We start from the raw sequence: 112,069 nt of genomic DNA, 5'->3' as shown, positions 1-112,069 counted from the left end.
GCTACCTTCATGGGCGTGAGACGGACACCGGGGGAAGCCCGGCGACGGTTGCTCGATGCCGCCCTCGGGCTCTACGCCCGGCATGGTGTCGGGGGGACGTCGCTGCAGATGATCGCGGATGAGCTGGGGGTGACCAAGGCCGCGGTCTACCACCAGTTCGCGACCAAGGAGGAGATCGCGGTCGCGGTGCTGCAGCCCGCGGTCGACGCGCTCGCCGCGGTGGCGGACGTGGCCGAGGCACAGCCGACCCGGGCCGGGCGGCGGGAGACCGCGGTCACCGGCGTGGTCGGGCTGATCGTCGCGAACCGGGAGCGGGCCTCGGTGCTCTCCGGCGACCCGGCGATGGCCGCGCTGATCCGCGCGCACCCGGACCTCGCGGTCCAGGCCCGCCGGCTCAAGGCCGCGATCTTCGGCGCGGCCGTCGACGCACCGGAGGCGCGCGTCGCCGCGACGGTGCTGGCCGGCGGCATGGCCACAGCCGGGCGGGACCCGAGCCTCGCCGACCTCACCGACGACAACCTCCGGGTCCATCTGCTCACGCTCGCCCGCCGCCTGCTGCGCATGCGGGTGCCGCACCACTGAGGGAGAAGCACCATGTGTTACGGCGACGACGCCCAGGCCCCGGCCCCGCCGGAGCGCGCCCCGCTCGGCTCGCACGGCGAGGTGGTCCTCACCTCGGCCGACGGCACCCGGTTCGGTGCCTACCACGCCGATCCGGAGACCGCGTCCGACCAGGCGATCGTGATCCTGCCGGACGCGCGCGGGCTGCACACGTTCTACCACGACCTGGCGAAACGCTGGGCGGAGGCGGGCCGGCACGCGATCGCGATCGACTACTTCGGGCGTACCGCGGGGATCGGGCCGCGCGGTGAGGACTTCCCGTACCGGGAGCACATGCGGGGCATGGATCTCGGGAAGATCGCCGAGGACGCGTCCGCGGCCGTCGCCTGGCTGCGTGAGCGGACGGGCGCGCGCAGCGTGTTCGTGGTCGGCTTCTGCATCGGCGGCGCGATGTCGTGGCGGCAGGCCGCGGCCGGCGACGACCTGGCCGGCGTGATCGGTTTCTACGGCATCCCGTCCCCCGCGCTCGACGCCGCACCGGCCATCGCCTCACCGGTGCTGGTGATGGCCGCGGGCAAGGATTTCACGCCGGTCGAGGACACCCGGAACTTCGCCGACACGGTACGCCGGGAGGCCGGCGTCGACGTCACGTTCGAACTCTTCCCGGACGCGCCGCACAGCTTCTTCGACCAGGCGTTCGGCCAGTACCGGGCGGACGTGGACCGGGCCTGGCGGGTGCAGCTCGACTTCCTCGACCGGCACTCCGTACCCGCCTGATCTATGGTCGGTGCATGGTCGCGCGATTCGGATCGGGCGGTGCGTGGGCGGAACGTGCCGCCCGTCCGCTCCGGCTCGTGGCAGGTCCCGGCGCCCGGCCCACCGCCGACGACCTGGCGGCGCTGCGGGCCGCGTTGCTGCAGCGTGACGAGCCGGGCGCGACGCTGGCCCGGGCGCTGCTCACCGATCGGACGATCACCCAGGCCCAGGTCCGGGACGCGCTCGCGGATCCCGGCGCCGCCGCGCCGGCACCCGTCGAACAGTTCCTCGACACGGTACGGGTCCGTCCGTCCTGGGTGGACGACGAGCAGCTGGACCGGGGCGCGGAGGCGTGCCGCACGTTCGGTTTCGACGCGTCCCGGGTCCTGGCCTACGGCTCGCTGCTCGGTGGCTACCGCACCGCTGCCGCGCTGGAGCCGCTGGTGCGCACCGGGCGGCTGACCGGTGCGGAGACCGCGCGCCGGATCGCGGAGACGACGGAGTGGTGGCGGGCCGTGACCGCGCCCGGCGGTCTGCGCCCGGGTGCCGAGGGCCACCGGCTGACGCTGCACGTCCGCGTCATGCACGCGATGGTCAACCACCGTCTGGAGGCGGACCCGTCCTGGGACCGCGCCGGCCGCGGCGTGCCGATCAACCAGTACGACCAGGCGAGCACGCTCGGCGTGTTCAGCACCAGCTTCCTGCTGCACCTGCGCCTGCTCGGGGTGCGGGTGAGCCGCGCGGACGGCGCCGCCGTGATGCACCTGTGGAGCTACGTGGGCGCGCTGATGGGCGTCGCCGACCGCTGGCTGCCGCACACCGAACGCCGCGGCCGCCGCCTGCTCTATCACCTGCTCGCCCACGACCCGCCGCCGGACGCGAACAGCGTGGCGCTGGCCCGCGCCCTGATCGACTCCGGCGCACCGGAACCGCGCGAGCGGGCGCTCTCCGTCGCCACCTGGCTGCTCGGCCCGGCCGCGCTGCGCGACCTCGGCCTGCCCCCGCGGCCGCCGTGGTTCGCACTCTCCCGGGTGGCCTCGAACGTCGCGGCCACGCACGTCGCCGGCCGGTTCCCGGGCGGTCACCGCCGGCTTCTCGCCCGCGCCGAACGCCAGCTCCGCCACTCCCAGGCCGCCGGCCGCCACCCGCACACCTGAGCACCGCGATCCGCTGTCCGGCCGCGCGGCCGGACAGCGAACCCCGGCACAGCCCCCGGGGGCGGCAAGCGGGACCGGCCCCGGGCGGGCAAGCGGGACCGGCCGACGCGACCGGCCGGCGGAACCAGCCAGCGCGACCGGTTGGCGGGACCCGCCGGACAGCGGACCCCGGCGCAGTCCCCGGGGCTGGCTGGCGGGACCGGCCCCGGGGCGGGCAAGCGGAACCAGCCAGCGCGACCAGCCAGCGCGACCAGTCGGTGGCGGCTCAGCCGATGTCGGCCGTGGCCGTCACCGAGGCGGTGAGGAGGCGGGGGTCGCCGGTGCGGCCGTAGGCGTCGACGGCCGCGTCGGCGAATTTGATCGCGTGTGGATCGCCGGTGGCCAGCGCCCGGTCCAGCGTCTCCGCCGCCGAGTAGGTGCCGTCGGGGGCCGGTCGCGGCGTCGGCGCGGAGTACGCGGCCGTGACCGCCGCGGTCGCCGCCCACGCCGCGGCCAGGCTCGCCCGGTGCAGTCCGGCGGGCAGCACCGGCAGGACCCGCAGCACCGCCGTCGGCGCGGTGGCCGCGTGCACCAGCATGACCGGGTTGCGGTGCCCGTGCGTGACGTGCCGCGCCACCGCCGCGTCCACGATCGCCGCGACCGCCTCGGCCACCGCGGAAGGCTCGGCCACGCCGGGTCCCGGCCGAACATCCGACGCGACGCCGGAACCCGCGGCCACGTCAGCACCGGAACCCGCTCCAGAACCCGCGGCCGTGCCGGACCCGGAGCCTGCGACCGTGCCGGAACCACGACTCGCGCCGGAATCACGACCCGCGCCGGAAGCCGCAGCCACGCCGGGCCCCGCACCCGTGCCGGAACCAGAGGCCGGGCCGGCGTCCGGCCCGGCTCCCGGCACCGTGGGGATCGCGCCCGCGGTGGCCGGCCAGGACGGCATCGCCGCGAGCTGGGCGAGCCGGGAGCGGATCCCGAAGCGCTGGTCGAGGACGAGCGGCACCGCGTCCAGCGCGGATCGCGGGTCGCTCGCCCGGTACGGTCCGGAGCCCGCCGGCGCCAGCGGCTGCCAGCGCGCCGCCCAGTAGGCCAGTCCCTGCCCCAGCTCGGCCACCCGTCCCGGCGTCTCCCGCGCGCGCAGGGCGCGGACCGCGTGGCCGACGCGGATCACGCCGTGGGTGGCGCCGGCCGCGATGCCGGGCAGCAGCCGTGGCCACCAGGTGACCAGCACGTCGCGCCACGGCGCGGTGGCCGTGGCGTGGGCGAAGAAGTCCAGCCAGTCGCCGGTACGCACCGGGTCGCCGAGCGGGTCGCGCCACTCCTCCGGCCGGATCGGGGCGATGCCGCGCGGCCGTTCGTCGAGCCGGTCCGCGTACCCGTCGATCCACCGGTGCACCGCGCCGCCGAAGCCGCGTGCGGCGAGCACCTCCACCGCCATCGGCGCGTGGTTGGAGAGCCAGCCGTCCCGCTCCGGGCCGGTGCCGATCAGTCGTGCGTACGCCTCGTCGAGGTCCGAATCCGCCATGCGCACAGACTCGGACCTCAACCGCGGTTCAGGTCAAGACGTCAGGACCGCGGTACGAAGCTGTCGAAGATCAGCTGGAGGTCCCGGTTGGCCGCGGCCCAGTCCGACTCCATGGTCTGCCAGTAGATGCCGTACGCCTGGTTCGGCGACGTGACCACGCCCCGGTTGTTGACGTGCACCCGCCCGAAGTCCGAGTCGTAGGACCACTCCCAGTCCGCCGCCTTCTGGAAGTAGTCGACCTCCGCGATCTTCACCTCGCTGTAGCCGGGGAACTCACCGCCGGCCCGCCGGGTGTCCCGCTGCGCGCTCCAGTCCGCGACCGGGTCCGGCCGGGGCTGGTCGGTCTGGTCGATGCCGAGCACCCGGCCGTTGTTGCTGCGGAAGTAGACCATCGTCCCCTCCTGCGACTGCGCCCACCCGTTCGGCACGTAGACCTTGAAGCCGGTCGGGTCGGTGTAGTCCCGCCAGCCCGCCGGCAGCTGCGGGCGCCGGCCCGCGCCGGAACCGCCGCCGTTGTCGCCACCACCGGCGGCCGCACCGGTCGGCGACGGCGTCGCGGCACCGGTCGGCGACGGCTCCGCCGTCGGGGAGGCGGGGGCATCCGACGGTACGGACGAGGGCGCGTCCGCGCTCGCGGCCGGCCCGGGAGCCGCGGCGGTGTCGTCGGGCGTCTCCGTGGTGCCGTCCGGCCGCATCGCGATGAACGTGACCAGCGCCACGACCAGCAGAACCGCGACCGCGGCCGCGCCGATGATCACCGGTCGGGCCGGCCCCGGCCGTACCGTCGACGGGTCCTGATCTTTTCTGGACGGCGCGACCGGCGCCGCGGAGGCGCGCGCGACCTTGGCCTTGCCCTCCGCCGCGGCCTGCAGCAACCGGCTCGCGTCCGCGCTGGAGAGCCGCTCGCCCGGGTTCTTCCTCAGCAGGCCGTCGATCACCGGGGCGAGCGCGCCGGCCCGCTCCATCGCGTCCGGCGGGTCGGCCGCGATGGCGGTCAGCGTGCCGACCGCGGACGAGCGGTGGAACGGCGCGCGGCCCTCGACCGCGTCGTAGAGCGTGGCGCCGAGCGACCACAGGTCGGCCGCCTCGGTGGCCTCACCCTCCTGCGCGCGCTCCGGCGCCATGTAGTCGAGCGAGGCGTGCAGCTGCTGGCCGGAGCTGGTGACCAGCCCGTCGCCCTCGATCGTGGCGATGCCGAAGTCGGTGAGCACGACGCGGCCGTCGTCGGCGATCAGCACGTTCGCCGGCTTGACGTCGCGGTGCTGGACGCCGGCCTTGTGCGCGGCCTTCAGCGCCTCCAGGATCTCCAGCCCGATCATCGCGGCCTGGCGGTCGTCGAGCGGCCCGTCCTGCTGGACGATCTCCTTGAGCGAGCGGGACGGCACGTGCTCCATCACGATCCACGGTTTGCCGTCCGCCTCGAACACGTCGTAGACGCCGACCACGCCGGGATGGTTGAGCCGGGCGGCCGCGCGGGCCTCCCGCAGTGTCCGGCGGCGGGCGACCGCCGCGTCCTCCTCGCTCCCGGGCGGGAGGACGATCTCCTTGATGGCGACGTCTCGGTCGAGCCGCTCGTCGTGCGCGAGCCACACCCGGCCCATGCCGCCGGAGCCGATCGCTTCGCCGAGACGGTATCGTCCGGCGATCATGGTGGGGGCCTCTGGCATACATGAAAACTACCCAGTAGGTGCGACAGTGACGCATCAGGGATGCGCCCCGGCCATCACGAATTCTCCCGGACCGTGATCTGGCACACTCACCCGGCCGCCGGAGTGACGGAACCATGATCGGCGGCGCTGACTCGTCTGATGTGCGGGCCCGGCACTCGGTCGGGACGGACGGTTCCGGGCCCGCGCAGCCGACCCGTGATCGTGGGGTCGGCACATGTCCGCGCATGTCATCGAAGATCTGGTGGAAGACCCGGTGCGGGCGCCGGACCGGCACCACCCCCGCGGACGACGGCCGGGCGCGTGACCGGCGCCGGCGGCACGCTACGCGTTCCGGCGGACCCACGACTGCGCACCGGCCCGGGCCGGATCCGGCTCCGCCGTGGCTGCGCGTCCCGCTGCCGGACGGCCACCGCCCGTCCGATGAGGATCTGGCGCTCCGGGGCGGGACCGCCGCGGTCCGGTGGTACGACGTGACGTGAACCATGCGGAACGGAAAATTGCACGGCGCGGGGGTGTCACGTAACGCAGTGAGCCGGTAACGTCGCGTGGGTTGCCGCAGCCCAGGCCGATGTGGGCGCGGCGCCGTCTCGCACGTCCGCACGGGGAATCCGCTGGTTCACGCGTCCCGGAGGCAAGGGTTTGTCATCGTCCACCATCACTCAGCGACACGCACCTGTAACTGATCGTCATCAGGCGGAGGAACACATCGCCTCGGCCTGCTTCCGCACCGGCCCGTCCCGGCTGATCGGTGCGGAGCTCGAGTTCACGGTCCACCACGCGGACGATCCGGCCCGCCCGATCGATCTCGGCACGCTACGGCGCGCGCTCGGCCCGCACGCACCGGCCACCATCGCGCCGGACAGTCCACAGGAGACACTGGACAACGGCACGCCGGTCACGGTCGAGCCCGGCGGCCAGGTGGAGATCTCGTCCGCGCCGTTCCGCTCGCTCACCGCGCTCTACGCGGCCACCGAGGGCGACCGCCGCCAGCTGGCCCGGATGCTCGCCGCCGAGGGCCTGGTCCTCGGCGAGAGCGGCCTGGACCCGTGGCGCTCCCCGCGCCGCCTGCTGCGCACGCCGCGGTTCGACGCTCTCGAGAAGGCGTTCGACCGCACCGGTACGGCCGGGCGCGTGATGATGTGCAACACCGCCGGCCTGCAGGCGTGCGTCGACGCGGGCGAGCCGCGCCAGCTGGCCGCGCGCTGGGCCGCGCTCTACGCGACCGGTCCCGCGCTGATGGCCGCGTTCGCCACGTCGCACCGGCAGGGCGGCATCGACACCGGCTGGCACTCGGCCCGCATGCGCGCCTGGTTCGGCGTCGACCGGCAGCTCACCCGCGAGATCGACCTCGGTGCCGACCCGGCGCACGCGTGGGCCCGGCACGCGCTCGCCGCGCCGCTGCTCTGCGTGCGCCGCGACGACGGCGACTGGGCGGCACCGCGCGGCCTCACCTTCAACGACTGGATCGACGGCGCGCTGGACACCCCGCCGACCACCGAGGACCTCGACTACCACCTCACGCTGCTGTTCCCGCCGATCCGGCCGCGCGGCTACCTCGAGGTCCGCTGCCTGGACGCGCAACCGGGCAACGAGTGGATCGCCCCGATCGCCGCGATCGCCGCGCTGCTGGCCGACGACGAGACCACCGACCTCGCGCGCGATCTGGCCGCGCCGGCCGCCGGCCGCTGGGAGCCGGCCGCGCGGGACGGTCTCGACGACCCGGTCGTCGGCCGCGTCGCGCACGCCGTGCTGGACCTGGCGGTCCGCCGCCTGGACCGCACCACCCTCGACGCGCCCACCCGCCACCGCGTTACGGAGATCATTGCGAGACGTCTGAGCAAGGAGTCAGCGACCGGGCACTGAAACCTCGGTGAACACCGGGCTAACTGCCTGGTCAGAGTCCCCTTCCCCGGTCGTACCGTGGTGGGATGTCTTCGGTCCTGCTGCGTCCCACCGCCGACGCCGCCCGCGAGCTGGCCCACCGGGTGATAGGCGGCCTGGGTAACCGGTGGCTGCACACCGCGGCCGTGGCCGCCCGCGCCGCCCGGCTCGCCACCGTGGTCCCGGCCGAGGACCGGGAGATCCTGGTCGCGTCCGCCTGGCTGCACGACATCGGTTACGGCGAGCTGGCGCGCGCCACCGGCTTCCACCCGCTGGACGGTGCCCGCCTGCTCGACCGCCACGGCTGGCCGGCCCGAGTCTCCGGCCTCGTGGCCAACCACTCCGGCGCCTGCTTCGTCGCCGCGGTGCACGGCCTCGAGGCGGAGATGGCCGACTACCCGGACGAGGCCTCGGCGACCTCGGACGCGCTGACCTACGCCGACCAGACCGTCGGCGCCCGCGGCGAGCCGCTGGGCATCGACGCCCGCATCGCGGACATGCTGCACCGCCACGGCCCCGGCTCCCCCAACGCGGCCGTCGCCCACCTGCGCACCCCGCACATCCGCGCGATAGCGGACCGCGTCCAGACCCGCCTCAGTGCCGCGCTCTGAAGCGAGTGCTCGCATCGGGCGTGTTGGCGCATCCTCACCGGTCAGCGGCGACGCCTACGCGCCGCCTGGCCACAGGCCGAGCAGTTCGACCGTAACGTCGCACCTACGGGGTGGCTGTGCGCTCGACGCGCCGAGCCGTTCTGTCAGCGAACACATCATCCGCGGGGGTCCGGGAATATCGACGGCCCGGGCCCGGCAGGAGACGCTGTAGGGCACCCGGACCATCCGCCGGCACGTCAGGCCCGCTCATCACCGGTCTGTTGGCCGCGGTAAGCGCCACCACGGAAAGCAAACCGCTAAATCTAGAAATATCGGGTACGACACACCCCTCCGCTCACCGGCGAGGCCCTCAGACCGAAGCCTCGATAGGTCGCTCCGCATGGTGAGACCAAGCCCGCCGGTAGCCGATGTCGAGTGCCGCTGCCGGAACGCATGGTCCCGGACGGTCAAGACCGCTGACCGGACGGTGGACTCCGAAAGTCACATAGGACTGTGAGACTTGCGGCATGGTGCGGCGCTTTCATCAGATCGTGGACGACATCAAGCAGAAACGCTCCCTCGACCTTTACGCAACCACCGTCGTCGCTTTCATCTTCGGCGCGCTGCTACTGATCGGCGCGGACCTGCCGGACAACCTCCGCTGGTCACTGCTGTTCGCGGGGATCGGTTTCCTGCTGTTGCGCGTCGCTCTGGCCGCCCATCAAGAGGAACGGTTCCTCGACCGTAGTGACTACGACCGTCATCCGATATCCGACGCCTTACGCACCGCCCGAGAAGTATGGATCTTTGCGCCGGTCGGGACGAACTTCCTGACGAACGAACGCTGCGAGATGCTCCGTCGTGGCGCCCTGGCGAGAAACGATGGCACGGTACGCATCGTCACGCTACGGCTGTTCGATGAGAACGATCCGATCGCCGCACAGTTGGATGCCCTTCTCGATCATCCGGTGCAGGCGGCAGCGGCGTCCATGCGAGAGATCCGCAACCGCCTGGAGGCGATGTCCCGCTGGCAGGTCAGCGGGGATTTTGCGTACGGCGAGATCCCGTTCAATCCAGGGTTCAGCATCGTTGCAATCGACCCGCAGTCACCGCGCGGATTCGCGAACGTCGAGTTTCACGGCTTCCGGAACGACACCATCGGCTCCCGCATGCACATCCATCTGACCCGAGCGGACGGCCAGTGGTTCAAGTACTGGTTAGAACAATTCGAAGAGATCTGGCGCACCACGCAGTCTGCCGGCACCCATACACCCATCGAATGACTGTCCCCGGCACTATCGCTGGACAAGCCTTCACCGGAGGTCACCATCCTTACACACGAGCAGATACGCCACTTTCGCCAGTGCGGCTATCTCATACTCAGAGGATGCATCAGTGGTGATCTCGTCGGAAGCCTCAAACAGCTGATCACGAACGAGAGTGTTGATCCGCGAAGCGGCCCACCGGCCGTCAGCACCGGCGGCCAGCTCAAGCTCTACCAGTTCGTTGACCGCGATCCAGGACTTGGCAGGCGCCTGATCACGCACCCCGGAATTCTGGAGCCGCTCACATCGCTCCTGGGACCGAACATCATATTCCAGACCAACAGGCACAATCAGGCATCTGTCAACGGACCGGGCGAGGCAGAGGCGAGATTGCATCGGGACGTTCTGCAATGGAGCCGCAATGTCATCACCGCGATCGTCTATCTCGAGGACTCGACCACGCACAACGGCTGCACGCAAGTGATACCGGGTTCTCAGTTCGCCCCGTTCTTCGGTGTTCCACAACCGGACGGCGGCGGCACGTGGCTAGATGCTCACGACGAGATCAAAGAGCTGTCTGAACAAGTCCTCCCGGTGCCGGCCTCGACAGGCGACGTCCTTCTTCTGGACAGCCTCACCTTTCACTCCGTGGGCCGGAACGCAGGTAACACCACACGGATGAGCATCGCTCTGAGCTATCGCAGCGTCGACGAGCTCGACCCACGCCCGCTGGATACAACGCAGATCCTCGTCGCTGGTGACGCCATCTATCGTGGCAACGAACGCGCAAGGTCGGAAAAATCGAGCCTTCGGTGACGACGACCGGGATGGCAGTCGTCACCGGAGCCTCACGAGGCCTCGGCTTCGCTCTGATCAGTCGCCTGGCTCGCGAGGGCGTCCGAACCGTCGGGGTGGTCCGGCAGTCCACCGATCAAGACCGGATCCGGGCACTCGGCCACCATGTGCGGGCGGTGGTGGCCGACGTAACCACCGATCAGGCCGCCGACCGCATCGTCGCAGCAGTGCGGAAAACGCCCGTATCCCTCCTGATTCACAATGCGGGCCGTACCTACGGTCCAGCCGGACTGAACGATCTGAACCTCGATGACGTACGCCACTCCTTGGCTCTTCACTGCCTAGCGCCGATCCACATATCCCGGGCACTGCTCCCCAATCTGCTCAGCGCCGGCAGGCCGGCGGTCGCGCTGGTCTCGTCGAGGTGGGGAGCCTTCAGCACCGTCGCCTCCGAGGAGAAGGTGACCGGGCCCCTGCACTACGCATACCGCATCGGCAAGGCCGCAGAGAACATGGCCGGCCTTTGTCTGCGTCAGGACCTCGCCGCTGTCGGCATCCGAGTCTTTGCTGTTCATCCCGGCGCTCTCCGAACTCGGCTCGCGGCCGTGGACGCGAACGTGGAGCCGGACGACGCAGCACGGTCCCTGATCTCGCTGTGCCGGCAGCAGGCCAGCCCGAACCCGTTCGTCTACCGCGACGGCCGAGCGCACCCATGGTAGGGCAGTCGCCGGCACAACACCGCATTCCTCGGGAAGATCTACACGGTCGAAATATCGCGTGGGAGCTGGGCAGGCGGCTCAGGCAACCCGGTGCCGTACACCGCAGCGCACTGATGAATACCGGTTTCGCATGCGCCTTCCCACTCGGTCGAGATCATCTTCTAGCAGTGCACACTACGGAGGGCCTCGGCCACGTAAGCCCAATAGAAGGATGGCGCTCCACCGGTGATAGACGAGTAACGTTTGCCTCGGTGTCAGGATCACGGCTGCTTATGATCCGTGACGGTATTCTCGAGCTCCACGGTCGAGACAGAGCGGGCGACAACGTCGAGAGCACCGCCTTCTCCTGCCCAGCAACAGCAGCAACGCTGATCGGGGACGATCTGGTGGTCGCGGTCTTCCCCACCTCAGGACTGATACGGGGCTACGACTTATCGGGCGCCTTGCGTTTCGAGGGCGGCGCACCTGACGGACTGGAGGAACCGTCCGGAGTCAGCGCAGCGCCGGACGGTACCGGCTTTCTCGTCGCTGACGCGCGTCGGCACATCGTGCTCCACTTCCCTGTCCCGTTCCGCAGCCGACCACCGCGGCGGGTGACGGGCCGACCTGGCTGGGCCGGCAAGCAGGACGGTTTGCTCAACGCACCACGATTCGCCGCGTTCACCTCTCAAGGCACGGTGCTCGTAACGGACACCAAGAACAATCGTCTGCTGGAGTTCGATGGTGATCGACTGCACCGCTCCTGGGGCATGCTCGACTCTTTCTCCGAACCGTCATTCCGTCTGTGGTACCCGAACACCGCGGTGATGTGCGACGACGGAAGCCTCTTGGTGGCCGAGGGTCGAGGTGGCCGGCTCCTCCAGATCGCTCCGGACGGTGGCCTCGTGGAACTGCATGGATCAGCAGAGGTGACCTCCACTGAAATCATTCAGCCTCGAGGTGGCCACTTCGCCGCTCCAGACCGAATAGTGGTGACGGACTCCCACAACTGCCGAGTACTCGCTCTCTCTCCGGACGGCCAAATCCATCAGGAACTGCCACCGCCGACGCTGCGCGAGCAAACAAACCTGGACTGGCCCCGGTTCGCCGTACAAACGCCGGAGGGCACCGTCGTCGCGGATGGGCGCAACGGCCGGTTGACTTGGCTCGACCACGACGGCCGGGTCAAGCAGTCGCTGCATGATTGGCGGTTGACCGATGCGAGCGAACCAGTACCGTTCGTAGACCCGCATCACATATCCGTCATCAAAGGTTCCACGGACCTCCTCATCACCGACAGCGGTGCGGGAAGTGTCGTCAGACTCCGGATCGACGGCACTTCCTCCATGTCGTGGCACGGTTTCAACGATCCGCACATGGCTCTTGCCCTCGGCGACGAAGTGTTGGTTTGCGACACTGGCGCACATCGCGTCGTTCGCGTCGCCGTCGACGGCACCATCACATGGTCTATCAACGCTGAGCAGGTCTCGGACCTTACCGGGATCCCACTCCGCCATCCACGCGCGATAGCGGTGCTCGAGGACGAAAGGATGCTCATCGTCGACACCGGCAACCACCGGCTTCTCCTAGCGGCCAGAAACGGGGACATTCGGTCTCTCGCCGACACGACGACCCGCCTCGCCGGAAGCCTCTACTTCCCACGCTTCATCAGCGTGGATTCGGCCGAACGCACCGCCTTGATCAGCGACTTCGACAACTCACGACTTGTCTTCATGGACCTGAACGCTCTCTTGGGAGGAACGGATGACTGAGGCATGGACGGTGGCATCACCGACCTGGCAGAACTCCACTCCCACCTGGCGGACGTACGATCTCCGGGACAGCGGGATTCGTTACGCCGATAAGATGCGGTTACGCAACGGCTGGATCTACAAAGCCATAGGCGACCTGCATCCGGAGGCCGGGATACTGTCCGTGCCGGATTGGGCGCCGCTCAGTGCGGCCCCCAGCGACGACCTTCCCCATCGAGACCGCATGGTGAAGGTCCGAGACCACAGATGGCCGGACGGCCGGCCCACCCCCCGCCAACTTGCTTTCGCTTATGTTCCGGTCTACCACCGAGCGTTCGAGCTAGTGAGGTGATCTCAACGAGGACTTGCGGCGCGGTTCTGCTGTAGACACGGGCATATCGGGTCGAAGCGGATGGTGCTGGATATGGGCGTGGAGCCATCGATAGACAGGTTCTTGCGACGGAACAGGTCTACGAGAGGGCTCCACGTGATCGCTTATCCTGCCATGCTCGACGTGCCCAGGGAACTGGTGCGCTACCTTGCCCAGCTGCTGTCCGCCGAACGGCGGGCGAGGGGCACCCGTCGCGGGACACGGTCGTTGACCTGCTTCTACCAGGCGCTGCTGGTCATAGTGTGGTTCCGCAAAGCCGAAGACGCCACGGTGCTGGGCGCCGGGTTCGGGATCTCCCGGGCCACCGTTTACCGGTATCTCGCCGAAGGCATCACCGTGCTGTCCGCCCAGGCACCTGATCTGCATGAGGCGTTACAACGGGCCGCCGACGAGGGCTGGGCGTTCGTCATTCTGGACGGCAAGCTGTTCGACTGTGACCGCCTCGCGGAGACCGCCACCAGCGTGAAGGGCGAGACGATCGACGCCTGGTACTCGGGAAAGCACCGGGACTTCGGCGCGAACGTCCAGGCCGTCATGCGCCCTGACGGGCTGATCATCTGGACCTCACCGTCACTGCCCGGGCATATGCATGATCTCAGCTGCGCTCAGCAGCTGGGCGTCACCGCCGCGTTGAACTGGGCCGCCGCCGAACTGCAGCTGCCGGCCCTCGCCGACGCCGGCTACGAAGGAGCAGGTCACGGCATCAAAACCCCCACCAAACAACCGGCCGGCGGCCGGCAACTCGCGGTGGCGAACCGGACGGTGAACCGGCTGCTACGCGGCCTGCGCTGGCAAGGCGAACGCGGCTTCGCCATCCTCGTCGGCCGCTGGAAAACGCTACGCCATACCACCGCCAGCCCACGACGAATCGGTGACATCGTCGCCGCCGCACTTCACCTCACCCACTTCGAATACCGAATCCTGCCCGAAACTCACTGAGATCACCTCAGTGCAACCCCACGACATAGTGGAACACATCAATCCTGAGGAGGCCGCCGCACGGGTACTGCGCGGAGAAGCGGAGGTCTCACCGCATCTACGGACGATGCTGTTGTCACTGACCCGGATCATCCCCGAGGACGACCTCGGATTGAATGGTTCCTACGCGTGCGGGCTCGCCGTCAACGAGTCGGACTTCGACCTGGACGTATACGGCGCCATATCGGCTCGAAGGGTTGCCAGCGCGCTGCTGACGATGGTCAGGGATCCCACCTCCGACTGGGAGATTCGGTGGCCGCCCGACGAACAGACTAATCTGTTCTATGTCTGGCGCGCCGCATACCCGGAGATCACGACAGAAGAGTTATACAAAGTCTTCCAGAACAACGGAAGAGACCGATTCAACTTCCTTTACCGAGGGGCTCGGGTCTCCATCGCCTATCACTCCCGTCGTCGCAACGACCGGGCACGCGCGGCACCGGTTCCGCGCACCGAACCGCAGGCGGCCGAGATGGTCCACGCCACCTTCATCGCACCTATGGCCGATGAGCATCTGGACCTGCCATCGATTTTCACGCTCACGGATGCAATGGTGGGAAATCGGCGGTTCGCGGAGGTCACCGTGGTCAGCCTGTCCAAGGCATTCTGTTTCTGCCGGCCAGGCGACAGGGTAAGCTTCCGCGCTCACCTGAGCTTCACCCATGACGGGCCGCTGCTCATCATTCCGTCATACGGCCCGGAGTGGCCGGTGCGGCCGATTCTGCAGGTCCCATGACGCTCCAGCCAGCGTCACGCCCTCGGGTAGTCCTCACCGCACACAGTTCGGGAGACCTGCCCAAGCGGGCCAATTGCGCGATCACCTGCGACGAACACTCGATACATCACGCGTTCCTCACCGAGGTGTTCATGATCCTCGGGTGCGGCATGGATCGTGGTGCGATTGTCCCAAAGAGCAAGATCACCAGGGCGCCATCGGTACCGCACCGTAAACTCCGTCCGGGTGGCGTGCTCAAAGAGCAGCGCAAGCAGATGCGCGCTTTCCGCCGGGCTGACTTCTTCGATGTGGCTGGTGAAGGACGGGTTCACAAAGAGCGCCCGCTTATCCGTTTCCGGGACAACTCGAACTACCGGATGACACGAGGCCAAAGCTACAGAGCGGACCCTTTCGCTGTACTCATCCTGCACGCCTCCGTACGGCACGTAGCCGACACCGTATCGGTGCAGAGCCGTCAGACCGTCGACCAGACGTCGGAGTGGATCAGACAGGTTCTCATATGCGGCCACCATGTCCGCCCAGATCGTGTCACCTCCTCGACTCGTCACCGAATCCGCTCTGAGGATATTGAACTTCGGCGGGTTGACGACCGCGGTGAGATCCGCGTGCCATCCCGACAGAGCTGCAGGCCGGCGCCACCGCGCGCGGTGCGCAGCCTGCAGTCCGACAATCGTGGAACGCCCGGTCACCAAGGGATGAACAGCGGGATGGCCGGCAACCACAGAGATCCACGGATGCGATTTGGCAAGCGTACCGAATTGCTGCGCGAGAGCAGTCTGTTGCTCATGGGACAACCACTGCTCCGGAAAGAAGAGCACCTTGAACCGGCTCAGCCCTTGCTGGACGGCGGCCACCGCATCCGCACCCAAAGGACGATCAAGTCTGATATTTCGAACTTCCGCCCCTAGATGACCGGCGATTGGCACAAATTCCAATTTGGCGATATCCACGATATTCACCCTTTACTTCAGAAAAAAGGGACAGGAGTTACGAAAATGACTCGTCGTCCAATAATCCTGTTCGGCTTCGGTCCGTACGCCAGGACGTTCTACTATCCGCTACTTGAACGCCACCATATCAGCGGATCGGTTTATATATCAGCGATCGTGGATATTGAATCCAAGCGGAAGGAGGTGTACGATTACTTGTCCACGCGCACAGTCCAGCCGAGCACAGTTCTTCTACTCGACGACAAGGAAGCGCACCAAAAGCATGTGACGACGGAACAGCTGGACAGGACACTACTGTCCGACGGCCAGCGCCCTTGGGGATGCATCGTGGCAACTGAACCGATGCACCATCTCCAGTACGCGGAATGGGCACTGATGCGGGGGATCAACGTTCTGCTGGAGAAGCCACCGACCGCTCGCGACCTGAGAGCAGGGAGTTCGTCAACAGCCCTGCGCCTAATAGATGACTACAACCACCTGGCGGAACGGTCCACCTCCACGGGTAGCCACGTGGTCATACAGACGCAGCGACGGGCGCACCCGGGATACACCGCCATCAGGTCGGCGCTAGAGGACGTCATAAGAAAGTTCGGCGTGCCGATCACCTACATCGACATATATCACGCAGATGGAACCTGGAACATGCCATGGGAGTTCGCCCTCCGGGAAGGCCACCCTTACCGGTACGGATATGGAAAACTACTGCACTCCGGATATCACTTCGTGGATCTGCTGTGCTGGCTAAGCGAGACGAATTTCCACGCCGATCGCCCACCGACCCATCTTTCCTTCGAGTCGGCAAGTTCCGGCCCTTTGGACCTTACTGATCAACTGACAGATTCCTCTTATCGTCGCGCATTCGGCAAAGAAGAATGGAATCGATTCGCGGATTTCGATCGCCCTTCCACCCTCCCCAGGCAGCAGTGGGGAGAAACTGACGCCATTATCACAGGACAATTCCTTCGGCGATCCTCGGTGATCACTTCAACAGTACTGTCCCTACTCCAGACATCGTTCTCGCGACGCGCCTGGCTCAACCTTCCCACGGACACATACAAGAGCAACGGCCGAGCGCGCCACGAACGGCTCACAGTCCAGGTCGGCCCGCTGATGAGTATTCAAGCGCACTCTTATCAAAGTGGTTCCGACGACAGGACGGAAAACTCGTTTGACGTCTCCATCTATCGCAACAGCGATCTGATCGGCGGCCAGACAGTCGCACAGTTTTCGTTCCCCGGAACGCCGGTAGCGCGTCGGACAGCCTTGGCAACCAAGCCAGGAAGGACCTATTCGAAGACTTTTTGAAATCAGATGCATCGCGAAGCGGAATCGAACTACATCGAAACTCGGTGCGCGCCCTGGCCGCCATCCTACTGAGCTTGGCACAATCAAGAGGTGACCGCCCCAGCAAATCGGTCATGACGCTCAGCGACAACAAGAAGCCGTGGATTCACGGCTTCCAAGAAATGCCGTGATAATATTTACCATTCCATTCCGGAAGCGTTCTATGTGCTAGATTCTGCCCATGCCATATTCGCCTGAGGAAAATCTTCGAGCCACATTGAGCGCCACACTGAAGCGCCTCTCACAAACAAGCCAGATCAGCCTTCTCCTTGGCTCAGCCATCTTGTCAATATGCCTTCTCTGGTGGGGATCAACTCTTCCCCACAGCCTTCTTAGCAGCAGCATAAACGCTGTCGCGACGGGTCTTCTGGTATCTGCCTCATTCGGCATCATGCAGTCATTTTTTGTCGAGAAGCTCACTCGCGAAAGCCTCGGGCAGTCGGTTGTCAATGAGATGCGTAGTGCCATACGGCTACACCATAGGCGCTACTTCCCCACCGACGAGTTCGAGCCGTCCGATCGCCCGAATCAGGCATTCAACGAGCAGATGACGGACGATCTGCACAGCTCGAAGGAGTACTGGTACAACGGCCTGCATGCGAAGTTCTGCGCAATGCGACTGCTGGCCAGCCGAAACCGACAGGTTCAGGCTCACTTCGTCTTGCCAGACCCTAGGGTTCCGTACGCGCTGGACGCCCGTCTCAGATATCGCCTGGCTCAGCAAAGCGTCGGCGCGAGAAGTCCTGACGAACTGCGGCAACACATGCGCCGATCACTGCTGTCCGGGCTTGTTGGGCTCTTCGAGGCGCGCCACAGCTGCGACTCCATTGAGATACTGTTCATTCAGGAGCCCGCACTCGACAGGTTCGAGTTATTCGACGCCTCTGTTTGGGTATCGCTTTTCAGCGACATGGATCGAGGCACCGTGTTCCCTCGCACGGTGCGTTTCCCGCGCGATTCTATAATCTATAGAATGCAACAGTCGGAGCTGTCCAGGATTCGCCGATCTCCCTCTACCCGGCGATTTGAGATCACCGTTTCGACGTCTCGTGACGACGTCGTCGGACTTTTCGAGGCGATGACCGGTGACACTCTGGATGATGTCCTGTTCCACGAACTCTCGGAAGAGTTCGAGAGGTCACGTGCCCGCTTCCTCGGTTCCGTCGGCGCCTCCGCCCTGGACGGGACTCGTGGATCTCCGCGGTAGGTATCGATTCACGGGCCCAGCAGCAGGTGCCTCACCTGGGCGGCAGCATGTTCGTCGGCCTCACCCTGCAGCCTGCCGACAACGCCGGCGGGATCGGCAAGAGGTGGCTCGATCAGGCCATGCCGACGCACCATCAGCAGGATCTTCAGCTGGAGAGAGGGTACGTCCGCGCGTGTCGCCAGCAGATAGCCTCGATGGAGGTCACGTTCGGCGGCGGCGCGGACGGCCTCTCGGTCCGCGTCGGACGCCTCGGTCATCTGCTTTAGGTGGCGAGCCGCGTTGTCTCGGGCAAGAAGGGCACCCGCCACCGCGTCACCGATGAACGACGCGGCGATGGCGGCCTCTTCCGCCTCCGTCACCGGTTGCCCCCGGGACCGGTACTTCTTGGTGTTGAGGACACCGCGTATGTAACCGACGGATGAGGCGGCGGCGCCGATCAACCGCCACATCGTGTCCGACGCACGCCCGGTGCCTCGAGGCAGGCGCCCGAGGATGACGGCTACCATCCCGCCCAACCGGATCAGCTGTTCAGCGTAGTCGGCGCAGAAGTCGAGCGCGTCGTAATGCCGCCTGTTCTCCGCGCGCCGGGCGACGAGAGCGGACGCGACCGCGAAGACCGGTGACAGCAGCAGGACGTCGGCGACCAGCCGGGCTGAGGCCAGCACCGCCCGCACAGGTTCCGGTGACGGCGCGGAGATCTCGGGATCCCGAATCGTACCGACGAATCGGCGGACCCGGGCGTAACACACCGCGATCTCGGCACGGCCGACACCGAAGACGTCCCCCGCACGCCAGGCTGCGCGTCCCGCGGCGCGTGCCGCCTGTTCCGCGTCGCGGTGGCGATCCGTCGAACTCGCGGCGAATGATTCGAGCAACAGGCCGCGCACCGTCGTGCTCTCACCGGCGGCGAGGATCTCGTTGACGACGGGGAAGTCGGCGACCGTAGCCACCGCGGTGGCGAGCGCCAGTGAGGCACGACGCGGATTACTGTTCAGAACGGGTGCCAGGCTCGCCACGGTGGCATCGCGCACCCGGCCGACGTACCGGAGTCTGATCTCCTCCGAATGCGTGTCCGACCGCGAGAGAACCGCGTCAAGCGCGGTACGCGCCGCATCCGAGCCAGCCGGGTGTGCCCGCCAGAACCGGCGCGCGAGGTCCTCGAAGCTCGCCGTGACCCGGCGGCAGTTTCGCATTGTGAAGGCGCGGTGTTCCGGAGGGAAGTTCAGGTCCACCCATACGCATTCGGCGGTGGTGGCAAGTTCGGCAAGCACCGGGAAGATGTCGAAATCGCGCCCGCTGTAGCCGACGATCAGCACCCGCTTCGCTCCGAGCCGCAGCTGGTCCCGCAGCGCCCGGGGTGAACTGCGCGCCAGGTCCGCTGCCTGGCTTCGGATCGTGCCGATGTCCGACGCACTGCCGTGCAGTTTCCAGACCGCCACCTCGCCGTCTCTGGTGCGTATCTTCGGGAAACGGTCCCGCCGGTCCGGCAGCGCCACGATCGGTCGTAGTCCTTGGCGCTCCGCCGCGTCCTCGATGAAGCAGTCGAAGTTCGTCGTCAGCACCGGGAGGGCATGCCGTTGCGCGATGTGGACCAACAGGTGGTGTCCGGCGTTCGGCAGTGGCCCCGGTTCTCCGGGCACGTCACTCCACGCATACGAGGACCAGAGCCGGAGGTGGTCGGCCGTGCCCGCGACGGAGGCGATCGCGCCGTAACACGACTCGGGCAGGAGATCACCACGCACCCGCTCCATCCCGGGAGAGTGATCGAAATCCGGCCATCCCGCCACTTCGGCCAGCAACCTGGTGGTGGCGCCGAGCGGCACGGCGATGCCCGGGGCGCAGGCCGGAGCCGGGATGGAGGCACCCGCACCGCAGAACGGCAGGCAAGATCGGTCCGCTGCCAGCCAGTCCACCGCTTCGTCGAGGGACATCTCCTCGTTCACGCGCACGTCCGACGGCCCTTGTCCAGGTCGAAGGTGTCACCGGAACGACGCGCCGCTACGGCGTTGACCAGGCGAGACGCGAAGTCTCCGGGAACGAACCGATCGAGTGTCTCCGGCGCGGCGAAGTGAAACCCGGAGATTTCGACGCCGTCCGGAGCGAGGGAGTCCCGCTCGTCGGGCGACAATTCACCACCGTCGAAGATGAACAGCAGGATGTCATCGCCGGTCGGATAAACCTGGCTGTCGACTACCAGAAGCCGTCCGACTGTACGGTGCAGCGACAGTTCCTCGCGGATCTCCCGCTCGCAAGCGGCCCGGGGCGTCTCGCCGGGCTCCACCATGCCACCGGGAATGTCGTGCTGCTGCTTGTAGGTGGGAATCACGAGCAGAACGCGGCCCGCATCGTCTTGGAAGAGCGCCCCAGCCGCTGCGTACGGCCGCGCACCGGTCACCTGCGTCATCCGCATCCCCGTCCATGATTCGCGTCGATACGCAAGCAGCGTAGCGATCGGCGGACGCCGACGCTGCTATCGCACCACGCGCGGCAGGGACGAGCTGCGGATCACCAGTTCCGGGGTGACCAGGACCTGCTGGGACGGGCGGCGCTCGCCCTCCAGGAGCCGGGACACCATCAGTTCGACCGCGACCCGGCCCACGTGGTTCTTCGGTGGGCGGACCGCGGTCAGCGCGGGCTCGGCCAGGTGGGCCACCTCGTCGTCGTACGAGACGATGGCCAGGTCGCCGGGGATGGACATGCCCTGTTCCGCGCAGAACTGGGCGACCGACATCGCGTCCGGGTCGCTGTGCACGATCAGCGCGCGCGTGCCGGTGCGGCGGCAGGCCGCGAGGATGGCGGCGATCTTCTCGCGGTGGCCGGGCGCGTCCAGCGCCACCGACTCGCGGATCAGCAGCTCGTCCGGGAGCCCGAGGTCGGCGCAGACCGCGCGCCAGCCGCGTTCCAGGTGTGCGGAGGTGGGGCTGCCCTTGGAGAGCACCAGGCCGATCCGCCGGTGCCCGTGCTCCCACAGGTGGCGCACGGCCAGCTCGACGCCGAGCGCGTGGTCGCTGCGGACCCATTCCAGTTGCCGGGGCGTCGGGGTCCAGCGGGACGGCTGACGTTCGACCAGGATCGTCGGGACCGGTAGCCGGCCGATCCATTCGATCATCTCGTCCAGGCGGTCGCCGTCGCCGTCCGGGCTCGGGGCCAGCAGCAGGCCCTGGACCTGTTGCGCCTCGATCAGGCGGGTGATCTGGCGGCGGTCCTCGTCCTGGTCGTAGCTGGAGCCGCGGAGCTGGATGCTGACGCCGAGCACGGCGGCGGCGGTCCGCGCGCCGGCGACGATCGCGGGCCAGTAGAAGTCCAGCGACGGCACCACCATCCCGATGGTGAACCGGGTCGCCGGCGCCCGCCGCGGCCGCTGCGACGGTGGCACGAAGTCGATCGGCAGCGTGGCGCCGCCGTGCACCTTGGTGAGCAGGTTGCGGTCGGCGAGCGCGGCGATGTCGCGGCGGATGGTCAGTTCGGAGACGCCGAAGTCACGGGCCAGGTCACGCACCCGGACCGCGCCGTGCCGGCGCAGCTCGCCGAGCAGGCGTTCCTGGCGCTGCAGGTTGAACATGCGATCCGGCTGCACGGCGCCCCCAGGTGCGGTGTTCGAGTCTGAACGTTTGTGTCCGGCAGGTTACGAGGTCTGGCCTCCATGTTCGCCTGCCGTTATTCATGTAACCCAGCTCACCTTTTACCGAATCTGAGCGGGAGGCACCAGTGTCAAAGCCGCGGGCGCTGCTCGTCATGGACGAGAGCTCGTTCCGGGCGCACTTCGACCGGGAGCGCCTCGACCGGCTGGCCGGCATGGTGGCACTGGGCGACCCGGTCTGGGTGGACGAGCTCGACTCGCCCGGCGCCCAGGAACGACTGAGGAACGCGGACGTGCTGCTCACGTCGTGGGGGGCGCCGCAGCTGACCGGCGAGCGGCTGGCCGGGGCGGCACGGCTCAAGGCGATCATCCACTGCGCCGGTACGGTCCGCCCGCTGGTCAGCGACGAGGTCTGGCGCCGGGGTCTGCGGGTCAGCAACGCGGCCGACATCAACGCGATCCCGGTCGCCGAGTTCACCCTCGCGGCGATCATCCTGGCCGGCAAGAAGGCGCCGTTCCTGGCCGCGGACCCGGCGAACCAGACCGCGTGGGGGCACCGGGACGGCTACGGCGACCTGTCCAACTTCCGCCGGACGATCGGCGTGGTCGGCTTCTCCCGGATCGGGCGCCGCGTGGTTCGGCTGCTCGGCCTGCTCGACCACGCGCAGTGCCTGGTGGCGGACCCGTTCGCCGACCCGGCCGAGGTGCGGCGCGCCGGTGGCGTACCCGCGGATCTGGAATCGCTGTTGCGCACCAGCGACGTGCTGACCCTGCACGCACCGGAGAACGAGCACACCAGAGGCATGATCGGCGCGGCCGAGCTGGCGCTGCTGCCCGACCACGCCACCGTCATCAACACCGCGCGCGGGAGCCTGATCGACCCGCGGGCCCTGGAGCGCGAGTGCCGGTCCGGGCGGCTCTTCGCGATCCTCGACGTCACCGACCCGGAGCCGCTCCCCCGGGACCATCCGCTCCGGTCCGTGCCCAACGTCATGATCACGCCGCACATCGCGGGGTCGCTCGGCACGGAGATCCTGCGGCTCAGCGACTTCGCGCTGGACGAGCTGGGCCGCTGGGTCGCGGCCGAACCGCTGCACGCGGAAGTCACCGCAGACCTGCTCACGACGCACGCGTAAGAAATAACCGACAAAGGAGTCATTTTTCATGAAGAGGCACCTCATGAAAAACCTGGCGGTCGCGACCGCGCTGGTCCTGGTCACCTCCGCCTGTGGCGGCGGCGGTGACGAGCCGGCCAAGACCGCGGACGGCAAGGACGTCCTGACCGTCGCGGTCTGGGCGTACGACCAGACGCCGGAGTTCAAGGCGCTGTTCGACGCGTTCGAGGCGGAGAACCCGACGATCGACATCCAGCCGGTCGACCTGCTGGCCGGCGACGACTACGCCGAGAAGGTCACCACCATGCTGGCCGGTGGCGACAAGACCGACGTGCTGACCATGAAGAACGTGACCGACTACGCCCGGTACGGCACCCGCGGCCAGCTCGCGGACCTGACCGACCTGGTGGACGGCCTGCCCAAGGAGAGCTATCGCGGGCTGGACTCGTACGACCTGGACGGCAAGTACTACGCGTTGCCGTACCGGCAGGACTTCTGGGTCCTCTACTACAACAGGGAGCTGGTCGGCGACGCGGACCTGGCGAACCTGACCTGGGACGAGTACGCGGCGCTGGTCAAGGAGAAGACCACCGGCGACGGCGCGAACAAGGTCTACGGCGCGTACCACCACGTCTGGCGCTCGGTCGTGCAGGCGATCGCGGCGTCACAGAACGGCGGCGACCAGCTGAGCGGTGACTACTCCTGGATGGCCGACCAGTACACGATGACGCAGGACCTGGAGAAGTCCGGCTCGATCATGCCGTGGGCCACCGCGAACAGCCAGAAGGTCAGCTACGACAGCCAGTTCTCCACCGGCAAGGCCGCGTTCGTGCCGATGGGCGCGTGGTACTCGGCCCGCCTGCTCGCGGACAAGGCCGCCGGCAAGCACGACATCGACTGGGGCGTCGCGCCGATGCCGCAGCCGGCCGAGGGTGCGGGCGTCAAGACGTTCGGTTCGCCGACCGCGTTCGCGGTGAACAAGAACGCGGCCAACTCGGCGGGTGCGCGGAAGTTCGTGGAGTTCGCGTCCGGCGAGAAGGGCGCGACCGCGGTCGCCAAGATCGGCATCTACCCGTCGTTCACCGACGACGCGGTGCTGGCCGCGTACGCCGGGGTGGCCGGCATGCCGAACGACGAGACCGCGAAGAAGGCGTTCGCGCCGGACGAGATCATGCTGGAGATGCCGGTCAGCGAGACGTCCTCCGACGTGGACGCGATCCTCAAGGAGCAGCACGAGCTGATCATGGCGGGTGAGAAGACGGTCCCGGACGGCCTGAGGGAGATGGGCGAGCGGGTCAAGAACGAGGTCGGCTGACCGCAGGACACCGTGCGGGGCCGGCCGCGCCACGGCCGGCCCCGCACCGCGGAGGGGAGACCACGTGGCGATCATGACCCGGACGGCCGCGCCGAAGACACGCCGCCGCACCACCCTGATCGGCTGGAGCTTCATCCTGCCGAACTTCCTCGGCTTCGCGGCGCTGACGCTCGTCCCGGTCGTCGCCGCGCTCGCCCTGTCCTTCATGGAGTGGGACTCCTACAGCACGCCGGAGTGGGTCGGGCTGGCCAACTTCACACGGATGTGGAACAACTCCACGTTCTGGGTGGCGCTGTGGAACACCTGCTACTACGCGATCGGGCACATCCCGCTGACGCTGGTCGCGGCGCTCGGCTTCGCGATGCTGCTGAACCGGCCGCTGCGCGGCGTCGGGCTGTTCCGGACCGCGCTGTTCTTCCCGTACGTGACGTCGCTGGTCGCGGTCGCGGTGGTGTGGAACATGCTGTTCAGCCCGGACCTCGGCCCGGTCAACCAGTTCCTGCGCGGCATCGGGGTGGACAACCCGCCCGGCTGGACCACGTCGTCCGACTGGGCCATGCCCGCGGTGATCCTGACCAGCGTGTGGCGGGACATGGGCTACTACATGGTGCTCTACCTGGCCGGCCTGCAGACCATTCCGCAGGAGCTGTACGAGGCCGCGAAGGTGGACGGCGCCGGCCGCTGGGCCCGGTTCCGGCACATCACGCTGCCGTCGCTGCGGCCGACCACGTTCTTCGTGGTGATCATGCTGACCATCTCCAGTTTCAAGGTCTTCGACCTGGTGCAGGTGATGACGGAGGGCGGGCCCGGCCGGTCCACGCTGGTGCTGTCCCAGCTGATCTTCCGGGAGGGCATCACGCAGGGGCGCTTCGGCTACTCGTCCGCGATCTCGATGGTGCTGTTCGTGATCGTCCTGCTGGTCACGCTGATCCAGTTCCGCCTCCAGCAGAGGAGTGAGCGATGACCACGCTGCTCGAGACGCCACCGGCGGTGGTCACCACCCCACCGGCGAAACCCCGCGGCGGTACGGCCGGGAAGATCCTCGGCTATGCGCTGCTGATCGCGTTGTCGCTGCTGGTGATGATCCCGTTCGCCTGGATGGTCTCGTCGTCGCTGAAGCAGAACAACGAGGTGTTCACGGTCCCGATCCAGTGGATCCCGGCCGAGTTCCGCGTCGAGAACTTCGCCGAGATCTGGGACCGGATCCCGCTGTGGACCTACCTCGGCAACTCGATGCTGCTCAGCGTCTCGGTCACGGTGATGCAGGTGCTGACCGGCAGCTTCGCCGCGTACGGCTTCGCGAAGGTCCGGTTCCCCGGCCGGGACGCGCTGTTCCTGGCCTACATCGCCACGATCGCGGTGCCGTGGCAGGCGTACATGGTGCCGCAGTACATCATCATGCAGAAGCTCGGCCTGGTGGACACGCACCTGTCGCTGATCCTGCTGCAGGCGTTCGGCGCGTTCGGCGTGTTCCTGATGCGGCAGTACTACCTGACCATCCCGGACGAGCTGAGCGAGGCCGCGCGGCTGGACGGGCTCTCCGAGTACGGCATCTGGGCACGGGTGATCCTGCCGCTGTCCAAACCCGCGCTCGCGTCGCTGGCGCTGCTCACGTTCGTGAACACCTGGAACGACTACATGGGCCCGTTCATCTACCTGACCAGCAACGACCTGTGGACGGTGCAGATCGGCCTGCGCGCGTTCGTCGGCCTCTACGACGCGGAGTACGCCATGATCATGACGGGCTCGGTGATCTCGGTGGTGCCGATCCTGACGGTGTTCCTGCTGGGCCAGCGCTACTTCGTGCAGGGCATCGCGACCTCGGGGCTGAAATGATGATCAACGTTTCGTACGGCACCTGGGAGACGGTCTGGTCGTTCCTGCACCGGGCGCTGGTGCTGAACCTGGCGCTCGCGGTGGCGAACCTGCCGCTGCTGGCCGCGCTCGCGATCGTCGCGGAGCCCACGGCGTACCCGCTGTTCTTCGCGACCCTGACCCTGAGCGTCGGGCCGTCGGTCGCGGCCGCGTTCGGCTACCTGCACGGAGAGACGTCCTACGTGGCCGCGTACCGCCGGTTCCTCCGGCCGGCACTGCTGCGCGGCGCGCTCACCACCGCGCTGCTCGGCGTGCTCGTCGCGGACGTGGTGGCGCTGCACGACCACCCGGCCGGCGCGTACCTGGTGCCGCTGTTCGTGGTGCTGGCCGTGCTGGTCACGGCCGCGGGCGTGGTCTCGCTGGCGCTGCTGCCGCTGCGGCCGGGCACCCGGCTGTGGCCCGGCCTGCTGACCGCGGCCTACGCGGCGGTGCGGCGGTGGTGGCTGAGCGGCCTGACGCTGCTGGTGCTGGCCGCGGCCGCGGTGGCGGTCAACCAGGCGCCGGTCCTGGGCCTGGCCACGCTGCCGGGCTGCGCGCTGATCCTGGCCTGGGTCAACTCCGCCGCGTCGCTGCGCGAACCGGCCCGGGAGTCCTGACCCACGACGGTACGACGGCGGTGGCGGCCACGCGCGGGATCGTGGCCGCCACCGCCGGTTCGTGACTACCGGGCCTCGTGGAGGCCGGCGAGGCCGGCGGCCGTCCAGTCCTTGCCGCCGAGGGCGCCCCAGCTGATGTCGGCGAGGCCGGGCGCGAGCGTCTGCCCGCCGCCGCGCGACAGCGGGATCAGCGCGTCCCAGTTGGTGCCGGTCAGCACGGCCGGGACCAGGCCGTCCCAGTGCGTGCCGGCCAGCACGGCCGGGACCAGGCCGTCCCAGTGCGTGCCGGCCAGCACGGCCGGGATCACGCCGTCCCAGTGCGTGCCGGCCAGGACCACACCGAGGTCGTGGTACGAACCGGTCAGGAACGTGCCGACGGCGAGCAGGGCGGCCGCCGGTACCAGCACGGCCGCCAGCCCGGCGGTCATCCGAATGTTCCGGGTCATCTCTCCTCCTTCGGTGCACCGGTCGTGGCCGCCCCCGTGGCCGACCGGCCCGGTGCCGAGCGAGTATGCAACCTGAGGGCTGACGAAAGCGTTGTGGCTCGCAGGGGGCACGACCGCATCGGGGGGCGATCATGGTCGCGGGATTCCGGCTGCTCGGGCCGGTGGAGATCGACAACGGAACGCAACCGGTCGCGGTCGGTGAGCCGCGGCGGCGGGCGGTCCTGGCCGCGCTGCTGGTCGACGCGGGCACGGTGGTCGGCCGGAACACGCTGGTCGACCGCGTCTGGGGCGACGACCCACCCGCGAAGGCGGCGGAGACGCTGCGCACCCACCTGACCCGGCTGCGCCGGGTGATCTCGCACGTGGACTGGCCGGAGCCGCCGCGGATCGTGCGGCAGCCCGGCGGCTACCGGCTCGACGTCGACCCGGACCGCGTCGACCTGCACCTGATGCGCCGCCTGGTCCGGCAGGCGCGCGACCGGGACCGGGGCACCGGGGAACGGCTGGCCGGGCTGCGCCGCGCGGTCGCGCTGCCCGGCGGCGAACCGCTCACCGGCGTGCCCGGCGACTGGGCCGTCCGCACCCGCGAGCTGCTGCACCGGGAGTGCCTGGACACGCTGGTGGCGTGGGCCGAGGTGGAGACGCGGACCGGGTCCGCCGCGGACGTGCTCGCCGGGTTGCGCGGCCCGGCCGCCGACCACCCGGACGTGGAGGCGCTGACCTCGGCGCTGGTCCGGGCACTGATCGTGACCGGCCGGCCGGCGGACGCGCTGCGCGAGTGCGACCGGCACCGGCGCCGGCTGGCCGACGAGTTCGGCGTCCGGCCCGGACCGGAGTTGCGCGGCCTGCACGACTCGCTGCTGCGCCCACCGCCGGACGTGCCGGGACCGCGGCGGTCCACGCGCATGCGGGTGCCGGAGGCCCACCGCTGCGGGGCCGCCTGACCGCGGCGGGCGCCGGGGACCGGCGGCGACGCCGCCCGGCCGGGTGCCGCCCGGGGTGGAGCCGCGGAACGTGGGAGTGCGGGCGGATCCGGGCGGCTCCGGCGCCGTACCGCTGGATGGTTTCGGTGTGGCGGGGTAAACGGCTGGTCATGCGGATTCTTGTCACCGGCGCGACCGGGAACGTGGGTACGGCGGTGCTGCGGCGGCTGAGCGCGGAGCCGGACATCGAGATCATCGGGGTGGCGCGGCGGGTGCCGCCGCTCGGCGCGGGCGCGCCCTACGACGGGGTGCGCTGGCACGCGGCCGACCTCGGCGATCCGGCCGTGGTGGAACCGCTGGCCGGATGGCTGGCCGGGGTGGACGCGGTGATCCACCTGGCGTGGCAGATCCAGCCGAGCCACGACCGCGAGCAGCTGCGGCGGACCAACGTCGGCGGGACCCGGCACGTGCTGGACGCGGTGCGCCGCGCGGGCGTGCCGGTGCTCGCGCACGCGTCGTCGGTCGGCGTCTACGGCGAGGGGCCGAAGGACCACGCGGTGGACGAGTCGCATCCGGCGACCGGCATCCCGACGTCGAGCTACAGCCAGGACAAGGTGGCGGCGGAGGCGCTGCTGCGGGCGGCGGACGGGCCGCGGGTGGTGCTGCTGCGACCCGGACTGATCTTCCAGCACGACGCGGGTTCCGGGATCGCACGGCTGTTCCTCGGGCCGCTGCTGCCGGTGTCGCTGCTGCGGTTCCGGCGCGTGCCGCTGATCCCGGACCACCCACGGCTGCGCGTGCAGGCGGTGCACGCGGACGACGTCGCGGACGCGTACCTGCGGGCGATCCGGGCGGACGTGTCCGGCGCGTTCAACATCGTGGCCGATCCGGTGCTGGAACCGGCCGGGCTGGCCCATCACTTCCACGGGCGTACCGTGCCGGTGCCGTTGGCGGTGTTGCGCGGGCTGGCCGCGGCCACCTGGCGGGCGCGGCTGCAGCCGACCGACGCGGGCTGGCTGGACCTGGCCGTGGGCGTGCCGCTGCTGGACGCCGGGCGGGCCGCGACGGAGCTGGGCTGGGCGCCGCGCCACGACGCCTGGGCCGCGCTCGACGAGCTGGTCCAGGGCATGTCACACCACGCGGGTACGAACAGTGCCGCGCTGCGGTCGAGCTCGATCATCGACCTGCTGCCCGGTCACCGGAACCCGGCCTGATCCCGTTCGACAAACCCGTCAACGGCTGTCGGGAATCGGTTCTAGCGTGATGGCATGGCTATCGCACGCAACCCCAGCATCGCGCTCGACTGTCCGGACCCGGCCGCGCTCGCCCGGTTCTACGGCACGATGCTGGACTGGAAGATCGACGACTCCGATCCGGACTGGGCCGAGATCCGCGCGGACTACGGCGCCTGCATCAACTTCCAGCGGGTGGACAACTTCGCGCCGCCGGTCTGGCCCGGTCAGGAGAAGCCGCAGCAGATGCACTTCGACGTGATCGTGGACGACCTCGACACGGCCGAGGCCGCCGTGATCGAGCTGGGCGCGGTGAAGCACGAGCACCAGCCCGGCACCACGTTCCGGGTGTTCCTCGACCCGGCCGGGCACCCGTTCTGCCTCTGCGTGAATTAGGTCTATTTCTCCACCAATCGGGCTACGATGCGCCGGTGGGCGTTGACACGGGGACGGAGTGGCCGGAGGCGGCGGTTCCGCTGGACAGGGCGCGGGTGCTGGACGTCTGGCGGTCACTCCGGGAGACGCTCGCACGGGAGACACCGTTCGCCCGCGCCGGCACCGACGCACTGGACAGGTCGTTCGAGGAGATCCCGGACGACCTGTCCGAGGTGCCGGCGTTCAAGGAGTGGAGCAGCGCCCACCTGCCGCTGCGCTGGGCCATGCTGCGCGTGCTCACCGCGGCCGTCCCGCCCGGCCCGCCGCTGTCACTGACCGGGCCGGTGGTGCTGGACAAGGGCGCGATGCGGGTCTGGCCCGGCGACGTGACCGTGGCCGGCAACCTGGTGCTGCGGCGCAAGGCCCGGGTCGTGGTGCTCGGCACGCTCACCGTGACCGGCGCGCTCGTCGCGGCGACCTACGGTTACACGCTCGCCGGCGCGCGCCGGATCGAGTGCCGGGACGGCGTGAGCGCGGGCGAGGTGCTGGCCACCGAGGCGGTGCACTGCCCCGGCACGTTCCTGCTCACCCAGGAGACGCACACCGCGATGTCGCCGCAGTTCACCGGCGGCACGCTGGTGGACCACCTGTGGCCGGCCCAGTTCACCCGGGTCGACGTGGCGCGGCGGGTGAACGGCGGCGCGGACGCGGTCCGGGAGGCGCTCGGCACGGACGCCGAGGTGTTCGCCACCCGCCTGCTGCGGAGCTGACCCGCCGGCAGCACGTCCGGCCGGGACGCACGCGGGCGGGTGACACCGCGGCAGGCCCACGTGCTCGACACCTGCGGCGCGTCAGCCGCACCGCACGCCAGCCGCACCGCACGCCAGCCGCACCGCACGCCGCACCGCGCGTCAGCCGTGCCGCGCGTCAGCCGTGCCGCGTCCCGGACGCACGGCGGCGGATCGCGACGACCGCGGCCGCGATGACCAGCACCAGGTCCGCGATCGCCCCCGGGGCCTTGGTCTGGGACGGGATGCCGAGGCCGTCCGGGAGGACCAGCAGCGCGGCGAGGGCGGCACCGAGCGCGAGCCGGCGCAGGTGCCGGTCGGTGACCAGCGCGGCGGCGAGCACCGGGACCGGGGTCAGGAAATACCAGGGGTAGGCGACCGGGCCGAGCAGGACCAGCGCGAGCAGCACGTATCCGGCGCGCAGGACGACCGCACGCGGATCGGCGCGGCGCCGCCAGGCGGTCCACAGACAGCTCGTCGCGATCACCGCGAGCGCGACGAGACCCGCGAGGCGGGCGACCGCGAGCGCGGTGTCCTCGTGGGCCTCGAGGCCGAGGGGGCGCAGCAGGTAGCCGGCGGCCATCCCGACGCCGGTCGGGATCGAGGTCCACTGCTTCGGCCCGGTCGACTCGGTGAGCGCGGCGAGCCAGCCCAGCCCGAGCCCGGAGACGAGACTGACCAGGGCGAAGGAGCCGACCAGGCCGGCGACGACCGCGACGGTACGGCGGAGCGCCGTGCGGGCGGCGAGGATCAGCACGAACGGCAGCGCGGCCAACGCGGTGATCTTGATGGCGGCGGCGAGACCGAGCGCCACACCGGCGACGACCGCGACGGCGACGGGCCCGGCCGGCCGGAGCCCAACGGCACCGGCATGAGCGGTGGCACCTGCGGCGCCCACGGAGGTGGCAGCACCGGCGGAACCCGCGGCGCCAGACGGACCAGCAGCACTCGTAAAAACGGCGGCAGCCGCGGAACCGGCGGCCTCAGGGGAACCGGCGGCACCGGAGGAACCGGCGGTCTCAGAGGGACCGATGGCGCCAGCGGAACCGGCGGCCTCAGAGGAACCGAGGGCGCCGGAGGAACCGGCGGTGCCCGGGGCGGTGATGCCCGGGGCGTAGGACGCGGTGCCGGCGGGGAGCGGCGCGCGGCCCGCGCGCAGTCCGAGGGCCAGCGCGGCCACCACCAGACCGGCCAGCAGCGCGTCGTGGTGGGCGCCGCTGGTCGCGTGCACCGCGATCAGCGGTGCGGGCAGCGCCAGCCAGACGGCGCGGCGCGGGTCGAGGCCGAACGACCGGGCGAGCCGGTGCACGCCGAGGGCGGTCAGCGCCAGCCCGGCCACCGCGAGCAGCCGCAGCACGGTCAGCGCGACGAGCCAGGATCCGGAGGCCGCCGCAGCGCCGGAGAGCAGCAGCGCGAACGGGCCGTACGGTGTCGTCGCGTCCTGCCAGAGTGTGGCCACGCCGGGCAGCCACGGGCATTCGGCGGCGCGTGGCGAGACCGCGTAGGGGTCCAGGGACTCGGCGAACACCCAGCCCTGGCAGGCGTAGGAGTAGACGTCCCGGGAGCCGAGCGGCGGCGCGAACAGCACCGGCAGCTGCCACAGCACGCCGGTGAGCAGCAGACCGCGGGACGGTGGGCGGCGGGCGATCAGCAGCCAGGCGGCGATCAGCCCGGCCAGGCCGAGCAGGCAGACGACGAGACCCGCGGTGTACGGGCCGGCCGGTCCGGTGCGGTGACCGGCCGGCAGCGCACCGGCGAACCAGGCCCCGCCGGCCAGCGCCAGCGCGGAGACGAAGCCGAGCACCCGCACCGCTCGCGCGCCGCCGTCCGCGCTCCCGGCGCCCGCCGGTCCCGGGACACCCGGCGGCGGGGGCAGCGGGACACCCGGGCTCGGCGCCCCCGGGACACCCGGAGCCGACGGCCCCGAGACATCCGGCGTGGACGGTGCCGGGACGCCCGGTGTCGGTGGCCGGTCCGGCGGCCTCATGCGCCGAGCCAGCCGGGTGCGTCGACGCGGAGCGCGTCGGACGGGACGACCGTGCGCAGCGCGGACTCGAGGTCAGCGACGCGGTCCGGGCCGAGCCGCGCGGCCCAGGAGGCGCGCAGCGTGTCGAAGATGCGGGCGGACCGGGCCAGGCAGTCCAGGCCGTGCGGGGTCAGCCGGACGATCTTGCGGCGGGCGTCGTGCGGGTCGTCGGCGCGTTCCGCGTACCCGAGGGCGATCAGGCGGTCGACGGTCTTGCCGGCGGCCTGCTTGGAGACGCCCAGGCGGCGGCCGAGCTCGGTGCCGGTGGCGCCGCGCCGGCCGATCGCCTGCATGGCGAAGCCGTGCACCGGGCGCGCGTGCGGGTGCCCCTGCGCGGCCAGCTCCGCGTGCAGCGCGTCGACGAGCGTGCGGAAGCCGCCGAAGAGCAGCAGCGCCAGCTCCCAGCCGTTGACAGGTTCGTCAACCCGGTTTACTTTTTCGTCAACCACGTTGACGAGTCTAGGAGATGCCGTGCACTTCCCCGCACACACCACCGCCGCCGCACCCGAGAGCGCCCGGCGCGGCCTGCACGCGATCGAGAAACACTTCGGGTACGTGCCGGACGCGGCCGCCCGGATGGCCACGTCGCCGCAGCTCCTGGAGGGTTTCCAGCGGCTCGACGCACTCTTCGGGTCGACGTCGCTGCCGCCGCTCGCCCGGGAGACCGTGATCATGACGGTCGCGGTCCGCAACGGCTGCCACGTCTGCGTCGCGTTGCACGCACGGCGGCTGCACGCGCTCGGCGCCGACGCGGACCTGGTCGACGCGCTGCGGGCCGGAACCCCGATCCACGATCCACACCTCGCGGCGGTACGGGCGTTCGCGCTGGCCGTGATCGCGCACTCCGGCGACGTACCGGCGGATGATCGTGATGCTTTCGAAGCGGCCGGGTGGGATGCGCGGGTCGCGCTGGAGGTGGTGCTCGGGATCGCCACCTACACGCTGTCGACGTTCGCGAACAGGTTGACCGGCGCCACCGTCGATCCGGAACTGGCCGCCCGTGCGTAAGACGGGGAGACGGTAGGCTTCGCGGCGGTCGCGGGCGAGGACGGGAGCGGACGAGCGGTGAAGAAGCAGCTACGAGCAGTTTCGGTGGTGCTGGTCACGCTCGCCCTCGGCGCCTGCGGCGGCACGGAACCGGTGCCCGAGGACCCGTTCGAGGCGCTCGACAACTCCGTGGTCGCGCTGCTGGACGGCAACTACACGTTCCGGCACGCCACGACGTACCAGGTGGTCGACGGCTCGATGCTGGCCGACGCGCGGTCGATGCGGGTCACCCTGGACTCCCGGGTCGAGGGCCAGCAGTTCACCTCCGACTTCGTGACCGTGTCCGGCGAGCGGTTCGTGCTGCTCGACTTCAGCCGGGTGGAGAACCTGACGTCCGCCCTGCCGGACGTGATGACCGGCGCGAAGTGGGTGCCGCTCACCGACCCGGCCGTGACCGAGCTGGGCGGCATCCCGTTCCCCACGCCGGGCGACGACGTGATCGGCGCGACCGCGGCCGTCCGCGCCGTCACCGACGTGCGCGAGACCGGCGACAACGCGTACGCGGGCACGCTCGACCTCACCCAGGTCGGCCCCGGTGTGCTCCGCGTCGGCCCGACCGCGGAGCTGCTCGCCCAGCTCGGCGACGCGGCCGCCGCCGTACCGTTCACGGCCACGGTGGACGGCGAGGGCCGTCTGCTGACGTTCGTCTACGACGTCCCGGCCGCCGGCTCGGTCCCGGCCAACCACGTCGAGCTCACGCTCAGCGGCTACGGCGCGGCCCAGGCCCCGCCGAAGCCGGACCCGGCGAAGATCGCACCGTACGACGAGGCGATGAAGGCGATCCAGCAGAAATGATCGACCCGCGCGCGCTCGCCGACGCCGGGCTGGCGGTCTTCGAGAACCGGCTGATCCTGGACGCGCGGCCACCGGTCACCGACGACGAGCTGGCCGAGGTGGCGGCACGCTGCGGCGGTCCGGTCCCGGCCGGGCTGGCCGCACTGTGGCGGACGTCGTTCGGCGGCGGCCTCGACTACGACCTGACCGTGCCGCTCGGCGGCGCCGACCGGGCGCTGTCCCTGCGGGAGCTGTTCCATCCGGGCAGCGACGACTATCACGACCTGTGGGGCTGGATCGAGGAGGACGGCCCGCCCGGTTACCTGCCGTTCGGCGGATTCGAATACCTGGACCGGGTGTACGCGCACCTGCCCACCGGCGAGGTCTTCGCCTGGCAGCAGGGCCTGCCACCGGGGTGGGAGCTGGCCGGCGGCGACCGCGCGGGTGCGGTCGCGGCGGACGTACCGGCGCTGTTCGCGCAGCTGGCGCTGGAGCAGGATCCATGGGAGACGGACGATCCGGACCACGGCATCGACCTCCGCGACGTGGTCGACGGGCTGCCGGCGGCGCTGCGCGACCCGCTCCGCGCGCTCGCCCGGTCCGCGGTGCTGGACTGGCGGGCCGCGCTCGACGCGGGGACGATCGCGGGCTCGCCCCGGTTGCGGCGGCTCGCGCTGGACCGGGGCGCGGCGGACGTCACCGTGCTGTCCCGCCTCGCGGCACAGGGCTGCGACCTCGGTGAGCCGGCCCGCGGCGGGATGACCGCGCTGGACGTCGCGCTGGCCCGCTCCGCGTACGACGCCGCGCGCTGGCTGCTGGAGCGGGACGTGCCGGTGACGCACGCGCTGCGGTTCGGTGCCGCCGGCATCGACGCGGACCTCGCCGCGGAGCTGCTGCGGCGCGGCGCCCGGGTGGACGAGCACGCGCTGTCCGCCGTCGTCGACAACCCCGACCCGGACGTCATCGCGCTGCTCACCCGGTCGTCCGGGCCGCCGTCCGAGCATCTCGCGGACCACGTCCGGATGCTCGCGGCACAGGCCGAGATCGCGGCGGACCGCGGCGAGCCGGGCGCGCGGCGCCGGGCCGAGGTGCTGCGCGCGCTGGCCGGCCGGGCATAGCCGGCGCCTCCGTCATACCCGGCCGGTACGCTCCGGGGCGCTTCTACGGGAACCACGCACTGGAGACGACCCTTGTCACGGGGACACATAGCCGCGGGCGCGGCGATTCTGATCATGCTGGCCGGCTGTGGCGGGCCCACCCCGAGCACGGCCGCGCCGGCCACATCCGGCCCGGCGGCGCTGCCGGACCCGAAGGCGGCGCTGCTCGCCTCGGTGGCGGCGCTCGACGAGCTGAACTACGAGTTCTCGCACCACTCGGGCGCGGACGGCGACATCTCCGGCGTCGTGCACGGGCCGAGCGGCACACTGGAGTTGCAGCACCGGGTGAAGAACAGCGAGACCGACATCTACGACGTACGGTACCGGCGGATCGGTGCCGACGAATGGATCCGGATGGACCTCTCGCGCACCGCGGACATGCCGGCCGACCTACCCGACTCGCTGAGCGGCAAGAAATGGCTGCCGCCGCGCGGGCTCAGCACGAACGGGTTCGCCGGCCCGCTGCCGTTCACCGCGCCCGGCAAGGGGCTGACCGGCGTGGAGAGCCTGGTCACCGGCGTGGTCACGGTCGAGCGTAAGGGCACGGCGACGTTCTCCGGCACGCTCGACCTGACCGGGGTCGAGCCGGGCACGCTGACGCTGATCCCGGACGCCGACTTCCGGGCCGCGCTCGGCGACCGGGCACGCTCGCTGCCGTTCCGGGCCACGACCGACCACCGTGGACGGATCCGGCAGTTCTCGTTCGAGGTGCCGCAGGCGGGCGAGTTCGGGCCGGACCAGATGTCGTTCACCTTCGCGCAGTACGGGGCGGCGCGCCCGCCGTCGGCTCCGGCGCCCGGCGAGCTGGGCTCGGCCGCGGAGCTGACCGCGGCACAGGACGCGCTCCGCGCGATCCAGCGGCAGGATTGATCGGTCGCGGCCGGCGGCAGGATTGATCGGTCGCCGCCGGCGGCAGGATTGATCAGTCGCCGCCGGAGGCAGGATTGGTCAGTCGCGGCCGGGCGGGTCGACCACGGACAGCTCCAGCGTCGCCGGCAGCTCCGCGACGCCGGGTCCGCCGGCCCGCACCCAGTCCGCGATGTCGTCCGCGACCGTGTCGTCGAGCACGAGACCGAACCAGACCGGCCGCGCGCCCTTCCGGCGTGCGGCCGGTGCGGGGTGGACGACCATGACGTTGGACTGGTCGCAGAGGTCCAGGCAGAGACTGGTCCGGACGCGGTGCCCGGCGGCGCCCAGCTCGGTCCGCAGGCGGGTCAGCTGCCGGTCATGATCGGTGCGCGGATGCTTTCGGGCACTGCCGCAGCAGCAGTCCCGGCACACGGTCACCAGGCAGCCGGTGAGGAGGCTGTGGCTCACTGTTCTCGTTCCTCTCCCGGCCCGCAGGCTCGGACGGCGACCGCGACGGAGGCGGTGGGCACGGTGCGTTTGGCCACGACCAGATCCGGTACGCCGACGGCACACACCGCCCCGGCCCCGGCGACCCCCGGCGCGCCGGGACCGGCGGCATGCGGCGCGACGGTGCCGGCGGCACCGGGCGTTCCGGCGCCGGGCGCGTGGGGCGCGGCGGTCCCGGCGATACCCGGCGTCCCGTCCTGGGGGGCACGCGGCGCGGACGCACCGGCGACGCTCGGCGTCCCGTCGTAAGCGGCACTCGGCACGGACACACCGGCGACGCTCGACGTCCCGTCCTGGGCGACACCCGGCACGGATGCACCCGCGACATCGGGCAGGTCGGCGCCGGCGGCGCGCAGCGCGGCGGCCTCGGCGACGCTGGGCGTGCCGACCGCGGCCTGGACCCGTGCCGAAACCGCCGGAACCGTCGCGCCGGCCGCGGTGACGGCGGCCAGGTCATCGGCCGGATAGCCGAGCACCGGCCAGCCGTGGGCCGCCGCGACCGTCCGCACGGCGGGATGGCCGGCACGGCGGTCCAGCGTCGCGAGCGCGAGGACCGTGTCCGGTGCGATCGCGTGGTCCGCGAGAACCGCGTCGATCAGCGCGCCGAGATCCTCCGCGGTGGCCCGCGGCCGTGCGCCGACTCCCACGACGAAACGGCGCGGGTGGCCGGGGCACGACGCCGGAACCTCGGTGGACCGATGCTTCGGACGCACAGCGACCACGGCCGCAGCGGGATCGACCGAACCGGTCGCCGGACCGGTCGCCGGACCGCTTCCAGAGCCGGAAGCCGGACCGATCCCTCGGCCCGAGGTCGGACCGAGGGATCGGCCCGAGGCCGGACCGGGACCGGAAGCCGGACCGTCGGTGGTGGTCACGTCGTGGTGGCGGCGGCGACCAGGCGGGAGGCGATCTCCGGCTGGCCGGCCCAGTGCAGGTGCAGGTAGGAGGCGTGCACGTTCTCCGTGACGAAACCCTCGGGCTCGGCGCCGCGCCAGGCCCAGGCCGCGTCCGCCCGGGGGGCGAGCAGCAGCCCGGAGCGCGGGCTGACCATGGTGCGGTGGAACTCGTGGCCGGAGACGCGGGTGCCGGCCGGCGTGATGACGCTGTCCGCGAGCGCGACCGCGTCGCGGTAGCCGAGCGTCAGCGTCGGTGTCATCGCGGCCTCGACGTCGAGCACGTTGCACATCGGCGCGCCGTCGAGCGTGCGGGCCAGCCAGAGCAGGCCGGCGCACTCGGCGACGATCGGCGCGCCGGTGAACGCGAGCCGGGACACCTCGTTGCGCAGCGACGCGTTCGCGGAGAGCTGCGACGCGTACACCTCGGGGAATCCGCCGCCGACGACCAGGCCGCGGGTGCCCTCGGGAAGTTTCTCGTCGTGCAGCGGGTCGACGGTGACCACGTCGGCGCCGGCGGCGGCGAGCAGTTCCGTGGTCTCGGCGTAGCCGAAGCTGAACGCGGCGCCCCCGGCGACCGCGATCACCGGCCGCGCGCCTGCGGGACCGGCCGCGGAGCCGCCCACCGCCGCGGACGGCGACCAGGCGTCCACCGTCAGCGGCCCGGCCGACGACGCCAGCGCGTACACCTCGTCGAGGTCCACCGACGACGCGATCAGCGACGCCAGCGCGTCGACCGCGGCGGACGCCTCCGACCGCCGCTCGACCGCCGGGATCAGCCCGAGGTGCCGGGACGGAGCCGCCACCGCGTCGTGCCGGCGCAGCACGCCCAGCACGGGCGCGCCGACCTCCTCGCACGCGTCGCGCAGCAGCGACTCGTGGCGGTCGGAGCCGACCCGGTTCAGGATCACGCCGCCGATGTGCACGCCGGTGGAGAACGACCGGAAGCCGTGCACCACCGCCGCCACCGACCGGCCCTGCGCGGTCGCGTCGACGACCAGGATCACCGGCGCGCCGAGCAGCCCGGCCACGTGCGCGGTGGAACCGAAGTCGCCTTCGCCGACGCGGCCGTCGTACAGCCCCATGACGCCTTCGACGACGGCCAGGTCCGCGCCGGCCGCGCCGTGTGCGAACAGCGGCGCGACGCGGTCCTCGCCGACCAGCACCGCGTCCAGGTTGCGGCCGGGCCGCCCGGCCGCGAGCGCGTGGTAGCCCGGGTCGATGTAGTCCGGCCCGATCTTGAACGGCGTCACCCGGGTGCCGCGGGCCGCGAACGCGGCCAGCAGCCCGGTCGCGACCGTGGTCTTGCCGTGACCGGACGCGGGCGCGGCCACGACCACCCGCGGGATGCTCACCATTCGATCCCCTGCTGTCCCTTGCGGCCCGCGTCCATCGGATGCTTGACCTTCGTCATCTCGGTGACCAGGTCGGCGGCCTCGAGCAGCGCCGGGTGCGCGTCCCGTCCGGTGATCACCACGTGCTGGCTGCCCGGCCGGTCCCGCAGCGTGGCCACGACGTCGTCGACGTCGACCCAGCCCCACTTGATCGGGTACGTGAACTCGTCCAGCACGTAGAAGCGGTACGCCTCCGCGGCCAGGTCCTTCTTGATCTGCGCCCAGCCCTGCGCGGCCTCCACGGCGTGGTCGCGCTCGGTGCCGGGGCGCTGGATCCAGGACCAGCCCTCCCCCATCTTGTGCCAGGTGACCGGCGCGCCGCCGGGCACCTCGCCGAGCGCGCGCAGCGCGGTCTCCTCGCCGACCTTCCACTTCGGACTCTTCACGAACTGGAACACCACGATCGGCCACCCGGCGGACCAGGCCCGCAGCGCCATGCCGAACGCGGCCGTGGACTTGCCCTTGCCCGGCCCGGTGTGCACGGCCAGGACCGGCTGCCGGCGGCGCTGCCGCGTGGTCAGCCCGTCGTCCGGTACGACCTCCACCTTCCCCTGTGGCATGTCAGACCGTCCGCACCGAGATCGCGGAGGCGGAGAGCTGGTCGAGCGGCATCCAGTCGGCCGCGAGCGCACCGGCGAGCCGGCGGGCCAGGCCGAGCCGGACCGGCCCGGACTCGCAGTCGACGACCACGGCCGAGGTGCCGGCCAGCGCGGGCGTGACGGTCAGCGGGTCGGGTCCGCTGGTCGCGCGGCCGTCCGTGACCACCACGAGCAGCGGGCGGCGGCGCGGGTCCCGACGGCGTTCGGCGGCGATCACGGTGGCGGCGGAGCGCAGGCCGGCCGCGAGCGGCGTACGCCCGCCGGTGCGCAGTTCCGCGAGCCGGGCCACGCCGACCTCGTGGCTGGACGTGGGCGGCAGCACCGTGCTGGCCTCGCCACCCCGGAAGGTGATCATGCCGATCCGGTCCCGCCGCTGGTACGCGTCGCGCAGCAGCGACAGCACCGCGGTCTTCACGGTCCGCATCCGCTGCCGGGCCGCCATCGACCCGGACGCGTCCACCACGAACAGCACCAGGTTCGCCTCCCGGCCCACGTGCACTGCCTCGCGGAGGTCGACGGCCTCGACGGTACGGCTGCCCCGTTCCGCGGCCGCGCGCACCGTGGCCGGGAGGTGCGGAGCGAAACCACGACGGCCGATCGGGGTGCGGGCTCCGATCACCCGGCCCCGGCGGGCGAACGCGGGCGAGCGCCGGCCGGCGTGCGCGCCCTCGCCCCGGCCGGTCACCGTGAACGCCTTCGGCCGGAACGCGGCCCCGACCGGCGCCGGCCGGGCCGCCGTCCGCTCGGTGCCGTCGCCCGGCGGTGGAGCGGCGTCCGGCGAACCGTTCGTCGCCGGCGCGGGCGCCGAGGACGGCGGCGCGCCCGCGCCGTCCGGCCCACCGAGCGGGCCACCGGACGGTCCGCCACCGTCCGGGCCACCGTCCGGGTCGCCGTCGGACGGGTCACCGTCGGACGGATCGCCGTCGTCCGTGGGGCCGGCCGGCGGTTCCGGGTCCGCGCCCGCCTCGTTCAGTGCCTCTTCCAGCTTCTCCTCGTCCGCGCCCGGCGGGTCGAGCGGGTCGCGCCGGCGCCGGTGCGGCAGCGCGAGGCGTGCGGCCGCGCGCACGTCGTCGCCGGTCACCACCGTCCGTCCGTCCCAGGCCGCGAGCGCGATCGCCGCGCGCGCCACCACGATGTCCGCGCGCATGCCGTCCACCGCGTAGGCGATGCAGATCCGCGCGATCCGGTCCAGTTCCGCGTCCGGCAGCGTCACGGACGGCAGCAGGGCGCGGGCCGCGACGATCCGGTCCGCGAGGTCCCGCTCGTCCGCCGTCCACCGCACCGCGAACCCGTCCGGGTCCGCCTCGTACGCGAGCCGTCGCCGCACCACCTCGGCCCGCGCCCCGGCCTCGCGCGGCGCCACCACGGTGACGACCAGGCCGAACCGGTCGACGAGCTGCGGGCGCGGCTCGCCCTCCTCCGGGTTCATGGTGCCGACCAGCAGGAACCGGGCCGCGTGCTTGACCGAGACGCCGTCCCGCTCCACGTGCGCCCGGCCCATCGCGGCCGCGTCCAGCAGCAGGTCCACCAGGTGGTCCGGCAGCAGGTTGACCTCGTCGACGTAGAGCGCGCCGCGGTGGGCCGCCGCGAGCAGGCCCGGTTCGTACGCTTTCGTACCGTCGGCCAGGGCGCGCTGGAGGTCGAGCGTGCCGACCACGCGGTCCTCGGTCGCGCCGACCGGCAGCTCGACCAGCGGCGCCCGGCGGCTGTCCACCGCGCCGGGGGCGAGCGTGTGCGGCCCGTCCGGGCAGGACGGGTCCGGCGCGGCCGGGTCGCAGGCGAAGCGGCACCCGGCGACGACGTCGATCGACGGCAGCAACGCGGCCAGCGCGCGGACCACGGTGGATTTCGCGGTGCCCTTCTCGCCACGGACCAACACGCCGCCGATCGCCGGCGAGACCGCGGTGAGCAGCAGGGCCTGGCGCAGATCGTCGAGGCCGACGACGGCCGAGAACGGGTAGGGGGTGGTCATTCCGCGCTCAGAGGCGGCCGCATGCTCATGTCCCTTCCGCGGGTGTCCACGCCCGCGCTGGTGGTCGGTACGAGCGGCCGGAGTGACCTGACTCCCGTGCGACGCCGCCGCACGGTCACAGTGGCGGGACCGTCCCGGACTCGCACCGGGTTTCCTCCGCATCCGCTCGACGGCCATGCTCGCGTACCCCCGGCGCGCACGTCAACGCGGGGTTACCGGGCCCACGACGTGAACGCCCGGGTTTTCACGCGGATTCATCTGGCGCGGGCCGGTAACCGTGTTAGCATCGCAACGTTGCAGTTTTGGTTCCCAGTGTTATCTCTCTCGAGAGCCTGCTTCTCTTGAGAGTTCGGCAGCGCCTGCGGGATTACGACCGCGGGCGCTTCTTGCGTTGGGGCCGGAATTGCAACGAACGGGCTCGTGAGTTGCGAGCTCATTACCTAGCGACCCCGCAAGACGCGGGGTTCGATTTGGCAAGGAGAAGTACATGGCTGTCGGCACCGTCAAGTGGTTCAACGCGGACAAGGGCTACGGCTTCATCACCCCTGATGACGGCGGCAACGACGTCTTCGCGCACTTCTCGGCGATTCAGTCCAGCGGCTACCGCTCGCTCGACGAGAACCAGCGAGTCGAGTTCGAGATCACGCAGGGACAGCGTGGCCCGCAGGCCGCGAACATCCGTCCGCTCTAAGGACCACATCCACCGCCCGTAGCCATCCGGGCCGGGCGGTGCCCAAGACTCATAAAAAAGCACCGGCAGCCACCGACTGCCGGTGCTTTTTTGTGCCCGCGCGCCGTACCGGGCCATGATGATCGTCACTGCGCCCGATCGTCACCGGAGGTCCGCCGTGGAGGCACCACCGCACGTCCCGGCTCGTATCGGCGGCGTCGTCACGCGCGCCGAGCCGCTGACGCACAACTCCGGCAACGCGGCCACCGGCGGAATCTGGCGCGTGCACGGCCCGGCCGGCACCGCGATCCGCAAGATAGCCAGGCCCCCGTCGGCCACGCCGACCGGCAGCCCGAGCTGGCAGACCAGCGACGCGCCGGAGCACTGGAACTACTGGCGCCGCGAGGTTCTGGCCTACACCACCGGCTTCGCGGCCGAGGTCTACGCGGGCACCGGCATCGTCCCGCCGGACCTGATCGACGTGGTCGAGCGGCCGGACGGCGCGGTCGAGCTCTGGTTGGCCGAGGCCACCGGCGCGCACGGCACGGCCTGGCCGCCCGGGCGGTTCCGGGACTTCGCGCGCCGGCTCGGCACCGGTCAGGCGCGCTGGGCCGGCCGGGTACCCGAACTGCCCTGGTTGTCCCGGCGCTGGCTGCGGAACTATCTGGCGCACGGACCCGCCACCATCGTCTGGATGCGCACCGACGAGGACTACGCGCACCCGATCACCGCGGCCTGGCCCACCCGCGAGCTGCGCGCGCTGCACGAGGGGCGGGAGCGGGTGCTGCGGGTCGCCGAGACGATGCCGCGCACGCTCGCCCACCTGGACGTCTGGCCGACGAACCTGATCGCGGACGGCGACCGTACCGTGCTGATCGACTGGGCGTTCACCGGTGCCGGCGCGCTCGGTGAGGACATCGCCAACCTCGTCATCGACAGCGTGACGGACGGTCTGATCGACGCCGCGCTGCTGCCCGAGATCGAGGAGGCGGCCACCGCCGGCTACCTGGAGGGGCTGCGCGACGGTGGCTGGCGCGGCGATCCGGACCTGGTCCGGCGGGCGATCGCGGCGTGCGGGGCCGCGAAGTACAGCTGGTTCGGGCCGGCCGTGCTCGGCCGGATGATCCGCGGCTCGAAGGCCCGTGGCTCCTACGGCCGGCCGCTCGACGACGACGCCGCGGAGCTGGAACGGCTGCGCGGCCTGGTGGAGCTGATCGTCAGGTGGGCGTCACAGGCGGGGGAAGACCCGCGGTGAGGCCTGCACGCCCTCGACCGCGAGCGAGGCCGGGCCGACGACCAGCGGGTCGGGCGTGCCGACGAGCTTCACGTCCTTGCCCTCGTAGTCGAAGCGGCTCAGCACGTGCCGCATCGCCTCGACCCGGGCCCGCTTCTTGTCGTTGCTCTTGACGACCGTCCACGGGGCGTCGGCCGTGTCCGTGTAGAAGAACATCGCCTCCTTCGCCTCGGTGTAGTCGTCCCACTTGTCCAGGGACTCGAGGTCCATCGGGGAGAGCTTCCACTGCCGGACCGGGTCGACCTGGCGGATCGCGAAGCGGGTGCGCTGCTCGCCGGACGTGACCGAGAACCAGAACTTGACCAGCTTGATGCCGGACCGGACCAGCATCCGCTCCAGCTCCGGCGCCTGCCGCATGAACTCGAGGTACTCGGTGCGGGTGCAGAAGCCCATCACCCGCTCGACGCCGGCCCGGTTGTACCAGGACCGGTCGAACAGCACGATCTCCCCCGCGGCCGGGAGGTGCTGGATGTACCGCTGGAAGTACCACTGGGTGGACTCGCGCTCGCTCGGCTTCTCCAGCGCCACGACCCGGGCGCCGCGCGGGTTCAGGTGCTCCATGAACCGCTTGATCGTGCCGCCCTTACCGGCCGCGTCCCGCCCCTCGAACAGGATGACCAGCCGCTCACCGCTGGCCTTGCAGTGGTTCTGCAACTTCAGCAGCTCGATCTGCAGCAGCCGCTTGTCCCGGTCGTAGTCCGGCCGGGGCAGGCGCTCCCCGTACGGGTAGTCCTCGCGCCACGTGTCGACCGGCGACCCGTCCGGCTTGATCAGGACCGGGTCGTCATCGTCGTCGTCGCGCACGTCGTACTCCCCGAGCTGGTCCAGAACGGGTTGAAGATCATCGCCGTGCGTCATGTCCACCATGACAGGGTGATACCCCGTCGTCACGCCGGCAAAGATGCCTATGCCCGGTGAACATCGCATGAACTGCGAACCCGCGCCGGGCCGAGGACAACCGCGCCGGACGGCGTTCGTACGCCACGACCACACATTCCGGATGTGCCCCGTGAGTGCCCATCACCGTCCGCATGCTCCCGCGGGCAACGGTCGGCCGTCGGCCGGCCTCCCTGACAGATCCGTGGCCGCACGACCGGGCCCGCGACCCGCCCCCGGAAACCGGCGCGCGGACGGGCGTCCCACGGACCCCGTTCGCCGGGGACGCCGCCACGCGATGAGGGCCGGACCGGGGCCGCCGCCGGGCGGACGGCAGCCCCGGAGGCGGGGTCAGCGGAGGCCGTTGCGGATGGCGATGTCGATGACCAGGGCGGGGGTGTCGGTGATGATGCCGTCGACGCCGAGATCGATGGCGCGCTGGATGACCGCCGGGTCGTCCAGCGTGTACGGGACGACCTTCAGCCGGTCACGCCGCTGCAGGACCGGGATCGCGGGGCCGTGGAAGTACGACGGGTCGGTGCGCACGTACCAGTCCGGGTGCGGTGCCGCCGGCTGGGACGGGTCGTGGACCTGCCAGTTGGCGGAGACCGTGCCGGCACCGGCGGCGCGCACGAGCGTGCCGAGATCGCGGAAGCGCCACCAGTCGAGGGTGCCGGTCCACGCGCTGCGGACCGACGGGTCGCCGTAAACGGCCTGCAGCGAGCACTCGTCGGCCGGTGACGCGCACTCGGCCGGGCCGTACTGCCAGACCAGCGCGACCGTCTCGAGGCGCGGGTCGAGGCGGCGGGCGAGCTGGATGGTCCGCCAGTCGAAGGACTGGACGGTGACCCGGGACGTGAGGCGGGCCCGCTGGATCGCGGTGACCAGCCGGCGGGTGAAGACGTCGTACCGCTCGGTGTCGTTCACCGTCGGGCTGATCTTCGTCTCGATGTTGAGCCGCACATCGGACCGGCCGGAGGAGCGCACCAGGTCGAACACCTCGGCCAGCGTGGGGACGCGCGCGCCCGGCACCGGGGTCTGGGTGGGCAGGTTCGTCCGCGTACCGCAGTCGAGCGTCTTGATCTGCGCGAGCGTCAGCGAGTGGACCAGGTCGCCGACGTAGGGGTAGGCGGGGTCGCCCGGGACCGCGGGTACGGTGTCGACGCAGTGGGAGCCGTTGATCGCGCGGTCGTGCAGCACCACCAGGTGGCCGTCGCGGGTGACGCCGGTGTCCAGCTCCAGTGTGGACACGCCCGGGTTCGCCAGCGAGGCGGCGAAGGCCGGCAGCGTGTTCTCCGGCAGGGTGGCCCGGCCGCCGCGGTGCGCCTGGACGTCGAACGGCGAGCGGTACGCGCGGGGCAGCCGGTAGCCGCGCGACGCGAGCAACGTGCGCAGCCGGTCCGGGTAGTCGGTGATCAGGCCGTCCACGCCGTCGTCGAGCAGCTTGGCCATGGTGGGCACGTCGTTGACGGTCCACGGGATCACCCTGATGCCGTTCCGGTGGGCGTGCGCGACCATCGCGGAGGTGACGTACGGCCGGTATCCGGGGTCGGTCACCGTGCCGTTCTGCGGGAAGCCGTGCACCGGCGAGAACGCGGACGCGCCGAACGTCTTGATCGCCCGGACCGGGTCGCCGCCGAAGTCGTCGATGTCCAGGCCGCCCAGCCACGGGGACGCGCCGGGCTGCCCGGTCTGGAGGAAGTCGTAGTTGGTCAGCGCCACCCGCGGCAGTCGCGGCTCGACCTCACGGAACCGCTTGAGCGCGCCCCAGTCGAAGCTCTGGATCGTGACCTGGCGCAGCATGCCGGCCCTGCGGATCTCGGCCAGCGTCACCTGCACGAACTGCTCGCGCGGCGCGGTCTCGGCCGGCGCGCCCGCCTCGACCTTGGTCTCGATGTTGAGCTGCACCTCGTCCGCGCGGTAGCGCTTGACCAGCGCGAAGACCTCGCTCAGCAGCGGCATCCGGGCACCCGGCACGGCCCGCTGACCCGGCCTGTCCGCAAGGATCGTGGAGCCGCAGTCGAGGGTACGGACCTGGGCCAGCGTCAGCGTGTTGACGTATTTCCCGACGTACGGGAACTCCGGGTCACCGGCGACCGCGGGCGCGGTGTCCGTGCATTTCGTGCCGGCCACCCGGCGGTCGTGCGTGACCACGGCCTGCCGGTCCTCGGTGATCTGCACATCGAGCTCCAGTGTGGACACACCCAGCTGGAGCGCGTTGCCGAACGACGCGAGCGTGCTCTCCACGCGCAGGCCGAGCCCGCCGCGGTGCGCCTGCAGGTCGAAGGTCCGCCGGGCGGACGCCGCCGCGGGGGCCACCAGCGTTCCCACGATCAGCGCCGATGCCAGCGCGGCGGTCAACAGTCGTCGATTCCACATGAGCCCACATGATGTCCGCCGCGGGCTGACCGCAGGCGACATCGACGTGAACCCGACCTTTCGCTACGGGCTCCGGGGCGTACGAAAGAACCGCGCCCCGGGGCGTACCCTGGGCGCGGTTCTCGGTGTCGACTCCGATCAGCGATTCTCGATCGGGAGGAAGGCGCGCTCCGCCTCGCCCGTGTAGAGCTGCCGCGGGCGGCCGATCTTGGTCGCCGGGTCGTTGATCATCTCGCGCCACTGCGCGATCCAGCCGGGGAGCCGGCCGAGCGCGAAGAGCACCGTGAACATCTTGGTCGGGAAGCCCATCGCCTTGTAGATGAGGCCCGTGTAGAAGTCCACGTTGGGGTAGAGCTTGCGGGAGATGAAGAAGTCGTCGGCGAGCGCGATCTCCTCCAGCTTCATCGCGAGCTCGAGCAGCGGGTCGTTGCCGCCGGTGCGCTCCAGCACGTCCCGGGCGGCCTTCTTGACGATGGCGGCGCGCGGGTCGTAGTTCTTGTAGACGCGGTGCCCGAAGCCCATCAGCTTGACGCCGGGCTCCTTCTTCTTCACCCGCTCGACGAACGCGTTGATGTCGCCGCCGGACTGGTGGATGCCGTTGAGCATGGTCAGCACGGCCTCGTTCGCACCGCCGTGCAGCGGGCCGAACAGCGCGTTCACGCCGGCCGAGACGGAGGCGAACAGGTTCGCGTGCGACGAGCCGACCAGGCGCACGGTCGACGTGGAGCAGTTCTGCTCGTGGTCCGCGTGCAGGACGAGCAGCATGTCGAGCACCTTGGCGACGACCGGGTCGACCTCGTAGTCCTCGGTCGGGACGCCGAACGTCAGGCGGAGGAAGTTCTCCACGTAGCCCAGGTTGTTGTCCGGGAACAGCGCGGGCTGGCCGATCGACTTCTTGTAGGCGTACGACGCTATGGTCGGCACCTTGGCCAGCAGCCGGACCGTGGAGATCTCCACGTCCTCGGGATTGAACGGGTCGAGCGCGTCCTGGTAGAACGTCGACAGCGCGCTCACGGCGGAGGAGAGCACGGCCATCGGGTGCGCGTCACGCGGGAAACCGCCGAAGAACTGGCGCATCTCCTCGTGCAGCAGCGTGTGCTTGCGGACGCGGGAGTCGAACTCGGCGAGCTGCTCCGCGGTCGGGAGCTCACCGTAGATGAGAAGGTACGACGTCTCGAGGAACGACGCGTTACCCGCCAGCTGGTCGATCGGGTAACCGCGGTAGCGCAGAATGCCGGCGTCGCCGTCGATGTAGGTGATCGCGGAGGTGCAGGAGGCGGTGTTGACGAAGCCGGTGTCGAGGGTGACGTATCCGGTTTCCTTCAACAACTGACCGACGTCGACACCCGCCGGACCCTCAACCGCGCTTCGAACCGGCATCGACAGCTGTCCGCCAGGATGCTCAAGCTTGACATCGCTCGCCTTGACGTCCGTCATGTATTTCCCTCGCTTTACCGGCAGATCTCTGGGTAGACCTTCCGTTCACCGTAAACCCTCCGCCCGGAACCGGCGCAACGGCCCCAGTGAGGCATGGATCACCGAGCGCGGTCATCGCGCCTTAACGCGGCTTTAACGGATGCTGTTCGGTCGACCCCGGTGCACCATATCGCCGCCGCGACGGCCGGCGGGTGTGAAATGTGTAGTGCGCCCGTTCTGCCGTATGCCGCACCGCGTCGGTACCGCGCGGCCCGGCGTCGCGCGTACCGTCGGAGGATGGTGCCGATCCGCCTCACCGAGGCGCGCGAGACGCTGCTGGTCACGCTCTACGGGCGGGCGCTGGACGCGCGCGCGGCCCATCCGGTGCTCGGCGACACGATGGCCGCGGAGGCGGTCGACGCGATCGACTTCGACTTCCGCAGGACGCACCTCACGCCGCGGACGGCGCCCACCGTGGCGGTGCGGGCGAAGTTCCTGGACGGCTGGGTGCGCGAGTTCCTCCGCGAGCACGACGGCGAGGCGACCGTGCTGCACCTCGGCGCCGGGCTGGACAGCCGGGTCTGGCGGATCGATCCCGGCCCGGGCGTGACGTGGTTCGACGTGGATTTCCCCGAGGTGATCGAGATCCGCCGCGCGCTCTTCCCGGAGCGGCCCGGCTACCGCATGATCGGCGTGTCCGTCACGGACGACGACTGGCTGGCGCAGATCCCGACCGGGCGGCCCACGCTGGCGATCGCGGAGGGCCTCAGCATGTACCTCACCGAGGAACAGGGGCTCACGCTGCTGCGCCGGATCACCGACCGGTTCAACGGCGGCACCACGATCGCCTTCGACGCGTTCAACCGGCTGGCCATCCGCACGCAGCGGACGAACCCGGCGGTCCGGATGTCCGGCGCCACCCTGCACTGGAGCGTGGACCACCCGCGCGAGCTGGTGCGGGACGTGCCGGGGCTGCGCCTGCGGGACGCGGTCGACGCGCTCACCGCGCCCGGCGCGGAGCAACTGCCGCGCGGCACCCGGGTCGTCTCGTCCCTGCTCCGGCCGTTCCCGGCCGTCCGCCACATGTCCCGGTACCTACGGTACGAGCGCTGACGCGATCGGCGTGCCGCCGTTGTTGAACTCGACGGTCCGGCCGCGGGTCGACGGGTCGGCCAGCGCGGCCGCCGCGGTCGCGGCCACGTCCGCCCGGGACACCGCGCCCGGCGTCGCGCCCTGCGCGGACGTCTCGATCAGCCCGGTCGGCGCGTCCGCCGTGAGCCGGCTCGGGCGCAGGATCGTCCAGTCCAGCGACGTCCCGGCCAGGTACGCGTCGGCCGCGGACTTCGCCTCCGCGTACGGGAAGAAGCCGTTGTCCGCCGGCACGCCGTGGTCCGGCCCGGCACCGAAGTAGGACACCATCACGAACCGCCGCACGCCGGCCCGCTCGGCCGCGTCCATGGTCCGGATCGCGGCGTCCCGGTCGACCGCGTAGGTCCGGACCGGGCTGCCGCCGCCCGCACCGGCCGACCAGACCACCGCGTCGTGGCCGGCGAGCAGCGCCGCGATCGCCTCGGTGTCCAGCGACTCCACGTCCGCGATGACCGGGTGCGCGCCGGTCGCCTCGACGTCCGGGACGTGCTCCGGGTTGCGGAACACCGACGTCACCTCGTCACCGGCCGCCACCAGCAGCGGTGCCAGCAGCAGTGCGACCTTGCCGTGCCCGCCGACGATCACGATTCGTGCCATGCGGCCGATCATATGGCGGGCGTGAGGTATCCGCTCAGTTCGCGCCAGGCGAGCCGGGTGTCCGCGTCGTCCGCGTGCGGCGCGCGCAGGTCGCGCACGAACGCGCAGATGTCGGTGAGCGTCCAGCGCAGCCGGTAGAGCGCGGTCGCGGGCGAGTCGTCCGGCGCGACCATCCACAGGTCGCGTGCGCGGGGCGCGACCGCGACCGTGTCCCAGTCGATCAGCCGCAGGCCACCGCCGGCCGGCAGCATCACGTTGCCCGGGTGCGGCTCGCCGTGCGTGACCACCCAGGTGTCCCGGGCGGCCGTCACGACCGGGACCAGCGCGTCGTACCGGACGAAGAGGTCCGCCACCACCCGGCGCCGGGCCGCGAGGAGCTCGCGGGCAGGCCGCGCGTACGGCCCGTCGCCCCACGGTCCGTCGAGCTCGTCCCGGTACGGCACCGTGAGCGGGTCGACCGGCGCGCCCGGCGGCACCGGCACCGAGTGCAGACGGCCGAGCGCGTCCAGCAGATCCGCGCGGACCGGCGCGGGCAGCACGTCGCCGAACCGGTGCGACCGCCCGTCGATCACGGCGGCCACCGAGACCGCCGCGCCACCGGCCGTCACGGTCACGCAGCGCCCGTCCGGCCGGCGCACCGGCGACGCCACGAACTCGAGCCCGGCCTCGCGCAGCGCCGCGGCCGTGCCGAAGGCCCGCTCCAGCGCCGGCACGTCCGGCTCGAGGTCCACGCTGAGGAACCACTCCGCGCCGCCGGTGTCCCGCGCCCGGTAGTGGTGCGCGCCGTAACCGACCGGCGCGTAGTCCAGCGCGGCGACGGCGATTCCCCATCCACTGTGGAGCGCGCCGGTCACCTCGGCACGGTCGAGGTCCGGTGGTTCGGCGAACACGGAGATGATTCTAGATTTTTTCGCCGGCATTCGGGATCGTGAGCGGATGAGATGGTGGCGGACGATCTGCGCGCGGATGAGTCGCCGGCCGTGGTTCACCCGGTTCGCCGCGGCCGCGGTGCCGCTCGACCGGCTGGCCGGCCGGGTCACCCGGGGCCGGGTGGTCGCGCTCGGCATGCTGCCCAGCCTGCTGTTGACCACGACCGGCCGGCGCACCGGCCGGCCCCGGCGGAACCCGATCAGTTATCTGCGCGACGGCGACGCGTTCGTGGTGGTGGGCACGAACTGGGGCCGCCCGAGCCCGCCCGGCTGGGTGTTCAACCTGCGCGCCACGCCGGTCGCGATCGTCACCGTGCGCGGCGCCGACCTCGCGGTCCGGGCCGAGGAGGTCACCGACCGGGCGGAGTACGACCGGTTCTGGTCCGCGATCGTGGCACGCTGGCCCGCCTACCGGACATATCTGGCCACCGCCGGCGACCGGCCGATCCGGATCTTCCGGCTGATCCCGGTGTCCTGACCGTTCCCCTCAGGTCCGGGCGGCGGCCGCCGATGGGTGGTTGAACCACGCATGGGGGGTGGAGCGTGCTGAACGGCATCACGGGCATCACCGCGCGGATCAACGACATCGAGCACCGGATCGCGTCGATGACGCAGCAGACCGCGGCGAAGACCGCGAGCGCGGTGTCCAACACCGGTCAGGCGTTCGCGTCCGCGCTGGCCAGCGCGGTGCACGGCGGCACGGCCCCGACCGCGACGGCCGGCACCACCGCGAGCATGAGGGTCAACTCGAAGGGGATCCCGGAGGACCTGGCCGGGTACGGCAACGGCAGGATCCCGGCGAACGCGCTGGGTCAGGTGGGCGGCACCGGTCACAAGCTGTGGGCGCCGGCCGCGGAGAAGCTGACCCAGATGATCTCGGACGCCAAGGCGCAGGGCGTCACCATCGGGATCACCGACTCGTACCGGCCGTACGAGGAGCAGGTGGACCTGGTCCGCCGCAAGGGCCTCTACTCACAGGGCGGGCTGGCCGCGAAGCCGGGCACGTCCGACCACGGTTGGGGCATGGCGACCGACCTCGACCTGAACGCGAAGGCGCTGTCCTGGATGCGGCAGAACGCCGGGAAGTACGGTTTCGAGGAGGACACGCCGCGCGAGCCGTGGCACTGGGGGTTCAAGCCGGCGAAACTGTCATGAGCGCCTGAAGCAACTCGGACTGGCTGATCGGCTCCGGCGCGTACCCCCGGGCCTCCTGCATGGCCTTCTGCAACTGGACGCGGCGCAGCGCCTCGCGGATGTCGGCACCGGTCGCGCCCGGGCTCGCGGCGGCCAGCTCGCGCGCGTCGACGTCGTCGCCGAACATCCGGAAGCCCGGCGTCTCGTGCGCGGCGATCAGCGCACGCAGCATCTTCGCGATGATCTCGGCGCGGCCGTCGGTGTCCGGCCTGGGCACGGACAGCTTGATGTCGAACCGGCCGGACCGGGTCAGCGACGCGTCCACCCGATCCGGAAAGTTCGTCGTGGCGACCACGATGACCTGCGGGTTCGCCTCGATCAGCGTGTTCATCTCCTGCTTGAAGATGCCGGCCACCGAGTTGATCGCCTGACCGGCCGCGTCCTGCCCGCCGCCGGTGTAGCTGATGATCGAGTCGAACTCGTCGAACAGCAGCACGGTCGGCGTGGTGTAGCGGCGCGCCTCGGTGAAGATCTTCTTGATGTTGCGCTCGGACGCGCCGAGCCACCGGTCCAGGATCTCCGGCGTGCGGATCTCGCGCAGCTCACCGCCGATCTCGTTGGCCAGCGCGGTGGCGAGCATGGTCTTGCCGGTGCCGGGCGGCCCATACAGCAGGATGCCCTGCGGCCGTCGCGCGCCCCACCGGGCCATCGCCTCGGGATGGTTGAAGCTCACCGCGACCTCGCGCAGCTGGGACACGATGTGGTCGAGCCCGCCGACCTGGTCGAGCGTGGTCCGGTTCGCCCGCTCGTCGGAGATCTCCGGATCCGTGGTCAGCGTGTACCGCCCGCTCAGCTCGCCACCGGCCAGCTCCGCCAGGACCTCGAAGAACGACACCACGAAACCGCGAAGGTACGGGGTGAGCGCCGTGTCCGCCCGGCGCGGCGCCTCGGCGGTCACGGTCACCGACACCTGCTGCGGCAGCCCGGCCGGCTCCACGGCGTAGGCGACGCGGACGGACAGCCCGGAGACCGCGTCCACCACGGTCCGGTCGGCGGGCAGGTCGGCCGGCCGCTCGCCCAGCCGCCGGATCGTCTCACCGGCCAGCGACGCGGTGCGCGCCGCGAACCCGAGCGGGTCCTTCGTCGCCATCTGCCGCGCGAGCATCACGCCGACCGGCCCGGTCAGCCCGATCCGCAGCGCGTCGAGCCCGGCGGCCCGCCGCGCCGTGCCCACGAACCGGTAGACCGGCCCGTTCGTCGACAGCCGGCTGCCCGCGGTCAGCGTCACCGCGCGCAACTGCCCGGGAAAGGGCGCGCCGTGCAGCAGCTCCACCGGCTCCGGGCCGGCCGCGGCCAGCAGGATCCGGTCCGGGTCCACGATCCGGACGGACGCGCCCCGGCACTCGACGGTCTCGCTCGGCGGCCTGAGGCGGTCGTCGGTCATGTGGAACCTCCCTCTCCGATCGAGTCTGCCACGCACGGGACGATCGGGCAGGATGTGACCATGCCGCTCGCCGCTCTGAAGGACATCTGCATCGACGCCTCCGACCTCGACCGGACGGCCGGGTTCTGGCAGCTCGCGCTGCACGCGGAACGGACCCGGCACCGGACGCACCCGGAGCTCTGGTGGCTGACGCCCGGCATCGAGGACGCGCCCGTCATGTGGATCAACGACGTACCGGACGCGCCGCCGCCGGTGAAGACGCGCGTGCACCTCGACCTGCGGCTCGGCCCCGGCGAGACGATCGCGCCGCTGGTGGCGGCCGGTGCGACGGTGCTGCTGGAGCCGCGGCCGGACGAGAAGTGGTGGCTGATGCGGGACCCGGAGGGCAACGAGTTCTGCGTGTTCGCCCCGGACGGGCGCCCGCCCCGCCTGTACGAGCTGGTCGTGGACGCGCGGGACGGCGCGGCCCAGGCCCGGTGGTGGCGCGAGATCCTCGGCGGGGACGTCGAGGAGTCCGGTGACTTCGCCGCCGTGCGGAACGGCGCCGGCCAGACGTTCGACTACTTCGTGTTCCAGAACGTGCCGGAGCCGAAGACCGTGAAGAACCGCCTGCACTGGGACGTGACGCTCACCGGGGCCACACCGGACACGCTGGTCACGGCCGGCGCGACCGTGCTGCGCGCGCCGGACGCCGACAACCGCTGGTGGATCATGGCGGACCCGGAGGGCAACGAGTTCTGCGCGTTCCCACCCCCGGCGTCCTGACCGGGACCTTGGTCCCGCCGCACCGGTGCCGGCGGCCCTGCCGGCCCGGGCCGCCGGCGGGCAGACTCGTGCACAGCGATGCGATACAGGGAGGCACACCATGACGAGCCAGACCACCCGGACGGCGGCGTCCGTGCTCGCCGAGGCCGCGGCGACGGCCGGTTTCGCACCGTCGGTGCACAACACGCAGCCGTGGCGGTGGCGGGTGCTGCCGGAGGCGCTGGAGCTGTACGCCGTACCCGAGCGGAAACTGCTCTCCATCGACCCGGTCGGCCGGCTGCTCACGGTCAGCGTCGGCGCGGCACTGCACCACGCGGTGGTCGCGCTCGCCGCGCTGGGCCACACCGCCGCGGTCGAGCGCTTCGACGGGCCGGACCTGCTGGCCCGGATCACGCTCGGCGCGCCGTGCGAGGTCACGCCGGCCGCGATGCGGCGCGTGCAGCAGCTGCGGACCCGGCGCACCGACCGGCGGCCGACCCGCGACGAGGCCGTCGACCCGGCCGACCTGACCGCGCTGCAGCGCATCGTCTCCGACCACGGCGTGCACCTGCACCTGCTGGTCGACGACCAGGTCTACGAGCTGGCCGCGGCCGCCGGGCGCGCCGACGAGGTCGAGGCGCGCGACCCGTTCGTGCAGCACGAGCTGGAGTTCTGGAAGGCGAAGACGCTGCCGGCCGAGTCGCTGCCGGAGACGCCGGTGCAGTCCACCGTGCCGAACCGGGACTTCGGCGAGCACGGCCGGCTGCCGGTCGGCGAGGGCCACGACACCTTCGCGTCGTACGGGGTGATCTTCGGTGCCGACGACGAGCCGAGGACGTGGCTGCGGGCCGGTGAGGCGCTCTCCGCGGCGTGGCTGGCCGCGGCCGAGCGGGGCATCGGCGTGCTGCCGTTGTCCGGCGTGATCGAGACCGAGGTGACGCGCACGGCGCTGCGGATGACGCTGTCCGAGCTCGGCTACCCGTACCTGGTGGTGCGCCTGGGCCTGCCGGACACCGACCACGCGGGCCCGCCGGCCACGCCACGGATGCCGGCGGCGCAACTGATCGACAGGTCCGCCGTACGCTAGCGTCCGTGGCCGCTGACCAAACGCCCTCGCTCGGACTCGGACCGCTGTCCCGGGTCCGCCTCGACGAACTGCTCCAGGAGATGCTCGACCGCGTCGGCGACGTGGTGGCCAGCCGGGAACGGCTGCGCGCGCTGCTCGACGCGGTCGTCGGCATCAGCACCGACCTCGACCTGCGCAGCACGCTGCAGCGCATCGTGGAGGCCGCGTGCGAGCTGGCCGGTGCCCGCTACGGCGCGCTCGGCGTGGTCGGGCCGGACCGCCGGCTGACCGACTTCATCACCCACGGCATGACCCACGAGCAGGCCGCGCACATCGGCGACCTGCCGCACGGGCGGGGCGTGCTCGGCCTGCTGATACAGGACCCGCGCCCGGTGCGCATGCCGGACATCACCCAGCACCCGCAGTCGTACGGGTTCCCGGCCAACCACCCGCCGATGCACTCGTTCCTGGGCGTGCCGCTGCGCATCCGCGATCACGTCTTCGGCAACCTCTACCTGGCCGAGAAGCAGGGCGCGGCCGAGTTCACGGTGGACGACGAGGAGGTCGTGGTCGCGCTCGCGGCCGCGGCCGGCGTCGCGATCGAGAACGCCAGGCTCTACGCGATCTCGCACCGCCGCGAACAGTGGCTGGCCGCGGCCGCGGAGATCACCGGCGTGCTGCTGTCCGAGGTCCGCCGCACCGACGCGCTCTCGCTGATCGCCCGCCGCGCGCGTGAGGTCTCCGGCGCGCACCTGGTGCTGGTCCTGCTCTACGACGCGGACGCGGACCGGCTCACCGTCGAGGTGGTGGACGGCGACTCGTCCGTGTCCCCCGGCGCCCAGCTGGTGGCCAGCGAGACCGCGTTCCTGCCCGCGGTCACCGGCGCCGGCACCGTCACGGTGGAGAGCCTGACCAAGGCCGCGGCCTGGCCCGGCGACGTGCCCGGCGGCCCCGCCATGATCGCACCGCTGGGCAGCGCGGAGGCGTTGCACGGCGCGCTCGTGGTCGCGCACGACCCGGTCGCCATCCGGCACGACGGCGACGACCTGACCATGCTCAGCACGTTCGCCGGGCAGGCCGCGCTGGCGCTGGAACGCGCGCGGGCACAGGAGGAACGCGAGCTGCTGGTGGTGCTGGAGGACCGCGAGCGGATCGCCCGCGACCTGCACGACGTGGTCATCCAGCGGCTGTTCGCCACCGGTCTGCAGCTGCAGACCGCGATACCGCTGGCCGGCCGCCCGGAGGCCGGCGCCCGGATCAACGCGGCCGTCGACGACCTGGACAGCACGATCCGCGACATCCGCCGCGCCATCTTCGAGCTGCGCGCCCCGGTCGCCCCCGCACTGCGCGCCGACCTCGGCGAGATGGTCGACGCGGCCGCGGCACCGCTCGGTTTCCGTCCCCGCCTGGACCTCTTCGGCCCGGTCGACAGCGCGGTCCCCGACCACGTCCGCGACGACCTGCTGGCCGTGCTCCGCGAGGCGCTGTCCAACGTGGTCAAGCACGCGCGGGCGACGCTGGTCGAGGTGGGTGTGCGCGTCGCGGCCGGCCGCCTCACGCTGACCGTGCTCGACAACGGCGTCGGCTGCCCACCCGACGCGGCCCGCAGCGGCCTGGTCAACCTCGCCGACCGGGCCGGCACGCACGCCGGCACGTTCGACGTCGCCGCCGCCCCGGCACCCCACTCCTCCGGCACCCTGCTGACCTGGTCCATCCCGATCTGACGCCGGCGTCGACGTGCGGCCGCGGCGCGCACGCCGACACGCACAGGCGCGGTCAGTCCCGCGGTGTCTTGAACGCGTTGCGGACCGCGCCGAGCCAGCGCCGCTGCAGGTGCCGAAGCTTCGGCTGGGCGACCGGGACACGGAAACTCTGCGCGGCCTGACCGGCGCGCGTGACGTGCCCGGACTCCGGCGTGATCGCGACGACCTGGGAGAGGTCGCCGGTCTCCTCGTTGCGGCTGAGCCGGTGGTAGGCCAGCGCACCGACCGCGACCGGCAGCTCCGGCTGCTCCGGGACGGACGGCGTGGTGCCGAGCCGGGCGTAGAGGCGCGTGGACACCAGCGGCATCCGGCTCGACCCGCCGACCAGCATCAGCGAGTTCAGCAGGAACGACGACACACCCGCCGCCTCGACCACCCGCCGGGTCTCCTCGACCGCGCGGGCGACCAGCGGCTCCGCCACGTGCTCCAGCTCGTCGCGGGTCAGGTGCAACGGCCGGTCCCAGCCGGGCACCCGCACCGTCACGGCCGAGTTCCGGGACAGCGCCTCCTTCGCGCCGCGCACCTCCGTCCGGAAGTCCTGCCGCGACCGCAGCTCCGCGGCCGTGCGCGGCCGGAACAGCCGCTTCCACGTCTCCGGGTCGCGGCGGGCCAGGTGCCGGCGCAGGTGGTCGAGCAGCGCCAGATCGATGTCGACGCCGCCGAGGTCGGCCAGGCCGCCCGTGCTCGCCACCTGCCAGCCGTTGATCTCCCGGCGCACGACCGTGACGTCCAGCGTGCCGCCGCCGAAGTCGAACACCGCGATCGAGCCACCGAACGGTACGTGGTGGCCCTCGACCTGCGTGCAGTAGACCGCGGCCGCGACCGGCTCCTCGAGCAGCCGCACCTCGCCCATGCCGGCCCGGCGCGCCGCGTCCGTCAGCATCTCCCGGTGCTGCCGCCCCCACCCGACCGGGCAGGTCAGCAACGCGCCGTCCGGGTTCACCCCGGCCATCCGCGCCTCGTACGCGACCCGGGACAGCACCGCGCTGAGCAGCAGCACCACCGGCACCTCGACACCGCCGAGCGGGATCGACCCCTCGCCGACGCGCCGCTTCGGGTGCGGCTCGAACCGGACCGGGTCGTTCGCACCGAGCCGGGTCGCCTCCAGGCCGGTCACGATGTTGCCCTCGGCATCCAGGTAGACGCCCGAATCCATGAGCGAGTACCCGTCGAACAGCAGCGTACGAGGCGCCTCACCGGGCTGCCCGACGACCGCGACCGTGTGAGTCGTGCCCAGATCCACCGCCAGCTGCGACGGACTCTCCACTGCTGTCTCCCCCACCCGTTCCCGGCCGGCGCGCCGCCGCGCCGCCGGGATGGTACCCACGGACCCAGCCCCGCAGCTAGAGACCACACTGACGGGTGATCAACTTAAGCGACGACCAGCGCACCGACCGTCATACCCTCCGCGCACGCTATCGAAGTCCCGCCGCTCCCACATCCCGGCGGCAACGGTAATTAACTGAGCAATCACTCAGGCGGGCCGCCTCCGTCCTCGGCGCGGACGCGTCCGGACGCGCTCCCCCGGCAACCGCGGAGGCCGGCCGGGCGGGAGCGCACGTCGCAGAATGTCACTGTGAGGCGGCGCCGGAGCCGCTGGGCGGTACCGAAAAACGACATGAGTTGAAATGTCGCACTTCCCGCGAATTCGCCGATAGCCACAGTTGTGCAATCGGCATGATTTTCACAGGATAAGGATGTTTCGCGCAAATATCTCACATTACCGAAAGCGCGGATGCGCGGGGTGGCGCTCCGGACACCGCGGCCCGCACGAAACAGAGCACCACAGCGACAGCCCGCGCGGCACACACGAAAGCGGAGCGTCGCACTGTGGATTTGCTCGCGACTCGCGGGTTCTGTCGCACGAAGTATGGACGGCACCCCTCGATGGCCGTCCACAACAGGTCGAGCATGGTGTTGATCCGTGCTTCCAGGACGCTGTCGATGGCTCCGTCGATGCGAACGCTGACAACGCTGCCGCCAACAGCTCGGGCGAGGGAGACCAGGACCGGTGGCACCCCCTGAAGGGGGTATTGGAACCATCCGGTGTCGGACTCGTCATCGGTCCCGTCGAGGGCCCCGACCAGGGCATCTTCGTCTGCCGCATCGTACTGGTGGCCGACATAGTGGCTCAAGTGCTCAAGGAAACGGACGACGTTCTGCTCGAAGATCCATCCGGCTACGGTAGTCACGCGAGTCAGTGTGGACCGGTTCCCTGTCGCTGACCGTTTGTAAGGACGGACTGGCTGCAGGAGCACGCCAAGCCGGCGGTGATCTGTTTATCAGCTCCGGACCGGTCGAAGGCAACGTCAACCGCATCAAGACGATCAGACGCCAGATGTACGGCGGAGTCGGCTTCGACCTGCTGCGCAAGCGTGTCCCGCTCGCTGGTCGATCAGCGATCGAGCAGGATGGCACTACGCTCTCCCGATGCGGTATCTCACCCGACCGTTCGCGATCGGTGCATTGCGTCGAGGCCACGGGATCGAACAGTTCCTCGGCGGCGTCAAGATCGGCGGCGAACCGGCCATTCGATGGGAGTCGATCAGCCCCATGAACGGGCAGTACCGGATCTCACTTCACACCGTGCACGACCCTGATGACGACCGGGTAGGTGACCTGGCCAACCTCATCTCGCTCGACCCGGTCGACGAGGCGTACGTCGGAGAAGGCCGGGAGCTGACCCTCAGCGAAGATGCGGAAGAAGCGATGGCGCTCGCCGAGCGCCTCACCGACGCGAACCCCGGCCGCTGGGTCAACCACGCGGTAGCGGGCGAGGAGTACATGGACTACGTCGGAACCCGACGGAACCCTGCCCGAGCGACATAGCCGACGAGAATGCGCGAACGAAGCCACCCGGTCGGCACCGGCAAAAGCGAGACGCCCACTCCCCTATCCGAAATTTCGCCATATAGCGGAACGGGCGAATGGGCGTTCGTGGCCTTGTCCGGGTGCGGATCGCCGATGGTTCAGGGATTCGCGCGCAACCCGCAGTCCGGCGGAACCCGCGGCCCGCCGGAGGCCGTGGATCGGCGCGGCGGACGGGGAGAGGGCGGTGGGGTCGGTCGTGCGGCCTCGGTTCTGACAGGGAGGCCGGCCAACGGCCGAGCGGTGCCCGCGGGAGCATGCGGAGGGTGAGGTGAGGCGGCGGGGTAGATGGATGCCTCAGGAATGCGCCCCCGCGCGGTCGTCGTCGTGCGCCGCGGTGCCCAGCACCGTGTCCAGGCCGGTGACCTCGAGGATCCGGCGGAGCTGGGCGGTGATGCCGGTCATCGTGAAGGTGGCGCCGGTGCCGCGGGCGTCCTGGCTGATGTGGATCAGCGCGCTCAGGCCGGAGGAGTCGCAGATGTAGAGGCCGGAGAGGTCGAGGCAGATGGCGCGGATGGCGGGGGTGAGGGCGCGGGTGGCCTGGTCGACGAGCTCTTCGGCGGTGTCGAAGTCGAGGTCGCCGAAGAGCGACAGGACTACTGTCGCCTTGTCGGGGTGACTGGTGTGGATGCGTAACGGGGAATCGTCGATCATCGCTCCGGCCTTGTGCTGTCCTGGCCCGGAGACTTACCCGGGGCCAGTTCCGCTAAACCCAGTTTCAACAGTTCCCCCGCGCGGGGGAAGTCGCGGAGGTCGGCGTTGAGCAGGTCGAGGCAGACCGTCAGTGCCGCTGGGGGGACGCCGCGGGCGGCCAGCACCGCGGCGGTCCAGCTGAGGAAGTCGGTGAAGACGGCGGCGTCGTCGACGTAGAGCGCGGCGGCCAGGAAGTCGACGATGTGCGTGACGTCCTCGGCGGTCGCGTCGGCCTGGCGGGCGTCGTAGGCGCGCATCGGCGGGTACGCGTCGCGGAGCCGGTCCAGCACGCCGACGATTATCTTGTGGCGCTGCCGGACGAGCTGGGTGTACTCCTCGTCCGCGAGGTGGGCCAGGTCGTCGTGCGGGGCGCGGGCCGGCGGGTTCCAGCCGGCGTCGAGGATGTCCGCGGCCTCGGTGGCGGTCGCGGCCCAGCCGTCCGCGCCGAGCAGGCGGGCGTGCCGGCCGTCCACACCGAAGCCACGGCCGCCGGCCAGCACCGGTACGCCGACGGCCTGGCACGCGGTGAGCGTGGCGTGGGCGCGGGGCAGCCGGGTCGGCAGCGCGCAGCTGAGCGCGACCACGTCCGGGCCGGTCTGGTGCAGGTGGGTGACCAGGTGCGGACCGGGCACGTTCGCGCCGAGGAAGTCGACCCGCCAGCCGCGCAGCCGCAGCACCTCGCCGAGCAGCCGGGGCGGTAGCGCGTGCCATTCGCCGTCCGTGCAGGCGACGGTTATCCGGCCGAGCGTGGGCCGGGGCGCGGCGCGGGCGACGAGCGCGGCGATCGCGCGTTCGCTGGTGGCGGTGGCGCCGTGCTCGCGCGCGACCGACCACTCGTTCGCGGCCCAGAGCTCACCGACGCGCACCTGGGCGGGCGCGATCAGGCCGAGCAGCAGCTGCTCGGGGTCGGCGCCGTTCTCCCAGAGCGAGAGCACCAGGTCGGTCGCGCCCCATTCGTCACCGGCGCCGATGAGCTCGAGGTACTGCTCGTCGACGCCGGGAAGGATCGGTGTGATCGTCGTCATCGGACCCGCCGGAGGTTCACCGGGTGGAACCCGTTCTCGGGAACGCGCGGGGGTACGCGCACGGCCAGCATCGCGATGTCGTCGTGCCCGGCGCCGTTGATCCAGTCGGAGACGAGTTGTTCCAGCCGTTCCACGACCGCGGCGGCGGGCATGTCCCGGCAGCTGGCGAGCGAGTCGGCGAGGCGGTCCTCACCGTAGGCCTCCCGGCCGCCGACGCCGCCGCGCGCCTCGAACAGGCCGTCGCTGTAGAGCAGCAGCAGGTCGCCGGGGGCGAGCCGGACCGTCGCGGTCTCCACCCGGATCGGGCCGGTGACGCCGATCAGCGTGCCCCTGGCCGGGACCGCCTCGATGCCGCCCCGCGCGCGCAGGACCAGCGGTGGCGGGTGCCCGCCGGACGCGGCCGAGACCCGCCAGCCGTCGCCGTCGCGGACCATCGAGGCCAGCACCATGGTGACGAACCGGGTGCGGTCGCGCGGGTCTATCAACGCCTGGTTGAGCACCCGCAGCAGCGGTTCGGGGCGGCCCTCCAGCAGGCGCAGCGCGCGCAGCGTCTGGCGGACCTTGCCGGCCAGCACGGCCGCCTTCGGCCCCTTGCCGACCACGTCACCGAGCACGATCATGGTCTCCGCGTCCGTGCCGGACGGGGCCAGCGAGGCCGTGCGCGGGTACGCGTCGTAGAAGTCGCCGCCGATCCGGGACGCCTCCTTGGCCGGCCGGTACGCCCCGGCCAGTTCCAGCCCGTCGATGTGCGGCAGCTCCGGCGGGAGCAGGTCGGCCTGCAGGATCGCGGTCGTCTCCACCTGCTCCTGGTAGAGCACGGCCGCGGAGATCGCACCGCCGGCGCGGGCCGCGAAGATGCGGGCCTGCAGTTCCTCGGACTCGGAGAAGACGCCGGGTGCGCGCCGGGCCAGGATCAGCGCGCCGGCCGGCACACCGTTGCCGGGCAGCGGCGTGACCAGCAGCGCGCCGATCTCGCCGAACCCGGGCGGCAGCAGCGACGCCGGCACCTGGGTCTGGTCCAGCCAGCGGCTCGGCACCGGCGGGAAACCGGCGAGCGCCTCGGCCAGGCCGGGGACGCTCTCGGCGTCGCGTTCCTTCATCACGCCGCTCTCGAAGCGGCTGCCGGTGACCGCGCGCACCCACTCGACCCGGTGCCGGGACGGGGGCAGCACGACCACGGCCGCGTCCGCCAGGTGCGCGGCGGCCAGCTCGACCGTGGTGCGCACGCAGCGGCCCCGGTGCAGCGAGGCGGAGAGCCGGCGGCTCGCCTCGACCAGGAAGGCGGTGCGTTCGCGCTCCTCCGCGATCGCGGCCACCCGGGTCGCCTCGTCCGTGCAGTCGTGCACGGTCCAGACGTCGTGCGCGTCGTCGACCGGCTGGCGGCGGCCCCGCAGCGGGCGCCCGTGCAGTTCCCGGTCGAACGAGTCCGGGTCGTCGGTGATCTCCCGGATGGTGAGCAGGCCGGGCAGCAGGCGGTGGGCGGCGGCGTTCGCGTGCAGGACCGCGCCCTGGCCGTCGCAGAGCAGCACCGCCTCGGCGGTGGCGTCGAGGACGGCGTGCAATAGATGAGTGGGCGGTGGCGTGCTGACGTTCCGTATCCCCGTCACGGCAATCTCCTCCGGTTCCGGGTGTCGGTTTTGAGTCGTTCAGCGCGGTCAACAGCCAGCCTACGCCCTACTTGCTTGGCAGCAACTGTTGCATCTGACGGTGACAGTTTTCACCGTAACCGGTCACAGATCGATGTCGACCACGATCGGCGCGTGGTCCGACGGACCCTTTCCCTTGCGCGCCTCGCGGTCGACGTAAGCATCGGTCACCCGCGACGGCACCGGATCGGTCGCGTAGACCAGGTCGATCCGCATGCCTTTGTTCTGGTGGAACATACCGGCGCGGTAGTCCCAGTAGGTGAACGGACGATCTCCCTTCAGCGGCCGTGGCACGATGTCGTGCAACCCGCGCCGCTCACGGAGAGTGGTCAACGCGTCCCGTTCCGGCTTTGTCACGTGGGTGGAGCCGACGAAGACCGCGGGGTCCCACACGTCGTCGTCGGTCGGGGCGACGTTGAAGTCCCCGCACACGGCGAGCGGCGTCGGCTCGCGCTCCAGCGCCTCTGTCAGGCGGGCGAGCCAGAGCAGCTTGTAATTATAGTGCGGATCGTCCGGCGTCCGCCCGTTCGGCACGTAGATCGACCATACGCGCAGGCCGCCGCAGGTGGCGGACACCGCACGGGTCTCCCGCGTGACCTCGTCCGGGAAGCCCGGGTCACCGTCGAAGCCGGTGCGCACGTCGGCCAGGCCGACGCGGGACAGCACCGCCACGCCGTTCCACCGGCCGTCGCCGTGCACGGCCGCGTCGTAGCCGAGCGCGCGCACCTCCGCGGCCGGGAACTGCGCGGCCGAAACCTTGAGCTCCTGCAGGCAGAGCACGTCCGGCTGCCGGGTCTCCAGCCAGTCGAGCAGCCTCGGGAGGCGGGCCTTCACGGAGTTGACGTTCCAGGTAGCGAGCCGCATGGGGCCTACACTGCCCTGCCGTCACCCCGTCCGCCCAGCCCCGACACGCGCGAACGCGGCCCGTCCTACTCCGGGATGATCACGCTTTCCGCGGCGCGGCGCGGCGTGACCGCGCCCGGGGCCGCGTAGCCGATCCGGACCACCATCTGCGGCGGGCCGAACCGGCCGAGCGCGAGCCGCAGCTGCTCACGCGCGGCCGGCACCTCGATCGGCTGCGACACCATCGACGCGGCCAGGCCGGCGTCGGTGACCGTGAGCAGCAGCTTCTGCAGCGCCCGGCCGGCCGCGATCTGCTCGGCCGCGGTGTCCGCCGGGGAACCCAGCACCGCGACGAGCGGCTCCGGCTCCGGGGTCCCGGGCCGCTCCGGCACCGCGCCGCCGAAGTCGCGCCGGGGCAGGACGTCCGTCGGGTCGGCCGTGGGGCCCGCGGCCTCCGGCGGCACGCCGTCGAACGACGGCGCCGGGCGGGTCCACGCCTCGATCTCCGCGCGGTAGTCGTCGTTGCGCCGCAGCACCCGGTCCGCGCTGTGCGCGATCTCCGCGACCGCGGTCACGGCCGCCGTGCCCACGATCAGGTCCAGCCAGCCGCCCTCGGAGCGCACCGCGTCCAGCAACCGGGCCCGGATCGACGCGGGCACCGGGCGGGCCGAGAACCGGGCGCGCGTGCTGCGCCGCCTCGGTACGGCCGCGAGCAGCGCCAGCTCGGCCGGGGTGGCCGGCCGGGGCGGGCCCGGGACCAGCCGCGCCACCAGGTCCGCCTCCGCCGGCACCGGCCGGATCACGCCGTCGGCCGGCCGCCCGCGCGCGGCCAGCGCCAGCCGCGCGTTGCACAGCGCGGCCCCGCAGGCGATCCGCACCGCCCAGCCGGTCGGGTCCGCGATCGGCAGCCGCCGCGCCGGGTCGGACCTGATCTCGATCGCGCCGCCGGACAACCGGAACCGCCACGGCTGCGTGTTGTGCTGCGAGGGCGCCCGCACGGCCGCGGTGACCGCGGCGGCGAGGTCCTCCGCCAGGTAACCGTCCGGTGCCGTGCGGACAGCGGCGTCCTCCGCCAGCGGGATCCGGACCATGACATACCTCCTGAACGTGTTCCCTCCACTCTGACCTGCGAGCCGGGCACCATTCAGGGCCGAAAGACCTTTAATGATTCATGCGGTCCCGGCGGGGTGGCCAGCCGTTCCGCCGTGGGTGGCGGCGCGCCCGTCCGGTCCGGACAATGTGCCCATGAAGGTTGTCGTGGTCGGTGGAAGCGGTCTCATCGGGGCGCACGTGGTCAGCGTGCTGTCCGATCGCGGGCACGAGGTGACGGCCGTGGCGCGCACCGCCAGGCCGGACGTGCACCGCATGCTGGACGCGGAGACGGCCTCCGTCGCGGACCTGCGGGCGCTGCTGCGCGGGCACGACGGCGTGGTCTACGCGGCGCGGACGGACGAGCAGCGGCCGGTGCCGAAGCCGGCCCACCCGGCGTTCCGGGCGAACATGGTCGACCCGCTGGTCCGGCTGTTCACCGCAGCCCGCGAGGAGGGGCTGACCCGCGGCGTGCTGATGGGCTCGTACTACACGTACTTCCACCGGCTGCACCCCGATTGGCGGCTGCCGGAACGGCACGTCTACATCCGCAGCCGGGTCGAGCAGGCCGCGGAGTCACGCGCGGCGGCCGGCCCGGGGCTGCCGGTCGCGGTGATCGAGCTGCCGTTCGTGCTCGGCAGCGGCGGCGGGCGCCTGCCGAACTGGTCCGGGTCGTGGGAGCGCTGGGCCCGGTCCGGCGCGCCGCTGTTCGCGCCGGACGGCGGCACCGCCGCGGTCTCCGCGCGCAGCGTCGCCGAGACCGCGGCCGACGCGCTCGACCGGGGCAGCGGCGCGGACCTGCCGGTCGCGGACGAGAACCTGACCTGGCGCGAGCTGTTCGCCCGGATGGCCGCCGCGACCGGCCGGGCCCGGCCGGTGCGCCGGCTCCCGGGCCTCGCGGTCACCGTGCCGGCCACGATCGGTGCCGCGCTCACCACGCTCACGGGCCGGGAGACCGGCCTGGACATCGCGGAGTTCGCCCGGCTGGCGCGGCGCGACCTCTACATCGAGCCGGCCAGCGGCCGGTCCCTGGACGCGGCCATCCGCGAGACCGTGCACGCCGGCTGACGTCAGCGCACCACGTCGAAGACCTGCTTCTGGACGCCGTTGCCGTAGACCTCGTGCTCGACGATCCGCAGCTTCGTCAGGTCCCGGTCGGCCGTGCTGAACAGGCGCTTGCCGGCGCCCAGCAGCAGCGGGAAGACCAGCAGGTGGTACCGGTCGACCAGGCCGGCGTCGGCGAGCGCGGCGCCGAGCGTGGCGCTGCCGTGCACGATGATCGGGCCGCCCTCGGTCTCCTTCAGCGCGGCCACCTCGTCCAGCGAGCGGAGGACGGTCGCCGGCCAGCGGTCGTCCGGCGCGGCCAGCGTGGTGCTCACGACGTACCGCGGCATGCTGTTGTAGCCCTTGAAGTCCTCGGTCATGGTCGGCCAGATCGGCGCGAACGCCTCGTAGGACCGGCGGCCGACCAGCAGCGCGCCGGCCTCGTCCTGCTCACGCCCCTTGATCTCGTACGCGGCCGGGTCGAATTCGACGCCCTTGAACGTCCAGCCCGAATTGCGGTAGCCGGGCTCGCCGCCGGGCGCCTCCATGACGCCGTCCAGGGACACGAACGCGGTGATGATCAGGGTGCGCATCGGAATCTCTCCTCGGGTGGGTGCCTGTCGCTACGTCGAACGGCGCCGCCGCGTTTTCGACATGGTCCGGAAGACGTTCGCTCGGCCGGTTCGCGTCTCGCCGGCCACCCGCACTTCCTACCACCCCGCGCGCCCGCGGCAGGTCCCGTGCGCCCGCGTCACCGGGGCAGATAGCGGCGCACCAGGCCGATCGCGGGCCGCCAGTCCGGCGGGAGCGCGTCGCGGGGCGGCGGTCCCGGGTCGAAGCGCGGGTCGCCGGTGGTCACCACGGTCAGGTCCGGACGGATCAGGACGTGCTGACCGGCCCACCCGGACGCGAGCAGCTCGCGCCCGCCGACCCAGATGCCGAGGCCGTAGCCCATGTTCTCCGGGAGCGCGGCCGGGGAGTGCGGCGTGACCATCGCGGCCGCGAACGCCGGGTCCGTCATGGACCCGTTCCGCCACAGCTCGCCGAGCCGCCCGAGCGACACCGCCGACAGCCGCAGGTGCGCGAATCCGAAACTGACGCCGTCCGGGTCCGCCGGCCACACCGCGTCCTCGATCCCGAGCGGCCCGAACAGCGCGTCCGCCGCGTAGTCCGCGACCGGCCGGCCCAGCACGACCCCGAGCGCGGCGGACAGCAGGTGGTAGCCGGCGTTGTCGTACCGGAAGGTCCGGCCCGGCCGGTCGATCCGCGGCGCCGACGCGGCGGCCGCGACCTGCCCGCCGGGGAGCACCCGGATGGTGTCCTCGTCCCAGGGCGGTGTCGTGGCCGCGCCGCGCGTCATGCTCAGCAGGTGGCGCCAGGTCTGCCCGGCCGGGACCGGGGGCAGCACGTCGCGCACGGCGGAATCGAGGTCGGGCAGCCGGCCGGCGCGTGCCGCGAGGCCCGCGACCGTGGCGACCACCGTCTTCGTCACCGAGAAGACGTCCGCCACCCGCGGCCCGCCGAAGTGCTCGTCCCAGACCACCGCCCCGCCGGCCAGGACCCGTAGGTGGCTGGTGTGCGCGTAGCGGGAATCCCGCCGGACGTGCGCACCGATCCGCCGGCACGCCTCCTCGATGTCGCTCCGCATACCGCCATCGTCACCGGCGCGAGCCACCCGCCCGCACCGGCGCGAGCCGGCCGGGCCGCCGAGCCGCGGGGCCGCAGAGCCGCCGGGCCGCAGAGCCGCCGGGCCGCCGGGCCGCAGAGCCGCCGGGCCGCCGGGCCGCCGGGCCGCACCGACGCGGCGCGTGCGGTCCTCGCCCGGGCGGCCGCTCCCCATTAACCTGTGCCGATGGCCCTTGATCTGTTCGCCGGTGTCTTCGTCCGTGACCTCCCCGTGGCGCTCGACTGGTACGAGCGACTCTTCGGTACACCGCCCCAGTTCTTCCCGAACGACACCGAGGCGGTGTGGGAGCTGGCCGAGCACCGGTTCGTCTACGTGGAGCTGCTCCCGGAGCGGGCCGGGCGGGCGGCGCACACGCTGTTCGTGGACGACCTCGACGCGACCGTCGCGGGAATCTCGTCGCGGGGCCTGGAGCCGGTGAAGCGGGAGACCTACGACAACGGTGTCCGAAAGATCACCTATGTCGACCCGGAGGGCAACGAAATCGGGTACGGCGGCGCGCCGATCGAATAAGAAAAGGGCGATTAATTGCATATCAATTTGCGTGGTGGTCGTCCGCCAGACGCCTCAAAGCGATTATCCGTTGTGCTCACCAGCAATCTGCCACCTGGCTGATCGCGGCACCGCACACCCCCGTTTTCCCAGCTAGAACGCTTGATCCGGAACCGCCTGAACCGTACCTCAGACAGAGGGTTGCGCCCCACCTGTAATCGTGGCAATACTCGTTGTCTGAGCAGGAGGTGGGCGTAGTCATGACTGATCTTGGGTGGCGAGAGGCAGCGGACGAAAGAGAATTCCGCAGCACGCTCAAAACGCTACAAGAAAAGCGCGGCCTGAGTAACAAGGACCTCGCCGCGGCCATGCAGTTCCACCCGTCATACGTCAGCCACATCGTGAGCGGTCGCTGCGCGCCCACGCCGAACTTCGCGATGCGCGCGGACGCCGTGCTCGGTGCGGACGGTGAGCTGCTCAAGCTCTGCGCGAAGGCGCGGCACGGCGAGCCCGCCGACCCGGGCCGGCGCGCGATCGTCGCCCGCGAGGCCGAGCTGCCGGCACCGGGCACGTCCGAGCTGATCGTGGAGCGCGAGGAGGCCTCGGTCCGCTACGACGAGGCGTACCGGCGCTACCAGATCTCGATCCGCCGGCACCTGCTGAACCGCACGGCCGCGCCCGTCACCTGGTTCCCCGCGCACGTCGCGCCGGACGCGTCCCCCGACGACTACCAGGCCGCGAAGCGGCTCTACACCGCGCAGCCGATCAGCGACCGTGACCTCGGCTTCTACGCGCGGTACAACGGCCGCCCGGTCACCTGGGAGGTCGAGCGCGTCAGCGAGTGGCGCCGCGACATCGCGATCCGGTTCCGGCGCTTCGGGCTGCACGAGCCGATCTACCCGGGCGAGCGGGCCACGGTCGAGTACGGCTACCGCCTGCCGGAGACCCACTGGGGCGACTGGTTCGAGCGCGAGATCCGCTGGCTCACCAAGCAGCTGGTGGTGCGCCTCGAGTTCCCCCGCCACCTGGCCATGCACGTCGCCGGCGAGTTCTCCTCGATGAGCGGCGACCGCCCGCTCGACCCGCCCGCCACGGTCACCCCGCTCGGCGACCTGGACCGCTTCGAGTGGCGCAGCGACACCTGCCTCAAGCCCGGCGCCGCCGTCCGCTTCGCCTGGACCGTCACCGCCGCGACCCCGGCCCGCCGGCACGAGTTCCTGGTCGCGGCCTGACCCCGGGCGCCGGCGTCAGTCGTCGAACTCGAAGCCCTGCGCCTCCGCGCCGGTGACCAGCAGGCGGGCGCGGACCGCGTCGGTGGCGACCGGGGCCAGGTGGGTGGCCAGTTCCTCCAGCGCGGCCCGGTCGGCGCCGTAGGCGCAGAACATGCCGGCCTCCGGGTCGTAGCGGAACCGGCCCTCCAGGTGCGGGGCGTCGGCGCGGACGACGAGCTGGGCGACGCCCTCCCAGAAGTAGCCGTTCGGCTCGTGACCGAGCTCCTCGATGACCTCGTCGACCGGCGTGCTGCCGGCGTGCAGGATCAGCGAGTAGGCGCCGGGTTCGGTCTCGATCAGACTCAATGGATCCACCGGACCATGGTCGCATCCCGCGGCCGCGCGCCGGGACACGCGCGCGCCGAGTCCACCCGCGCGGGGTCGGCTGATCGTCCGCGGCGCGCCGGGGCGATGACGTACGCTCGGGCGCACCGACCAGATGAGAGGCCGTCGTGACCAGTGCATATTCCCCGGTGCCGGAGCTGAACCGGCTCAAGGACCTGCAGGACGAGGTGGGCTACGAGGAGTACGCCGACGGGTTCGGCCTGGACGACTGGGACGACAAGTCGGCGCTGCGGGCCGGCTGGTCGAAGGACCCGGAGTTCCTGAGCGCGCTGATCCCGTTCGCGCGGGCGACCGGTGGCGGTTCGTTCTACGCGCTGTGGCGGATCGACGACCGCGACGATCTCGCCACGCTGCCGGTGGTGGTCTTCGGCGACGAGGGCGGCCAGCACGTGGTGGCGCGCGATCTGCGCGAGCTGTTCCGGATCATGACGTTCGACGCCGAGCCGATGGTCGACTGGGACGGGGTGACCTACTACCGGGCCGAGGACGACGACCACCGGGACTCCCACGAGGCGTTCGTGGCCTGGCTCGGCGAGCCGGCGGTCACGGACGCGGCCCCGATCGTGGCGGCGGCGCAGGCGGAGTACGGCGAGCGTTTCGCCGCGTTCACCGGCCGTTTCCTGGACTGAACCGGTCCCGGACGGCGAACGGCGGGCGGCTCAGGGCTTGTGCTCGCCCAGCAGGCGGGTGGCGAGGACGGCGGCCTGGGTGCGGCGCTCCAGGCCGAGCTTGGCCAGGACGCTGGAGACGTAGTTCTTGACGGTCTTCTCCGCCAGGAACATCTTGCCGGCGATCTCCCGGTTGGTGAGGCCCTCCGCGACGTACTCCAGGATCCGGCGTTCCTGTTCGGTCAGCGAGCGCAGCTCGTGCGGCTCCTCGACGCCGGTGCGGATGCGCTCCAGGACGCGCTGGGTGACGGCCGGGTCGAGCAGCGACTGCCCCTGGGCCACCCGGCGGACCGCGTCGACCAGGTCGTTGCCGCGGATCTGCTTGAGCACGTAGCCGGACGCGCCCGCCATGATCGCGGCGAACAGCGCCTCGTCGTCCTCGTACGACGTCAGGATCAGGCCCTTGATCGACGAGTCGACCGCGCGCACGTCCCGGCACACGTCGATGCCGCTGCCGTCCGGCAGCCGCCCGTCGAGGATCATCACGTCGGGCCGCAGCGCGGGGATGCGCCGGGCGGCCTCCTGGGCCAGCCCGGACTCCCCGACGATCTCGATGTCACCGGCGGCGCCGAGCAGGTCGGCGATGCCACGACGCACGACCTCGTGGTCGTCAAGCAGGAACACACGAATCACCCCTCCTTTCTACCGCCTCCCGCCGGTTGACCACAGGGCCGAAGGTCCTTTCATGAGCGCAGCGCCGAAGGTCCCTTCATGAGCGCAGCGCCGGAGGTCCCTTCATGAGCGCCAGCGCCGAAGGTCCCTTCATGAACATCACGGGCGGCGGCACCCCGTCCCGGCGGGTCGGCCTCCGCACGCTCCCGCGGGCAACGGTCGGCCGTTGGCCGGCCTCCCTGCACGCACCGAGGCCGCAAGGACCGCCGACCGTCCCCGGAAACAGCGGGGCGTCATGCCCGTCGCCGCGACGACGGGCATGACGCCGCACGACCGGCCTCGTGGCCGGCGGGGTCAGTAGCGGAAGCCCGCCACGGCGGTGCGCAGCTCGCCGGAGATGCGCGCCAGGTCGCCGGCCGCGGTCTCGGTGGCGTGCGCGGCCTCCCGGGTCGCGGCCGTCACCTGCACGACCTCGCCGATCTGGCTGCTGATCTGGGAGGTGCCGCCGGCGGCCCGGTTCAGGTCGGACGTCATGCCGTTCGTGGTGGCGCTCTGCTCCTCCACGGCGGATGCGATGGTGTTCTGGTAGTCGTTGATCCGGCCGATGATCTGCCCGATCCCGGAGATCGACTCGACCGCCGTGCGCGTGTCCACCTGGATCGCCTCGATCCGGCGGCTGATCTCCTCGGTGGCCTTCGCGGTCTCCTGCGCCAGGTCCTTGACCTCGCCGGCCACCACCGCGAAGCCCTTGCCGGACTCACCGGCGCGGGCGGCCTCGATCGTGGCGTTCAGCGCGAGCAGGTTCGTCTGACCGGCGATCGCGGTGATCACCTTGACCACGCTGTCGATCTCCGCGGAGGACGTGTCCAGCTTCGTCATCAGCTCCTCGGCCTGCGACGCGACCCGGACCGCGTCCGCCGCGACCTGTGCGGCCTCGGTGGCGCTGACCGCGATCTCGCGGATCGCCGCGCCCATCTCCTCGGCGCCGCTGGCGACCGCGCTGACCCCGGCGGTCACCTCACCGGCGGCCTCGTCGATCGAGCTGACCCGGCCGGACGCCTCGTCCGTGTTGCTGGACAGCGTGCCGCTGGCGCGCTGCAGCTCGGTGGACCGCTCGGCCAGTCCGGCGCTGGCCTCCGCGAGCGTGCGGACGGCCGCGCGCATCTGCGCGTTCGCCTGGTGCACGGCCCGGGACATCCGCCCGATCTCGTCACCGGCGGTGTCGGCCGGGCGCTCGGTCAGGTCACCGGCCGCCATCGCGGCCAGCACCGACTCCAGCCCGGACAGCCGCCGGACCAGGCCGCGCGCCACCAGCAGCGACACCGCGGCGGCGAGGGCCACGCCGGCGACCAGCACGATGATGATCACGTTGCGTGCCTGGTCGGCGGTGCGCCGGGCGGCCGCGGCGGTCTCGGTGGCGTGCGCCTGGGACAGCTCCTTCAGCGCGGTCAGGTCCTCCATCGCGGTGACGATGGACGGGTTCAGCGTGCTGCTGCGGAACGCCTGCCACTCCTCGACCTTCCCGGCCTGCTTCAGCGCGGCGGACTGCTGGCGCAGGTCGAGGTAGACGGCCCAGTCGTCGGAGAACGTCGCCATCGCGGCGCGCTCCGCGTCGGTCACGGTCAGGCCGGCGTACTCCTCGATGCGTACCGACACCTGCTCGAGCATCGCCGAGGTCTCCTCGGCGTAGGCCTTGACCTTCACCGGGTCGGTGCCGGTCAGGTTCGACAGGCTGGCCCACCGGGAGTGCCAGATCAGCTGCTCGATGTCCTGGACCACGCTCAGCGGCCGCAGCGCCTCGTCGTAGACGGCCTCGGCGCGGTCCGCGATCGCGGACATCCGCACCACGCTCAGCCCACCGACCACCAGAGCCACGACCAGCCCGACCGCGGCCGTGGCCAGCAGGCTGGTGCGCATATTCAGGGACCGCATCCCAGTCACCTCTACCTCACGCCGGTACTTTTCCCTCAATTCGGCGTGATCGGCGCGATGCTGAGGAAGTCACACCACGGCGAGCACCAGCTTGGCCCGCGCGTGCTCCTGCTCCAGGTGGTGGACCGCCTCCGCGGCGGCGGTCAGCGGGTACGTCTTCTCGATCACCGGGCGGACCGCACCGGACTCGATCAGGTCGCGCAACGCGTCCAGGTACGCCGCGCGCGGCCGGATCTGCACCGGGATCAGCCGCTGCGGGCGCGCGGCCCGGGCCAGCAGCCGACCGCGGACCTGGACGGCCATCGGCCCGAACAGGCTGCCGCCCTCGAAGACGCCGCCGCCGGCCAGCAGCAGCGTGCCGGCCGGGGTGAGCGCGCGCCGGCAGTCCGTCAGGCTCCGGCGGCCGGTCAGGTCGAAGACGACGTCCCAGCGCCGGCCGAGCGCCGCGAAGTCGGTGCGGGTGTAGTCGATGACGTCCGTCGCGCCGAGCGACGCGACCAGTTCCGTGTTCCGGCCGCTGCACACGCCGGTGACCTCCGCGCCGATCGCGGCCGCGATCTGCACCGCGAACGTGCCGACGCCGCCGGACGCGCCGTTGACCAGCACCCGCTGTCCCGGCCGGACGCCGGCCAGGTCGCGCAGCGCGTACAGCGCGGTGCTGCCGGCCAGTGGCACGGCCGCGGCCTCGGTGAACGTCAGGTTGGCCGGCGTGGCCGCGAGACTGGTCGACGGCGCGACCGCGTACTCCGCGAACGCGCCACCGGCGTCGCCGAGGTCGCCGTGGACCGCGTCGCCGGGCGTGAACCGCTCCACGCCGGGTCCGACCGCCTCGACCACGCCCGCGATGTCCCGGCCGCGGATCGGCTGCTTCGGCCCGCGCCGGCCGAAGATCTCCGGGGCTGCCAGCCGGGCGATCCACGGGTCGCCGCGCATGATGTGCCAGTCCGCCGCGTTGACGGCGGCCGCGTGGACACGGACGAGAACGTCGCCGGGTCCGGCCACGGGCTTCGCGACCTCACCGACCTCCAGCACGGCCGGAGCCGCTCCGTACCGCTGCTGCACGATGGCCTTCATGCCCATCGACGGTAGGCAGCCGCCGGGACCGGCACCATCGGGGAGTTCCCTGGCGCCGCCCCTCAGGGTCGCGTGGCAGCGGCCCGACCGCGGCGTCCCGGCGGGCGCACGCACAGAGTTCGCACAGAAGCTCGGACGGAAGCGCCAGGTCGCGCTGTCAGGGTGATCGGCATGAGCCTGCGGATCGAGGCAAACGGCCTCACCAAGCGGTACGGCGCGATCCACGCCGTCGACGATCTGACGTTCACCGTCGAACCGGGCCGGGTGACCGGCTTCCTGGGGCCGAACGGCGCCGGCAAGACCACCACGATGCGGATGATGCTCGGGCTGGACGCGCCGTCGTCCGGCACCGTGACCGTCGGCGGAAAACCCTTCCGGGACCACACCGCGCCGATGGGTACGGTGGGCGCGCTCCTCGACGCCCGGGCCGCGCACCCGGGGCGCACGGCGTACCACCACCTGCTCTGTCTCGCGGAGAGCAACCACCTGCCGGCCCGCCGCGTGGACGAGGTGCTGGAACTGGTGGGTCTGGCCGGCGCGAGCCGGCGCCGGGCCGGTGGCATGTCGCTCGGCATGAGCCAGCGCCTCGGCGTCGCGGCCGCGCTGCTCGGCGACCCACCCGTGCTGATCTTCGACGAGCCGGTGAACGGCCTGGACCCGGAGGGGATCCGCTGGATCCGGACCCTGATGCGCGGGTACGCCGCGGAGGGCCGCACCGTGCTCGTCTCCAGCCACCTGATGAGCGAGATGGCGCTGACCGCGGACCACCTGATCGTGATCGGCCGCGGCCGGCTGATCGCGGACCGCCCGCTCGACGACTTCCTGCGCGACGCGGCCGCGCCCGGCGTGCTGGTCCGCACGGCCGAGCCGGAGCGGCTGGCCGCGCTGCTCGGCGCCGCGAGCGTGGAGACGGCCCCGGACGGCGCGCTGATCGTGCACGGGACGGACGCGGCCGCGGTCGGTGCGGTCGCGGCCCGGCACGGCGTCGCGCTGGCCGAGCTGAGCCCGCGCCGGGTCTCGCTGGAGGACGCGTTCATGAACCTGACCGCCGGAAGTCTGGAGTTCACCGCATGATCGGCACGCTGCGTTCCGAGTGGACGAAGATGCGCAGTCTGCGGTCCACGCCCGCGACCGTGGTGGTCGCGGTCCTCCTCGCGGTCGGGCTCGGCACGCTGGTCGCCCGCCGCTTCGGCACGGTCTGGGCGGACGCGCCGGCGGACGGCTTCGACCCGGTCGCGTCCAGCCTGTTCGGCCTGTTCATCCTGGCGCCGCTCGCGGTCGGCGCGCTCGGCGTGCTGTCGGTGACGTCCGAGTACGCCAGCGGCATGATCCGCACCAGCCTGTGGGCGGTGCCGCGGCGGGGCCGGCTGCTGGCCGCGAAGGCCGCCGTGACCGGGCTCGCCGGGCTGGCGATCGGCGCGGTGATGGCGCTCGGCACGTTCGTGGCCGGCCAGGCGCAGCTCGGCGGGGCCGGGGCGCCGCAGGCCGCGCTGACCGACCCGGGCGTGCTGCGGGCGATCGCCGGCACCGCGGTGTGGCTGGCCGGGGTGGCGCTGTGCGGCGTGGCGTTCGGCGCGCTGTTCCGGGCGACCGCGGGCGGGTTCGCCGCGCTGGTGGCGATGGTGCTGGTCGCGCCGCTGCTGGCCGGTGCGCTGCCGCCGTGGTTCGCCAAGTGGTGGCCGACGATGGCCGGGCAGCAGATCGCGTCGACCGTGCCGGACCCCGCGCTGCTCGGGCCGTACCAGGGGCTCGGCCTGATGTACGCGACGATCGCGGTGCTGCTGGCACTGTCCTACGGGGTGTTCCGCACGCGGGATGCTTGACGGATGGAGAGCCTGCTGGTGGTCGACGACGAGCCGACCGTGCGCGAGTTGCTGGCCGCCACGCTGCGATTCGCCGGTTTCTCGGTGTCGTCCGCGGCGACCGCGGCGGAGGCGCTGGACGCGGCCCGCCGCGAGCCGCCGGACCTGGTGCTGCTGGACGTGATGCTGCCGGACCTGGACGGGTTCGAGGTGGTCCGGCGGCTGCGGGACGGCGGGACCCGGGTGCCGGTGCTGTTCCTGACCGCCCGGGACGCGCCGGCCGACAAGGTGCACGGGCTGACGCTGGGCGGCGACGACTACGTGACGAAGCCGTTCGACCTGCAGGAGCTGCTGGCCCGGATCCGCGCGGTGCTGCGCCGCACCGGCGGGTCCGCGGCCGACACGCTGACCGTCGGCGAGCTGGAACTGGACCCGGCCGGGATGACGGTGACGCTGCGCGGCGCGCCGGTGCGGCTGTCCCCGACCGAGTTCCGGCTGCTGCATCACCTGATGCGGCACGCGGGGCGGGTGCTCACCAAGGCCGACATCCTGACCGACGTGTGGCGGTACGACTTCGGCGGCGAGACCAGCATCGTCGACACGTACATCAGCTACCTCCGCCGCAAGATCGACACCGGCGACCCGAAGCTGATCCACACCGTGCACGGCGTCGGCTTCGTGCTGCGGCGGCCGCGATGAGTCTCCGGGGACGGCTGCTCGCGATCTGCCTGGTGCTGCTGGCCGCCGGGCTGCTGGTGTCGGACGCGGTGGCGATCGGCTACCTGCGCCGGCACCTGGTCGACCGGGTCGACACACAGCTGCGGATGCTGGCCGGGATCGCCCGCGCGGTGCCGGTCTCCCCGGCCGGCCAGGAGCTGCTGGCCGAGCGGCTGGACATGGTCCCGGAGCTGTACGTCGCCGCGCCAGGCACGCCCGGCGCGCCGTTCGACCTGCGGCACGCGGACCGGCCGTACGAGTCGCGCGGCTGGCGGGTGCTGTGGTCGCCGCGCCCGGACGGCACCGGCGGCGTGGCGGTCGGCGTCCGGCTCACCGAGGTCGACGCGACCGTGCACCGGATGTGGCTGGTCACCGGCGGCACCGCGGCGGTCCTGCTGACCGTGCTCACCGTGGCCGGGTGGTTCGCGGTGCAGGCCGGGCTGCGGCCGCTGCGCCGGATCGAGGCGACCGCGGCGGCGATCGCGGGCGGCGACCTGGCGCACCGGGTGCCGGTCGGCGCGCGGCCGCGCACCGAGGTGGGCCGGTTGTCCGCGTCGCTGAACGCCATGCTGGAGCAGCTCGCGGCCGCGTTCGCCGCTCGGGAACGGTCCGCGGAACGCATGCGCGCGTTCCTCGGCGACGTCAGCCACGAACTGCGCACGCCGCTGTTCGCCATCCGCGGGTTCACCGAGCTGTACCGGATGGGCGGGCTGCCGGACCGCGCGGACGTGGACCGGACGATGGCGCACATCGCGCGCGAGTCCGGGCGGCTGGCCGCGCTCGCGGAGGACCTGCTGCTGCTGGCGCGGCTGGACGAGCCGGGCGTGCTGCAGGTGTCGCCGATGGACCTGCGCACGGTGGCGGCGGACGCGTACCTCTCGGTGCGCGGGCTGGACGCGTCGCGGCCGGTCACGCTGACCGGGCCGGGCGGCACCGGGCCGCCGGGCAGCGCGCCGGTCGCGGGCGACGAGGCCCGGCTGCGGCAGGTGGTGACGAACCTGGTCGGCAACGCGGTCGCGCACACGCCCGCGGGCACCGCGGTGCGCATCGGCGTGGGCACGGCCGGCGGCGAGGCGGTCGTCGAGGTGGCCGACGACGGTCCCGGCCTGACGCCGGACCGGGCCGCCCGGGTCTTCGACCGCTTCTACCGGGTGACCCCGGGCAGCGCCGGCCTGGGCCTGTCGATCGTCCACTCGCTGGTCGCCGCGCACGGCGGCCGGGTGGAGCTGGTCACCGCGCCGGGCGCGGGCGCGACGTTCCGCGTGCTGCTCCCACCCGCGTGACGGGCCCGCACCACACCGGCGGGCCGGCTCGCACCGGCGGTGGTGGACCGCACCTCCTACGGCATCGAATGCCCGGCCGCAGCGACGGACCGACCGCCCTGGGCACGGCCGCTCCCGCCGGTGTCCCGTGCCGGGCCACAGTGGCCGGGCGGCCGCCGCGCGGGCACAACCGCTCCCGCCGGTATCCGATGCCGGGCGACAGCGGTGACCCGGCCGACCGAAGGGGCGCGCCCACCGGCGGCGGCCCGGCCGCTCCGCGGGCGTGACGGCGCGGGCCCGGCACCGAGGTGCCGGGCCCGCGTCACGACCGGATCTGCCGGGAACCAGCCGGGAACCAGCCGGGAGTTCAGCCGACCGAGACGACGACGTCGTCGATGGCGCCGCCGAACGCGGTCTGCTTGGCGTTCAGGTTCTGGGCGCCGACGCGCAGCGGCAGGTTGTTGCTGATGCCGACCGTGGACGGGACCGCGACCGAGCCGCGGTTCTGGCCGTCCACCCAGATGATCAGCTGGGTGGCGGTCCGCTGGCAGCTGATGGTGTGCCACTTGTTGTCCAGCACGCCGGCCGAGGACTTCGCGATGTAGCGCTTCGCGCCCTTGCCGGCACCGGCGATCACGCAGGACGGCAGCTTCTTCTTGCCACCGATCTGCAGTTTCCACTGCCCCTGCGCGTCCGCGACGCCCTTCTGCAGGATGTTCGACTCGCTGCCGACCGCGGCCGCGGTGGCGGCGAGCGTCACGCCGTACGTGAACGGCTTGGTGCCCGGGTCGAGATCGGCGTCGTCGCCGCCCTCGAGGAGCACGCGCGGGCACTTGGCGGCGTTCTGGACGCAGCGGACCGGGAACGCGAGCGCACGCCCGGAGCCCTTGGTGACGTAGCGGACCGCGCCGCCGTCGGCCGCGCGCATCTTCAGCGGCAGGCCGCGCCCGGAGGCGTCGTTGACGGTGCTGGCGGCGCTGTCGAACGTGTACTTCGCGACGATCGTCGACGCGCCGGCCGCGGGTGCGGCGGGCGCGGCCGGAGCGGCGGTCGCCGTGGTGGCCGGCAGCAGCGCGAACGCGGCCGCGGCCAGCAACATGGTGGGAACCTTCATGCGGGCAGAGTAGTTTCGTCCGGTTTGATGGCAAAGCAACCGTGCCGTGCACAAAAGGACGATAAATCAGATCCGAGTGGTACGCCGTAAACGCGGGACGCCCCGCCGGAGCGGGGCGTCACCGGGCCCGGAACGCGGCACCCGGCCCGGCCGGAGCCGGACCGGGGTGCCGGCCGAACAGCGTCAGAGCACCGCGGCGTCCTCCGCGAGCATGCAGACCGCGACCAGCCGGAGCAGGTGCCACTCCGCGGTCAGCCAGTCCAGCGGCGCCACGTGCGCGCCGCCCGGGTCGGGCAGGAAGCGCCCGGCCCGGCGCGCGGCCGCCGCGATCGACCGGCCGTAGGCCGCGAGCCCGGTCGCGTCGACCGGCCGGCCGGCGTCGCGCAGCGACTCGCGGACCGCGGCCGCGTGCTGATCCACCGCCGCGAGCAGGCCGGCGTTGGCGTAGGCGGCCGTGATGCCGTCGACGCCCACCCGGGCCATGACCTCGTCCAGGAAGAGCAGGTCGGCGTTGAGCAGGAGCTCGGCGTCGAGGCCCTGGGCGGTCACCGCGGGGATGTCGTTGTTCATGCCGTGAACGTTAGGCAGTAAACACGCTGAGTGGTAGATGGGTAACTGAATGACAACCAACTGCACCCGGACCGGCTACCGATGCCGCGGAAAACAGCCAGAATGCCGACAAAGTTCTAAGGTGTGCGCGGTCACCGTACCCCCGAACGGGTCTTGGGCTTGATCTTCAGGTGGGTCATGGCGCGCCGGACCAGGTCGTCGCGCGCGGCCGGGGCCAGCCCCTCCAGGCCGAAACCGAGCAGCACCGTGTCCGGCGTGGTGATCACCGCGCCGTCCTCGAACACCCGCGTCGTGGCGGTCCAGCCGGCCGGCGCGGTCCAGCCGCCGAGGCCGTCCTCGAACGACGTGGCCGACACCGCGGTGCCGTCGACGACGACGGTGGCGTCGTCGACGACGGTGGCGTCGTCGACGAAGACGCCGAGGCCGGTGGTGGCCCAGTCGGTGACGTACGTGACGGCCACCTCGACCTCGGACCCGGCGTATCCGGACAGGTCCACGCTCCACCGCTGCCAGCCGCCGGACGCACCGGTCGCCGCGTTCCAGCGTCCGGTCGAGGCGCACGTGGCGCCGTCCTTGGTCAGGTAGCGGCTCAGCGCCGGGTGCAGGTCGACCGGGCAGCTCTCGCCGGGCGCGGTGCCGGTCCGGCCACCGGCCTCGGGCAGCGTGGTCCACTCGTCGGTCCCGGCCCGCCGCGCCTCGACGACCAGGAAGTCCCAGTTCTTCTCGATGTCGTACGACGTGGCGAACCGCAGCGACGCGTGCTTGCCGGCCGGCACCGTCACGCGGTGGCTGAGGCGCTGGTAGGCCGCGTCGCGCCGGCCGCTCCACACGTAGCGCTCGCCGGTGGCCGGGCCGAACGGCGCGGCGCCTCGCCGCTCCCACGCGACCGGCACGTGCGAGGAGCCGGGCGTGCTCAGGAACGTGGCGGTGTGCCGCTGGGTGTCGTCGAGCGTGCCGGTCCAGCCGCGGAACGCGCCGCCGGTGCCGGACAGCGGGTGCCGCTGCACGCCGCCGGCGTAGGTGTGCACGCCCAGCCAGTACTGCAGGAAGTCGTTGGACAGCCCGACGCACGCGGCCGACGCGGCGTCGGTGCACTCCCCCGGCCCGGTCTGGTGGTGGACCAGGCCGCCGTTGAGCGACTGCGGGTAGAACGCGTGCTGCCCGCCGGCCAGCAGCCGGCCGCCCTCGTTGAGGTAGTCGCGGACCGCCAGCTCGGTCGCGGCCGCGGCGCGGGTGGTGGTGCCGTTCGGCTGGCCCCGGTCCCGCGGGATCACGTCGTCGCCGGTCTCCCAGACCACGGCCCGGTAGTGGGACAGCACGCCGAGGTGGTGCGGCGCGGTCCGGCCACGCGCGTCGACGTCGTAGACGTCGGTGTCGAAGCCGGCCCGGCCGAGTGACCCGGTGTGCGCCGCGACGTGGCGGGCGGACGTGCCGGCCTGCTCCGGGCTGCTGCCGGTGACGTCCTCGGCCGCGAGCACGAGCACGTCACCGCCGATGTCGTCGGCGACGGTGTAGCCGAACCGCCCGCCGGTGACCGTCACGCCGTCCTTCTCGCCGCTGAACCACACCTCGACCCGGTCGCCGGGCCGCTGGCCGGGCACGGTGCCGCGCAGCTCCGCGAAGTAGCGGGTGCCGTCCGTGCCGTAGCGTTCGCCGCCGGTCCACCGCCGGACGGGCGCGGCCGCCGGCGTACCCCCGTTGATCCGGTAGTGCAGCCGGACGTGCCGCAACGCGCGCCGGGCGATCGTGGCGACCGGCTGGTCGGTGCCGTAGGAGACCGCGAACGGGTCGGCGACGAAGTCCGGCGTGGTGTGCGTCAGCGACGGGTCCTTCGCGGACGCGGCGACCGCCAGCGCGAACGGCACGTTCTTCGCGACCTCCGCCGAGATCAGCTTCTCGTCGTCCGGGAAGATGAAGTCGCTCGCGCAGTCCTCGGCCCGCCACCGGTCGTCGGGTACGGAGTCGGCCGCGACCGCGCAGGTGGACATCTCCGGCGTGAACCCGAGCGTGCCGTGGCGCTCGGCCGCGTGCGTGTCGGTGTCGCCGTTCGTGGTGTAGAGCTCCGCGGACAGGTCCGGGTCGTAGCCGGGCACGGCCGGGTGCGCGTCGTCGCCGGCCAGCGCCTGATGGATCACGTCGTCCGGCGAGGGCGTGGCGACCTGCCAGCCGACGCCGTAGAGCAGCAGTTGCGCGGCCGAGTGGTAGTTGACGAAGAACTCGAACCCGACCCGCGCGAACAGTCCGTCCAGCGCGCGCGTCTCCGGCTCGGAGCCGGCCGCGGTCCCCCGGTACGTCTCCGCGGCCGGGTCACCGGACGAGCCCTCGTCGTCGTACCCCCAGCGGTAGCCGAAGTTGCGGTTGAGGTCCACGCCGTCGCCGGGCCCGATCCGGCCGTCGCCGTCGTTGTCCCGCAGGTTCTTGCGCCAGAGCCGGTTGCCCTCGGTGAACGTGTGGTCGTAGCCGTCCGGGTTCGCGACCGGCAGGAACCACAGCTCGGTCGTGTCCAGCAGCCGGGTGATCTCCGGATCGGTGCCGTAGCCGTCGAGCACGTGGTGGTAGAGCCGCCGGATCATCTCCGGCGTGATCCACTCCCGGGCGTGCTGGGCGCCCGCGTAGAGCACGGCCGGCCGTTTCCCGTCCGGCACGCGGCGCGCGCCCGCGGTGACCTTCACCGCAAGGATCGGCTTGCCCCGCACGGTACGGCCGATCGTCTCGACCTTCGTCAGGTCCGGGAAGCGGGCCGCGGTCGCGGTCAGCTCGTCCCGGAGCCCGCCCGGCTCGCTGTACGAGCGGTACGCGGTCCACCCGGCCCGCGCCTGGGCGCGCAGCGCGTCCGAGGCCCGCTCGCCGCGCACGGTCCGGGGCGTGAGCCGGACGCCCCGCGCGGCGAGCCGGTCGGCCTGCCGCCGGGTCAGCACCGCCTCGACCGCGCCCGGGCCCGTCACCTCCAGGCCGGCCGCGCGCATGCGGTCGGCCTGGACCGCCGTGACCGTGCCGGTCCACACCTCGAGCTGGTCGGTCCCGGCGTCCGCGCGGGCGGGCCCGGCCGTGCCGATCGTGACAGCCAGCGCGAGCACCACGGCTGCTCTCATGCGTACCCCCGTCGTCGTCCTGTTCCCTCAACGACTGAGGGGCCGGTCAGGACAGCGGGTTCACTCCCTTGATCGCCAGGACGTACCAGGCGGTCGCGGCCAGGTGCCGGCTCGGGTAGTAGCCGGAGTCGGCGAAGCCCACGTGCAGCGGGCTGGACGCGGCCACCACGCCGGCCTTCTCCGGCAGCGGCCGGCCGCCGACGGTCTGCCCGCGGCCCAGCTCGGCCTGCGCGTCGGTGACCGGGTCGCGTTCGCGCAGCGCGTCGCGCGGCTCACCGGCCGCGCGCAGCGCCACCGCGTACTGCGCGGTGCCCTCGAACCAGACCGCCTGCGGGTCGGGCCGCGGCAGTCCCTCCTCGATCGGCCGGGCCGGGTCGGACGCCGGGCTGAGCGTGCTGACCGTGATCCCGCGGTAGCGCTGCCGGCCGGTCAGCTCGCTGTTCGGCGCGTCCGGCGTGTCGATGACGCGCAGCCGGCGGTCGACGAAGGCCAGCGCGCCGCGGTGCCGCTCGTCGCGCAGCGCCAGCCACGGATGGGTCTGCGCCTCGAGCGTGCGGGCGCCGTCGTCGAGCGTGTCACCGTCCGGCGAGCCGGCCGAGAAGCAGCACTCCTCCTCGCCGACGATCCAGGCCCGTTCGACGAAGCGCCGGGCGCGGTCCTGCTCCGCCTTCCAGCCCAGCCGGGAGAAGAGCGTGTAGAGGTCCGCGTTGTGGACGGTGGACTGCGCGGTGATCGGCGTGCCCTGCCGGTTCCGGCCGAGCGTGTAGCCGCCGAGCCGGCCGGCCGAGCGGGCCTCGTCGCGTACCCACCCGGCCAGCGCGGTCGCGGCGTCGAGACAGCGCCGGTCCCGGGTGCGCCGGTGCAGGGCCAGCAGCGCGAGCCCGGCCCAGGCCTGGTCGCCGGTGAACGCGGCGGTGAACCGGAACGGGCCGCCCGCGTCGACGGTGCCGTCCGGCGCGGTGAACCGGTGCGTCCAGGAGCGGTCACCGCGCCGGTAGGGCGCGACCGCGTACGCCTGGCGCAGCGGGCCGGTCCCCCACTCCGGGTCGTGGGTGCGCGCGTGCAGCAGCCCGTCGCCGATCGAAACGGCGCGTTTGACGTCGCCGAGCGCGAGGTACGCGAGGATCGTCAGCGCCGCGTCGTAGGTGAAGGCCGTACCCATCAGTCCGACCTGGTCGGAGTAGGACTGCGGCAGCCGCGGGCCGGCCGGGTCGTACGCGTCCGTCATCGCGTCCAGGAACCGGGCCGCCTGCACCCACGGCACGGCCGCCCCCGCGGTCCCGGCCGGCAGCGCGGCCCCGACCAGGCCGCCCGCGGCCGCTTTGAGCAGCAGCCGCCGCCCACCGACTGTCACCATTGGAGAACCCCCGTTGCTCCGCCCGATATGCACCTTTTACCCGAGGGTTGTTGCACAAAAGCCACGCCACGCCGCCCGGCGTTGAATAGTTGCCGTCCAGCAAGTATCTTTCTGCGCGGGAGGGGATGATTCGTGCGCGAACACCGGGCCGCTCTAGTCAGCGGCCTCACGGAACGCCTCGAGGCCGCGGCGCAGCGCCGCGCGGTCGTCGGGCGTCATCCGGGCCAGCACCCTGGCCAGCCGCTCCCGCCGCCGGGCCCGCATCTCGGCCAGGAACCGGCGGCCGGACGGCGACAGGCGCACCAGCACCTCACGCCGGTCCGCGTCGGACTGCCGGCGGTCCAGCAGCCCGGCCGCGACCAGCCGGTCGCTGAGCCGGCTGGCGGAGGAGAGCACCACACCGAGGCGGTCGGCGAGGCCCCGCAGGTTGACCCCGGCGGGCAGCGACTCCAGCGTCAGCACCGCGCGCAACTGCGACGCGGACAGCGACTGGGGCAGGTCGTCGTCGAACGCGGTCAGCAGCCCGTCCGCCGCCGCGTCGACGGCGGCGGCGGCGACGTCCGGATCACCGTCGGAAGCCATGGTGCAGGCAAGACTATCCTCGTTCGCCCGCGGGAGGCACGATGCACGATCGTCTGATCGGCGCCCAGCGGACGCTGATGTCGGCACCGGCCCACCAGATCGTGGAACACCTGTCGGAATACCTGACGAAGCAGTACGCGATCGCCGCGCTGGACCTGTTCCAGATCGACTACCGGCTCAGCGAGCTGGTGCCGCTGGACGGCGGCCCGGCCGTCACCCACCCCGGCGCACCGGCCTGGCGCGCCTTCGACCACCTGGCCGAGGTGGTGGACGGCGCGGCGCTGTGGCTGCCCGTCTCGGTCCGCGGTGACCGGCTCGGCGTCATCCGGGTCACGCCCACGCCGGACGACCCGCACCTGCGCGCGGAGCTGGCCGAGGTCGCGGACCTGCTCGGTCACGCGCTGGTCGCGGCGCGCGAGGGCACCGACCGGTACGCGGTGGCCGCGCGTACGAAACGGCTCACGCTCGCGGCCGAGATGCAGTGGGGGCTGCTTCCCGGTCGGGGCCGCACCGGGCCCGCGTTCGCGCTGGCCGGGCAGCTGGAGCCGGCGTACGCGGTGCGCGGCGACACGTTCGACTGGTCGGACGACCCGGACCGGCTGCAGGTCGTGGTGATAAACGGGCACGGCGAGGGGGTGGCCGCGGCCACCCTGACCTGCCTGGCGATGAACGCGCTGCGCAACGCGCGCCGGGCCGGGCTGGACGTGGCGGACCAGGCCACGCTCGCGGACCAGGCGATCTACTCCTACCACCGGGGTGCGCAGCACATAGACGCACTGCTGCTGGACCTGGACCTGAACACCGGCGTGGTCACCGCGGTCGACGCGGGCTCACCGCGGCTGCTGCGGCTGCGCGACGGCGAGATCAGCGCGGTCACGCTGGAGGCCCAGGACCCGCTCGGCATGTTCGACGGCACGATGTACACCACGCAGACGTTCACGCTGGAGCCCGGCGACCGGCTGTTCGTGGTCAGCGACGGGATCGTGGAGGCCACCGCGCGCGGCACCCGGTACGGCGACAGCCTGCTGGACCGGTTCCTGGCCCGCAGCGGCGCGCTGTCCCCGCTCGCCGCGGTCCGCTCGGTGATCGGCGACCTCCGCGCGTTCATCGGCGGCGAGTCGATCGACGACGCGGTCGCGGTCTGCCTGGACTGGACACCGCCGGGCCGGGGAGACGACCGAGGGTAGAGATGACGGACCTGATGCTGCGACGCGACGACCGCCCGGACGGTGGCCTGACCGTCCATGTGGGCGGCGAGATCGACGGCGCGACCGCGCCGGCGCTGCAACGCGCGCTGCTGGACGCGGTCGCGACCGCACCCCGGCACCTGCTGATCGACGGTGCCGAGGTCTCGTTCTGTGACTCGCGCGGGCTGGCCGCGCTGATCGCGGCGTGGCGCGCGGCCGGTGCCGCCGGCGTGCCGCTGACGCTGCACCCGAGCCCACGCCTGCGCCGCGTGATGTCCCTGGCCGGCATCGACACCCTGATCGACCTGGCGGAGAGCCCGCGGTGACCGGTCACCGCGGGTAGGCGCGGCGGGTGATCAGGAGCAGCACCAGGCCGGCGGCGCAGAGGACGGCGGCGAACGGGTACGCCCAGCGGATGCCGAGCGTCTGCGCGACGCCGAACAGCGGGCCGGCCAGCATCGCACCGATCGTGTAGGTGTTGCTGTACAGCGTGGTCGCCCGGCCCGGCTCACGCGGCAGCATGTCCTGGACGTAGGAGATGCCCAGCCCGGTGACCGCCGCGATGTAGCCGGCGTTGAGCAGCTGCCCGGCCAGCAGCATCCACACCTCGGTGGCCAGCCCGGCGAGCCCGTAGTAGGCGGTGCCGAGCACCGCGCCGCCGAGGATCAGCCCGCGCAGCGGCAGCCGGGTGGCGAGCGCGCCGGAGCCGAGCATCAGCGGGATCTCCAGCGCCGCGCACAGCCCGAGGATCAGACCGGACGCGCTGGTCTCGCCGCCCAGGTCCTGGGTGACGAACAGCGGCAGCGCCTGGATGCCGAGCGTGAGCGGCGTCTGCAGCAGCGTGAACCCGGCGACCGTCACGGCCAGCACCCAGCCGGGCGCGTTCGGCCGTTGCGGGAACGAGCCGGCCGGCCCGGTGGGCGGCAACGCGTCCGGTCCGGCGGGCGGCGGCGGGCCGCCGGCGTGCTGCGGGCCGCCGGCGTGCTGCGGCACCGCGGCCGGGACCGGTGGCGGCTCGGCCAGCCAGGCGAGCGCGACCAGCACGGCGACCGCGAACGCGGCGGCCGCGAGCAGGTAGACGTACCGGAAACCGCCGGCGGACTGCACCACGGCCGCGATCGGCGGGCCACCGACCCAGGCCGCGGAGTAGAGCATGCGCAGCGTGCTGATCGCCATCGCGGACCGGCCGGCGTCGACGCGCGCGAGCGCCTGCCGCGCGTACGCGAACGACTGCGGGAACGTGGTCTGCGCGAACGCGGTGACCGTGACCGCGAGCGCGAGCAGCACCCAGAAGTCCCGGACGTACGCGGCCGCGACCATGCCCGTGACGCCGGCCACGCCGGTGGCGACCAGCAGCGCGCGCCGGATCGGGTACCGGTCGGAGAGCCGGCCGGCGACCGTGGACACGGCCACCGCCGCCAGCGGCGACGCGACCAGGAACAGCGTGATCTGGGCCGGGCCGGCCGCGACGTCGGTGCTGAGGAACAGCGACAGCAGCGGCGAGAACACCGCACCGGACAGCCCGGCCGCGACGCAGATGACCCCGAGCGGCAGCAGCAGCCGCAGGAGACCGCGCCGTTCCGCAAGATCGCTCAGCACCGGGCCAGGTTACGCCCCGCGATCTCAGCCTGCCGGAGGGTACGGCTCCTTCGCCAGCAGGTGGGCCAGGTGCGCGGTGTTGGCCGCGAGCGTCTTGGTGGCGCTGCCGGTGGTGTCCGGCTTCGGCCCGGCGTCCCGGTAGTCCACGCCGCCCATCGCCTCGCCCACCCAGTAGGTCGAGCCGGCCGCGGCCGCGGTGAAGCCGACGTCGTTGAGCGCCTGCAGCACCTCCGCGACCACGTGGTGGGCACCGTCCTCGTTGCCGACCACGGCCACGGCCGCGACCTTGCCGAACGTACGCATGCGGCCCTGTTCGTCGGTCTCGGACAGCTCCGCGTCGAGGCGCTCCAGGACCATCTTGCAGACGCTGGACGGCTGGCCCAGCCAGATCGGCGTGGCGATGACCAGGATCTGCGCGTCCATGATCTTCGCGCGGATCGCGGGCCACGCGTCGCCGTCGCCCTCGTCCGTGGTGACGCCGAACTTGACGTCGTGGTCGGCGACGCGGACGAACTCGCCGTCCACGTCGTGGTCCGCGAGCGCGGTGAGCACCTCGCGGCCGAGCAGCTCCGAGCTGGACGGTTCGTCGGAGGACTTGAGCGAGCAGCCGAGAACGATCGCGCGCAACGTCATGTGTTTCCCTTCCGGTTCGGCGGGCGCCTGACCGCGGCTTACCCGTCGCGGGAACGCACAAACCGGGGGTAGGTTCGCGCGGTGACGTTCTCGATCGTGGGGCGGTCGGCCGACGGGCGACTGCACGGTGTGGCGGTGGCGAGCAAGTTCCTGGCGGCGGGCGCGCTGGTGCCGGCCGCGGAGGCCTCGCTGGGCGCGGTGGCGACGCAGGCGCATCTGAACCTGTCATACCGGCCGCGGGGCCTGGACCTGCTGCGGGAGGGCCGTTCCGCGGCGGAGACGGTGGCGGCGCTGGTCTCCGGCGACGGTGAGCGGGACCATCGGCAGGTGGGCGTGGTCGGCCCGGCCGGCGACGGCGCCGCGTTCACCGGTGCGGCCTGCCACGACTGGGCCGGGCACCTGACCGGCGACGGCTACGCGATCCAGGGCAACATCCTGGCCGGCCCGCGGGTGCTGGAGGCGGTGCGGGACGCCTGGCTCGACCCCGCGGCCGCGGCCGGGCGATTCGCCGAACGGCTGCTGCGCGCGCTGGCCGCGGGCGACCGGGCCGGCGGTGACCGGCGCGGCCGGCAGAGCGCGGGACTCTACGTGGTGTGCAAGGGCGGCGGTTACGGCGGCACCGGGGACGTCCTGGTCGACCTGCGCGCCGACGATCACCCGGACCCGGTGACGGAACTGTTCCGGCTGCTCGGCATCCACACCATGCTGTTCGAGAAGCCGGACCCGGCCACCCTGCTGGACCTCACCGGCGACCTGGCCGCCGAGGTGACGGCGCGGCTGACGGAGCTCGGCCACCCGGTCACCACCACGCTGGACGACGCGCTGGCGAGCTGGGCCGGGATCGAGAACCTGGAGGAGCGCCTGGTCCCGGCGCGGATCGACCCGCTGGTGCTCGACCACCTGCGCGCACGCTGAGGTCCGGCCCGGCCCGGCGCGCCGGGTGCGGGACCGGCCGGGCCGGTGCGCGGTGCGCCCGCTCAACCGATCGCGGCCGCGCGGCGGGGCATGCCCGCGCCACCGGCCAGCCCGTGCGCGGCCAGCAGCGCGTCCACGGCCGCGGTGATCATCGCGACCCGCTCGGGCGGCGGCCCGGTCCGGCCGTCGCGGTGCGCGAGCGTGCCGGGCAGGGGCCGCAGCGGCACGACGAACGGGTGGATGCCGCGCGCGACCAGCCGCCGGGCGCCGTCGATCAGGTCCTCCGGGCGTTCGCCGAGCCCGATCAGCAGGCAGGTGGAGACGTGGTCGCGGCCGAACACCCGCACGGCGTGCTCCCACGCGGCCTCGTACTGGGCGAGCGGGATCCGGGCCTTGCCGGGCAGCCACCGGCGGCGCAGCCGGTCGTCGAGCGTCTCCACGTTCATGCCGATCGCGGTGACGCCGGCCGCCCGCAGCAGCCCGAGCGCGGCCAGGTCGGCCGGGGGTTCGCAGGTGACCTGCACGGGCACGGCCGGGCCGATCGCGGCGCGGATCGCGCGCACGCACCGGGCCAGGTACCGCGCGCCCCGGTCCGGCCCGGGCCCGGTGCCGGTGGTCAGCGACACCCGGCGGACGCCGTCCAGCCGCACGGCCGCCCGCATCACCTCGGCGAGCTGCGCGGGCCGCTTGACCGGCAGCGTGCCGTCCGGCTCCCGCAACGGCTCCTCGATCGCGCAGAACCGGCAGCGGTCCGGCTCGGCGTAGCGCACGCACGTCTGCACGACCGTGGACGTGACGAGTCCGGCCTCGGGCATGCGGGCGATCCGGTGGTACGCCGTACCGTCGGCGGTGCAGAGGTCGTAGAAGCGGGGGCGCGGGGGCGCGGCCATCCCAGAATCTTCGACGGTGACCTATATCGCGGGGGTTTCGGGGGCGACAAGCTCCGGTGAACGCGACCTCACGTCCACTGTGGCCGCCACGTGAGGCCGGTCGTTCACGGCATCTCGTCCTCGCGCGGTTTGCGCACCACGTCCAGGTACCGACGGTGACTCGCGCCGTAGATCGCGAAGTTGAGTCGTGCCTCGTCGAGGCTGAGATCTCCGTTCGGACCACCCTTGGCGACCTTCGCGTCCCGGTCGCTCGATCCGTCCTCGGTCCAGAAACACACCGGGCACGTACCGCCCCCGGTTCGGTACCCGCAACACGCACACCGGCTGACTACAAACTGCTCCACCCCGGTTACCTTGCCATGCCGCCCCCGGCGCGGGTAGACCGGAGTTCCTCTCGTCCGGCGGGTGGATTCCCGGGCCGTTCCGGCACCCGGGCAGAGACTTCCACACAGGGACATCCGGAGCCGCGGGCGGCGTGGATGGGTCCGTTCACCCGCAATTACACGTGACATAGGTCACAAACTGTGCGTGAGCTGTGCGTATGTGGATCACGCCGAAAACCGGTCGAACCATCGCGGCTCCCGGTCGCGTACTCATGGGCGCCTCGCTGAATCACCCGACACACCGCCGCTCCTTTCCGGAAGGCGGCGGCGGAAAGAAGGAATGACGATGTTTCGAAACAGCTCGCGGCCCGCGGTGTCGCGCCGCAAGGTGCTCATCGGTGCCGGCACCGCGACGGTCGGAATCGGTACGGCCGCCGTGGCCGGATTCGCCGCCGCGCAGGGGAACGGCGCCGAGTCCGACGACGCGATCGTCGTCCAGGTGGTCAATGCGCGCGAAGGACTGCTCAGCATCTTCGTCGGCGAGCGGGTGATCGAGGTCAAGGACAAGGGTCTCGCGTCCGACCTGGTCAACGCGGCCAAGAAAAAGCAGTAGCTCTCCCTTCCCTCGCCCTTCTCCCGACTCGAAGAGGTAACCAGCATGTCTTCGCACCGCGAGGCCCCCGAGATCTCGAAGGACCCGGTCGCCGACAGCACCGACCTTTACGCGTTCGTCAGCCCGGACAAGCCGGACACCGTGACGATCATCGCGAACTATCTGCCGCTCCAGGTCCCGTCCGGCGGACCGAACTTCTTCGAGTTCGGCGACGACGTGCTCTACGAGATTCACATCGACAACAACGGTGACGCGCAGGCGGACCTCACCTATCAGTTCCGGTTCCGGACCGTCATCAACAACGACAAGACGTTCCTCTACAACACCGGGCCGATCGAGTCGCTGGACGACCCGGACTGGAACCGCCAGCAGTTCTACACGGTCACCTGCGTCGACATGCACGGCAAGGCCACCGTGCTGGGCAAGGACATCCCGTGCCCGCCGTGCAACATCGGCCCGTCGTCCACGCCGGACTACGCCAAGCTCGCCAAGGACGCGGTCTACAAGCTCGAGGGCGGCGCACGCGTCTTCGCCGGGCAGCGCGCGGACGGCTTCTTCGTCGACCTCGGCGCGATCTTCGACCTGGGCACGCTGCGGCCGTTCCAGAACCTGCACGTGACCGGCAAGAACATCTTCGACGCGGCCGGCGACGGCGTGAACACGCTCGACAAGACGAACGTGCACAGCATCGCGCTGCAGCTGCCGATCACGTCGGTGACCAAGGGCGGCAAGAAGTACGAGTACACCGACGCCGAGGCGACGATCGGCGTGTGGACCACGGCCAGCCGCCGCCAGGTCCGGGTGCTGCACGGCAACAAGGGCAACGACCTGGACCTCGGCCCGACCGTGCAGGTCTCCCGGCTCGGCAACCCGCTGTTCAACGAGGTCATCGTGCCGATGGCGCAGAAGGACCAGTTCAACGCGCTGGAGCCGAAGGAGGACAAGCGGTTCGCCGAGTTCGTGGCCCGGCCCGAACTGGCGACGCTGCTGCCGGTGCTCTACCCGGACGTCTTCCCGAACCTGGAGAAGCTGGTCGCGGACAAGACCGACCGGGCGGACCTGCTCGCGATCCTGCTCACCGGCATCCCGGAGGGCATCATCGACGGCTTCCAGAACTTCACCGGCGAGACCCAGGCCGACCTGCTGCGCCTCAACACCGCGATCCCGCCGGCCGCGGAGCCGAACGCGTTCGGCCTGGTCGCCGGCGACGCGGCCGGCTGGCCGAACGGTCGCCGCCCCGAGGACGACGTGGTCGGCATCGCGCTGCGGGCGGTCGCGGGCGCCACGTTCCCGCTGATCGACAAGGACTTCACGCCGGACGAGGCGACCGCGCTGCTGGAGCAGGGCATCACCGCGGCCGACGTCACCGCCGGGTTCCTCGGCCACTTCCCCTACCTCGGTCTGCCGTACGACGGCTTCAACAACCCGTCCTGAGGAGCGCTCGCCATGCACACGCACCACCACCACAACTACGGCACCTCCGAGACCGGCAGCGTCATGCTGGACATCGGCCGGGACACCGGCGCGCTGGTCATCTACACCGGACCGGAGCAGCAGGGACTGGAGATCGAGATCAGCCCGCTGGACACGCTCACCGCGGCCCGCACCCACGTGGCCGTCCGCGAGCGCCTGATCAACCACGGCAAGCTCTACTGCGCGGTCTACCCCAGCCTCCCGGCCGGCCGCTACGCGGTCTGGCGCGGCGAGTCCGAGCAGGCCGGCACGGTCACCATCGCCGCCTCCCGGGTCGCCGAGTTCTCCTGGCCCGCCAACTGACGTCGTGCTCGACGCGGGAGCCGAGGCCCGGCTTCCGCGTCACAAATCACTTGATCACCTTTCCTATGCTGGTCGTAAGACCTCGCGGCTGCTGAACCGTCAGGCACCACCACGCACCGGCGCACGGCCGACATCGTGCGCCGATGCCCCGTACCCACGTGTCAGCAGTTCTGCGAAAGGTTTCTCGATGCCCCTCGTGCATCGGCCGGACCCCCGACTGGTCCGGCTCGACGACAACTGGCTCTCGCTGCCCAACCCGTACGACGTGCCGGTGGAGATCTGCGCCGGCCCCGACGTGCCGCTGGAGACCGCGGCCGTGGACGAGCTGCTCACCGTGCTGGAGACCGCCGGCACGCTGCGCGCGCTGACCACGGCAGGCGCCGGGACCGCACCGCGGATCGAGCGGGTGGTCTGCACACCGGACTTCCACAAGGGCGCCGGCATCCCGATCGGCACCGTGATCCAGACCGCCGGCGCGCTCCTGCCGCAGGCCGTCGGCAACGACATCAACTGCGGCATGCGCGTCGAGGCGACCGCGCTGACCGTCGACCGGGTCCGCCCGCACCTGGACGCGCTGGAACGCCGTCTGCGGCACCTGTTCTTCGAGGGCGGGCGGCGCATCGGCCTGACCGCCGGACAGCGCGCGGGACTGCTGCGGTACGGGCTGCCCGGGCTCCTCGGCGACGGCGTTCCCGACTCGCCCGGCGGGGCGTGGGCGCAGGTCCGGCCGGACGACACGACCGGGCTCGACGGGCGGCTGCACGCGACCGGGTTCCCGGTGGCGTCCGCGGCCGGGTTCGAGGACTGGATCTCCAGTGGCGGCGGCGTCAGCTACGACAGCATCATCGGCAGCGTCGGCGGCGGGAACCACTTCGCGGAACTCCAGTACGTCTCCGCCGTGCACGACGGGGCGGCCGCGCACGCGTGGGGTCTCGCGCCGGGCCGGGTGGTGCTGATGGTGCACAGCGGCTCGCTGTCGCTCGGCCACCAGGCCGGCGCCATCGGCCGGGACGCGGCACGGGCCGCCTGGCCGCGCGGCGTGCCGATGCCGCGCAACGGGATCCTGCCGCTGCTCGACCCGGCGCGTTACCTGACCGCGTTCGCGAACGCGGCGAACTTCGCGATCGGCAACCGGTTCTTCCTCGCCATGATGCTGCGCGCCGGGCTGGCCGACGTCGCCGGTGAGGTCGGCGCCCGGCTGATCTACGACGCGCCGCACAACCTGCTCCGCCCGGCCGCGGACGGCACCGTGCTGCACCGCAAGGGCGCCACGCCGGCCGGCGGCCCCACCGGCGACCCGGACCGGTTGTGGGGCGAACCGGTGATCGTGCCGGGCTCGATGGGCGCGCCCAGCTATCTGCTGCGCGGGCTCGGCGAACCACGTGCGCTCGGCAGCGCCGCCCACGGAGCCGGCCGCCGGGTGCCGCGTGGCGCCGCGGCCCGGGGCAGCGACGCGGACCTCGACGCGTTCCTGCGCGACTTCCGGGTGGTCACGCCGCTCGACCACCGCGACCCGGCGGTGCTGGCGCGGCGAGACATCATCGACGCGTGGCGCCGCGACCTGAAGCAGGAGGCGCCCTGGGCCTACAAGGACGTGGCACCGGTGGTCGACAGCCTGCGCGGCGCGGGCGTCGCGTCCCCGGTGGTGGAGCTACGGCCGCTGCTGACGGTCAAGGGCTGACCGCAGCGGGGGTACGGGCGGCAACCCGTACCCCCGCGCGGTCTTTCACCGCCCGGGCTTGACCAACGCCCAGGCCGTACGCACCGCGGTGTTCTCGGTGCCGTCGAAGCCCTCGAACGTGCTGAGCGGGCCGGGGCCGAAGCGGGCGAAGACATCGTCCGCGGTGCCCCCGACGTTGTCCGGGCCGACGCCGAAGAAGAACGCCGGGTCGGCGCCGCCCTCGTCCATGATGTTCAGCTGGTCGTCGACGCTGGTCAGGTGCCAGTTGCCCAGGTAGTGCCCGGCCTCGTGGCTGATCAGCGTGCCCAGCACCCGGCCGACGAACGCGACCCGGTCACTGGCCGGCGTGAGGTACGTGTTCAGCGAGACCGGGTCGCCGGCCGGGCCGCTGAGCAGGTCCAGCAGCACGATCGCGGTCTCCTCCCGGGCGAAGTTGCCCGGGTCGATCGACTGCGCGATCCCGACCGTGGGGATCTCCAGCTCCTCGATCGTGCCGCCGATGATCACCCGGCTGGTGTCCGGGCTGCCCCAGGTCTCCGGGCCGTCCGCGTCCGTCACCACGCGCACCGCCAGCTCGTCCACCCGCGCGTCCCGGCGGGCCTGGTTCAGCTGCGCGTTCACCGTGCGCTTGACCACGTCGAGCAGCCGCGGCAGGTCCGCCTCGGTCAGCCCCCAGTTCGGCAGGAACGCGGGAAGGCCGGTCACCGGCCGCTCCCCCGGCGTCGCGCCCGCGTCGAAGATGGCCGGGTCGATCGTGGCGCCGTTCGTGTCGATCAGCAGCGTCTGCTTCGTGCCCCGCGGCTCGGACTCCGCCGCCGGGCGGGAGATCACGGCGTTCGCCGTGTACGCCCCGGCGCCGCGCTCGATCACGATCCGGTGCCGGCCGGACACCGCCGCGATGTGGTCCGCGACCGCGTTGCCGCCCTTCGGCAGCGGCGACGACGGCGGCACGATGAACGACAGGTCCACGACCGAACCGAACACCTGCGTGCCGCTCGGGTCGTAGATCTCCAGCCGGGCCGCGCCACCGGACACGTTCAGCCCGAGCACGTCACCCTTGTCCAGGTCGACCGCGAACGAGTCGTGGTCCTCCGCCGCGACCTGCAACAGCACCGTGTACGGCCCCTCCGAGCCGGCGCCGGGCCCACTGGCCGGGTCGTTCGGGTCGGCCGGCAGCAGCGGCCCGGTCCAGCCGCCGATCGCCACGTAGTACGTCCCGTCCGCGGGCAGCTCGATCGAGAACCGGCTGCTCCAGTCCGCCGGCGGCGCCTGGTCGTCGTTGCCGCCGAGCAGCGTGCCGTCCGCCGCGTACAGCGCCGCGAAGCTGTCCAGCACCGCGCCCGGGGTGTCCACGTCCACCGTGACCACCTCGCCGGCGCGGCCGGTCAGCTCGTAGAAGTCGAAGTCACCGGTGCCGGTCCCGGCCGAGCCGTGCGGGCCGTCGCCGATCGTGCCGCTGGTGGTGACCGCGCGCCGCGCCGCGGAGATGCCGGTCTCGGTGGCCAGCGGGATCGCGCCGTCGTCCTCGGCCGGCGGGGCCAGCGGCTCGGCCACCGGCGCCTCGGACGCGAGCGTGCCGGTGACGGTGAACGAGCCGGACTCGTGCCGGCCCGAGCCGACGCCGCGGATGAACTCCGGCCGGGTGTCGTTGCGGCCGCGCACCGTGGCCGGTTCGCGCTCGGCGTAGGACGAGCCGGCGCCGCCGCCCGAGCGGGTGGCCGCCGCCTCCGCGCCGGTGGCCGCCGCGCGCTGCCAGGCGGCGATCCGCGTGGTGGTCAGCCGGCCGTCGAGGCCGAACGTCATGCCGGGCGCCGCGCCGCGGGCACCGGGCGCGTCCGGAGCGCCGAACGACAGGTACGGGTTCGCCCCGGTCGCGGTCAGGCCCTTCAGCTTCGCCCGATCGGGTGCCTCGGCCCGAGCCGCAACGGGCGCCTCGGCCTGGGCCGGAGCGGGCGCCCCGACCGTCACGGCGAGGGCCACCACGAGGAGCGACGGTGCGGTTCTGCGCAGGGTTGTGCGTACGTTCACGACGCCTCCCATAGACGCTGGACACTGTGCCGAGCGACAGCCTAGGCGGGAGTATTCGATGTACGCAGTCCCGTTCCGGTCGCTAGTCTGCCGCCGTGCCGCTCTCGATCCGCCTCGCCACCGCGTCCGACCTGCCGTTCCTGCCGCCGATCGAGGTCGCCGCGGGGGCCGCGTTCACAGCTGTGAACATGTGGGAAATCGCGGCCGACGCGCCGCCCGGCCCGGACGAACTGGCCCGCTACCAGCGTGACGGGCGGGCCTGGGTGGCGCTCCGCGACGCCGTGCCGGCCGGCTATCTGCTGGCCGCACGGGTCGACGGCGCCGCGCACGTCGAGCAGGTCACCGTACACCCGGACCACGCCGGGCAGCGGATCGGCGCCGCGCTCATCGACCGGTGCGCGGCCTGGGGACGGTCCTGGGGAGCCCGGCGGACCACGCTCACCACGTTCGCCGACGTGCCGTGGAACGCGCCCTACTACGAGCGGCTCGGTTTCACGGTCGTACCGGCGCGGGCGCTGACGCCCGGCCTGGCCGCGATCCGCGCCGCCGAGGCCGCCCGCGGGCTCGACCGGTGGCCGCGCGTGGCGATGAGCCGGGATTCCTAATCCGGGCGCGCGCCGATCCGATGGGGCACGCATGGCCGAACGCCCCGGGGTGCCGCGCGACGACCCCGCGCGCGCTCAGATCGGCGCACCCACCGCGCCGGACGGCCGGCGGCAGCCGTCATGACCGACGCCCGCGCCGCCGCCCTGGACGAGCGGCTGCTGGACATCGCCGGCCCGGACCCGTCGCCCGCCGAACGCGCGCTGATGGTGCGGCTGATCGAGAACTTCCTCCGCAAGGTCCCGGCCATGCTGGACCACCTGGAGTTCACGCTGGCCGCGGACGACCCGGCCGAGGCCCGCACCGCCGCCCACGCGCTGCGCGGCTCCGCGTCCAACATCGGCGCCGACGGCCTCGCCCTGCTCGCCGGCGCGGTCGAGGACGAGATCCGCGCCGGCCGCCCGCCGGCACCCGCGGCCGTCACCGCGCTCCGCGCCGAGGCCGACGCCGTCCGCCCGCTCCTCACCGCCGCCGCCGACCGCCTGACCGGCTGAGGGCGGTATCGACGGGCCGGTACGGCGTGGCCCGGGCGCCACCCGATCGCCCGTGCGGGGCCGCACGCGGCACGACGTAGCAGACCGAGCACATCGTGGGGCGGCATGATCCGGGTGCGGGCGCCCTGATCATCGGAGAGACTCGCGTCCATGCTCGATCTTCGCGACGACGACCCGGACCTCGAGAAGCGCCTGTCCGACGAACTGGACGCGATCAACGAGGCGGCGGTCGGTGCCGACGACCACCGGAACCTGGCCATCCGGCTGACCGACGACGACGGCACGCTGATCGGTGGCCTCACCGGCTACACCTGGGGCGGCTGCGGCGGCATCTCCTCGCTGTGGCTGCGCGCGGAGCACCGCGGGCGGGGCCACGGCGCCCGGCTGCTGGCCGCCGCCGAGGACGAGATCCGCCGGCGCGGCTGCGACCGCGTCGTGGTCGCCACCATGTCGTTCCACGCGCCCGGCTTCTACCTGCGGCACGGCTACCGCGAGGTCGGCTACACCCCCGGCATGCCCGGCGGCACCGGCAAACACCACTTCCACAAGCCGCTCGGGTAACGCGCGAAGCCGCTCGGGTAACGCGCGAAGCCGCGCGAGCAACGCGCGGTCACCGGGTGGCCGGCGCCGCCCGGGACGGTCTCCGCCCGATCCCGCGCCCCCGCCGCCACCCGGCCCGGACCACGTTCGCTCAACTTCCCGGCAGGTTCGCCGCCGCGTGCTGCCGTCGTCACACCGCGTATCGCATCCTAGGAGGCTGGTGTGATTTCGCCGCGATGGCCGTCCGGCGCCGGCGCGGCCGTGCGCGCGCCCGTCCGACCGGCCGTGTAGCGCGGAGCGCGGTTGGGTAGAGAGCTGATACCACACGATGGGCAGCGTGCGGGCGAATATGTCACACGCTCTATATAGGAGGCTGGCGTGCGTATCGGAGCGGTCGTCATCGTCATTTGGCTGATCATCGGCGCACTGGCGGCGGGACAGCGTGGCTACTTCGCCAACGACCCGGAGAACTGTGCGGAGATCTCCACCACCGCGGTCACGATCGTGGCGGGGCCGCTGAACTACGTGGGTCTGAACCCGAAGGTGGACTGCGACGTGCCGCAGCCGTCGGAGTAACCGGCAGCGTGACGGAAAGGGCCGGTGGACCTCGCCGGCCCTTTTCTCGTGGGCGTACGTTGGGTGCGTGAATCTCCCTGAACCCGTTGCGGGGGTGGCGATGCCGACCGGTTTCGGCCTCGCCGAGCTGGTTCCGGACGCGACGGCGCCGGGCGCGTGGACGCTGCAGGTCGACGGCGTGCCGCAGTCGTACGTCGACGTCGGCGACCCGACCCGGATGAAGTTCGACTACATGCGGCGGCTGGTCACCGTGGTGGACACGGTGGCCGAGCCGGGCGTGCCGCTGCGCGTGCTGCACCTCGGCGGTGGCGCGCTGAGCCTGCCGCGCTACGTCGCGGCCACCCGGCCCGGTTCGGTGCAGACCGTGGTCGACCGGGACACGCTGCTGATGGCGCTGATCTGGGACCGGCTGCCGCTGCCCGCGGACGCGGGCGTAACGATGCTGCTCGGCGACGCGCGGGAGACGCTGGAGGAGCTGCCCGCCGGCGAGTTCGACCTGGTCGTCGCGGACGTGTACCAGGCGGCGCAGATGCCGCGGAGCATCACCAGCACCGGGTTCGTGCGGGCCGCGGCCCGGCTGCTGCGGCCGGACGGGCTGCTCGCGGTGAACGTGGTGGACGTACCGCCGCTGGCCCGGTCCCGGGTGATGGCGGCGACGCTCGGCGCAGTGCTGCCGGACGTGTGCGTGATCGCCGAGAACGGCATGCTGCGCGGCCGGAAGTGGGGCAACACGGTGCTGGTCGCCGGCCTGTCCGCGGGCCGGATCCCGGTGCAGCGGCTGAACGCGCTCGCGGCCCGCGACCAGGAGCCGGGACGCGCGGTCGGCGGCGCCGACATGCCCGCCTTCATCAGCGGCGCCACCCCGCTCCACGACCGGATCGTCACGTCGTGACGGCCACCGCGGAAGCCCCGCCGAGTCGGGCCGGGCGGCGTCACGCCCCGCCGGCCGGCCGGAACGAGTAGCGGTCCAGCAGCTCGTCGCGGATCAGCGGCCGGGTCCCGTACACCAGGAGCATGCCGGCCTCGCGCAGCAACCGCTCCGGGTGGCCGCCACGCAGCCCGGCCACCGAGCCGGAGTGCACGATCAGTGTGGCCGCGGCCCGGACCGCCAGTTCCGACGCGGTCGCGCGGGCGGCCGGCGTCTTCTCCGCGTCCGCGGCGAGCAGCGCGGCCCGGGCCGTCTCCAGTTCCGCGTCCAGCGACGACGGGCCGAGCAGCGCGCAGCAGCGGCGCACCACGCCCAGCGCCAGGAAGCCGTTGAGCGCGGAGCCGCCGGCCTCGGTGCGCGTCCACGAGTCGAGCGGCAGCGCGTGCATCAGCCGGTCGGCCGGCACCGGGTGCCCGGTGAAGCGCAGCACCGCGGTCCGGCTCGCCCGCAGCGCGGCCAGGTCCTGCACGGTGGCGGTCAGCGTGTCCGACGGCACCGCGTCGACCAGCAGGAACATGGCGTTGCCGGCGTCGTCGCGGGCACCCACCTGGACCACGTCGATCATGTCCCAGCCGCTGACCCAGGGCACCTCGCCGTCCAGCACGAACCCGCCGTCCACCCGCCGGGCCCGCATGCCCTCGCCGCCGGGTCGCAGCCCGGCCAGCGCGACCCCGCCGCGCACGTCGCCGGCGGCCAGCCGGGGCAGCCACGACTCGCGCATGCCGGGCGTCCGGCTGGCGGCCGCGCCGAGCACCACACCGTGGTGCTGCATCCAGACCAGCGTGGTGGTCAGGCAGCCGCTGGCGAGCACCTCCAGCAGATACGCGGCGGTGGCGATGTCCGCCATGCCCAGCCCGCCGTGCTCGGCCGGGGCCGCCACGCCGTAGAAGCCGAACCGCCGCAGCATGTCGAGGTGTGATCGCGGCACCCGGCCGGCCCGGTCCACCTCGGCCGCCGCCGGCAGGAACATCTCCTCCGTGATCTGTTCCGCCCGCGAACGCATGGTCGCCGCATCAGTCATGCCACCAACGTATCGAATCCGATATGCCAAAATCAGGCGGCGACGTCCGATACATCCGTGCGGCTGAGCGCGGTCGCCAGCGCGTCCGCCTGCGCGCGGATCTCCGGGATCGCGGTGGTCTCCCAGAGCCGCCCGCGACGCAGCGGACCGAGCAGCCACAGCGGCGCGCACACGTCCAGGCCCAGCCCGTGCGGGCCGACCCGGGCCAGCCCGTCCGCGATCAGCGCGGCCGTCAGCGGATCCGCCGCCCACGGCAGCCGGCCCGGCCCGGCCGCGTTCACCACCTGGACCGACCCGAGATCAAAATCTTGCAGCGGTACGGATGAACAGCGCACCCGGACGGCCGTGCTCGCCAGGTGCCGGCCGAGTTCGGCCGCGACCGGGCCGGCCATCCGGTGCCGGTGCACGTCCCAGTGCCGGGCGCAGTGCCGCAGGAACCGCGACCGGTCCGCCTCGCTCGCGGCGGCCCACAGCGTGTTCGCGTGCGGCCGGACCGCGTCGATCACCGGCTGCCAGCCGCCGGGGTGATCCGCCGCGAGCTCCCGGACCGCGCGGACGAGCGACCGCAGCGAGCGGCCCCGGGCGACCAGTGCGCCGACGAGCGCGGCGTCCGGCCGTACCCCCGGGTGGTCCTGATGGGTGCGGGGCAGCAGGCCGCGGCGGGACACCAGCGTGACCGGTGCGGACCGGCCGCGGCGCAGCAGCGTGAGCGCCACGTCGACCGCGGTCAGCCCGGTGCCCGCGACGACGACCGGCCACGCCGGGTCGATCACGTCCAGCGCGCCCGGCGCCCACGGGTCCGGCACCAGGCCCGGCCGCCCGGCGGCGAACGCGGGCACCACCGGCCGGGGCGGCCCGAGCGCCAGCACCACGTCGGCCGCCCGCACCGGCAGCCCGCCCGCGAGGTGCACGGTCAGCCCGGCCGGGCCCCGGGTGATCCGGACCGCCCGGTCGGCGCGCAGGTCGACCGGCAGACCGCCGAGGATCGCGCGCAGGTAGTCGCCGTAGCGCCGGCGCGGCAGGAACGCGTCCGGGTCGGCCGGCCCGGCCCAGCGCACGAAGCCGTCCCCCATCGCGGCGGCGCGCGAGTTGAGCAGGTGCCACGGTTCCGGCGCGCGATAGGCCGGCCCGCCCGGCGGCGCCGGATCGATCATGACCAGATCCCGGTCCGGACATCGGCGGTGGAGCGCGCGGGCGGCCAGGATGCCGCTCGCGCCGGCCCCGATGATCGCGACAGTCATGCCCGCTCAACGAGCCGCATCACCTATGGAAACGATAGGAGAAATGGTCTATCCGCCGTACCGCGCCAGATAGTGCCAGGCCCACTTGAGCAACTGCGGATCGTGCCCCGGCTCGCGGGCCGCGTCCCCGATCAGGCGCGGCACCAGGTATCCGTCCCCGGCCAGGCGCTCCGCGCACTCGCGGCCCGGGTCCGGCCGGTAGCCGGGGTGCCGGCGCAGCTCGGCCGCGGTCACCCGGAAGCCGGGGTGCCACTCGACCGGGCAGGGCAGCGCGGCGGCCGCCGCCTCCACCGGGGTGCCGCGGTAGCTCGGGTCGAGGACCAGCGCGTCCACGTCGCGGTCGAGCAGCACCGGCCCGTGCACGTGTGCCTCGACGTAGTCGTCCAGCGGATCGTCGCTGCGCCCCGGTTCGGTCACCGACATCCGGGCCCGCACGCCGAAGAGCGTGGGATCCAGCACGCTGTCCGGGAAGCAGAACGTGGTCCGGTCGAGCGCGTGCGCGGCCAGCCGGAAGTACGACGAGCCGAAGCGCGGCGAGCCGCCGGCCGGCCGGCCGGCGTGGTACAGCGAGCCGTAGACCGGGCGGTGCCGGAACTCGGCCTCGTCGTAGACGCCGCCGAACAGCCGGCTCTCCCACCGCCACCGGTCGCCGCCGGGAAACGCGGTGAGCCCGCCGTTGCCGGTGCCGGTCTCGAACTGCGACCGGTAGCGGTTGTCCCGGCGCATCGCGTCCAGGATCGGCTCGCCGGACCGGGTCAGCCGGTCCGGGTGGAAGTGCAGCGCGACGGCGAAGCCGTCACCGAGTGGCTCACCGGTGGCCAGCGCGGCGACGTGCGCGACCGCGCGCCGCCAGATCTCCTCCGTGGACATCCGCAGATGGTCACTCGACGCCGCCGGTCCGGCGAGCGATTTTCGGTATTCAACTTTCCGGTTGACAAGGGTGGTCGGCACGCTAAGCTCAACCCATCGGTTAATTAACCAGGTGGTTGAGGAACGATGGCAGACAGACTCAGCGAGGTCTTCGCGGCACTGGCCGACCCGACGCGGCGGGCGATCCTGGCCCGGCTCACCGAGGGCGAGGCCAGCGTGAACGAGCTGGCCGCACCGTTCCCGGTCAGCCTGCAGGCGATCTCCAAGCACCTGAAGGTCCTGGAGCGCGCCGGGCTGATAGCTCGCGGCCGGGACGCGCAGTGGCGCCCGTGCCGGCTCGACCCGGAACCGTTGCGCGAGGTCGCGACGTGGATGGAGCAGTACCGGCGGTTCTGGGACGAGCGCTACGCGACGCTCGACGACTACCTGCGGGACCTGCAAGCACACGACGAGGAGACAGCATGACGACCGAACAGCTCACCGTGGACCGGATCTCCGACACCGAGATCGTCATGACCCGCGTGGTGGACGCGCCACGCGAACTGGTGTGGGCCTGCCACACCCAGGAGGAGCACCTGCGCCGCTGGTGGGGGCGTGGCAACCCGCTGGACGTCGAGATCGACTTCCGGGTCGGCGGCCGGTACCGGTACGTCGAGCACGCGGACGACGGGAACTCCTACGCGTTCCGGGGCGAGTTCCTGGAGATCGAGGCGCCGCACCGGCTGGTGCAGACGTTCGAGTTCGAGGGCATGCCCGGGCACGTCGCCACCGACTCGCTGGTCCTGACGGAGGAGGACGGGCGCACCGTACTCACCACGACGTCCCGGTTCACCTCGAAGGAGGACCTCGACGGCATGGTCGCGTCCGGCATGTCGGACGGTGCCCAGCGGTCCTACCTGGCGCTCGACGCGCTGCTGCGCGAGCTGACGGCCTGAAACCGTCCGGGGGTACGGACGGGGCCCGTCCGTACCCCCGGCACGCTCACTGCGGTGGGACGTCACCCGGGTACGGCCGCTGCCCGGGGGCGTACGGCGGCGGCTGCACCGGGAACTGCGGGTGCTGCGGGTGCTGCGGCACCGGGTACTGCGGGTGTTGCGGCACCGCGAACTGCGGTTGGTGCGGCGCCGGGAACTGCGGCACCGGCGACGGTTGCGGCACCGGGAAGTTCGGCGGCACCGGGACCGTCTGCGACTGCACCGGGTACTGCGGGGCCGGGACGTACGGGTTCGGCTGCGGCCCGAAGTGCGGCACCGTGAACGGCTGCGGCGCGAACGGCGGCGCGGTGAACGGCGCGACCATCGGCGGCGCGGCGTGCGGCGGCCACGGCTGCGGGCCCGGGCGCGGGCCGGCGGCCGGACGGCCGGGGTGGAACCAGCGGTTCGCGGACGGCACCAGCAGAAGCACCATCACGGCGACCGCCAGGAAGACCGCGACCACGCCGAGCAGCGGCATGCCGACGTCGAAGGCGACCGAGTTCCGCTCGGACACCAGGTCGGCGAGCCGGTCGTAGAACGCGTTCTCGTGGTAGTAGCCACCGGACGACGGCGGCTCCTCGAGGAACGGATCCTCCTCGAGCGGGTACTCCGCGAACGGTTCGCTCGCGCCGTAGCCGGTCGTGGAGAACGGGAGCGCGCCGATCAGGCCGCCGCTGCAGGCGCCGAGCACGACCAGGCCGAGCGCGGCGCCGAGACCGGCCACGTTGAGGATCCGGGTCACGTTGTTGCCGCGCGCGGTGAGCAGCGTGTTGGTCACCAGCCAGCCGGCCAGCAGCACCAGCAGCGCGATGGCCACGCCGTTCATCGACCAGTTCGCGACGCGCTCCGCGGCCGCGTCGAACTGCGAGGCACCGGGGGTGTCCGCGGCCTCGTCGATCAGCAGGCCGTAGGTGACGCCCTCCCAGACCAGCAGCCCGGCCATCGCCACCAGCAGCGCGACCACCACGTACTGCAGGATCACCGCGACGGTCACGGTGCCGGGCCGGGGCCCGCGCACGTCCGCCGACGGCGCCGGCGGCAGCAGGACCGGCGGCGGCAGGACCGGCGGCTGCTGCCGCAGTTGCGCCTCGACCGCCGGTCCACAGCCGGGATCCGCCGGTCCACCGGCGGCAACCGGGCCACCGGCGGCAACCGGGCCACCGGCCGGGACCGGACCGCCGTCGGCCACAGCGGCTGGAACAGCCGACGCCGGAACGTCCGACGCGGCCTGACCAGCCGACGCGACCGGCGAAGCCGGCGCGATCACGGTGGCCGGAGAAACCGACGTGATCGGCTCAGCCGGGGAACCCGACGTGATCGGGGCGGCCGGGGAAGCCGACGCGACCGGAGTGGCCGGGGAAGCCGACGCGACCGGGGCGGCCGGCTGGGCGGCCGCCTGCTGGGCCGGGCCGGCGGGCAGGGAACCGGCGGCGGACGCCGGCGAGGCCTCGGCAGCGCGTGGCGCGGGCACCTCGGTGCCCGCGACGGGTGGGAGAACCGGCGCGTCCAGGACCGCGGGCGGGTATGCGGGCCGGCTCTCCGGAGCGGGCGACGAAGCCGGAACGGGCGAGGAAGCCGGAACGGGCGAGGAAGCCGGAACGGGCGAGGAAGCCGGAACGGGCGAGGAAGCCGAAACGGGCGAGGAAGCCGGAACGGGCGAGGAGGCCGGCTCGGCGGACGCCGGCGATGCGGCGGGCGACGGCGCGGCGGTGTCGCCGGTGGCCGCGGCCGGCCGCTCGGCGGGATCGGGGGTGGGTGATTGCACGCGCGCACGCTACCGAAATGATCACCAGCGCGACACCCCGATATCGCCGGTGCCGGTCAGAGCACGAACGCGTCCGTCCACAGTTGACCGGAGCGCCCGGAGAGCGCGTCCAGCATCGCGACCGCCTGGCTGTCCGTCAGCGACGCCACGAAGTCCACGATCGCGCGCCCGCGGGCCTGCGCGGACCGGTGCGGCGTGGCCGGGTCCAGCTCCGCCTCGGCCAGCTCGACCAGGTCGTGCAGCCGGCGCGGCAGGCGGGTGGTCTCGTCCGGGTCGTCGATCCAGGCGAGCAGCGCCTCGACCAGCGTGCCGAGCAGCCGGGCCTGGCCGCGCTGGTGCAGTGCCAGGTCCGGCCGTTCCAGCACGAACCGGTGGTGCACGAACTTGAGCACCTGCACCTCGTGCCACTGCACCGGGGAGAGCAGCACGTGCCCGGACCGCACCGACGGCCGGTCGGTCACCGTGATCGCGTCGACCAGGCCGCGCGTCCAGGTGTCGGAGAACCGGGAGACCGCGTGCTCCGCCTCGACCGAGCCGTCGAACGGCGCGGACAGCAGCCCGTCGACCAGCTCGCGGCGCACGTGCGCGACCGCGGTGGCGAACGCCTCGTCGTCGCTGACCCAGGAGTCCTTGCGGTGCAACGTGCGCCGCAGCCGCTCGATCGACCGGCCGGGCCGGCGCGCGTTCAGCTCCAGCGCCGCGTCCGACTCGATCGCCAGCTCGCCCGCGTGCCGCTGCCAGGCGGAGAGTTCGGCCGCGACCTCGCCCTGGCGGAGCACGCCGACCCGGTAGAAGTCCTCCACGTCGTGGATCGCGTACGCGATGTCGTCCGCGGTGTCCATGATGGACGCCTCCGCGGTCTGCTGCCAGTCCGCGATCCGGCCCTCGAACGGCGCGCGGGCCTGGCGCATGTCACGCACCTCGGTGCCGTACGCGCCGAACTTCAGCGAACCACTGTCCGGCTCCGCGGCCGGCACGGTCGCGCCGCGCGGCGCCGGGCTGAGCGTGGACGGGTGCGGCGCCGGGTAGCCCCGGCGGGTCCACGGATACTTCAGCATCGCGGCGCGGACGGCCGCGGTCAGGTCCAGCCCGATGATCGTCTCGCCGCGCGCCTCGCCGCGGATCTCGGTGCTGGTCACGATCCGGTACGACTGGGCGTTTCCCTCGAATCCGTCCGCGAGCCCGAGCCGCTCCCGCGCGAGCCGGTCCAGCACCCGCTCGCCGAGGTGCCCGAACGGTGGATGCCCGAGGTCGTGCGCCAGTGACGCGGCCTCCACCACGTCCGGGTCGCACCCGCCGAGCTTGTCCAGCAGGTCGCGGTGCCCGGCGTCGCCCAGCAGGCGTTCCGCGATCGCGCGGCCGACCTGGGCGACCTTGAGGCTGTGCGTCAGCCGGTTGTGCACCAGCAGGCCGGAGCCGCCGGGACTGATCACCTGGGTGACGCCGCCCAGCCGGGCGAAGAACGTGGACGACACGATCCGGTCCCGGTCCGCCCGGAACGGCGACCCGGCCAGATCGCCGGGCGCCCGCCCGGCACCGGAGAGCCGCTGCGCACGGGGGTCCTCGGAATCAGCCATCCCGCCACGCTAACAGCCTGATGATCATTTGCCCCCGGACGGTACGGGGTGGGGTGCGACGCCACCGGCGACGGCACCCGTCGGGAGGAACCCCGGCGGCGACCGGTGCCCGCGGGAGTCCCTGCCGCCGGAGGCACGCCGCCCCTGCGCCGGAAGCGCGAACATCGGTTCGCCGGGTCCGCGGCGGCACGCCGTGCGGCACGGGGTGGCGCGACAAGTGTCGGTGGGTGCGGGCAGAATGGCGGCCGAGATGACATCAGAAGGTGGATCAAGCGTGACTACGTCTGTGGACCCAGCACTGCCCCCGGCCGAGGCTCAGCCCGAGGTGCTCGCGGCGGCCGAGCCGGTCGCGGTGACGCCGACCGCGACCACCGCGGCGTTCGTGGCGGCGAGCGCCGGCGCCATCAACCAGCGCATCGCCGAGGAGCTCGGCGTGCGGGAGCGGCAGGTGGCCGCCGCGGTGGAGCTGCTGGACGGCGGGTCGACCGTGCCGTTCATCGCGCGATACCGCAAGGAGGTGACCGGCACGCTCGACGACGCGCAGCTGCGCGCGCTGGAGGAGCGGCTGCGTTACCTGCGCGACCTCGAGGAGCGGCGCGCCGCGATCCTGGAGTCGATCCACGGGCAGGGCAAGCTGACCGAGGAGCTGCAGGCGCAGATCCTGGCGGCCGAGTCGAAGGCCCGGCTGGAGGACATCTACCTGCCGTTCAAGCCGAAGCGGCGGACCAAGGCGCAGATCGCCCGCGAGGCCGGCCTGGAGCCGCTCGCCGACGCGCTGATCGGCGACCCCACGCACGACCCGCAGGCGACCGCGGCCGGCTACGTCGACGAGGCGAAGGGCGTCGCCACGCCGCAGGCCGCGCTGGACGGCGCGCGCGCGATCCTGGTCGAGCGCTTCTCCGAGGACGCGGACCTGATCGGCACGCTGCGCGAGCAGGTGTGGAGCCGCGGCGTGCTGGCGGCAAAGGTGCGCGAGGGCAAGGAGGAGGCGGGCGCGAAGTTCAAGGACTACTTCGACTTCTCCGAGCCGCTGACCAAGCTGCCGTCGCACCGGATCCTCGCCATGTTCCGCGGCGAGAAGGAGGAGGTGCTGGAGCTCTCCCTGTCGCCGGACGCGACCGAGGTCGAGGGCCCGACCACCTACGAGGCCGCGATCGCGGCCCGCTTCAACATCGAGGACCAGGGCCGGCCGGCCGACCGCTGGCTCAAGGACACGGTCCGGTGGGCCTGGCGCACCCGCATCCTGGTGCACCTGGAGATCAACCTGCGGTCCCGGCTGTGGCAGGAGGCGGAGGAGGAGGCGGTCCGCGTCTTCGCGGCGAACCTGCGCGACCTGCTGTTGGCCGCGCCGGCCGGCACCCGCGTCACCATGGGCCTGGACCCGGGCCTGCGCACCGGCGTGAAGGTCGCGGTGGTGGACGCGACCGGCAAGGTCGTCGACACCGCGACGATCTACCCGCACGAGCCGCGCCGGAAGTGGGACGAGTCGATCGCCACGCTCGCGGCGCTGGCCACCAAGCACAACGTCGACCTGATCGCGATCGGCAACGGCACCGCGTCCCGCGAGACGGACAAGCTGGCCGGTGACCTGATCAAGGCGTTCCCCGGGCTCGGCATGACGAAGATCGTGGTGTCCGAGGCCGGCGCGTCCGTCTACTCCGCCTCGGCGTACGCGTCGGAGGAGCTGCCCGGCCTGGACGTGTCGCTGCGTGGCGCCGTCTCCATCGCACGCCGCCTGCAGGACCCGCTGGCCGAGCTGGTGAAGATCGATCCGCGCTCGATCGGTGTCGGGCAGTACCAGCACGACCTGTCCGAGGTGAAGCTGTCCCGTTCGCTCGACGCGGTCGTCGAGGACTGTGTGAACGGCGTCGGCGTGGACGTGAACACCGCGTCCGCCCCGCTGCTCACCCGGGTGTCCGGCATCGGCGCCGGCCTCGCGGAGAACATCGTGCTGCACCGCGACGCGAACGGGCCGTTCCGGTCCCGGGCCGCGCTCAAGCAGGTGCCGCGCCTCGGCCCGAAGGCGTTCGAGCAGTGCGCGGGCTTCCTGCGCATCCCGGCCGGCGACGACCCGCTGGACGCGTCCGGCGTGCACCCGGAGGCGTACCCGGTGGTCCGCCGGATCGTGGAGGCGACCGGCGGCGACCTGAAGTCGCTGATCGGCAACGGCGGCGCGCTGCGCCGTCTCTCCCCCGCGCAGTTCGTGGACGAGCAGTTCGGTCTGCCCACGGTCACCGACATCATCGCGGAGCTGGAGAAGCCCGGCCGTGACCCGCGGCCGGCGTTCAAGACCGCGGCGTTCGCGGACGGTGTGGAGAAGCTCTCCGACCTGACGCCGGGCATGAAGCTGGAGGGCGTGGTCACGAACGTGGCCGCGTTCGGCGCGTTCGTCGACATCGGCGTGCACCAGGACGGTCTGGTGCACGTGTCCGCGCTGTCCAAGACGTTCGTCAAGGACCCGCGCGAGGTGGTCAAGCCGGGCGACATCGTCACGGTCAAGGTGCTCGACGTGGACATTCCGCGCAAGCGCATCTCGCTGACGCTGCGCCTGGAGGACGACGCCGAGGGCGGCGCGCCGCGCGGCGACCGGCCGCGCGGCGAGCGTGGCGGCCCGCGCGGCGAGCGCGGCGCACCGGGCGGCGGCGGCAACCGCGGCGGCGACCGGGGCGGCGACCGGGGCCGGAGCGGCGGCGAGCGCGGCCAGGCCGGCGCCGGCCGTGGCGGCCAGGCCGGCCAGAGCGGCGGCGGTCACGGCGGTGGCGGTCAGAGCGGTGGCGGTCAGAGCGGTGGCGGCGGTCAGAGCGGCGGCCGTGGCGGCCAGGACCGGCGCGGCGGCGGCCGGGACAACCGGTCCGGCGGCGCCCAGCGCGGCGGCCGGCCGGACTTCGCCAACTCCGCGATGGCGGACGCGCTGAAGCGGGCCGGTCTCGACAAGGGCCTGTCCTCCGGCGGCGACTCGCGCGACGCCAAGCGTCGTTGACCTGTTCGCGGTACGGCCCGGAAGCAGCGCTTCCGGGCCGTACCCGTTTCCGCTCCCGACGGACGGGACGGGCACGGAGTCCGTCAGCCGGCGGCGCGTGGCCCGTTACGATCTGTGGCAGCGAATCCACGCGAGCGCAGGGGGTAATTCGGGTGTCTGTGGTGGCGATTCCGGGATCGAAGTCGATCACCGCGCGGGCGCTGTTCCTGGCGGCCGCCGCGGACGGCACCACGGTGCTCGGCCGCCCGTTGCTCTCCGACGACACGGAGGCGTTCGCGGACGGTCTGGCCGCGCTCGGTTACCGGGTCGACCGCGGCACCGCGGACTGGACGATCACCGGCCGTCCCGAGGGACCGGCCGTCGACGACGCCGACGTCTACTGCCGGGACGCGGCCACCGCCGCCCGGTTCCTGCCCGGCCTGGTCGCGGCCGGGCACGGCACGTTCCGGTTCGACGCCTCGGAGCAGATGCGCCGCCGCCCGGTCGCGCCGCTGACCGCCGCGCTCCGCGCGCTCGGCGTCGACGTCCGGCACACCGAGCGGGAGGGTCACCTGCCGCTGACCGTGGTCGCGGACGGCGTCAAGGGCGGTGACCTGGAGCTGGACGCGAGCCTGTCGTCGCAGTTCCTGACCGCGATGCTGCTGGCCGGCCCGCTGACCCGGGAGGGTCTGAACATCACGGTGACCGGCCTGGTCAGCGCGCCCTACGTGGAGATCACGCTCGCCATGATGCGCCGCTTCGGCGTGACCGTGGCCCGCGACGGCAACACGCTGCGGGTGCCGCCGGGCGGTTACCGGGCCACGTCGTACCCGATCGAGCCGGACGCGTCCACCGCCAGCTACTTCTTCGCCGCCGCCGCGATCACCGGCCAGGAGGTGACCGTGCCCGGTCTCGGCGCCGGCGCGCTCCAGGGCGACCTCGGCTTCGTCGAGGTGCTGGGCCGGATGGGCGCGGAGGTGACGATCGGCGCGGACGCGACCACGGTCCGCGGCACCGGCCGGCTGACCGGCATCACCACCAACATGCGCGACATCTCCGACACGATGCCGACGCTCGCGGCCATCGCGCCGTTCGCGGACGGCCCGGTCCGGATCGAGGACGTCTACAACACCCGGGTCAAGGAGTGCGACCGCCTCGACGCGTGCGCGGACAACCTGCGCCGCCTCGGCATCCTGGTCGAGACCGGCGAGGACTGGATCGAGATCCAGCCCGGCGTCCCGGTCCCGGCCCGGATCGGCACCCGGCGCGACCACCGCATCGCGATGAGCTTCTCGGTGACCTCGCTGCGCGTCCCGCACATCACGCTCGACGACCCGGCGTGCGTGAAGAAGACGTTCCCCGAGTTCCACGACGTCTTCGGCGCGCTCCGCGCCCAGTGGGATCTCTGACCGGTTCCGTCCTCACCCGTGACCGCCCGGGCCACCGGGCGGTCACGGAAGACCGCGGGCGTACCGGACCTCGTCGAGCGGGAACCCGCGGGAGTCGTCGCGTTTGGTGTGCCCGTCCGGTCGCCAGCCGCCGCGTTCGTAGAAGCGGCGGGCGGCGGTGTTGCCGTCCAGCACCCACAGCGTCGCGCGGTGGCAGCCGTCCGCGGCGAGCGCCCGCAGCGCCTCGGTGATCAGCAACCGTCCTCCGCCGCCACCCTGGTACGCGGGCAGCACGTAGATCGCGAAGATCTCGCCGACGGCCTCGCCGGTGCCGGGCCCGTCCGCCGGGTCCCGCGACGGGCCGAAGCTGACGAAGCCGACCGGCCGTTCGCCGTCCGCCGGCAGCAGCACCAGCACGCCGGCCCGGCCCTCCGGCTCCCGCAGCCGGTCCTGCCAGAACGGGCGCCAGCGCACCGGGTCGAGCGCGCCCAGGTACGAGTCGGGGACGAACCCGCGGTAGGTGGCCTGCCAGGTGC

General features: G+C 72.3%; 108 protein-coding genes and 1 riboswitch (1 of these 109 only partly in view). Of the genes, 59 read left to right on the top strand and 49 right to left on the bottom strand.

All coding sequences use genetic code 11. The annotated features are described in order from the left end of the window. The first annotated feature begins 15 nt into the window (after window positions 1–15). The 3 genes from J2S44_RS35050 to J2S44_RS35040 are packed head-to-tail and all read left to right on the top strand — an operon-like array spanning window position 16 to window position 2,474. Window positions 16–582: a TetR/AcrR family transcriptional regulator gene (locus J2S44_RS35050; protein ID WP_374727938.1), complete on the top strand. Its 567-nt coding sequence runs from the start codon at window positions 16–18 to the stop codon at window positions 580–582. 12 nt (window positions 583–594) lie between these two features. Beyond that, window positions 595–1,338: a dienelactone hydrolase family protein gene (locus J2S44_RS35045; protein ID WP_310423041.1), complete on the top strand. Its 744-nt coding sequence runs from the start codon at window positions 595–597 to the stop codon at window positions 1,336–1,338. Between the two features lie 14 nt (window positions 1,339–1,352). Continuing rightward, the gene (locus tag J2S44_RS35040) at window positions 1,353–2,474 is read left to right on the top strand and encodes an oxygenase MpaB family protein (protein ID WP_310423038.1); all 1,122 of its coding nucleotides are present in this window, start codon (window positions 1,353–1,355) and stop codon (window positions 2,472–2,474) included. Between the two features lie 265 nt (window positions 2,475–2,739). Here J2S44_RS35040 and J2S44_RS35035 read toward each other — a convergent pair whose 3' ends face one another. Continuing rightward, complete coding sequence (locus J2S44_RS35035) at window positions 2,740–3,990, bottom strand: questin oxidase family protein (protein WP_310423035.1); 1,251 nt, start codon at window positions 3,988–3,990, stop codon at window positions 2,740–2,742. Between the two features lie 41 nt (window positions 3,991–4,031). Beyond that, complete coding sequence (locus J2S44_RS35030; RefSeq protein WP_310423032.1) at window positions 4,032–5,657, bottom strand: serine/threonine-protein kinase; 1,626 nt, start codon at window positions 5,655–5,657, stop codon at window positions 4,032–4,034. A gap of 642 nt (window positions 5,658–6,299) precedes the next feature. On the opposite strand from J2S44_RS35030, the gene egtA reads away from it, so the two are divergent. From egtA to J2S44_RS34990, 8 genes are all read left to right on the top strand, one after another. Next, window positions 6,300–7,523 carry an ergothioneine biosynthesis glutamate--cysteine ligase EgtA gene (gene egtA, locus J2S44_RS35025; RefSeq protein WP_310423029.1) on the top strand — a complete coding sequence of 408 codons (1,224 nt, stop codon included), beginning with the start codon at window positions 6,300–6,302 and terminating at the stop codon, window positions 7,521–7,523. Between the two features lie 65 nt (window positions 7,524–7,588). Continuing rightward, window positions 7,589–8,152 (top strand): HDIG domain-containing metalloprotein, encoded by a 564-nt coding sequence (locus tag J2S44_RS35020; protein WP_310423026.1) that lies wholly within the window; start codon window positions 7,589–7,591, stop codon window positions 8,150–8,152. Between the two features lie 530 nt (window positions 8,153–8,682). Further along, complete coding sequence (locus J2S44_RS35015; protein WP_310423023.1) at window positions 8,683–9,414, top strand: hypothetical protein; 732 nt, start codon at window positions 8,683–8,685, stop codon at window positions 9,412–9,414. Then, complete coding sequence (locus tag J2S44_RS35010; RefSeq protein ID WP_310430078.1) at window positions 9,415–10,212, top strand: phytanoyl-CoA dioxygenase family protein; 798 nt, start codon at window positions 9,415–9,417, stop codon at window positions 10,210–10,212. It begins immediately after the preceding gene. Then, window positions 10,209–10,910 carry an SDR family NAD(P)-dependent oxidoreductase gene (locus J2S44_RS35005; protein ID WP_310423020.1) on the top strand — a complete coding sequence of 234 codons (702 nt, stop codon included), beginning with the start codon at window positions 10,209–10,211 and terminating at the stop codon, window positions 10,908–10,910. Before J2S44_RS35010 ends, J2S44_RS35005 begins: the two co-directional genes overlap by 4 nt. A gap of 272 nt (window positions 10,911–11,182) precedes the next feature. Beyond that, window positions 11,183–12,661: an NHL repeat-containing protein gene (locus J2S44_RS35000; RefSeq protein ID WP_310423018.1), complete on the top strand. Its 1,479-nt coding sequence runs from the start codon at window positions 11,183–11,185 to the stop codon at window positions 12,659–12,661. 484 nt (window positions 12,662–13,145) lie between these two features. Beyond that, window positions 13,146–13,970, top strand: a complete 825-nt coding sequence (locus J2S44_RS34995) for a transposase family protein (protein ID WP_310409445.1) — start codon at window positions 13,146–13,148, stop codon at window positions 13,968–13,970. A 106-nt stretch (window positions 13,971–14,076) separates the two neighbouring features. After that, window positions 14,077–14,745, top strand: coding sequence for a hypothetical protein (locus J2S44_RS34990; RefSeq protein ID WP_310423015.1), 669 nt, complete (start codon window positions 14,077–14,079; stop codon window positions 14,743–14,745). 14 nt (window positions 14,746–14,759) lie between these two features. Here J2S44_RS34990 and J2S44_RS34985 read toward each other — a convergent pair whose 3' ends face one another. Then, a complete protein-coding gene (locus tag J2S44_RS34985) occupies window positions 14,760–15,695 on the bottom strand; it encodes a TauD/TfdA dioxygenase family protein (RefSeq protein ID WP_310423012.1) in 936 nt (311 codons plus the stop codon). A 45-nt stretch (window positions 15,696–15,740) separates the two neighbouring features. Between J2S44_RS34985 and J2S44_RS34980 the strand changes: the two genes are divergently transcribed. Beyond that, window positions 15,741–17,000, top strand: coding sequence for a Gfo/Idh/MocA family oxidoreductase (locus J2S44_RS34980; protein WP_310423009.1), 1,260 nt, complete (start codon window positions 15,741–15,743; stop codon window positions 16,998–17,000). Between the two features lie 430 nt (window positions 17,001–17,430). Further along, window positions 17,431–18,246, top strand: coding sequence for a hypothetical protein (locus J2S44_RS34975; protein ID WP_310423006.1), 816 nt, complete (start codon window positions 17,431–17,433; stop codon window positions 18,244–18,246). An 8-nt stretch (window positions 18,247–18,254) separates the two neighbouring features. Here J2S44_RS34975 and J2S44_RS34970 read toward each other — a convergent pair whose 3' ends face one another. From J2S44_RS34970 to J2S44_RS34960, 3 genes are all read right to left on the bottom strand, one after another. After that, complete coding sequence (locus tag J2S44_RS34970; RefSeq protein WP_310423003.1) at window positions 18,255–20,189, bottom strand: SIR2 family protein; 1,935 nt, start codon at window positions 20,187–20,189, stop codon at window positions 18,255–18,257. Then, on the bottom strand, window positions 20,186–20,650 hold the full coding sequence (locus tag J2S44_RS34965; protein WP_310423000.1) for an NUDIX domain-containing protein: 465 nt from the start codon (window positions 20,648–20,650) through the stop codon (window positions 20,186–20,188). The genes J2S44_RS34970 and J2S44_RS34965 overlap by 4 nt, the downstream gene beginning before the upstream one ends. Before the next feature lie 66 nt (window positions 20,651–20,716). Continuing rightward, on the bottom strand, window positions 20,717–21,808 hold the full coding sequence (locus tag J2S44_RS34960) for a substrate-binding domain-containing protein (RefSeq protein ID WP_310422997.1): 1,092 nt from the start codon (window positions 21,806–21,808) through the stop codon (window positions 20,717–20,719). Window positions 21,809–21,954: 146 nt separating this feature from the next. On the opposite strand from J2S44_RS34960, the gene J2S44_RS34955 reads away from it, so the two are divergent. The 5 genes from J2S44_RS34955 to J2S44_RS34935 all read left to right on the top strand — a co-directional run bounded on the left by J2S44_RS34955 (window position 21,955) and on the right by J2S44_RS34935 (window position 26,727). Next, a complete protein-coding gene (locus J2S44_RS34955; RefSeq protein WP_310422994.1) occupies window positions 21,955–22,962 on the top strand; it encodes a hydroxyacid dehydrogenase in 1,008 nt (335 codons plus the stop codon). A 28-nt stretch (window positions 22,963–22,990) separates the two neighbouring features. After that, complete coding sequence (locus J2S44_RS34950; RefSeq protein ID WP_310422991.1) at window positions 22,991–24,256, top strand: ABC transporter substrate-binding protein; 1,266 nt, start codon at window positions 22,991–22,993, stop codon at window positions 24,254–24,256. Window positions 24,257–24,329: 73 nt separating this feature from the next. Then, complete coding sequence (locus tag J2S44_RS34945; protein ID WP_310430076.1) at window positions 24,330–25,220, top strand: carbohydrate ABC transporter permease; 891 nt, start codon at window positions 24,330–24,332, stop codon at window positions 25,218–25,220. After that, the gene (locus J2S44_RS34940) at window positions 25,217–26,092 is read left to right on the top strand and encodes a carbohydrate ABC transporter permease (protein WP_310422988.1); all 876 of its coding nucleotides are present in this window, start codon (window positions 25,217–25,219) and stop codon (window positions 26,090–26,092) included. The genes J2S44_RS34945 and J2S44_RS34940 overlap by 4 nt, the downstream gene beginning before the upstream one ends. Beyond that, window positions 26,089–26,727 (top strand): hypothetical protein, encoded by a 639-nt coding sequence (locus J2S44_RS34935; protein WP_310422985.1) that lies wholly within the window; start codon window positions 26,089–26,091, stop codon window positions 26,725–26,727. Before J2S44_RS34940 ends, J2S44_RS34935 begins: the two co-directional genes overlap by 4 nt. A 65-nt stretch (window positions 26,728–26,792) precedes the next feature. Here the strand turns inward: J2S44_RS34935 and J2S44_RS34930 are convergent, their stop codons facing one another. Beyond that, window positions 26,793–27,173 (bottom strand): hypothetical protein, encoded by a 381-nt coding sequence (locus tag J2S44_RS34930; protein ID WP_310422982.1) that lies wholly within the window; start codon window positions 27,171–27,173, stop codon window positions 26,793–26,795. 131 nt (window positions 27,174–27,304) lie between these two features. Between J2S44_RS34930 and J2S44_RS34925 the strand changes: the two genes are divergently transcribed. The 4 genes from J2S44_RS34925 (at window position 27,305) to J2S44_RS34910 (ending at window position 30,473) form a co-directional block, all read left to right on the top strand. Beyond that, window positions 27,305–28,117, top strand: a complete 813-nt coding sequence (locus tag J2S44_RS34925) for an AfsR/SARP family transcriptional regulator (RefSeq protein ID WP_310422979.1) — start codon at window positions 27,305–27,307, stop codon at window positions 28,115–28,117. 149 nt (window positions 28,118–28,266) lie between these two features. Continuing rightward, complete coding sequence (locus J2S44_RS34920) at window positions 28,267–29,310, top strand: NAD-dependent epimerase/dehydratase family protein (RefSeq protein ID WP_310422977.1); 1,044 nt, start codon at window positions 28,267–28,269, stop codon at window positions 29,308–29,310. Between the two features lie 54 nt (window positions 29,311–29,364). Then, a complete protein-coding gene (locus tag J2S44_RS34915; RefSeq protein WP_310422975.1) occupies window positions 29,365–29,724 on the top strand; it encodes a VOC family protein in 360 nt (119 codons plus the stop codon). A 35-nt stretch (window positions 29,725–29,759) separates the two neighbouring features. After that, the gene (locus J2S44_RS34910; protein ID WP_310422972.1) at window positions 29,760–30,473 is read left to right on the top strand and encodes a hypothetical protein; all 714 of its coding nucleotides are present in this window, start codon (window positions 29,760–29,762) and stop codon (window positions 30,471–30,473) included. Window positions 30,474–30,630: 157 nt separating this feature from the next. Here J2S44_RS34910 and mptB read toward each other — a convergent pair whose 3' ends face one another. Then, a complete protein-coding gene (mptB, locus tag J2S44_RS34905; RefSeq protein ID WP_310422969.1) occupies window positions 30,631–32,301 on the bottom strand; it encodes a polyprenol phosphomannose-dependent alpha 1,6 mannosyltransferase MptB in 1,671 nt (556 codons plus the stop codon). A gap of 173 nt (window positions 32,302–32,474) precedes the next feature. After that, window positions 32,475–32,966 (bottom strand): MarR family winged helix-turn-helix transcriptional regulator, encoded by a 492-nt coding sequence (locus J2S44_RS34900; RefSeq protein ID WP_310422966.1) that lies wholly within the window; start codon window positions 32,964–32,966, stop codon window positions 32,475–32,477. Window positions 32,967–32,988: 22 nt separating this feature from the next. Here J2S44_RS34900 and J2S44_RS34895 point away from each other — a divergent pair, with 22 nt between their 5' ends. The 4 genes from J2S44_RS34895 to J2S44_RS34880 all read left to right on the top strand — a co-directional run bounded on the left by J2S44_RS34895 (window position 32,989) and on the right by J2S44_RS34880 (window position 36,365). Continuing rightward, window positions 32,989–33,525, top strand: a complete 537-nt coding sequence (locus J2S44_RS34895; RefSeq protein WP_310422963.1) for a carboxymuconolactone decarboxylase family protein — start codon at window positions 32,989–32,991, stop codon at window positions 33,523–33,525. A 57-nt stretch (window positions 33,526–33,582) separates the two neighbouring features. Beyond that, window positions 33,583–34,359 carry a hypothetical protein gene (locus J2S44_RS34890; protein WP_310422960.1) on the top strand — a complete coding sequence of 259 codons (777 nt, stop codon included), beginning with the start codon at window positions 33,583–33,585 and terminating at the stop codon, window positions 34,357–34,359. Continuing rightward, window positions 34,356–35,456: an SMI1/KNR4 family protein gene (locus J2S44_RS34885; RefSeq protein WP_310422957.1), complete on the top strand. Its 1,101-nt coding sequence runs from the start codon at window positions 34,356–34,358 to the stop codon at window positions 35,454–35,456. The genes J2S44_RS34890 and J2S44_RS34885 overlap by 4 nt, the downstream gene beginning before the upstream one ends. A gap of 72 nt (window positions 35,457–35,528) precedes the next feature. Beyond that, window positions 35,529–36,365, top strand: coding sequence for a hypothetical protein (locus J2S44_RS34880; RefSeq protein ID WP_310422954.1), 837 nt, complete (start codon window positions 35,529–35,531; stop codon window positions 36,363–36,365). Between the two features lie 78 nt (window positions 36,366–36,443). Here J2S44_RS34880 and J2S44_RS34875 read toward each other — a convergent pair whose 3' ends face one another. The 5 genes from J2S44_RS34875 to J2S44_RS34855 all read right to left on the bottom strand — a co-directional run bounded on the left by J2S44_RS34875 (window position 36,444) and on the right by J2S44_RS34855 (window position 41,709). Further along, a complete protein-coding gene (locus J2S44_RS34875; protein WP_310430074.1) occupies window positions 36,444–36,782 on the bottom strand; it encodes a hypothetical protein in 339 nt (112 codons plus the stop codon). Window positions 36,783–36,808: 26 nt separating this feature from the next. Beyond that, window positions 36,809–37,498 carry a cobalamin biosynthesis protein gene (locus tag J2S44_RS34870; protein ID WP_310422951.1) on the bottom strand — a complete coding sequence of 230 codons (690 nt, stop codon included), beginning with the start codon at window positions 37,496–37,498 and terminating at the stop codon, window positions 36,809–36,811. 224 nt (window positions 37,499–37,722) lie between these two features. Then, window positions 37,723–39,102 (bottom strand): cobyrinic acid a,c-diamide synthase CobB, encoded by a 1,380-nt coding sequence (locus tag J2S44_RS34865; RefSeq protein WP_310422948.1) that lies wholly within the window; start codon window positions 39,100–39,102, stop codon window positions 37,723–37,725. Beyond that, a complete protein-coding gene (gene cobO / locus J2S44_RS34860) occupies window positions 39,096–39,698 on the bottom strand; it encodes a cob(I)yrinic acid a,c-diamide adenosyltransferase (RefSeq protein WP_306830956.1) in 603 nt (200 codons plus the stop codon). Before cobO ends, J2S44_RS34865 begins: the two co-directional genes overlap by 7 nt. 1 nt (window position 39,699) lies before the next feature. Next, on the bottom strand, window positions 39,700–41,709 hold the full coding sequence (locus tag J2S44_RS34855; RefSeq protein WP_310422945.1) for a VWA domain-containing protein: 2,010 nt from the start codon (window positions 41,707–41,709) through the stop codon (window positions 39,700–39,702). Between the two features lie 82 nt (window positions 41,710–41,791). Beyond that, window positions 41,792–41,863, bottom strand: a riboswitch (cobalamin riboswitch). Between the two features lie 333 nt (window positions 41,864–42,196). Here J2S44_RS34855 and cspE point away from each other — a divergent pair. Further along, window positions 42,197–42,400 carry a transcription antiterminator/RNA stability regulator CspE gene (gene cspE / locus J2S44_RS34850; protein ID WP_033337577.1) on the top strand — a complete coding sequence of 68 codons (204 nt, stop codon included), beginning with the start codon at window positions 42,197–42,199 and terminating at the stop codon, window positions 42,398–42,400. A gap of 157 nt (window positions 42,401–42,557) precedes the next feature. Beyond that, a complete protein-coding gene (locus J2S44_RS34845) occupies window positions 42,558–43,634 on the top strand; it encodes a hypothetical protein (protein WP_310422942.1) in 1,077 nt (358 codons plus the stop codon). Here J2S44_RS34845 and ppk2 read toward each other — a convergent pair. The 3 genes from ppk2 to J2S44_RS34830 all read right to left on the bottom strand — a co-directional run bounded on the left by ppk2 (window position 43,608) and on the right by J2S44_RS34830 (window position 48,365). Next, the gene (gene ppk2, locus J2S44_RS34840) at window positions 43,608–44,540 is read right to left on the bottom strand and encodes a polyphosphate kinase 2 (protein WP_374727937.1); all 933 of its coding nucleotides are present in this window, start codon (window positions 44,538–44,540) and stop codon (window positions 43,608–43,610) included. The two genes, J2S44_RS34845 and ppk2, sit on opposite strands and share 27 nt — an antisense overlap. 360 nt (window positions 44,541–44,900) lie before the next feature. Continuing rightward, window positions 44,901–46,928, bottom strand: a complete 2,028-nt coding sequence (locus J2S44_RS34835) for a glycerophosphodiester phosphodiesterase family protein (RefSeq protein WP_310422939.1) — start codon at window positions 46,926–46,928, stop codon at window positions 44,901–44,903. Window positions 46,929–47,066: 138 nt separating this feature from the next. Then, window positions 47,067–48,365, bottom strand: a complete 1,299-nt coding sequence (locus J2S44_RS34830) for a citrate synthase (protein WP_310422937.1) — start codon at window positions 48,363–48,365, stop codon at window positions 47,067–47,069. Between the two features lie 276 nt (window positions 48,366–48,641). Between J2S44_RS34830 and J2S44_RS34825 the strand changes: the two genes are divergently transcribed. Further along, entirely contained in the window at window positions 48,642–49,457 is an 816-nt protein-coding gene (locus J2S44_RS34825; RefSeq protein ID WP_310422933.1) for a class I SAM-dependent methyltransferase, read from the top strand. Here J2S44_RS34825 and J2S44_RS34820 read toward each other — a convergent pair. Together J2S44_RS34820 and J2S44_RS34815 are read right to left on the bottom strand one after the other, a co-directional pair. After that, on the bottom strand, window positions 49,440–50,090 hold the full coding sequence (locus J2S44_RS34820; protein WP_310422930.1) for an SDR family oxidoreductase: 651 nt from the start codon (window positions 50,088–50,090) through the stop codon (window positions 49,440–49,442). The two genes, J2S44_RS34825 and J2S44_RS34820, sit on opposite strands and share 18 nt — an antisense overlap. A gap of 8 nt (window positions 50,091–50,098) precedes the next feature. Continuing rightward, window positions 50,099–50,980: a phosphotransferase gene (locus J2S44_RS34815; protein ID WP_310422926.1), complete on the bottom strand. Its 882-nt coding sequence runs from the start codon at window positions 50,978–50,980 to the stop codon at window positions 50,099–50,101. Between the two features lie 46 nt (window positions 50,981–51,026). Here J2S44_RS34815 and J2S44_RS34810 point away from each other — a divergent pair, with 46 nt between their 5' ends. Next, window positions 51,027–51,497, top strand: coding sequence for a nitroreductase/quinone reductase family protein (locus tag J2S44_RS34810; RefSeq protein ID WP_310422924.1), 471 nt, complete (start codon window positions 51,027–51,029; stop codon window positions 51,495–51,497). Window positions 51,498–51,562: 65 nt separating this feature from the next. After that, window positions 51,563–52,174, top strand: a complete 612-nt coding sequence (locus tag J2S44_RS34805; protein WP_310422921.1) for a M15 family metallopeptidase — start codon at window positions 51,563–51,565, stop codon at window positions 52,172–52,174. Here the strand turns inward: J2S44_RS34805 and J2S44_RS34800 are convergent. Beyond that, window positions 52,152–53,597, bottom strand: a complete 1,446-nt coding sequence (locus J2S44_RS34800) for an ATP-binding protein (protein ID WP_310422918.1) — start codon at window positions 53,595–53,597, stop codon at window positions 52,152–52,154. The genes J2S44_RS34805 and J2S44_RS34800 overlap by 23 nt on opposite strands. A gap of 60 nt (window positions 53,598–53,657) precedes the next feature. Here J2S44_RS34800 and J2S44_RS34795 point away from each other — a divergent pair, with 60 nt between their 5' ends. The 3 genes from J2S44_RS34795 to J2S44_RS34785 all read left to right on the top strand — a co-directional run bounded on the left by J2S44_RS34795 (window position 53,658) and on the right by J2S44_RS34785 (window position 57,131). Beyond that, entirely contained in the window at window positions 53,658–54,362 is a 705-nt protein-coding gene (locus J2S44_RS34795) for a VOC family protein (protein WP_310422915.1), read from the top strand. Between the two features lie 100 nt (window positions 54,363–54,462). Then, window positions 54,463–55,428 (top strand): Acg family FMN-binding oxidoreductase, encoded by a 966-nt coding sequence (locus J2S44_RS34790; protein WP_310422912.1) that lies wholly within the window; start codon window positions 54,463–54,465, stop codon window positions 55,426–55,428. 80 nt (window positions 55,429–55,508) lie between these two features. Continuing rightward, window positions 55,509–57,131, top strand: coding sequence for a GAF domain-containing sensor histidine kinase (locus J2S44_RS34785; protein WP_310430070.1), 1,623 nt, complete (start codon window positions 55,509–55,511; stop codon window positions 57,129–57,131). Window positions 57,132–57,183: 52 nt separating this feature from the next. On the opposite strand, the gene J2S44_RS34780 is transcribed toward J2S44_RS34785, so the two are convergent. After that, window positions 57,184–58,437 (bottom strand): Hsp70 family protein, encoded by a 1,254-nt coding sequence (locus J2S44_RS34780; RefSeq protein ID WP_310422909.1) that lies wholly within the window; start codon window positions 58,435–58,437, stop codon window positions 57,184–57,186. Window positions 58,438–58,885: 448 nt separating this feature from the next. After that, window positions 58,886–59,362: a hypothetical protein gene (locus tag J2S44_RS34775; protein ID WP_310422906.1), complete on the bottom strand. Its 477-nt coding sequence runs from the start codon at window positions 59,360–59,362 to the stop codon at window positions 58,886–58,888. Window positions 59,363–59,600: 238 nt separating this feature from the next. Between J2S44_RS34775 and J2S44_RS34770 the strand changes: the two genes are divergently transcribed. Then, complete coding sequence (locus J2S44_RS34770) at window positions 59,601–59,999, top strand: hypothetical protein (protein ID WP_310430172.1); 399 nt, start codon at window positions 59,601–59,603, stop codon at window positions 59,997–59,999. Between the two features lie 336 nt (window positions 60,000–60,335). Here J2S44_RS34770 and J2S44_RS34765 read toward each other — a convergent pair whose 3' ends face one another. From J2S44_RS34765 to J2S44_RS34745, 5 genes are all read right to left on the bottom strand, one after another. Continuing rightward, window positions 60,336–60,692: an STAS domain-containing protein gene (locus tag J2S44_RS34765; RefSeq protein ID WP_310422903.1), complete on the bottom strand. Its 357-nt coding sequence runs from the start codon at window positions 60,690–60,692 to the stop codon at window positions 60,336–60,338. After that, on the bottom strand, window positions 60,689–61,756 hold the full coding sequence (locus tag J2S44_RS34760; protein ID WP_310422900.1) for a cobalamin B12-binding domain-containing protein: 1,068 nt from the start codon (window positions 61,754–61,756) through the stop codon (window positions 60,689–60,691). Before J2S44_RS34760 ends, J2S44_RS34765 begins: the two co-directional genes overlap by 4 nt. After that, complete coding sequence (locus J2S44_RS34755; RefSeq protein ID WP_310422897.1) at window positions 61,753–63,363, bottom strand: SpoIIE family protein phosphatase; 1,611 nt, start codon at window positions 63,361–63,363, stop codon at window positions 61,753–61,755. Before J2S44_RS34755 ends, J2S44_RS34760 begins: the two co-directional genes overlap by 4 nt. 123 nt (window positions 63,364–63,486) lie before the next feature. After that, window positions 63,487–64,266 carry an exodeoxyribonuclease III gene (locus J2S44_RS34750; protein WP_310422894.1) on the bottom strand — a complete coding sequence of 260 codons (780 nt, stop codon included), beginning with the start codon at window positions 64,264–64,266 and terminating at the stop codon, window positions 63,487–63,489. Window positions 64,267–64,331: 65 nt separating this feature from the next. Continuing rightward, entirely contained in the window at window positions 64,332–65,336 is a 1,005-nt protein-coding gene (locus J2S44_RS34745) for an Acg family FMN-binding oxidoreductase (RefSeq protein WP_310422891.1), read from the bottom strand. A 154-nt stretch (window positions 65,337–65,490) separates the two neighbouring features. Between J2S44_RS34745 and J2S44_RS34740 the strand changes: the two genes are divergently transcribed. Beyond that, complete coding sequence (locus J2S44_RS34740) at window positions 65,491–66,402, top strand: NAD(P)H-binding protein (RefSeq protein WP_310422888.1); 912 nt, start codon at window positions 65,491–65,493, stop codon at window positions 66,400–66,402. 2 nt (window positions 66,403–66,404) lie between these two features. Here the strand turns inward: J2S44_RS34740 and J2S44_RS34735 are convergent, their stop codons facing one another. Both J2S44_RS34735 and J2S44_RS34730 read right to left on the bottom strand, forming a co-directional pair. Further along, window positions 66,405–66,971, bottom strand: a complete 567-nt coding sequence (locus J2S44_RS34735) for a dihydrofolate reductase family protein (protein WP_310422886.1) — start codon at window positions 66,969–66,971, stop codon at window positions 66,405–66,407. 158 nt (window positions 66,972–67,129) lie between these two features. Beyond that, the gene (locus tag J2S44_RS34730; RefSeq protein WP_310422882.1) at window positions 67,130–68,026 is read right to left on the bottom strand and encodes a serine hydrolase domain-containing protein; all 897 of its coding nucleotides are present in this window, start codon (window positions 68,024–68,026) and stop codon (window positions 67,130–67,132) included. A 204-nt stretch (window positions 68,027–68,230) separates the two neighbouring features. Between J2S44_RS34730 and J2S44_RS34725 the strand changes: the two genes are divergently transcribed. Then, on the top strand, window positions 68,231–68,575 hold the full coding sequence (locus J2S44_RS34725; RefSeq protein WP_310422879.1) for a VOC family protein: 345 nt from the start codon (window positions 68,231–68,233) through the stop codon (window positions 68,573–68,575). 239 nt (window positions 68,576–68,814) lie between these two features. Beyond that, window positions 68,815–69,786 carry a helix-turn-helix domain-containing protein gene (locus tag J2S44_RS34720; protein WP_310422877.1) on the top strand — a complete coding sequence of 324 codons (972 nt, stop codon included), beginning with the start codon at window positions 68,815–68,817 and terminating at the stop codon, window positions 69,784–69,786. Window positions 69,787–69,801: 15 nt separating this feature from the next. On the opposite strand, the gene J2S44_RS34715 is transcribed toward J2S44_RS34720, so the two are convergent. After that, window positions 69,802–70,140 carry an Imm51 family immunity protein gene (locus J2S44_RS34715; protein WP_310422875.1) on the bottom strand — a complete coding sequence of 113 codons (339 nt, stop codon included), beginning with the start codon at window positions 70,138–70,140 and terminating at the stop codon, window positions 69,802–69,804. A 137-nt stretch (window positions 70,141–70,277) separates the two neighbouring features. On the opposite strand from J2S44_RS34715, the gene J2S44_RS34710 reads away from it, so the two are divergent. Further along, on the top strand, window positions 70,278–70,799 hold the full coding sequence (locus J2S44_RS34710; RefSeq protein WP_310422873.1) for a hypothetical protein: 522 nt from the start codon (window positions 70,278–70,280) through the stop codon (window positions 70,797–70,799). A 30-nt stretch (window positions 70,800–70,829) separates the two neighbouring features. On the opposite strand, the gene J2S44_RS34705 is transcribed toward J2S44_RS34710, so the two are convergent. From J2S44_RS34705 to J2S44_RS34695, 3 genes are all read right to left on the bottom strand, one after another. Continuing rightward, window positions 70,830–71,471 carry a response regulator gene (locus tag J2S44_RS34705; protein WP_310422870.1) on the bottom strand — a complete coding sequence of 214 codons (642 nt, stop codon included), beginning with the start codon at window positions 71,469–71,471 and terminating at the stop codon, window positions 70,830–70,832. Between the two features lie 333 nt (window positions 71,472–71,804). Then, window positions 71,805–73,382: a methyl-accepting chemotaxis protein gene (locus tag J2S44_RS34700; protein ID WP_310422867.1), complete on the bottom strand. Its 1,578-nt coding sequence runs from the start codon at window positions 73,380–73,382 to the stop codon at window positions 71,805–71,807. Window positions 73,383–73,451: 69 nt separating this feature from the next. Continuing rightward, a complete protein-coding gene (locus tag J2S44_RS34695; protein WP_310422864.1) occupies window positions 73,452–74,456 on the bottom strand; it encodes an NAD(P)-dependent alcohol dehydrogenase in 1,005 nt (334 codons plus the stop codon). A 171-nt stretch (window positions 74,457–74,627) separates the two neighbouring features. Between J2S44_RS34695 and J2S44_RS34690 the strand changes: the two genes are divergently transcribed. The 4 genes from J2S44_RS34690 to J2S44_RS34675 are packed head-to-tail and all read left to right on the top strand — an operon-like array spanning window position 74,628 to window position 78,258. Next, window positions 74,628–75,530, top strand: coding sequence for an ABC transporter ATP-binding protein (locus J2S44_RS34690; RefSeq protein ID WP_310422861.1), 903 nt, complete (start codon window positions 74,628–74,630; stop codon window positions 75,528–75,530). After that, window positions 75,527–76,279 carry an ABC transporter permease gene (locus J2S44_RS34685; protein WP_310422858.1) on the top strand — a complete coding sequence of 251 codons (753 nt, stop codon included), beginning with the start codon at window positions 75,527–75,529 and terminating at the stop codon, window positions 76,277–76,279. The genes J2S44_RS34690 and J2S44_RS34685 overlap by 4 nt, the downstream gene beginning before the upstream one ends. A gap of 3 nt (window positions 76,280–76,282) precedes the next feature. Beyond that, entirely contained in the window at window positions 76,283–76,957 is a 675-nt protein-coding gene (locus J2S44_RS34680) for a response regulator transcription factor (RefSeq protein ID WP_310422854.1), read from the top strand. Next, window positions 76,954–78,258 (top strand): sensor histidine kinase, encoded by a 1,305-nt coding sequence (locus J2S44_RS34675; RefSeq protein ID WP_310422851.1) that lies wholly within the window; start codon window positions 76,954–76,956, stop codon window positions 78,256–78,258. The genes J2S44_RS34680 and J2S44_RS34675 overlap by 4 nt, the downstream gene beginning before the upstream one ends. A gap of 346 nt (window positions 78,259–78,604) precedes the next feature. Here J2S44_RS34675 and J2S44_RS34670 read toward each other — a convergent pair whose 3' ends face one another. The 5 genes from J2S44_RS34670 to J2S44_RS34650 form a co-directional block, all read right to left on the bottom strand. Then, window positions 78,605–79,351 (bottom strand): LamG-like jellyroll fold domain-containing protein, encoded by a 747-nt coding sequence (locus tag J2S44_RS34670; protein WP_310422848.1) that lies wholly within the window; start codon window positions 79,349–79,351, stop codon window positions 78,605–78,607. Window positions 79,352–79,534: 183 nt separating this feature from the next. Further along, the gene (locus J2S44_RS34665; protein ID WP_310422845.1) at window positions 79,535–79,921 is read right to left on the bottom strand and encodes a DUF6401 family natural product biosynthesis protein; all 387 of its coding nucleotides are present in this window, start codon (window positions 79,919–79,921) and stop codon (window positions 79,535–79,537) included. A gap of 131 nt (window positions 79,922–80,052) precedes the next feature. Beyond that, entirely contained in the window at window positions 80,053–83,013 is a 2,961-nt protein-coding gene (locus tag J2S44_RS34660) for a M14 family metallopeptidase (protein WP_310422842.1), read from the bottom strand. Window positions 83,014–83,059: 46 nt separating this feature from the next. Next, complete coding sequence (locus J2S44_RS34655) at window positions 83,060–84,370, bottom strand: hypothetical protein (RefSeq protein ID WP_310422839.1); 1,311 nt, start codon at window positions 84,368–84,370, stop codon at window positions 83,060–83,062. A 153-nt stretch (window positions 84,371–84,523) separates the two neighbouring features. After that, window positions 84,524–84,952 (bottom strand): MarR family transcriptional regulator, encoded by a 429-nt coding sequence (locus tag J2S44_RS34650; RefSeq protein ID WP_310422836.1) that lies wholly within the window; start codon window positions 84,950–84,952, stop codon window positions 84,524–84,526. A 41-nt stretch (window positions 84,953–84,993) separates the two neighbouring features. Between J2S44_RS34650 and J2S44_RS34645 the strand changes: the two genes are divergently transcribed. Next, entirely contained in the window at window positions 84,994–86,139 is a 1,146-nt protein-coding gene (locus J2S44_RS34645) for a PP2C family protein-serine/threonine phosphatase (protein ID WP_310422833.1), read from the top strand. 2 nt (window positions 86,140–86,141) lie between these two features. Beyond that, window positions 86,142–86,465, top strand: coding sequence for an STAS domain-containing protein (locus J2S44_RS34640; protein ID WP_310422830.1), 324 nt, complete (start codon window positions 86,142–86,144; stop codon window positions 86,463–86,465). A 4-nt stretch (window positions 86,466–86,469) separates the two neighbouring features. Here the strand turns inward: J2S44_RS34640 and J2S44_RS34635 are convergent, their stop codons facing one another. Then, window positions 86,470–87,738 (bottom strand): sugar efflux transporter, encoded by a 1,269-nt coding sequence (locus J2S44_RS34635; protein ID WP_310422826.1) that lies wholly within the window; start codon window positions 87,736–87,738, stop codon window positions 86,470–86,472. A 24-nt stretch (window positions 87,739–87,762) separates the two neighbouring features. After that, window positions 87,763–88,371: a flavodoxin family protein gene (locus tag J2S44_RS34630; protein ID WP_310422825.1), complete on the bottom strand. Its 609-nt coding sequence runs from the start codon at window positions 88,369–88,371 to the stop codon at window positions 87,763–87,765. A gap of 81 nt (window positions 88,372–88,452) precedes the next feature. Between J2S44_RS34630 and J2S44_RS34625 the strand changes: the two genes are divergently transcribed. Further along, the gene (locus tag J2S44_RS34625) at window positions 88,453–89,286 is read left to right on the top strand and encodes a DUF1028 domain-containing protein (protein ID WP_310422822.1); all 834 of its coding nucleotides are present in this window, start codon (window positions 88,453–88,455) and stop codon (window positions 89,284–89,286) included. 62 nt (window positions 89,287–89,348) lie between these two features. Here the strand turns inward: J2S44_RS34625 and J2S44_RS34620 are convergent, their stop codons facing one another. Both J2S44_RS34620 and J2S44_RS34615 read right to left on the bottom strand, forming a co-directional pair. Continuing rightward, the gene (locus J2S44_RS34620; protein WP_310422819.1) at window positions 89,349–90,176 is read right to left on the bottom strand and encodes an MSMEG_0568 family radical SAM protein; all 828 of its coding nucleotides are present in this window, start codon (window positions 90,174–90,176) and stop codon (window positions 89,349–89,351) included. Window positions 90,177–90,280: 104 nt separating this feature from the next. Beyond that, the gene (locus J2S44_RS34615; protein ID WP_310422816.1) at window positions 90,281–90,634 is read right to left on the bottom strand and encodes a CPCC family cysteine-rich protein; all 354 of its coding nucleotides are present in this window, start codon (window positions 90,632–90,634) and stop codon (window positions 90,281–90,283) included. A gap of 211 nt (window positions 90,635–90,845) precedes the next feature. Here J2S44_RS34615 and J2S44_RS34610 point away from each other — a divergent pair, with 211 nt between their 5' ends. The 4 genes from J2S44_RS34610 (at window position 90,846) to J2S44_RS34595 (ending at window position 94,569) form a co-directional block, all read left to right on the top strand. Next, entirely contained in the window at window positions 90,846–91,112 is a 267-nt protein-coding gene (locus J2S44_RS34610; protein ID WP_310422814.1) for a hypothetical protein, read from the top strand. A 45-nt stretch (window positions 91,113–91,157) separates the two neighbouring features. Then, window positions 91,158–92,546 carry a DUF4331 domain-containing protein gene (locus J2S44_RS34605; protein ID WP_310422811.1) on the top strand — a complete coding sequence of 463 codons (1,389 nt, stop codon included), beginning with the start codon at window positions 91,158–91,160 and terminating at the stop codon, window positions 92,544–92,546. Window positions 92,547–92,558: 12 nt separating this feature from the next. After that, window positions 92,559–92,888 (top strand): phospholipase, encoded by a 330-nt coding sequence (locus J2S44_RS34600; RefSeq protein ID WP_310422809.1) that lies wholly within the window; start codon window positions 92,559–92,561, stop codon window positions 92,886–92,888. Between the two features lie 187 nt (window positions 92,889–93,075). Then, a complete protein-coding gene (locus tag J2S44_RS34595) occupies window positions 93,076–94,569 on the top strand; it encodes an RtcB family protein (RefSeq protein WP_310422806.1) in 1,494 nt (497 codons plus the stop codon). A gap of 45 nt (window positions 94,570–94,614) precedes the next feature. On the opposite strand, the gene J2S44_RS34590 is transcribed toward J2S44_RS34595, so the two are convergent. Next, window positions 94,615–96,597 (bottom strand): PPC domain-containing protein, encoded by a 1,983-nt coding sequence (locus tag J2S44_RS34590; RefSeq protein ID WP_310422803.1) that lies wholly within the window; start codon window positions 96,595–96,597, stop codon window positions 94,615–94,617. A 95-nt stretch (window positions 96,598–96,692) separates the two neighbouring features. Here J2S44_RS34590 and J2S44_RS34585 point away from each other — a divergent pair, with 95 nt between their 5' ends. The 5 genes from J2S44_RS34585 (at window position 96,693) to J2S44_RS34565 (ending at window position 99,702) form a co-directional block, all read left to right on the top strand. Then, window positions 96,693–97,202, top strand: a complete 510-nt coding sequence (locus J2S44_RS34585; RefSeq protein ID WP_310422800.1) for a GNAT family N-acetyltransferase — start codon at window positions 96,693–96,695, stop codon at window positions 97,200–97,202. 120 nt (window positions 97,203–97,322) lie between these two features. Beyond that, a complete protein-coding gene (locus tag J2S44_RS34580) occupies window positions 97,323–97,694 on the top strand; it encodes an Hpt domain-containing protein (protein WP_310422797.1) in 372 nt (123 codons plus the stop codon). A 150-nt stretch (window positions 97,695–97,844) separates the two neighbouring features. Beyond that, window positions 97,845–98,255 carry a GNAT family N-acetyltransferase gene (locus J2S44_RS34575; RefSeq protein WP_310422793.1) on the top strand — a complete coding sequence of 137 codons (411 nt, stop codon included), beginning with the start codon at window positions 97,845–97,847 and terminating at the stop codon, window positions 98,253–98,255. 357 nt (window positions 98,256–98,612) lie between these two features. Beyond that, window positions 98,613–98,810, top strand: a complete 198-nt coding sequence (locus J2S44_RS34570; protein WP_310422790.1) for a hypothetical protein — start codon at window positions 98,613–98,615, stop codon at window positions 98,808–98,810. Between the two features lie 67 nt (window positions 98,811–98,877). Beyond that, window positions 98,878–99,702 (top strand): spermidine synthase, encoded by an 825-nt coding sequence (locus tag J2S44_RS34565; RefSeq protein WP_310422788.1) that lies wholly within the window; start codon window positions 98,878–98,880, stop codon window positions 99,700–99,702. A gap of 40 nt (window positions 99,703–99,742) precedes the next feature. Here the strand turns inward: J2S44_RS34565 and J2S44_RS34560 are convergent, their stop codons facing one another. The 3 genes from J2S44_RS34560 to J2S44_RS34550 are packed head-to-tail and all read right to left on the bottom strand — an operon-like array spanning window position 99,743 to window position 102,870. After that, window positions 99,743–100,759 carry an acyl-CoA dehydrogenase family protein gene (locus J2S44_RS34560; protein WP_310422785.1) on the bottom strand — a complete coding sequence of 339 codons (1,017 nt, stop codon included), beginning with the start codon at window positions 100,757–100,759 and terminating at the stop codon, window positions 99,743–99,745. A gap of 32 nt (window positions 100,760–100,791) precedes the next feature. Then, a complete protein-coding gene (locus J2S44_RS34555) occupies window positions 100,792–102,000 on the bottom strand; it encodes an FAD/NAD(P)-binding protein (RefSeq protein WP_310422782.1) in 1,209 nt (402 codons plus the stop codon). 48 nt (window positions 102,001–102,048) lie between these two features. After that, complete coding sequence (locus tag J2S44_RS34550; RefSeq protein WP_310422779.1) at window positions 102,049–102,870, bottom strand: DUF3626 domain-containing protein; 822 nt, start codon at window positions 102,868–102,870, stop codon at window positions 102,049–102,051. A 126-nt stretch (window positions 102,871–102,996) separates the two neighbouring features. Between J2S44_RS34550 and J2S44_RS34545 the strand changes: the two genes are divergently transcribed. Both J2S44_RS34545 and J2S44_RS34540 read left to right on the top strand, forming a co-directional pair. Continuing rightward, entirely contained in the window at window positions 102,997–103,335 is a 339-nt protein-coding gene (locus J2S44_RS34545; protein WP_310422776.1) for an ArsR/SmtB family transcription factor, read from the top strand. Further along, the gene (locus J2S44_RS34540) at window positions 103,332–103,805 is read left to right on the top strand and encodes an SRPBCC family protein (RefSeq protein WP_310422772.1); all 474 of its coding nucleotides are present in this window, start codon (window positions 103,332–103,334) and stop codon (window positions 103,803–103,805) included. Before J2S44_RS34545 ends, J2S44_RS34540 begins: the two co-directional genes overlap by 4 nt. A 46-nt stretch (window positions 103,806–103,851) precedes the next feature. Here J2S44_RS34540 and J2S44_RS34535 read toward each other — a convergent pair whose 3' ends face one another. Further along, window positions 103,852–105,033, bottom strand: a complete 1,182-nt coding sequence (locus J2S44_RS34535; protein WP_310422769.1) for a hypothetical protein — start codon at window positions 105,031–105,033, stop codon at window positions 103,852–103,854. Between the two features lie 632 nt (window positions 105,034–105,665). Beyond that, window positions 105,666–107,186 (bottom strand): deoxyguanosinetriphosphate triphosphohydrolase family protein, encoded by a 1,521-nt coding sequence (locus J2S44_RS34530; RefSeq protein WP_310422766.1) that lies wholly within the window; start codon window positions 107,184–107,186, stop codon window positions 105,666–105,668. A gap of 382 nt (window positions 107,187–107,568) precedes the next feature. Here J2S44_RS34530 and J2S44_RS34525 point away from each other — a divergent pair, with 382 nt between their 5' ends. Both J2S44_RS34525 and aroA read left to right on the top strand, forming a co-directional pair. Further along, on the top strand, window positions 107,569–110,166 hold the full coding sequence (locus J2S44_RS34525; RefSeq protein ID WP_310430068.1) for a Tex family protein: 2,598 nt from the start codon (window positions 107,569–107,571) through the stop codon (window positions 110,164–110,166). Window positions 110,167–110,327: 161 nt separating this feature from the next. Beyond that, window positions 110,328–111,554 (top strand): 3-phosphoshikimate 1-carboxyvinyltransferase, encoded by a 1,227-nt coding sequence (aroA, locus tag J2S44_RS34520; protein ID WP_310422763.1) that lies wholly within the window; start codon window positions 110,328–110,330, stop codon window positions 111,552–111,554. Window positions 111,555–111,596: 42 nt separating this feature from the next. Here aroA and J2S44_RS34515 read toward each other — a convergent pair whose 3' ends face one another. Beyond that, a protein-coding gene (locus J2S44_RS34515) for a GNAT family N-acetyltransferase (protein WP_310422758.1) crosses the window boundary here: on the bottom strand, window positions 111,597–112,069 show its 3' portion. 58 nt of this gene lie beyond the right edge of the window; only the last 473 of its 531 coding nucleotides appear in the window; its start codon lies beyond the right edge, outside the window — the gene reads right to left on this strand; the stop codon is at window positions 111,597–111,599.

The organism is Catenuloplanes niger (assembly GCF_031458255.1).
Lineage (GTDB): Bacteria > Actinomycetota > Actinomycetes > Mycobacteriales > Micromonosporaceae > Catenuloplanes > Catenuloplanes niger.
This window is presented reverse-complemented; position numbering and strand designations above follow the sequence as displayed.

What these genes read in the sequence shown, in the direction of transcription:
- J2S44_RS35045 (WP_310423041.1), top strand. Translation starts at nt 595, where the DNA reads ATGTGTTACGGCGACGACGCCCAGGCCCCGGCCCCGCCGGAGCGCGCC.
- J2S44_RS35040 (WP_310423038.1), top strand. Translation starts at nt 1,353, where the DNA reads ATGGTCGCGCGATTCGGATCGGGCGGTGCGTGGGCGGAACGTGCCGCC.
- J2S44_RS35035 (WP_310423035.1), bottom strand. Translation starts at nt 3,990, where the DNA reads ATGGCGGATTCGGACCTCGACGAGGCGTACGCACGACTGATCGGCACC.
- J2S44_RS35030 (WP_310423032.1), bottom strand. Translation starts at nt 5,657, where the DNA reads ATGCCAGAGGCCCCCACCATGATCGCCGGACGATACCGTCTCGGCGAA.
- J2S44_RS35020 (WP_310423026.1), top strand. Translation starts at nt 7,589, where the DNA reads ATGTCTTCGGTCCTGCTGCGTCCCACCGCCGACGCCGCCCGCGAGCTG.
- J2S44_RS35000 (WP_310423018.1), top strand. Translation starts at nt 11,183, where the DNA reads ATGATCCGTGACGGTATTCTCGAGCTCCACGGTCGAGACAGAGCGGGC.
- J2S44_RS34995 (WP_310409445.1), top strand. Translation starts at nt 13,146, where the DNA reads ATGCTCGACGTGCCCAGGGAACTGGTGCGCTACCTTGCCCAGCTGCTG.
- J2S44_RS34990 (WP_310423015.1), top strand. Translation starts at nt 14,077, where the DNA reads ATGCTGTTGTCACTGACCCGGATCATCCCCGAGGACGACCTCGGATTG.
- J2S44_RS34980 (WP_310423009.1), top strand. Translation starts at nt 15,741, where the DNA reads ATGACTCGTCGTCCAATAATCCTGTTCGGCTTCGGTCCGTACGCCAGG.
- J2S44_RS34975 (WP_310423006.1), top strand. Translation starts at nt 17,431, where the DNA reads ATGCAGTCATTTTTTGTCGAGAAGCTCACTCGCGAAAGCCTCGGGCAG.
- J2S44_RS34965 (WP_310423000.1), bottom strand. Translation starts at nt 20,650, where the DNA reads ATGACGCAGGTGACCGGTGCGCGGCCGTACGCAGCGGCTGGGGCGCTC.
- J2S44_RS34960 (WP_310422997.1), bottom strand. Translation starts at nt 21,808, where the DNA reads ATGTTCAACCTGCAGCGCCAGGAACGCCTGCTCGGCGAGCTGCGCCGG.
- J2S44_RS34950 (WP_310422991.1), top strand. Translation starts at nt 22,991, where the DNA reads ATGAAGAGGCACCTCATGAAAAACCTGGCGGTCGCGACCGCGCTGGTC.
- J2S44_RS34945 (WP_310430076.1), top strand. Translation starts at nt 24,330, where the DNA reads ATGACCCGGACGGCCGCGCCGAAGACACGCCGCCGCACCACCCTGATC.
- J2S44_RS34940 (WP_310422988.1), top strand. Translation starts at nt 25,217, where the DNA reads ATGACCACGCTGCTCGAGACGCCACCGGCGGTGGTCACCACCCCACCG.
- J2S44_RS34935 (WP_310422985.1), top strand. Translation starts at nt 26,089, where the DNA reads ATGATGATCAACGTTTCGTACGGCACCTGGGAGACGGTCTGGTCGTTC.
- J2S44_RS34930 (WP_310422982.1), bottom strand. Translation starts at nt 27,173, where the DNA reads ATGACCCGGAACATTCGGATGACCGCCGGGCTGGCGGCCGTGCTGGTA.
- J2S44_RS34925 (WP_310422979.1), top strand. Translation starts at nt 27,305, where the DNA reads ATGGTCGCGGGATTCCGGCTGCTCGGGCCGGTGGAGATCGACAACGGA.
- J2S44_RS34920 (WP_310422977.1), top strand. Translation starts at nt 28,267, where the DNA reads ATGCGGATTCTTGTCACCGGCGCGACCGGGAACGTGGGTACGGCGGTG.
- J2S44_RS34915 (WP_310422975.1), top strand. Translation starts at nt 29,365, where the DNA reads ATGGCTATCGCACGCAACCCCAGCATCGCGCTCGACTGTCCGGACCCG.
- J2S44_RS34885 (WP_310422957.1), top strand. Translation starts at nt 34,356, where the DNA reads ATGATCGACCCGCGCGCGCTCGCCGACGCCGGGCTGGCGGTCTTCGAG.
- J2S44_RS34865 (WP_310422948.1), bottom strand. Translation starts at nt 39,102, where the DNA reads ATGGTGAGCATCCCGCGGGTGGTCGTGGCCGCGCCCGCGTCCGGTCAC.
- cobO (WP_306830956.1), bottom strand. Translation starts at nt 39,698, where the DNA reads ATGCCACAGGGGAAGGTGGAGGTCGTACCGGACGACGGGCTGACCACG.
- J2S44_RS34855 (WP_310422945.1), bottom strand. Translation starts at nt 41,709, where the DNA reads ATGACCACCCCCTACCCGTTCTCGGCCGTCGTCGGCCTCGACGATCTG.
- cspE (WP_033337577.1), top strand. Translation starts at nt 42,197, where the DNA reads ATGGCTGTCGGCACCGTCAAGTGGTTCAACGCGGACAAGGGCTACGGC.
- ppk2 (WP_374727937.1), bottom strand. Translation starts at nt 44,540, where the DNA reads ATGGTGGACATGACGCACGGCGATGATCTTCAACCCGTTCTGGACCAG.
- J2S44_RS34835 (WP_310422939.1), bottom strand. Translation starts at nt 46,928, where the DNA reads ATGTGGAATCGACGACTGTTGACCGCCGCGCTGGCATCGGCGCTGATC.
- J2S44_RS34830 (WP_310422937.1), bottom strand. Translation starts at nt 48,365, where the DNA reads ATGACGGACGTCAAGGCGAGCGATGTCAAGCTTGAGCATCCTGGCGGA.
- J2S44_RS34825 (WP_310422933.1), top strand. Translation starts at nt 48,642, where the DNA reads ATGGTGCCGATCCGCCTCACCGAGGCGCGCGAGACGCTGCTGGTCACG.
- J2S44_RS34820 (WP_310422930.1), bottom strand. Translation starts at nt 50,090, where the DNA reads ATGGCACGAATCGTGATCGTCGGCGGGCACGGCAAGGTCGCACTGCTG.
- J2S44_RS34810 (WP_310422924.1), top strand. Translation starts at nt 51,027, where the DNA reads ATGAGATGGTGGCGGACGATCTGCGCGCGGATGAGTCGCCGGCCGTGG.
- J2S44_RS34800 (WP_310422918.1), bottom strand. Translation starts at nt 53,597, where the DNA reads ATGACCGACGACCGCCTCAGGCCGCCGAGCGAGACCGTCGAGTGCCGG.
- J2S44_RS34795 (WP_310422915.1), top strand. Translation starts at nt 53,658, where the DNA reads ATGCCGCTCGCCGCTCTGAAGGACATCTGCATCGACGCCTCCGACCTC.
- J2S44_RS34790 (WP_310422912.1), top strand. Translation starts at nt 54,463, where the DNA reads ATGACGAGCCAGACCACCCGGACGGCGGCGTCCGTGCTCGCCGAGGCC.
- J2S44_RS34785 (WP_310430070.1), top strand. Translation starts at nt 55,509, where the DNA reads ATGCTCGACCGCGTCGGCGACGTGGTGGCCAGCCGGGAACGGCTGCGC.
- J2S44_RS34770 (WP_310430172.1), top strand. Translation starts at nt 59,601, where the DNA reads ATGCGGTATCTCACCCGACCGTTCGCGATCGGTGCATTGCGTCGAGGC.
- J2S44_RS34765 (WP_310422903.1), bottom strand. Translation starts at nt 60,692, where the DNA reads ATGATCGACGATTCCCCGTTACGCATCCACACCAGTCACCCCGACAAG.
- J2S44_RS34760 (WP_310422900.1), bottom strand. Translation starts at nt 61,756, where the DNA reads ATGACGACGATCACACCGATCCTTCCCGGCGTCGACGAGCAGTACCTC.
- J2S44_RS34750 (WP_310422894.1), bottom strand. Translation starts at nt 64,266, where the DNA reads ATGCGGCTCGCTACCTGGAACGTCAACTCCGTGAAGGCCCGCCTCCCG.
- J2S44_RS34745 (WP_310422891.1), bottom strand. Translation starts at nt 65,336, where the DNA reads ATGGTCCGGATCCCGCTGGCGGAGGACGCCGCTGTCCGCACGGCACCG.
- J2S44_RS34740 (WP_310422888.1), top strand. Translation starts at nt 65,491, where the DNA reads ATGAAGGTTGTCGTGGTCGGTGGAAGCGGTCTCATCGGGGCGCACGTG.
- J2S44_RS34735 (WP_310422886.1), bottom strand. Translation starts at nt 66,971, where the DNA reads ATGCGCACCCTGATCATCACCGCGTTCGTGTCCCTGGACGGCGTCATG.
- J2S44_RS34730 (WP_310422882.1), bottom strand. Translation starts at nt 68,026, where the DNA reads ATGCGGAGCGACATCGAGGAGGCGTGCCGGCGGATCGGTGCGCACGTC.
- J2S44_RS34725 (WP_310422879.1), top strand. Translation starts at nt 68,231, where the DNA reads ATGGCCCTTGATCTGTTCGCCGGTGTCTTCGTCCGTGACCTCCCCGTG.
- J2S44_RS34720 (WP_310422877.1), top strand. Translation starts at nt 68,815, where the DNA reads ATGACTGATCTTGGGTGGCGAGAGGCAGCGGACGAAAGAGAATTCCGC.
- J2S44_RS34700 (WP_310422867.1), bottom strand. Translation starts at nt 73,382, where the DNA reads ATGCGGTCCCTGAATATGCGCACCAGCCTGCTGGCCACGGCCGCGGTC.
- J2S44_RS34695 (WP_310422864.1), bottom strand. Translation starts at nt 74,456, where the DNA reads ATGAAGGCCATCGTGCAGCAGCGGTACGGAGCGGCTCCGGCCGTGCTG.
- J2S44_RS34690 (WP_310422861.1), top strand. Translation starts at nt 74,628, where the DNA reads ATGAGCCTGCGGATCGAGGCAAACGGCCTCACCAAGCGGTACGGCGCG.
- J2S44_RS34685 (WP_310422858.1), top strand. Translation starts at nt 75,527, where the DNA reads ATGATCGGCACGCTGCGTTCCGAGTGGACGAAGATGCGCAGTCTGCGG.
- J2S44_RS34680 (WP_310422854.1), top strand. Translation starts at nt 76,283, where the DNA reads ATGGAGAGCCTGCTGGTGGTCGACGACGAGCCGACCGTGCGCGAGTTG.
- J2S44_RS34675 (WP_310422851.1), top strand. Translation starts at nt 76,954, where the DNA reads ATGAGTCTCCGGGGACGGCTGCTCGCGATCTGCCTGGTGCTGCTGGCC.
- J2S44_RS34670 (WP_310422848.1), bottom strand. Translation starts at nt 79,351, where the DNA reads ATGAAGGTTCCCACCATGTTGCTGGCCGCGGCCGCGTTCGCGCTGCTG.
- J2S44_RS34665 (WP_310422845.1), bottom strand. Translation starts at nt 79,921, where the DNA reads ATGAACAACGACATCCCCGCGGTGACCGCCCAGGGCCTCGACGCCGAG.
- J2S44_RS34660 (WP_310422842.1), bottom strand. Translation starts at nt 83,013, where the DNA reads ATGAGAGCAGCCGTGGTGCTCGCGCTGGCTGTCACGATCGGCACGGCC.
- J2S44_RS34655 (WP_310422839.1), bottom strand. Translation starts at nt 84,370, where the DNA reads ATGGTGACAGTCGGTGGGCGGCGGCTGCTGCTCAAAGCGGCCGCGGGC.
- J2S44_RS34650 (WP_310422836.1), bottom strand. Translation starts at nt 84,952, where the DNA reads ATGGCTTCCGACGGTGATCCGGACGTCGCCGCCGCCGCCGTCGACGCG.
- J2S44_RS34645 (WP_310422833.1), top strand. Translation starts at nt 84,994, where the DNA reads ATGCACGATCGTCTGATCGGCGCCCAGCGGACGCTGATGTCGGCACCG.
- J2S44_RS34640 (WP_310422830.1), top strand. Translation starts at nt 86,142, where the DNA reads ATGACGGACCTGATGCTGCGACGCGACGACCGCCCGGACGGTGGCCTG.
- J2S44_RS34630 (WP_310422825.1), bottom strand. Translation starts at nt 88,371, where the DNA reads ATGACGTTGCGCGCGATCGTTCTCGGCTGCTCGCTCAAGTCCTCCGAC.
- J2S44_RS34620 (WP_310422819.1), bottom strand. Translation starts at nt 90,176, where the DNA reads ATGGCCGCGCCCCCGCGCCCCCGCTTCTACGACCTCTGCACCGCCGAC.
- J2S44_RS34615 (WP_310422816.1), bottom strand. Translation starts at nt 90,634, where the DNA reads ATGTCCCTGTGTGGAAGTCTCTGCCCGGGTGCCGGAACGGCCCGGGAA.
- J2S44_RS34610 (WP_310422814.1), top strand. Translation starts at nt 90,846, where the DNA reads ATGTTTCGAAACAGCTCGCGGCCCGCGGTGTCGCGCCGCAAGGTGCTC.
- J2S44_RS34605 (WP_310422811.1), top strand. Translation starts at nt 91,158, where the DNA reads ATGTCTTCGCACCGCGAGGCCCCCGAGATCTCGAAGGACCCGGTCGCC.
- J2S44_RS34600 (WP_310422809.1), top strand. Translation starts at nt 92,559, where the DNA reads ATGCACACGCACCACCACCACAACTACGGCACCTCCGAGACCGGCAGC.
- J2S44_RS34595 (WP_310422806.1), top strand. Translation starts at nt 93,076, where the DNA reads ATGCCCCTCGTGCATCGGCCGGACCCCCGACTGGTCCGGCTCGACGAC.
- J2S44_RS34580 (WP_310422797.1), top strand. Translation starts at nt 97,323, where the DNA reads ATGACCGACGCCCGCGCCGCCGCCCTGGACGAGCGGCTGCTGGACATC.
- J2S44_RS34575 (WP_310422793.1), top strand. Translation starts at nt 97,845, where the DNA reads ATGCTCGATCTTCGCGACGACGACCCGGACCTCGAGAAGCGCCTGTCC.
- J2S44_RS34560 (WP_310422785.1), bottom strand. Translation starts at nt 100,759, where the DNA reads ATGACTGATGCGGCGACCATGCGTTCGCGGGCGGAACAGATCACGGAG.
- J2S44_RS34555 (WP_310422782.1), bottom strand. Translation starts at nt 102,000, where the DNA reads ATGACTGTCGCGATCATCGGGGCCGGCGCGAGCGGCATCCTGGCCGCC.
- J2S44_RS34550 (WP_310422779.1), bottom strand. Translation starts at nt 102,870, where the DNA reads ATGTCCACGGAGGAGATCTGGCGGCGCGCGGTCGCGCACGTCGCCGCG.
- J2S44_RS34545 (WP_310422776.1), top strand. Translation starts at nt 102,997, where the DNA reads ATGGCAGACAGACTCAGCGAGGTCTTCGCGGCACTGGCCGACCCGACG.
- J2S44_RS34540 (WP_310422772.1), top strand. Translation starts at nt 103,332, where the DNA reads ATGACGACCGAACAGCTCACCGTGGACCGGATCTCCGACACCGAGATC.
- J2S44_RS34530 (WP_310422766.1), bottom strand. Translation starts at nt 107,186, where the DNA reads ATGGCTGATTCCGAGGACCCCCGTGCGCAGCGGCTCTCCGGTGCCGGG.